Annotated in this window: 99 protein-coding genes (2 of these 99 running past the window's edge); 63 read left to right on the top strand and 36 right to left on the bottom strand. The window is 55.9% G+C overall.

Going from position 1 to position 115343, the window contains the following annotated elements; genetic code table 11:
• The 16 genes from C3F35_RS08060 to mutT all read left to right on the top strand — a co-directional run.
• On the top strand, nucleotides 1–461 hold the final stretch of the coding sequence (locus C3F35_RS08060; protein WP_032616530.1) for a peptidoglycan glycosyltransferase FtsI. It extends 1306 nt beyond the left edge of the window; the window shows 461 of its 1767 coding nt (coding positions 1307–1767); its start codon lies off the left edge, out of view; it ends in the stop codon at nucleotides 459–461.
• Nucleotides 448–1935, top strand: coding sequence for a UDP-N-acetylmuramoyl-L-alanyl-D-glutamate--2,6-diaminopimelate ligase (gene murE / locus C3F35_RS08055; RefSeq protein ID WP_103792736.1), 1488 nt, complete (start codon nucleotides 448–450; stop codon nucleotides 1933–1935). The genes C3F35_RS08060 and murE overlap by 14 nt, the downstream gene beginning before the upstream one ends.
• Nucleotides 1932–3287: a UDP-N-acetylmuramoyl-tripeptide--D-alanyl-D-alanine ligase gene (gene murF, locus C3F35_RS08050; RefSeq protein ID WP_059308727.1), complete on the top strand. Its 1356-nt coding sequence runs from the start codon at nucleotides 1932–1934 to the stop codon at nucleotides 3285–3287. Before murE ends, murF begins: the two co-directional genes overlap by 4 nt.
• Nucleotides 3281–4363 carry a phospho-N-acetylmuramoyl-pentapeptide-transferase gene (gene mraY / locus C3F35_RS08045; RefSeq protein WP_032616534.1) on the top strand — a complete coding sequence of 361 codons (1083 nt, stop codon included), beginning with the start codon at nucleotides 3281–3283 and terminating at the stop codon, nucleotides 4361–4363. The genes murF and mraY overlap by 7 nt, the downstream gene beginning before the upstream one ends.
• 2 nt (nucleotides 4364–4365) lie before the next feature.
• Nucleotides 4366–5682, top strand: a complete 1317-nt coding sequence (gene murD / locus C3F35_RS08040) for a UDP-N-acetylmuramoyl-L-alanine--D-glutamate ligase (RefSeq protein ID WP_032616535.1) — start codon at nucleotides 4366–4368, stop codon at nucleotides 5680–5682.
• Entirely contained in the window at nucleotides 5682–6935 is a 1254-nt protein-coding gene (gene ftsW, locus C3F35_RS08035) for a cell division protein FtsW (protein WP_059308725.1), read from the top strand. The genes murD and ftsW overlap by 1 nt, the downstream gene beginning before the upstream one ends.
• Complete coding sequence (gene murG, locus C3F35_RS08030) at nucleotides 6932–7996, top strand: undecaprenyldiphospho-muramoylpentapeptide beta-N-acetylglucosaminyltransferase (protein ID WP_103792737.1); 1065 nt, start codon at nucleotides 6932–6934, stop codon at nucleotides 7994–7996. Before ftsW ends, murG begins: the two co-directional genes overlap by 4 nt.
• A 59-nt stretch (nucleotides 7997–8055) precedes the next feature.
• Nucleotides 8056–9531 carry a UDP-N-acetylmuramate--L-alanine ligase gene (gene murC, locus C3F35_RS08025; protein ID WP_032616539.1) on the top strand — a complete coding sequence of 492 codons (1476 nt, stop codon included), beginning with the start codon at nucleotides 8056–8058 and terminating at the stop codon, nucleotides 9529–9531.
• Nucleotides 9524–10444, top strand: coding sequence for a D-alanine--D-alanine ligase (locus C3F35_RS08020; RefSeq protein ID WP_032616540.1), 921 nt, complete (start codon nucleotides 9524–9526; stop codon nucleotides 10442–10444). The genes murC and C3F35_RS08020 overlap by 8 nt, the downstream gene beginning before the upstream one ends.
• A 1-nt stretch (nucleotide 10445) precedes the next feature.
• Nucleotides 10446–11282 carry a cell division protein FtsQ gene (ftsQ, locus tag C3F35_RS08015; RefSeq protein WP_103792738.1) on the top strand — a complete coding sequence of 279 codons (837 nt, stop codon included), beginning with the start codon at nucleotides 10446–10448 and terminating at the stop codon, nucleotides 11280–11282.
• Nucleotides 11283–11284: 2 nt separating this feature from the next.
• Nucleotides 11285–12541 (top strand): cell division protein FtsA, encoded by a 1257-nt coding sequence (gene ftsA, locus C3F35_RS08010; protein ID WP_032616543.1) that lies wholly within the window; start codon nucleotides 11285–11287, stop codon nucleotides 12539–12541.
• A 63-nt stretch (nucleotides 12542–12604) separates the two neighbouring features.
• Nucleotides 12605–13756 (top strand): cell division protein FtsZ, encoded by a 1152-nt coding sequence (gene ftsZ, locus C3F35_RS08005; RefSeq protein WP_032616544.1) that lies wholly within the window; start codon nucleotides 12605–12607, stop codon nucleotides 13754–13756.
• A gap of 101 nt (nucleotides 13757–13857) precedes the next feature.
• Nucleotides 13858–14775, top strand: a complete 918-nt coding sequence (gene lpxC / locus C3F35_RS08000) for a UDP-3-O-acyl-N-acetylglucosamine deacetylase (protein WP_032616545.1) — start codon at nucleotides 13858–13860, stop codon at nucleotides 14773–14775.
• Between the two features lie 250 nt (nucleotides 14776–15025).
• Nucleotides 15026–15529 (top strand): secA translation cis-regulator SecM, encoded by a 504-nt coding sequence (gene secM, locus C3F35_RS07995; protein ID WP_072250876.1) that lies wholly within the window; start codon nucleotides 15026–15028, stop codon nucleotides 15527–15529.
• A 59-nt stretch (nucleotides 15530–15588) separates the two neighbouring features.
• Nucleotides 15589–18294 carry a preprotein translocase subunit SecA gene (secA, locus tag C3F35_RS07990; RefSeq protein WP_103792739.1) on the top strand — a complete coding sequence of 902 codons (2706 nt, stop codon included), beginning with the start codon at nucleotides 15589–15591 and terminating at the stop codon, nucleotides 18292–18294.
• Between the two features lie 57 nt (nucleotides 18295–18351).
• Complete coding sequence (gene mutT, locus C3F35_RS07985) at nucleotides 18352–18744, top strand: 8-oxo-dGTP diphosphatase MutT (RefSeq protein WP_103792740.1); 393 nt, start codon at nucleotides 18352–18354, stop codon at nucleotides 18742–18744.
• A gap of 33 nt (nucleotides 18745–18777) precedes the next feature.
• Here the strand turns inward: mutT and yacG are convergent, their stop codons facing one another.
• Genes yacG through coaE form a run of 3 tightly spaced genes read right to left on the bottom strand, consistent with a single transcriptional unit; the run spans nucleotide 18778 to nucleotide 20336 of the window.
• Nucleotides 18778–18972: a DNA gyrase inhibitor YacG gene (gene yacG / locus C3F35_RS07980; RefSeq protein WP_032616548.1), complete on the bottom strand. Its 195-nt coding sequence runs from the start codon at nucleotides 18970–18972 to the stop codon at nucleotides 18778–18780.
• Nucleotides 18973–18981: 9 nt separating this feature from the next.
• Nucleotides 18982–19725: a cell division protein ZapD gene (zapD, locus tag C3F35_RS07975; protein WP_077227162.1), complete on the bottom strand. Its 744-nt coding sequence runs from the start codon at nucleotides 19723–19725 to the stop codon at nucleotides 18982–18984.
• The gene (gene coaE, locus C3F35_RS07970; RefSeq protein ID WP_103792741.1) at nucleotides 19725–20336 is read right to left on the bottom strand and encodes a dephospho-CoA kinase; all 612 of its coding nucleotides are present in this window, start codon (nucleotides 20334–20336) and stop codon (nucleotides 19725–19727) included. The genes zapD and coaE overlap by 1 nt, the downstream gene beginning before the upstream one ends.
• A 235-nt stretch (nucleotides 20337–20571) precedes the next feature.
• Between coaE and C3F35_RS07965 the strand changes: the two genes are divergently transcribed.
• Entirely contained in the window at nucleotides 20572–21615 is a 1044-nt protein-coding gene (locus C3F35_RS07965) for a GMP reductase (RefSeq protein WP_032616552.1), read from the top strand.
• Between the two features lie 31 nt (nucleotides 21616–21646).
• Here C3F35_RS07965 and hofC read toward each other — a convergent pair whose 3' ends face one another.
• From hofC to nadC, 4 genes are all read right to left on the bottom strand, one after another.
• On the bottom strand, nucleotides 21647–22843 hold the full coding sequence (gene hofC, locus C3F35_RS07960) for a protein transport protein HofC (protein ID WP_103792742.1): 1197 nt from the start codon (nucleotides 22841–22843) through the stop codon (nucleotides 21647–21649).
• On the bottom strand, nucleotides 22833–24218 hold the full coding sequence (gene gspE / locus C3F35_RS07955; RefSeq protein WP_103792743.1) for a type II secretion system protein GspE: 1386 nt from the start codon (nucleotides 24216–24218) through the stop codon (nucleotides 22833–22835). Before gspE ends, hofC begins: the two co-directional genes overlap by 11 nt.
• Nucleotides 24215–24667, bottom strand: a complete 453-nt coding sequence (gene ppdD, locus C3F35_RS07950) for a prepilin peptidase-dependent pilin (protein ID WP_103792744.1) — start codon at nucleotides 24665–24667, stop codon at nucleotides 24215–24217. Before ppdD ends, gspE begins: the two co-directional genes overlap by 4 nt.
• A 184-nt stretch (nucleotides 24668–24851) precedes the next feature.
• Nucleotides 24852–25745 (bottom strand): carboxylating nicotinate-nucleotide diphosphorylase, encoded by an 894-nt coding sequence (gene nadC, locus C3F35_RS07945; protein WP_103792745.1) that lies wholly within the window; start codon nucleotides 25743–25745, stop codon nucleotides 24852–24854.
• Between the two features lie 87 nt (nucleotides 25746–25832).
• Here nadC and ampD point away from each other — a divergent pair, with 87 nt between their 5' ends.
• Both ampD and ampE read left to right on the top strand, forming a co-directional pair.
• On the top strand, nucleotides 25833–26396 hold the full coding sequence (gene ampD / locus C3F35_RS07940) for a 1,6-anhydro-N-acetylmuramyl-L-alanine amidase AmpD (RefSeq protein WP_032616557.1): 564 nt from the start codon (nucleotides 25833–25835) through the stop codon (nucleotides 26394–26396).
• The gene (gene ampE, locus C3F35_RS07935) at nucleotides 26393–27247 is read left to right on the top strand and encodes a beta-lactamase regulator AmpE (protein WP_032616558.1); all 855 of its coding nucleotides are present in this window, start codon (nucleotides 26393–26395) and stop codon (nucleotides 27245–27247) included. Before ampD ends, ampE begins: the two co-directional genes overlap by 4 nt.
• Before the next feature lie 18 nt (nucleotides 27248–27265).
• On the opposite strand, the gene C3F35_RS07930 is transcribed toward ampE, so the two are convergent.
• The 3 genes from C3F35_RS07930 to aroP all read right to left on the bottom strand — a co-directional run bounded on the left by C3F35_RS07930 (nucleotide 27266) and on the right by aroP (nucleotide 31155).
• The gene (locus tag C3F35_RS07930; protein WP_103792746.1) at nucleotides 27266–28216 is read right to left on the bottom strand and encodes a glycoside hydrolase family 43 protein; all 951 of its coding nucleotides are present in this window, start codon (nucleotides 28214–28216) and stop codon (nucleotides 27266–27268) included.
• Nucleotides 28217–28226: 10 nt separating this feature from the next.
• Nucleotides 28227–29624 (bottom strand): glycoside-pentoside-hexuronide (GPH):cation symporter, encoded by a 1398-nt coding sequence (locus C3F35_RS07925; protein WP_032616560.1) that lies wholly within the window; start codon nucleotides 29622–29624, stop codon nucleotides 28227–28229.
• 160 nt (nucleotides 29625–29784) lie between these two features.
• Nucleotides 29785–31155, bottom strand: coding sequence for an aromatic amino acid transporter AroP (aroP, locus tag C3F35_RS07920; protein ID WP_032616561.1), 1371 nt, complete (start codon nucleotides 31153–31155; stop codon nucleotides 29785–29787).
• A gap of 539 nt (nucleotides 31156–31694) precedes the next feature.
• Here aroP and pdhR point away from each other — a divergent pair.
• The 4 genes from pdhR (at nucleotide 31695) to lpdA (ending at nucleotide 38884) form a co-directional block, all read left to right on the top strand.
• A complete protein-coding gene (pdhR, locus tag C3F35_RS07915; protein WP_032616562.1) occupies nucleotides 31695–32459 on the top strand; it encodes a pyruvate dehydrogenase complex transcriptional repressor PdhR in 765 nt (254 codons plus the stop codon).
• Nucleotides 32460–32701: 242 nt separating this feature from the next.
• A complete protein-coding gene (aceE, locus tag C3F35_RS07910) occupies nucleotides 32702–35365 on the top strand; it encodes a pyruvate dehydrogenase (acetyl-transferring), homodimeric type (protein WP_032616563.1) in 2664 nt (887 codons plus the stop codon).
• A 14-nt stretch (nucleotides 35366–35379) separates the two neighbouring features.
• A complete protein-coding gene (aceF, locus tag C3F35_RS07905; protein WP_103792747.1) occupies nucleotides 35380–37284 on the top strand; it encodes a pyruvate dehydrogenase complex dihydrolipoyllysine-residue acetyltransferase in 1905 nt (634 codons plus the stop codon).
• A gap of 175 nt (nucleotides 37285–37459) precedes the next feature.
• Nucleotides 37460–38884 (top strand): dihydrolipoyl dehydrogenase, encoded by a 1425-nt coding sequence (gene lpdA / locus C3F35_RS07900; protein ID WP_032616565.1) that lies wholly within the window; start codon nucleotides 37460–37462, stop codon nucleotides 38882–38884.
• 58 nt (nucleotides 38885–38942) lie between these two features.
• Here lpdA and C3F35_RS07895 read toward each other — a convergent pair whose 3' ends face one another.
• Both C3F35_RS07895 and C3F35_RS07890 read right to left on the bottom strand, forming a co-directional pair.
• Nucleotides 38943–39737, bottom strand: coding sequence for a DUF2950 family protein (locus C3F35_RS07895; protein WP_103792748.1), 795 nt, complete (start codon nucleotides 39735–39737; stop codon nucleotides 38943–38945).
• An 11-nt stretch (nucleotides 39738–39748) separates the two neighbouring features.
• Nucleotides 39749–41332: a DUF3300 domain-containing protein gene (locus tag C3F35_RS07890; RefSeq protein WP_103792749.1), complete on the bottom strand. Its 1584-nt coding sequence runs from the start codon at nucleotides 41330–41332 to the stop codon at nucleotides 39749–39751.
• Between the two features lie 891 nt (nucleotides 41333–42223).
• On the opposite strand from C3F35_RS07890, the gene acnB reads away from it, so the two are divergent.
• Both acnB and yacL read left to right on the top strand, forming a co-directional pair.
• The gene (acnB, locus tag C3F35_RS07880) at nucleotides 42224–44821 is read left to right on the top strand and encodes a bifunctional aconitate hydratase 2/2-methylisocitrate dehydratase (RefSeq protein WP_032616568.1); all 2598 of its coding nucleotides are present in this window, start codon (nucleotides 42224–42226) and stop codon (nucleotides 44819–44821) included.
• 174 nt (nucleotides 44822–44995) lie between these two features.
• Nucleotides 44996–45358 carry a protein YacL gene (gene yacL / locus C3F35_RS07875; RefSeq protein WP_032616569.1) on the top strand — a complete coding sequence of 121 codons (363 nt, stop codon included), beginning with the start codon at nucleotides 44996–44998 and terminating at the stop codon, nucleotides 45356–45358.
• 30 nt (nucleotides 45359–45388) lie between these two features.
• Here the strand turns inward: yacL and speD are convergent, their stop codons facing one another.
• The 3 genes from speD to C3F35_RS07860 form a co-directional block, all read right to left on the bottom strand.
• A complete protein-coding gene (gene speD, locus C3F35_RS07870) occupies nucleotides 45389–46183 on the bottom strand; it encodes an adenosylmethionine decarboxylase (RefSeq protein WP_032616651.1) in 795 nt (264 codons plus the stop codon).
• A 5-nt stretch (nucleotides 46184–46188) separates the two neighbouring features.
• A complete protein-coding gene (gene speE, locus C3F35_RS07865) occupies nucleotides 46189–47046 on the bottom strand; it encodes a polyamine aminopropyltransferase (protein ID WP_032616570.1) in 858 nt (285 codons plus the stop codon).
• Nucleotides 47047–47156: 110 nt separating this feature from the next.
• Nucleotides 47157–47504: a YacC family pilotin-like protein gene (locus C3F35_RS07860; protein ID WP_032616571.1), complete on the bottom strand. Its 348-nt coding sequence runs from the start codon at nucleotides 47502–47504 to the stop codon at nucleotides 47157–47159.
• 145 nt (nucleotides 47505–47649) lie between these two features.
• On the opposite strand from C3F35_RS07860, the gene cueO reads away from it, so the two are divergent.
• Entirely contained in the window at nucleotides 47650–49221 is a 1572-nt protein-coding gene (cueO, locus tag C3F35_RS07855) for a multicopper oxidase CueO (RefSeq protein ID WP_032616652.1), read from the top strand.
• Nucleotides 49222–49292: 71 nt separating this feature from the next.
• Here the strand turns inward: cueO and C3F35_RS07850 are convergent, their stop codons facing one another.
• A complete protein-coding gene (locus tag C3F35_RS07850) occupies nucleotides 49293–51680 on the bottom strand; it encodes a glucose/quinate/shikimate family membrane-bound PQQ-dependent dehydrogenase (protein WP_032616572.1) in 2388 nt (795 codons plus the stop codon).
• 205 nt (nucleotides 51681–51885) lie between these two features.
• On the opposite strand from C3F35_RS07850, the gene hpt reads away from it, so the two are divergent.
• Nucleotides 51886–52422: a hypoxanthine phosphoribosyltransferase gene (gene hpt / locus C3F35_RS07845; RefSeq protein ID WP_103792750.1), complete on the top strand. Its 537-nt coding sequence runs from the start codon at nucleotides 51886–51888 to the stop codon at nucleotides 52420–52422.
• Between the two features lie 127 nt (nucleotides 52423–52549).
• Here the strand turns inward: hpt and can are convergent, their stop codons facing one another.
• Nucleotides 52550–53212 (bottom strand): carbonate dehydratase, encoded by a 663-nt coding sequence (can, locus tag C3F35_RS07840; protein WP_032616574.1) that lies wholly within the window; start codon nucleotides 53210–53212, stop codon nucleotides 52550–52552.
• A 106-nt stretch (nucleotides 53213–53318) separates the two neighbouring features.
• Here can and C3F35_RS07835 point away from each other — a divergent pair, with 106 nt between their 5' ends.
• From C3F35_RS07835 to C3F35_RS07820, 4 genes are all read left to right on the top strand, one after another.
• On the top strand, nucleotides 53319–54245 hold the full coding sequence (locus C3F35_RS07835; protein ID WP_032616575.1) for an ABC transporter ATP-binding protein: 927 nt from the start codon (nucleotides 53319–53321) through the stop codon (nucleotides 54243–54245).
• On the top strand, nucleotides 54242–55012 hold the full coding sequence (locus tag C3F35_RS07830) for an ABC transporter permease (RefSeq protein ID WP_032616576.1): 771 nt from the start codon (nucleotides 54242–54244) through the stop codon (nucleotides 55010–55012). Before C3F35_RS07835 ends, C3F35_RS07830 begins: the two co-directional genes overlap by 4 nt.
• 105 nt (nucleotides 55013–55117) lie before the next feature.
• The gene (locus C3F35_RS07825; RefSeq protein WP_032616577.1) at nucleotides 55118–55549 is read left to right on the top strand and encodes a PTS sugar transporter subunit IIA; all 432 of its coding nucleotides are present in this window, start codon (nucleotides 55118–55120) and stop codon (nucleotides 55547–55549) included.
• A gap of 71 nt (nucleotides 55550–55620) precedes the next feature.
• Complete coding sequence (locus tag C3F35_RS07820; RefSeq protein WP_103792751.1) at nucleotides 55621–56868, top strand: polysaccharide deacetylase family protein; 1248 nt, start codon at nucleotides 55621–55623, stop codon at nucleotides 56866–56868.
• Nucleotides 56869–56871: 3 nt separating this feature from the next.
• Here the strand turns inward: C3F35_RS07820 and panD are convergent, their stop codons facing one another.
• The 9 genes from panD to thpR all read right to left on the bottom strand — a co-directional run bounded on the left by panD (nucleotide 56872) and on the right by thpR (nucleotide 63884).
• Nucleotides 56872–57252 carry an aspartate 1-decarboxylase gene (gene panD / locus C3F35_RS07815; RefSeq protein WP_032616579.1) on the bottom strand — a complete coding sequence of 127 codons (381 nt, stop codon included), beginning with the start codon at nucleotides 57250–57252 and terminating at the stop codon, nucleotides 56872–56874.
• A gap of 84 nt (nucleotides 57253–57336) precedes the next feature.
• Complete coding sequence (gene panC, locus C3F35_RS07810) at nucleotides 57337–58191, bottom strand: pantoate--beta-alanine ligase (protein ID WP_103792752.1); 855 nt, start codon at nucleotides 58189–58191, stop codon at nucleotides 57337–57339.
• Nucleotides 58192–58202: 11 nt separating this feature from the next.
• Nucleotides 58203–58994, bottom strand: a complete 792-nt coding sequence (gene panB, locus C3F35_RS07805; RefSeq protein ID WP_059308711.1) for a 3-methyl-2-oxobutanoate hydroxymethyltransferase — start codon at nucleotides 58992–58994, stop codon at nucleotides 58203–58205.
• Nucleotides 58995–59116: 122 nt separating this feature from the next.
• Nucleotides 59117–59596, bottom strand: a complete 480-nt coding sequence (gene folK, locus C3F35_RS07800; protein WP_059308710.1) for a 2-amino-4-hydroxy-6-hydroxymethyldihydropteridine diphosphokinase — start codon at nucleotides 59594–59596, stop codon at nucleotides 59117–59119.
• Nucleotides 59593–60990, bottom strand: coding sequence for a polynucleotide adenylyltransferase PcnB (gene pcnB, locus C3F35_RS07795; RefSeq protein WP_204231584.1), 1398 nt, complete (start codon nucleotides 60988–60990; stop codon nucleotides 59593–59595). The genes folK and pcnB overlap by 4 nt, the downstream gene beginning before the upstream one ends.
• Nucleotides 60991–61043: 53 nt before the next feature.
• Complete coding sequence (gene gluQRS, locus C3F35_RS07790) at nucleotides 61044–61934, bottom strand: tRNA glutamyl-Q(34) synthetase GluQRS (RefSeq protein ID WP_167540288.1); 891 nt, start codon at nucleotides 61932–61934, stop codon at nucleotides 61044–61046.
• A gap of 69 nt (nucleotides 61935–62003) precedes the next feature.
• Nucleotides 62004–62459, bottom strand: coding sequence for an RNA polymerase-binding protein DksA (gene dksA / locus C3F35_RS07785; RefSeq protein WP_012016093.1), 456 nt, complete (start codon nucleotides 62457–62459; stop codon nucleotides 62004–62006).
• A 177-nt stretch (nucleotides 62460–62636) separates the two neighbouring features.
• Complete coding sequence (gene sfsA, locus C3F35_RS07780; protein WP_103792753.1) at nucleotides 62637–63341, bottom strand: DNA/RNA nuclease SfsA; 705 nt, start codon at nucleotides 63339–63341, stop codon at nucleotides 62637–62639.
• A gap of 12 nt (nucleotides 63342–63353) precedes the next feature.
• A complete protein-coding gene (gene thpR, locus C3F35_RS07775; RefSeq protein WP_103792754.1) occupies nucleotides 63354–63884 on the bottom strand; it encodes an RNA 2',3'-cyclic phosphodiesterase in 531 nt (176 codons plus the stop codon).
• Nucleotides 63885–63957: 73 nt separating this feature from the next.
• Here thpR and hrpB point away from each other — a divergent pair, with 73 nt between their 5' ends.
• From hrpB to fhuB, 6 genes are all read left to right on the top strand, one after another.
• Nucleotides 63958–66387 carry an ATP-dependent helicase HrpB gene (gene hrpB / locus C3F35_RS07770; RefSeq protein ID WP_103792755.1) on the top strand — a complete coding sequence of 810 codons (2430 nt, stop codon included), beginning with the start codon at nucleotides 63958–63960 and terminating at the stop codon, nucleotides 66385–66387.
• 141 nt (nucleotides 66388–66528) lie between these two features.
• On the top strand, nucleotides 66529–69054 hold the full coding sequence (mrcB, locus tag C3F35_RS07765) for a bifunctional glycosyl transferase/transpeptidase (RefSeq protein ID WP_103792756.1): 2526 nt from the start codon (nucleotides 66529–66531) through the stop codon (nucleotides 69052–69054).
• Between the two features lie 233 nt (nucleotides 69055–69287).
• Nucleotides 69288–71540 (top strand): ferrichrome porin FhuA, encoded by a 2253-nt coding sequence (gene fhuA, locus C3F35_RS07760; RefSeq protein ID WP_059308705.1) that lies wholly within the window; start codon nucleotides 69288–69290, stop codon nucleotides 71538–71540.
• A gap of 54 nt (nucleotides 71541–71594) precedes the next feature.
• Nucleotides 71595–72392, top strand: a complete 798-nt coding sequence (gene fhuC / locus C3F35_RS07755) for a Fe3+-hydroxamate ABC transporter ATP-binding protein FhuC (RefSeq protein ID WP_032616591.1) — start codon at nucleotides 71595–71597, stop codon at nucleotides 72390–72392.
• Nucleotides 72392–73285 (top strand): Fe(3+)-hydroxamate ABC transporter substrate-binding protein FhuD, encoded by an 894-nt coding sequence (gene fhuD / locus C3F35_RS07750; RefSeq protein ID WP_077227176.1) that lies wholly within the window; start codon nucleotides 72392–72394, stop codon nucleotides 73283–73285. Before fhuC ends, fhuD begins: the two co-directional genes overlap by 1 nt.
• Nucleotides 73282–75264: a Fe(3+)-hydroxamate ABC transporter permease FhuB gene (fhuB, locus tag C3F35_RS07745; protein WP_103792757.1), complete on the top strand. Its 1983-nt coding sequence runs from the start codon at nucleotides 73282–73284 to the stop codon at nucleotides 75262–75264. The genes fhuD and fhuB overlap by 4 nt, the downstream gene beginning before the upstream one ends.
• Before the next feature lie 106 nt (nucleotides 75265–75370).
• Here the strand turns inward: fhuB and hemL are convergent, their stop codons facing one another.
• Nucleotides 75371–76651, bottom strand: coding sequence for a glutamate-1-semialdehyde 2,1-aminomutase (gene hemL / locus C3F35_RS07740; RefSeq protein WP_103792758.1), 1281 nt, complete (start codon nucleotides 76649–76651; stop codon nucleotides 75371–75373).
• A 177-nt stretch (nucleotides 76652–76828) separates the two neighbouring features.
• Between hemL and clcA the strand changes: the two genes are divergently transcribed.
• Nucleotides 76829–78205 (top strand): H(+)/Cl(-) exchange transporter ClcA, encoded by a 1377-nt coding sequence (gene clcA, locus C3F35_RS07735; protein ID WP_103792759.1) that lies wholly within the window; start codon nucleotides 76829–76831, stop codon nucleotides 78203–78205.
• Between the two features lie 79 nt (nucleotides 78206–78284).
• Complete coding sequence (erpA, locus tag C3F35_RS07730; RefSeq protein WP_032616597.1) at nucleotides 78285–78629, top strand: iron-sulfur cluster insertion protein ErpA; 345 nt, start codon at nucleotides 78285–78287, stop codon at nucleotides 78627–78629.
• A gap of 92 nt (nucleotides 78630–78721) precedes the next feature.
• Here erpA and C3F35_RS07725 read toward each other — a convergent pair whose 3' ends face one another.
• From C3F35_RS07725 to mtnN, 3 genes are read right to left on the bottom strand one after another with little or no spacing between them, the layout of a single operon-like run.
• Nucleotides 78722–79348 (bottom strand): TRIC cation channel family protein, encoded by a 627-nt coding sequence (locus C3F35_RS07725; RefSeq protein ID WP_032616598.1) that lies wholly within the window; start codon nucleotides 79346–79348, stop codon nucleotides 78722–78724.
• Between the two features lie 17 nt (nucleotides 79349–79365).
• Nucleotides 79366–80166, bottom strand: coding sequence for a vitamin B12 ABC transporter substrate-binding protein BtuF (gene btuF / locus C3F35_RS07720; protein WP_103792760.1), 801 nt, complete (start codon nucleotides 80164–80166; stop codon nucleotides 79366–79368).
• A complete protein-coding gene (gene mtnN / locus C3F35_RS07715; RefSeq protein WP_032616601.1) occupies nucleotides 80159–80857 on the bottom strand; it encodes a 5'-methylthioadenosine/S-adenosylhomocysteine nucleosidase in 699 nt (232 codons plus the stop codon). Before mtnN ends, btuF begins: the two co-directional genes overlap by 8 nt.
• Nucleotides 80858–80939: 82 nt before the next feature.
• Here mtnN and dgt point away from each other — a divergent pair, with 82 nt between their 5' ends.
• The 3 genes from dgt to cdaR all read left to right on the top strand — a co-directional run bounded on the left by dgt (nucleotide 80940) and on the right by cdaR (nucleotide 85335).
• Nucleotides 80940–82454, top strand: a complete 1515-nt coding sequence (dgt, locus tag C3F35_RS07710) for a dGTPase (protein WP_077227181.1) — start codon at nucleotides 80940–80942, stop codon at nucleotides 82452–82454.
• 130 nt (nucleotides 82455–82584) lie between these two features.
• A complete protein-coding gene (gene degP / locus C3F35_RS07705; protein ID WP_032616603.1) occupies nucleotides 82585–84018 on the top strand; it encodes a serine endoprotease DegP in 1434 nt (477 codons plus the stop codon).
• Between the two features lie 159 nt (nucleotides 84019–84177).
• Nucleotides 84178–85335 carry a DNA-binding transcriptional regulator CdaR gene (cdaR, locus tag C3F35_RS07700; RefSeq protein WP_039030313.1) on the top strand — a complete coding sequence of 386 codons (1158 nt, stop codon included), beginning with the start codon at nucleotides 84178–84180 and terminating at the stop codon, nucleotides 85333–85335.
• A gap of 126 nt (nucleotides 85336–85461) precedes the next feature.
• On the opposite strand, the gene C3F35_RS07695 is transcribed toward cdaR, so the two are convergent.
• The 4 genes from C3F35_RS07695 to map form a co-directional block, all read right to left on the bottom strand.
• Nucleotides 85462–85851, bottom strand: a complete 390-nt coding sequence (locus C3F35_RS07695; RefSeq protein WP_032616607.1) for a DUF3461 family protein — start codon at nucleotides 85849–85851, stop codon at nucleotides 85462–85464.
• Nucleotides 85852–85962: 111 nt separating this feature from the next.
• Nucleotides 85963–86787: a 2,3,4,5-tetrahydropyridine-2,6-dicarboxylate N-succinyltransferase gene (gene dapD, locus C3F35_RS07690; RefSeq protein ID WP_008501915.1), complete on the bottom strand. Its 825-nt coding sequence runs from the start codon at nucleotides 86785–86787 to the stop codon at nucleotides 85963–85965.
• A 30-nt stretch (nucleotides 86788–86817) separates the two neighbouring features.
• Nucleotides 86818–89493 (bottom strand): bifunctional uridylyltransferase/uridylyl-removing protein GlnD, encoded by a 2676-nt coding sequence (gene glnD / locus C3F35_RS07685; protein ID WP_032616653.1) that lies wholly within the window; start codon nucleotides 89491–89493, stop codon nucleotides 86818–86820.
• A gap of 62 nt (nucleotides 89494–89555) precedes the next feature.
• Nucleotides 89556–90350: a type I methionyl aminopeptidase gene (gene map, locus C3F35_RS07680; protein ID WP_032616609.1), complete on the bottom strand. Its 795-nt coding sequence runs from the start codon at nucleotides 90348–90350 to the stop codon at nucleotides 89556–89558.
• 321 nt (nucleotides 90351–90671) lie between these two features.
• Here map and rpsB point away from each other — a divergent pair, with 321 nt between their 5' ends.
• The 20 genes from rpsB to tilS all read left to right on the top strand — a co-directional run bounded on the left by rpsB (nucleotide 90672) and on the right by tilS (nucleotide 114154).
• Nucleotides 90672–91397 carry a 30S ribosomal protein S2 gene (rpsB, locus tag C3F35_RS07675; RefSeq protein ID WP_032616611.1) on the top strand — a complete coding sequence of 242 codons (726 nt, stop codon included), beginning with the start codon at nucleotides 90672–90674 and terminating at the stop codon, nucleotides 91395–91397.
• 117 nt (nucleotides 91398–91514) lie between these two features.
• Nucleotides 91515–92366, top strand: coding sequence for a translation elongation factor Ts (tsf, locus tag C3F35_RS07670; protein WP_032616612.1), 852 nt, complete (start codon nucleotides 91515–91517; stop codon nucleotides 92364–92366).
• 152 nt (nucleotides 92367–92518) lie between these two features.
• Nucleotides 92519–93244 (top strand): UMP kinase, encoded by a 726-nt coding sequence (gene pyrH / locus C3F35_RS07665; protein ID WP_032616613.1) that lies wholly within the window; start codon nucleotides 92519–92521, stop codon nucleotides 93242–93244.
• A gap of 167 nt (nucleotides 93245–93411) precedes the next feature.
• Complete coding sequence (gene frr, locus C3F35_RS07660; protein WP_032616614.1) at nucleotides 93412–93969, top strand: ribosome recycling factor; 558 nt, start codon at nucleotides 93412–93414, stop codon at nucleotides 93967–93969.
• A 95-nt stretch (nucleotides 93970–94064) separates the two neighbouring features.
• The gene (gene ispC, locus C3F35_RS07655; RefSeq protein WP_032616615.1) at nucleotides 94065–95264 is read left to right on the top strand and encodes a 1-deoxy-D-xylulose-5-phosphate reductoisomerase; all 1200 of its coding nucleotides are present in this window, start codon (nucleotides 94065–94067) and stop codon (nucleotides 95262–95264) included.
• A 185-nt stretch (nucleotides 95265–95449) separates the two neighbouring features.
• A complete protein-coding gene (ispU, locus tag C3F35_RS07650; protein ID WP_032616616.1) occupies nucleotides 95450–96208 on the top strand; it encodes a (2E,6E)-farnesyl-diphosphate-specific ditrans,polycis-undecaprenyl-diphosphate synthase in 759 nt (252 codons plus the stop codon).
• 12 nt (nucleotides 96209–96220) lie between these two features.
• Nucleotides 96221–97078 carry a phosphatidate cytidylyltransferase gene (cdsA, locus tag C3F35_RS07645; RefSeq protein WP_032616617.1) on the top strand — a complete coding sequence of 286 codons (858 nt, stop codon included), beginning with the start codon at nucleotides 96221–96223 and terminating at the stop codon, nucleotides 97076–97078.
• Nucleotides 97079–97089: 11 nt separating this feature from the next.
• Complete coding sequence (gene rseP / locus C3F35_RS07640; RefSeq protein ID WP_032616618.1) at nucleotides 97090–98442, top strand: sigma E protease regulator RseP; 1353 nt, start codon at nucleotides 97090–97092, stop codon at nucleotides 98440–98442.
• Between the two features lie 29 nt (nucleotides 98443–98471).
• Nucleotides 98472–100889: an outer membrane protein assembly factor BamA gene (gene bamA, locus C3F35_RS07635; protein WP_032616619.1), complete on the top strand. Its 2418-nt coding sequence runs from the start codon at nucleotides 98472–98474 to the stop codon at nucleotides 100887–100889.
• A 118-nt stretch (nucleotides 100890–101007) separates the two neighbouring features.
• Entirely contained in the window at nucleotides 101008–101502 is a 495-nt protein-coding gene (gene skp, locus C3F35_RS07630) for a molecular chaperone Skp (protein ID WP_032616621.1), read from the top strand.
• A 3-nt stretch (nucleotides 101503–101505) separates the two neighbouring features.
• Nucleotides 101506–102531 carry a UDP-3-O-(3-hydroxymyristoyl)glucosamine N-acyltransferase gene (lpxD, locus tag C3F35_RS07625; protein WP_077227182.1) on the top strand — a complete coding sequence of 342 codons (1026 nt, stop codon included), beginning with the start codon at nucleotides 101506–101508 and terminating at the stop codon, nucleotides 102529–102531.
• Nucleotides 102532–102633: 102 nt separating this feature from the next.
• Nucleotides 102634–103089 (top strand): 3-hydroxyacyl-ACP dehydratase FabZ, encoded by a 456-nt coding sequence (fabZ, locus tag C3F35_RS07620; RefSeq protein WP_007373234.1) that lies wholly within the window; start codon nucleotides 102634–102636, stop codon nucleotides 103087–103089.
• A 3-nt stretch (nucleotides 103090–103092) separates the two neighbouring features.
• Entirely contained in the window at nucleotides 103093–103881 is a 789-nt protein-coding gene (lpxA, locus tag C3F35_RS07615; RefSeq protein ID WP_032616625.1) for an acyl-ACP--UDP-N-acetylglucosamine O-acyltransferase, read from the top strand.
• Nucleotides 103881–105029 (top strand): lipid-A-disaccharide synthase, encoded by a 1149-nt coding sequence (gene lpxB, locus C3F35_RS07610; protein WP_032616626.1) that lies wholly within the window; start codon nucleotides 103881–103883, stop codon nucleotides 105027–105029. Before lpxA ends, lpxB begins: the two co-directional genes overlap by 1 nt.
• The gene (gene rnhB / locus C3F35_RS07605) at nucleotides 105026–105622 is read left to right on the top strand and encodes a ribonuclease HII (protein ID WP_059308697.1); all 597 of its coding nucleotides are present in this window, start codon (nucleotides 105026–105028) and stop codon (nucleotides 105620–105622) included. The genes lpxB and rnhB overlap by 4 nt, the downstream gene beginning before the upstream one ends.
• Nucleotides 105623–105656: 34 nt before the next feature.
• Nucleotides 105657–109139: a DNA polymerase III subunit alpha gene (gene dnaE, locus C3F35_RS07600; protein WP_032616628.1), complete on the top strand. Its 3483-nt coding sequence runs from the start codon at nucleotides 105657–105659 to the stop codon at nucleotides 109137–109139.
• Nucleotides 109140–109151: 12 nt separating this feature from the next.
• Nucleotides 109152–110111, top strand: a complete 960-nt coding sequence (accA, locus tag C3F35_RS07595) for an acetyl-CoA carboxylase carboxyl transferase subunit alpha (protein ID WP_032616629.1) — start codon at nucleotides 109152–109154, stop codon at nucleotides 110109–110111.
• Between the two features lie 100 nt (nucleotides 110112–110211).
• Nucleotides 110212–112350: a lysine decarboxylase LdcC gene (locus tag C3F35_RS07590; protein ID WP_103792761.1), complete on the top strand. Its 2139-nt coding sequence runs from the start codon at nucleotides 110212–110214 to the stop codon at nucleotides 112348–112350.
• Nucleotides 112351–112409: 59 nt separating this feature from the next.
• Nucleotides 112410–112799, top strand: a complete 390-nt coding sequence (locus tag C3F35_RS07585) for a VOC family protein (RefSeq protein WP_059308695.1) — start codon at nucleotides 112410–112412, stop codon at nucleotides 112797–112799.
• Between the two features lie 62 nt (nucleotides 112800–112861).
• Nucleotides 112862–114154: a tRNA lysidine(34) synthetase TilS gene (gene tilS, locus C3F35_RS07580; RefSeq protein ID WP_103792762.1), complete on the top strand. Its 1293-nt coding sequence runs from the start codon at nucleotides 112862–112864 to the stop codon at nucleotides 114152–114154.
• A 28-nt stretch (nucleotides 114155–114182) separates the two neighbouring features.
• Here tilS and rof read toward each other — a convergent pair whose 3' ends face one another.
• Both rof and C3F35_RS07570 read right to left on the bottom strand, forming a co-directional pair.
• Nucleotides 114183–114443, bottom strand: coding sequence for a Rho-binding antiterminator (rof, locus tag C3F35_RS07575; protein WP_059308693.1), 261 nt, complete (start codon nucleotides 114441–114443; stop codon nucleotides 114183–114185).
• A complete protein-coding gene (locus C3F35_RS07570; protein ID WP_032616635.1) occupies nucleotides 114430–114630 on the bottom strand; it encodes a YaeP family protein in 201 nt (66 codons plus the stop codon). Before C3F35_RS07570 ends, rof begins: the two co-directional genes overlap by 14 nt.
• A 198-nt stretch (nucleotides 114631–114828) precedes the next feature.
• Between C3F35_RS07570 and C3F35_RS07565 the strand changes: the two genes are divergently transcribed.
• Nucleotides 114829–115343 carry the 5' portion of a YaeQ family protein gene (locus C3F35_RS07565; RefSeq protein ID WP_032616636.1) on the top strand. It continues 31 nt past the right edge of the window, so only the first 515 of its 546 coding nucleotides appear in the window; it begins with the start codon at nucleotides 114829–114831; its stop codon lies beyond the right edge, outside the window.

The raw sequence follows: 115343 nt of genomic DNA, 5'->3' as shown, positions 1-115343 counted from the left end.
GCAGCTATGGCGTCTATCGCCCGCTGTCGATTACCAAAGTTGATCCGCCGGTTCCCGGTGAGCGTATCTTCCCGGAATCGATCGTTCGCACCGTCGTGCACATGATGGAAAGCGTGGCCCTGCCCGGCGGCGGTGGCGTGAAAGCGGCGATCAAAGGCTATCGCATCGCGATTAAAACCGGTACGGCGAAAAAAGTCGGGCCGGATGGTCGCTACATCAATAAATACATTGCATATACCGCAGGCGTTGCGCCTGCGAGTAATCCGCGTTTTGCGCTGGTGGTGGTTATCAACGATCCACAGGCGGGTAAATACTACGGTGGCGCCGTTTCCGCGCCGGTCTTTGGTGCCATCATGGGCGGCGTACTGCGCACCATGAACATCGAGCCGGATGCGCTGACAACGGGCGAGAAAAGTGAATTTGTGATTAATCAAGGCGAGGGAACAGGTGGCAGATCGTAATTTGCGCGACCTTCTTGCTCCGTGGGTATCAGGTTTACCTGCGCGAGTCCTGCGAGAGATGGTACTCGACAGCCGTGCGGCTGCCTCGGGCGATCTTTTTGTGGCAGTAGTCGGTCATCAGGCGGACGGGCGTCGGTATATCCCGCAGGCGATAGCGCAAGGTGTAGCTGCCATTATTGCTGAGGCAAAAGATGAGGCCGCTGATGGCGAAATACGTGAAATGCACGGCGTGCCGGTCATCTATCTCAGCCAGTTAACCGAACGACTCTCCGCGCTGGCGGGGCGTTTTTATAACGAACCTTCTGACCAGTTGCGTCTGGTTGGCGTAACCGGCACCAACGGTAAAACCACCACCACGCAGCTGATGGCGCAGTGGGCGCAGCTGCTGGGTGAAACCAGCGCGGTGATGGGTACGGTGGGGAACGGCCTGCTGGGCAAAGTGAACCCAACGGAAAACACCACCGGCTCTGCCGTCGACGTACAGCATGTGCTGGCCGGCCTGGCAGGGCAGGGCGCGACCTTTGCCGCAATGGAAGTCTCTTCTCACGGGCTGGTTCAGCACCGTGTTGCGGCACTGAAATTTGCCGCCTCCGTGTTCACTAACCTGAGCCGGGACCATCTCGACTACCATGGCGACATGGAAAACTACGAAGCGGCAAAATGGCAGCTGTATGCCACGCACCACGCCGGTCAGGCGATTATCAACGCTGATGACGAAGTGGGACGCCGCTGGCTGGCTAAGCTGCCGGATGCCGTTGCGGTCTCCATGGCCGACCATATCAACCCGAACTGCCACGGTCGCTGGTTGAAAGCCACCGAGGTGATCTATCACGATAGCGGCGCGACTATTCGCTTTGCATCAAGCTGGGGTGAAGGTGAAATCGAAAGCCGCTTGATGGGGGCGTTCAACGTCAGCAACCTGTTGCTGGCTCTCGCTACCCTGCTGGCGCTGAGTTATCCGCTGGCAGAATTGCTTGGCACCGCCGCGCGTCTGCAGCCGGTTTGCGGGCGTATGGAAGTGTTCGCCGCCCCGCGCAAACCTACTGTCGTGGTGGATTATGCCCACACCCCGGATGCGCTCGAGAAAGCGCTGGAAGCCGCGCGTCTGCACTGCGCCGGTAAACTATGGTGCGTCTTTGGCTGCGGCGGCGATCGCGATAAAGGCAAACGCCCCCTCATGGGTGCCATTGCCGAGCAATTCGCGGATATCGCGGTAGTGACCGATGACAACCCGCGTACCGAAGAGCCGCGCGCCATCATCAACGACATTCTGGCTGGCATGCTGGATGCCGGACGTGCTCGTGTGGTGGAAGGCCGCGCCGAAGCGGTAACCAACACCATCATGCAGGCCGGTGAAAACGACGTGGTGCTGCTGGCTGGTAAAGGCCATGAAGATTACCAGATCGTCGGTACTAACCGTCTGGACTACTCCGACCGTATCACCGCGGCGCGTCTGCTGGGAGTCATGGCATGATTAGCGTAACGCTAAGCCAGCTGGCCACTATCCTGGGCGCAGACGTCAGCGGCGAGCTGACCTTCGATGCCGTCACCACCGATACGCGTAAAATTACCCCCGGCTGCCTGTTTGTGGCGCTGAAGGGTGAGCGTTTCGATGCGCACGATTTTGCTGAGCAAGCGAAAGCGGCGGGTGCTGGCGCATTGCTGGTGAGTCGTAAACTGGATATCGACCTGCCGCAGGCGGTGGTGCAAGACACGCGTCTGGCGTTTGGTGAACTGGCCGCATGGGTTCGCCAGCAGGTCCCGGCGCGTATTGTGGCGCTGACCGGCTCTTCCGGCAAAACCTCCGTTAAGGAGATGACCGCCGCGATCCTTAGCCAGTGCGGTAACACGCTCTATACCGCAGGCAACCTGAATAACGATATCGGCGTGCCGATGACGCTGCTACGTCTGACCCGCGAGCATGAATATGCGGTGATCGAACTGGGGGCTAACCACCAGGGCGAAATCGCCTGGACCGTGAGTCTGACGCAGCCGGAAGCGGCGCTGGTAAACAACCTCGCCGCGGCGCACCTTGAAGGTTTCGGCTCGCTGGAAGGCGTGGCGAAAGCGAAGGGCGAGATCTACACCGGTCTGCCGGTCAACGGCATCGCCATCATGAATGCCGACAACAACGACTGGCTGAACTGGCAAAGCGTCATCGGGGATCGCAAAACCTGGCGCTTCTCACCGAATGCCGCCAATAGCGACTTCACCGCCACCAACGTTCACGTGACCTCCCACGGCACAGAATTTACCCTGCAGACCCCAACAGGGGATGTGGAGGTGCTATTGCCTCTGCCGGGTCGTCACAATATCGCAAATGCCCTGGCGGCCACCGCGCTGGCAATGGCGGTCGGCGCACCGCTGTCGGCCATCAAAGCGGGGCTAGCAAACCTGAAAGCGGTCCCCGGACGCCTGTTCCCCATTCCGCTGGCGGAAAATAAACTCCTGCTGGATGACTCCTACAACGCCAACGTCGGTTCTATGACTGCTGCAGTACAGGTGCTGTCTGAGATGCCTGGTTACCGCGTGATGGTGGTCGGCGATATGGCCGAGTTGGGCGACGAGAGCGAAGCCTGCCATATCCAGGTGGGTGAGGCGGCGAAAGCCTCCGGTATCGATCGCGTGTTAAGCGCTGGTCATCTCAGTAAAAACATCAGCCAGGCCAGTGGTGTCGGGGAGCATTTTGCCGATAAAGCGGCGTTGATTGCCCGTCTTAAGACGCTGGTCGAAGAGCAGCAAATTGTGACAGTTTTAGTGAAAGGTTCACGCAGTGCTGCCATGGAAGAGGTTGTGCACGCTTTACAGGAGAATGGGACATGTTAGTTTGGCTGGCCGAGCATTTGGTCAAATATTATTCCGGCTTTAACGTCTTTTCTTATCTGACGTTTCGCGCCATCGTCAGCCTGCTGACTGCGCTGTTCATCTCATTGTGGATGGGTCCGCGCATGATTGCCCGTCTGCAAAAACTCTCTTTCGGTCAGGTTGTGCGTAACGACGGCCCTGAGTCGCACTTCAGTAAACGCGGTACGCCGACCATGGGCGGCATTATGATCCTCACCGCGATTGTGGTGTCGGTGCTGCTCTGGGCTTACCCGTCAAACCCGTATGTCTGGTGCGTGCTGGTGGTGTTGGTGGGCTATGGCATTATCGGTTTTGTCGACGACTACCGCAAAGTCGTGCGTAAAGACACCAAAGGGCTGATCGCCCGCTGGAAGTATTTCTGGATGTCGGTGATCGCGCTGGGCGTCGCCTTTGCGCTCTATCTGGCAGGAAAAGACACTCCGGCAACCGAGCTGGTGGTGCCGTTCTTTAAAGACGTGATGCCGCAGCTGGGGCTGTTCTACATCCTGCTGGCCTACTTTGTGATTGTCGGTACTGGTAACGCCGTAAACCTGACCGATGGCCTGGATGGTCTGGCAATTATGCCTACCGTCTTCGTGGCGGCCGGTTTTGCACTGGTGGCGTGGGCGACAGGTAACATGAATTTTGCGAGCTACCTGCACATCCCTTATCTGCGACACGCGGGTGAACTGGTGATCGTCTGTACGGCGATTGTCGGTGCGGGCCTCGGCTTCCTGTGGTTCAACACCTACCCGGCGCAGGTCTTTATGGGCGACGTGGGTTCGCTGGCACTGGGTGGCGCGCTGGGCATCATCGCCGTACTGCTGCGTCAGGAGTTCCTGCTGGTGATCATGGGCGGTGTGTTTGTGGTTGAAACCCTGTCGGTGATTTTGCAGGTTGGCTCCTTCAAACTGCGCGGTCAGCGCATCTTCCGTATGGCGCCTATCCATCACCACTATGAATTGAAAGGCTGGCCAGAGCCGCGCGTCATCGTGCGCTTCTGGATTATTTCGCTGATGCTGGTGCTGATTGGCCTGGCAACGCTGAAGGTACGTTAATCATGGCAGATTACCAGGGTAAAAAAGTCGTTATCATCGGGTTGGGCTTAACCGGCCTCTCTTGCGTGGACTTTTTCCTCGCACGAGGCGTTACGCCTCGCGTGATGGATACGCGTACCTCTCCGCCGGGTCTGGATAAACTGCCGGAGCAGGTTGAACGCCACCTTGGTGGTCTGAATGAAGCGTGGCTTCACGCCGCCGATCTGATTGTCGCCAGCCCGGGCATTGCCCTGGCCCACCCGGCGTTAAGCGCGGCGGCAGAGGCGGGCGTCGAGATCGTCGGTGATATCGAACTGTTCTGCCGTGAAGCTCAGGCGCCGATCGTGGCCATTACCGGTTCCAACGGCAAAAGCACCGTCACCAGCCTGGTAGGTGAAATGGCGAAAGCGGCGGGCGTTAATGCCGGTGTGGGCGGCAATATCGGCCTGCCAGCATTGATGCTGCTGGATGCAGCCCGCGAGCTGTACATCCTTGAACTCTCCAGCTTCCAGCTGGAAACCACCTCAAGCCTGCAGGCGGTCGCTGCTACCATCCTCAACGTTACCGAAGATCATATGGATCGCTATCCGTTTGGTCTGCAGCAGTACCGCGCCGCCAAGCTGCGTGTCTATGAAAATGCCCGCGTCTGCGTGGTGAACGCCGATGATGCGCTGACCATGCCAGTACGTGGGGCAGATGAACGCTGCGTGAGTTTCGGTATTAATATGGGCGACTATCATCTGAACCGTCAGCAGGGCGAAACCTGGCTGCGGGTGAAAGGTGAAAAGGTGCTGAACGTGAAAGAGATGCACCTGACGGGCCAGCATAACTACACCAACGCCCTTGCCGCACTGGCGCTGGCGGATGCCGCCGGCTTGCCGCGCGCCACCAGCCTGAAAGCCCTGACTACCTTCAGCGGTCTGGCGCATCGCTTCCAGCTGGCGCTTGAGCATAACGGCGTTCGCTGGATCAACGATTCAAAAGCCACCAACGTTGGCAGCACCGAAGCGGCGCTAAATGGCCTGCACGTTGAGGGCACCCTGCATCTGCTGCTGGGGGGCGACGGCAAAGCTGCCGATTTCTCTTCGCTGAAACAGTACCTCAGCGGCGACAACGTGCGTCTTTACTGCTTTGGCCGTGACGGGGCAGAACTGGCGGCGCTGCGCCCGGATATCGCTGAACAAACCGATACCATGGAGCAGGCGATGCGGCTGATTGCCCCGCGCGTGAAGCCGGGTGACATGGTGCTGCTCTCGCCAGCCTGCGCCAGCCTCGATCAGTTTAAGAATTTCGAGCAGCGTGGCGATCTCTTTACCCGTCTGGCGAAGGAGTTAGGCTAATGCGCTTCTCTCTCCCTCGCCTGAAGATGCCGCGCATGCCGCGCATGCCGGGATTCAGCATCCTGGTGTGGATTTCGTCGGCGCTCAAAGGCTGGGTCATGGGGTCCAGGGATAAAGATTCCGATAGCCTGGTGATGTACGACCGTATGCTGCTCTGGCTCACGCTGGGGCTGGCGGCGATTGGCTTTATTATGGTGACCTCAGCCTCAATGCCTGTCGGGCAGCGTCTGGCTAACGATCCTTTCCTGTTTGCCAAGCGTGACGGGCTGTACATCATTTTGGCGTTCTGTCTGGCGATGGTGACTTTACGTCTGCCGATGGTCTTCTGGCAACGCCACAGTACCGCCATGCTGATCGCCTCGATCGTCATGCTGCTGATCGTACTGGTGGTGGGTAGCTCGGTGAATGGGGCCTCGCGCTGGATTGCCTTTGGCCCGCTGCGTATTCAGCCTGCCGAATTCACCAAGCTGTCGCTGTTCTGCTACCTCGCCAACTATCTGGTGCGCAAGGTGGATGAGGTTCGTAACAACCTGCGCGGCTTCTTAAAACCGATGGGCGTGATCCTGGTGCTGGCGGTTCTGTTGCTGGCCCAGCCTGACCTCGGGACCGTGGTCGTACTGTTTGTTACCACCCTGGCGATGCTGTTCCTGGCGGGGGCGAAACTCTGGCAGTTCATCGCCATCATCGGAATGGGGATCTCCGCAGTGGTACTGCTGATCCTTGCCGAACCGTACCGTATCCGTCGTGTGACCTCTTTCTGGAATCCCTGGGAAGATCCCTTCGGCAGCGGTTATCAGCTGACCCAGTCATTGATGGCCTTTGGCCGCGGTGAAATGTGGGGTCAGGGGTTAGGGAATTCAGTGCAAAAACTGGAGTATTTACCCGAGGCGCATACCGACTTCATCTTCTCCATCATTGGGGAAGAACTGGGTTATATCGGTGTGGTATTAGCGCTTTTAATGGTATTCTTCGTCGCTTTCCGTGCGATGTCGATCGGCCGGAAAGCACTGGTTATCGACCACCGTTTCTCAGGTTTTCTGGCCTGTTCAATCGGTATCTGGTTCAGTTTTCAGGCTTTAGTTAACGTGGGTGCCGCAGCCGGTATGCTGCCAACCAAAGGTCTGACGCTGCCGTTAATCAGTTATGGTGGTTCGAGTCTGTTGATCATGTCGACCGCCATTATGTTTTTGCTACGCATAGATTATGAAACGCGTCTGGAAAATGCCCAGGCGTTTACACGAGGTTCACGATGAATCAACCGAAGCGGTTAATGGTGATGGCAGGCGGTACCGGCGGGCATGTGTTCCCGGGACTGGCGGTTGCGCACCATTTAATGGATCAGGGCTGGCAGGTACGCTGGCTGGGAACCGCAGACCGCATGGAGGCCGATCTGGTACCGAAGCATGGGATTGAGATCGACTTTATCCATATCTCCGGCTTGCGCGGCAAGGGGATCAAAGCCCTGCTGCTGGCGCCGGTGCGCATTTTCAACGCCTGGCGCCAGGCGCGGGCGATCATGAAGCGTTTCAAGCCGGACGTGGTGCTGGGGATGGGCGGTTATGTCTCGGGTCCTGGTGGGCTGGCGGCGTGGTCGCTGGGGATCCCGGTTGTGCTGCATGAGCAGAACGGTATTGCCGGTCTGACCAATAAGTGGCTCTCCCGTATCGCCAGCAAAGTGATGCAGGCGTTTCCCGGCGCATTTCCGAAAGCGGATGTGGTGGGTAACCCGGTGCGTGTGGACGTGCTTGCACTGCCGTTGCCGCAGGAGCGTCTTGTCGGGCGCGAAGGCCCGGTGCGTGTGCTGGTAGTGGGCGGCTCTCAAGGGGCGCGCATTCTGAACCAGACGCTGCCGCAGGTTGCGGCCAGGCTCGGTGACGCGGTGACCATCTGGCATCAAAGCGGGAAGGGCGGTCAGCAAACGGTCGAGCAGGCCTATGCCGACGCGGGCCAGCCGCAGCATAAAGTGACTGAATTTATCGACGACATGGCGGCGGCGTATGCCTGGGCCGATGTCGTGGTCTGCCGCTCCGGCGCGCTGACGGTGAGCGAAATTGCCGCCGCAGGCTTACCGGCGCTGTTTGTGCCGTTCCAGCACAAAGATCGTCAGCAGTACTGGAATGCGTTGCCGCTTGAGAAAGCCGGCGCCGCGAAAATTTTTGAACAGCCGCAGTTTACCGCAGACGCGGTCGCCACCACCCTGGCGGGCTGGGACCGGAAGACATTACTGGAGATGGCGCAGCATGCACGTGCCGCAGCGATCCCGGATGCAACGGAACGGGTGGCAAAAGAAGTGAGCCTGGCAGCCCAGGTTTAACCCTCGCAGCGCGTGTTGCGCTGCACGAATTTTTTGAAGTAGTCGATGGCGTTTAGAGAATGAATACACAACAACTGGCGAAACTGCGTTCAATCGTGCCCGAGATGCGTCGCGTCCGGCACATTCATTTTGTTGGCATCGGCGGCGCCGGTATGGGCGGTATTGCCGAAGTGCTGGCGAATGAAGGCTACCAGATCAGCGGTTCCGATCTGGCGCCGAACCCTGTTACGCAACAGTTGGCGTCGCTCGGTGCGACTATCTATTTTAACCATCGCCCGGAAAACGTCCTTGATGCCAGCGTGGTGGTCGTTTCCAGCGCCATCTCTGCCGACAACCCGGAAATTGTTGCTGCACACGAAGCACGTATCCCGGTGATCCGCCGTGCAGAGATGCTGGCCGAGCTGATGCGTTTTCGTCACGGCATCGCCATTGCCGGAACCCACGGTAAAACCACCACCACGGCGATGGTCTCCAGCATTTATGCTGAAGCGGGCCTCGATCCGACCTTCGTCAACGGCGGCCTGGTCAAAGCCGCGGGCGTACACGCGCGCCTGGGTAACAGCCGTTATCTGATCGCTGAAGCGGATGAAAGTGACGCCTCTTTCCTGCATTTGCAGCCGATGGTGGCAATCGTGACCAACATCGAAGCCGACCATATGGATACCTACCAGGGCGACTTCGAAAATTTAAAGCAAACATTCATAAACTTTCTCCACAATTTGCCGTTTTATGGACGGGCCGTAATGTGTGTAGACGACCCGGTGATCCGCGAGCTGCTGCCGCGAGTCGGTCGTCAGATCACGACCTACGGTTTCAGCGAAGATGCCGATGTTCGGGTGGAAAGTTACAAACAGATTGGTGCGCAGGGGCATTTCACCCTGGCACGTCAGGATAAAGAGCTGCTGCAGGTAACGCTGAATGCGCCGGGTCGTCACAACGCCCTGAACGCCGCGGCGGCCGTTGCGGTTGCAACAGAAGAAGGCATTGATGACGAGGCCATTTTGCGGGCGCTGGAAAGCTTCCAGGGCACCGGTCGTCGTTTCGATTTCCTTGGCGAGTTCCCACTGGAAACCGTGAACGGAAAAAGCGGAACCGCGATGCTGGTTGATGACTACGGCCATCACCCGACCGAAGTGGACGCCACGATCAAAGCGGCGCGCGCGGGCTGGCCGGACAAAAATCTGGTCATGCTGTTTCAGCCACACCGCTATACCCGTACGCGCGACCTCTATGACGATTTCGCGAATGTGCTTTCACAGGTTGATACCCTGTTGATGCTGGAAGTTTACGCGGCGGGCGAAGCGGCGATTCCGGGCGCAGACAGTCGCTCTCTTTGCCGCACCATTCGCGGTCGCGGCAAGATCGACCCGATTCTGGTCTCCGATCATGCCCAGGCGGCAGCGATGCTTGCTCCGGTGTTGACCGGCAATGATTTGATTCTGGTGCAGGGTGCGGGAAATATCGGCAAGATCGCCCGTACTCTGGCTGAAATCAAACTTAAGCCGCAAATTTCGGAGGAAGAACGTCATGGCTGATAAGATTGCGGTCCTGTCTGGCGGCACTTCTGCAGAACGCGAAGTCTCTCTGAATTCGGGCGCGGCGGTGCTGGCAGGGCTTCGCGAAGGCGGTGTTAATGCGCATCTGGTCGATCCGAAAGAGACTGACGTGACGCGCCTGAAAGAGATGGGTTTTGCTAAAGTCTTTATCGCGCTGCACGGCCGCGGCGGTGAAGACGGTACGTTGCAAGGGCTGCTGGACATCATCGGTCTGCCTTATACCGGCAGCGGTGTGATGGCCTCGGCCATCTCCATGGACAAACTGCGCAGCAAACTGCTGTGGCAGGGGGCCGGTTTGCCGGTTGCGCCATGGGTAGCTATGACCCGTCGTGAATTTGAGCAGGGCCTTGACGCCAGCGTCACTGAACGTATTGCGGCGCTGGGATTGCCGGTGATTGTGAAACCCAGCCGTGAAGGCTCAAGCGTAGGAATGTCTAAGGTTGACGAAGCTGGCGATATATCATCTGCATTAGCGCTGGCATTTCAACATGATGAAGAAGTTTTGATTGAAAAATGGCTCAGCGGACCGGAATTTACCGTTGCGATGCTTGGTGAAGAAATTTTACCATCAATTCGTATCCAACCAGCTGGAACCTTCTATGATTATGAGGCGAAGTATCTCTCTGATGAGACGCAATATTTCTGCCCAAGTGGTCTGGAAGCGGAGCGTGAAGCCATTTTAAACGCGCTGGTGCTAAAAGCCTGGCATGTACTTGGCTGCCGTGGCTGGGGACGGATCGACGTGATGCAGGATAGCGATGGGCAGTTTTATCTGCTGGAAGCCAACACCTCACCGGGTATGACCAGTCATAGCCTGGTGCCGATGGCGGCGCGCCAGGCGGGAATGAGCTTCTCGCAGTTAGTGGTTCGTATTCTGGACCAGGCGGGCTGATATGTCTCAGGCTGCGCTGAACACGCGAAACCGTGACGAAGAAGAAGAGTATTCCTCTTCGCGACGGAGTAATGGAACGCGTCTTGCAGGGATTACCTTCCTGCTCGCCGTGCTGTGTACGGTGTTTGGCAGCGGCTGGATGGTGCTCGGCTGGATGGAAGATGCACAACGTCTGCCTCTGTCGAAACTGGTGGTGACAGGTGATCGTCACTACACGCGTAATGATGATATCCGTCAGTCGATTCTGGCATTAGGATCGCCCGGCACCTTCATGACGCAGGATGTGAATATTATCCAGAGCCAGATTGAGCGTTTGCCCTGGATTAAACAGGCGAGCGTTAGAAAGCAGTGGCCGGATGAATTGAAGATTCATCTGGTTGAATATGTACCCATTGCGCGTTGGAATGATCAGCATATGGTTGACGTAGATGGAATTTCTTTCAGCGTCCCGGCCGATCGTGTCAGCAAGCAAAATTTACCTATGTTGTATGGTCCTGAAGGCAGCGAAAACGAAGTGCTGGAAGGTTTCCGTAACATGGGGCAAGTGCTGGCTAAAGATCGTTTTACCCTGAAACAAGCCGCGATGACGGCGCGTCGTTCCTGGCAATTGACGCTGACGAACGATATTAAGCTGAATCTTGGCCGGGGTGACACGATAAAGCGTCTGAACCGTTTTGTAGAACTTTATCCCGTTCTACAGCAGCAGGCGCAGGCTGAAGGCAAAAGGATTAGCTACGTTGATTTGCGCTATGACTCAGGCGCATCGGTCGGGTGGATCCCGGCGCCGGTTGAGGAACCTAATCAGCAACAGACTCAGGCTCAGGTACAGGCAGAATAACAATGATCAAGGCGACGGACAGAAAACTGGTAGTAGGACTGGAGATTGGCACTGCGAAGGTTGCCGCTTTAGTAGGGGAAGTTCTGCCCGACGGTATGGTCAATATCATTGGTGTGGGCAGTTGCCCGTCTCGTGGTATGGATAAAGGTGGGGTAAACGACCTTGAGTCGGTGGTGAAATGCGTACAGCGCGCCATCGATCAGGCCGAACTGATGGCAGATTGCCAGATTTCCTCCGTGTATCTGGCGCTTTCTGGCAAGCATATCAGCTGCCAGAACGAGATTGGCATGGTGCCGATCTCAGAAGAAGAAGTCTCGCAGGAAGACGTCGAAAACGTAGTGCATACTGCGAAATCTGTGCGCGTCCGCGATGAACATCGCGTCCTGCATGTGATCCCGCAGGAGTATGCGATTGACTACCAGGAAGGGATTAAAAATCCGGTAGGCCTTTCCGGCGTGCGTATGCAGGCAAAAGTGCACTTGATCACATGTCACAACGATATGGCGAAGAACATCGTCAAAGCCGTTGAACGTTGTGGTCTTAAAGTTGACCAACTGATTTTCGCCGGTCTTGCGGCAAGTTATTCCGTACTGACTGAAGACGAACGTGAGCTGGGCGTCTGTGTCGTGGATATCGGTGGTGGTACGATGGACATGGCCGTCTATACCGGCGGGGCGCTGCGCCACACGAAAGTTATCCCTTATGCGGGGAACGTGGTGACCAGCGATATCGCCTATGCCTTTGGCACGCCACCGAGCGATGCAGAGGCGATTAAAGTGCGCCACGGTTGTGCACTTGGCTCCATTGTGGGCAAAGATGAGAGCGTTGAAGTGCCGAGCGTGGGTGGACGTCCACCGCGCAGCCTACAGCGCCAGACGTTAGCCGAGGTCATTGAGCCGCGTTATACCGAGCTACTCAACCTGGTCAACGAAGAGATTTTGCAGTTACAGGAACAGCTTCGCCAGCAAGGTGTCAAACACCATCTTGCGGCGGGGATTGTATTAACCGGCGGTGCGGCGCAAATTGAGGGTCTTGCGGCCTGTGCTCAGCGCGTATTCCATACGCAGGTGCGCATCGGCGCACCGCTGAACATCACCGGTTTAACGGATTATGCTCAGGAGCCGTATTACTCAACGGCAGTGGGCTTGCTTCATTACGGGAAAGAAACACATCTCAGTGGCGAAGCAGAAGTAGAAAAACGCGCGTCGGTAGGTTCGTGGTTTAAACGAATCAATACCTGGCTGCGAAAAGAATTTTAATTTTAGTAAGAGACCGGCGAGAATTAACGGTTTCGGGCGACAGGCACAAAACGGAGAGAAACTATGTTTGAACCTATGGAACTGACCAACGACGCGGTGATTAAAGTCATCGGCGTCGGTGGCGGCGGCGGTAATGCTGTAGAGCATATGGTGCGCGAGCGCATCGAAGGTGTAGAGTTCTTCGCGGTGAACACCGATGCGCAGGCACTGCGTAAAACGGCTGTTGGCCAGACGATCCAAATCGGTGGCGGCATCACCAAAGGGCTGGGCGCTGGGGCAAACCCGGAAGTCGGGCGCAATGCTGCAGAAGAAGATCGTGAAGCCCTGCGTGCTGCGCTTGATGGTGCAGACATGGTGTTTATCGCCGCGGGCATGGGCGGCGGTACCGGAACCGGTGCTGCGCCAGTGGTTGCTGAAGTTGCTAAAGATTTAGGTATCCTGACGGTTGCCGTCGTGACTAAGCCTTTCAATTTTGAAGGCAAGAAGCGTATGGCGTTTGCCGAGCAGGGTATCACCGAGCTGTCCAAACACGTGGACTCGCTGATCACTATTCCGAACGACAAACTGCTGAAAGTGCTGGGCCGTGGCATCTCTCTGCTGGACGCCTTTGGCGCTGCGAACGATGTACTGAAAGGTGCAGTGCAAGGTATCGCCGAGCTGATCACCCGTCCGGGCCTGATGAACGTCGACTTTGCTGACGTGCGCACCGTGATGTCCGAGATGGGCTACGCGATGATGGGCTCCGGCGTGGCGAAAGGTGAAGACCGTGCAGAAGAAGCCGCTGAAATGGCGATCTCTTCTCCGCTGCTGGAAGATATCGATCTGTCTGGTGCGCGCGGCGTGCTGGTCAACATCACTGCGGGCTTCGACCTGCGTCTGGATGAGTTCGAAACCGTGGGTAACACCATCCGTGCGTTCGCCTCTGACAACGCCACTGTGGTAATCGGTACGTCCCTTGATCCAGAGATGAACGATGAGCTGCGCGTAACTGTTGTTGCTACCGGTATCGGCATGGACAAACGTCCTGAGATCACCCTGGTGACGAACAAAACTGCTCAGCAGCCTGTTATGGATCGCTACCAGCCGCACGGCATGGCGCCGTTGACGCAAGAGCAAAAACCGGCCGCGAAAGTGGTTAATGACAACACAACACAGACCCAGAAAGAGCCAGATTATCTGGATATCCCTGCGTTCCTGCGTAAGCAAGCTGATTAAGAATTAGCTGGAATTAGGGAATTTACGCTCTTTGTGCTAAACTGGCCGCCCGATAGTGATATACACTCTCGGTTGGATAAGTAACTTGGCGAGATTATACGATGATCAAACAAAGGACATTAAAACGTATCGTTCAGGCGACAGGTGTCGGTTTACATACCGGCAAGAAAGTCACACTGACGCTGCGCCCTGCGCCGGCCAATACCGGGGTCATCTATCGTCGCACCGACTTGAATCCACCGGTAGATTTCCCGGCTGATGCCAAATCTGTGCGTGATACCATGCTCTGTACTTGCCTGGTGAACGAGCATGACGTGCGGATCTCTACCGTAGAGCACCTGAATGCCGCCCTGGCGGGTCTGGGTATCGACAACATTGTTATTGAAGTCGATGCGCCAGAAATCCCAATCATGGATGGCAGCGCTGCACCGTTCGTTTATCTGTTGCTGGATGCCGGCATTGAAGAACTGAACTGTGCGAAGAAATTTGTGCGTATCAAAGAGACCGTTCGTGTCCAGGATGGCGACAAATGGGCTGAATTCAAGCCGTTTAATGGTTTTTCGTTGGATTTCACCATCGACTTCAACCATCCGGCGATTGATTCCAGCACCCAGCGCTATGCGATGAACTTCTCTGCTGATGCGTTTATGCGTCAGATTAGTCGTGCGCGTACTTTTGGTTTCATGCGTGATATCGAATATCTGCAGTCCCGCGGCCTGTGCCTGGGCGGCAGCTTCGATTGTGCCATCGTTGTTGACGATTATCGCGTACTGAACGAAGACGGCCTGCGTTTTGAAGATGAATTCGTTCGTCACAAAATGCTGGATGCGATCGGCGACCTGTTCATGTGTGGTCACAATATCATTGGTGCATTTACCGCGTATAAATCCGGTCATGCGCTGAACAACAAACTGTTGCAGGCTGTTCTGGCAAAACAGGAAGCCTGGGAATATGTGACCTTCGAAGACGAAGCTGAACTGCCACTGGCATTCAAAGCACCAAGCACAGTTCTGGCGTAACGGTAGATCCCGTTATTTAAATTCGACTGGTTGACCTGGCACTCTCTCCGGCCAGCAAGACCAGTCGTTTTTGTTTTTATCCTTCCCGAATTGCCGTAGTCAATGGCGCGTTTGCTGATTTCATCACCATTTTTAACCTCCCCGGTGCCTCATTACTGCTGCTGCGCCGTCGCATTGGTGGTAATATCTGGACGCTAAATAGAAAATTCTTACGGTGAGCCTGAAGGCTTACTTACTTTTGGTGGGGCAATTGAGCGGAATTCTGACGCGCTGGCGACAATTTGGCAGACGTTACTTCTGGCCGCATCTCCTTTTGGGGATGGTCGCGGCGAGCCTTGGCCTGCCCGCGCTCAGCAGCAACGCCGAAGCAGCTAACCCCGCAAAGACCGCCACCTCTCCACAAGACCTGAACACGCGGGTTAACTTCACTAACCTTGCTCTACTGGAAGCGAATCGCCGACCAAATTACACGGTGGATTATTGGCATCAGCATGCTATCCGCACCGTTATTCGTCACCTCTCATTCGCCATGGCACCGCAGGCGTTGCCTGCTGTGGAAGAGTCCCTCCCGGTTCAGGCGCACCATCTGGCGCTGCTGGATACGCTCAACACGCTGCTTACCCAACAGAGCGAGCCGCCGGTCATTGTTCGTCAGGTCGCGCTTACTGCGTTCTATCCCCCATCCGCTTTCTCCGTGTCGGCCTGGATTAGCCAGGTACAGGGCATCCGCGCCGGACCTCAACGCTTCAGCTAAATTAACGCTTTTTAATACCTTAATTTAACTGCCCATGATGGGGCGTTTGAGAATTTATTATGTTAATCAAATTACTAACAAAAGTTTTCGGTAGCCGTAACGATCGTACTTTGCGCCGTATGCGCAAAGCTGTCAGCATCATCAATGGCCTTGAGCCAGCGATGGAAAAACTCTCTGATGAAGAGCTGAAAGGCAAAACTGTAGAGTTCCGTGCCCGTCTTGAAAAAGGCGAAACCGTTGAAAGTCTGATCCCGGAAGCTTTCGCCGTGGTTCGCGAAGCGAGTAAGCGCGTATTTGGCATGCGTCACTTCGACGTGCAGCTGCTGGGCGGTATGGTGCTGAACGACCGTTGCATCGCGGAGATGCGTACCGGTGAAGGTAAAACCCTGACTGCGACCCTGCCTGCTTACCTTAATGCCTTGTCCGGTAAAGGCGTACACGTCGTAACCGTCAACGACTATCTGGCGCAGCGTGACGCCGAAAACAACCGTCCACTGTTCGAGTTCCTGGGCCTGACCGTGGGCATCAACATGTCCGGTCTGCCTGCTCCGGCCAAGCGTGAAGCCTATAACGCGGACATCACATACGGCACCAACAACGAATACGGTTTTGACTACCTGCGCGATAACATGGCATTCAGCCCGGAAGAGCGCGTTCAGCGTAAACTGCATTATGCGCTGGTGGATGAGGTTGACTCCATTCTGATCGATGAAGCCCGTACGCCGCTGATCATCTCCGGCCCTGCCGAAGACAGCTCCGAAATGTATCGCAAAGTCGACAAAATCATTCCTCACCTGATCCGTCAGGAAAAAGAGGACTCCGACAGCTTCCAGGGCGAAGGCCACTTCTCCGTGGACGAAAAAGCCCGTCAGGTGAACCTGACCGAACGTGGTCTGGTCCAGATCGAAGCACTGCTGGTTGCGCAGGGCATTATGGATGAAGGCGAGTCACTCTACTCTCCAGGCAACATTATGCTGATGCACCACGTGACGGCGGCGCTGCGCGCGCACGTACTGTTTACCCGTGACGTTGACTATATCGTTAAAGATGGCGAAGTTATCATCGTCGATGAGCACACCGGTCGTACCATGCAGGGGCGTCGCTGGTCCGATGGTCTGCATCAGGCGGTGGAAGCTAAAGAAGGCGTGGATATCCAGAACGAGAACCAGACCCTGGCATCCATTACCTTCCAGAACTACTTCCGTCTGTATGAGAAACTGGCAGGGATGACCGGTACGGCGGATACCGAAGCCTTCGAATTCAGCTCAATCTACAAGCTGGATACCGTGGTGGTTCCAACCAACCGTCCGATGATCCGTAAAGATATGCCGGACTTGGTCTACATGACCGAAGCAGAAAAAATTCAGGCCATCATCGAAGATATTCGCGACCGTACCGCCGCGGGCCAGCCGGTTCTGGTGGGTACCATCTCTATTGAAAAATCCGAAGTGGTTTCCAATGAGCTGACGAAAGCGGGCATCAAGCACAACGTACTGAACGCCAAATTCCACGCCAAAGAAGCGGATATCGTTGCGCAGGCGGGCTATCCGGGGGCCGTAACAATCGCCACCAACATGGCGGGCCGTGGTACTGACATCATGCTGGGCGGTAGCTGGCAGGCAGAAGTAGCCGAGCTGGAAAACCCAACCCCGGAACAGATCGCCCAGATCAAAGCCGACTGGCAGGTTCGTCACGATGCTGTACTGGCCGCGGGCGGTCTGCACATCATCGGTACCGAGCGTCATGAATCTCGCCGTATCGACAACCAGCTGCGTGGTCGTGCAGGTCGTCAGGGTGATGCCGGTTCATCCCGCTTCTACCTGTCGATGGAAGATGCGCTGATGCGTATTTTCGCCTCTGACCGTGTGTCGGGCATGATGCGCAAACTGGGCATGAAGCCGGGCGAAGCAATCGAGCACCCGTGGGTGACCAAAGCCATCGCTAACGCCCAGCGTAAAGTGGAAAGCCGTAACTTTGATATTCGTAAGCAGCTGCTTGAGTATGATGACGTAGCCAACGACCAGCGTCGCGCGATTTACACCCAGCGTAACGAGCTGCTGGACGTGTCCGACGTGAGCGAAACCATCAACAGCATCCGTGAAGACGTCTTTAAAGCCACTATCGATGGTCACATTCCTCCGCAATCGCTGGAAGAGATGTGGGATATCGAAGGCCTGCAGGCACGCCTGAAGAACGATTTCGACCTGGATCTGCCTATCCAGGAGTGGCTGGATAAAGAGCCTGAGCTGCACGAAGAGACCCTGCGCGAGCGTATTTTTGCTAATGCCATTGAAGTCTATAAGCGCAAAGAAGAAGTGGTCGGCGCTGAGATGATGCGTCACTTCGAGAAAGGCGTCATGCTGCAAACGCTGGACTCCCTGTGGAAAGAGCACCTGGCGGCGATGGACTACCTGCGTCAGGGGATCCATCTGCGTGGCTATGCGCAGAAAGATCCGAAGCAGGAGTACAAACGCGAATCCTTTGCGATGTTTGCTTCAATGCTTGAATCCCTGAAATACGAAGTGATCAGCACCCTGAGCAAGGTGCAGGTACGCATGCCGGAAGAAGTTGAAGAGATGGAGCAGCAGCGTCGCGAAGAGGCTGAACGTCTGGCCCAGATGCAGCAGCTTAGCCATCAGGACGACGAAGAAGCCGCCGCTGCCGCGATTGCCGCGCAGGCCGGTGAGCGTAAGGTAGGTCGTAACGATCCGTGCCCATGTGGTTCCGGTAAAAAATACAAACAGTGCCATGGCCGTCTGAGCTAACCATTAAACCAACTGAAAAGGCGCAGATATCTGCGCCTTTTTTATGGAATCAGGACAATGAAAACACTGCAAATCGCTGTCGGGATCATTCGCAACTCCGATAACCAAACCTTTATTACCCAGCGTGCGGCGGATGCGCACATGGCAAATAAGTGGGAATTTCCGGGCGGGAAGATCGAGGCTGGCGAAACGCCGGAGCAGGCGTTGATTCGCGAGCTACAGGAAGAGGTGGGGATCACCCCGCTCGGTGCGACCCTGTTCGATAAACTGGAATACCAGTTCCCCGATCGCCACATTACCTTATGGTTCTGGCTGGTGGAAAACTGGGAAGGGGAGCCATGGGGCAAAGAGGGACAGCCGGGGAGTTGGGTTACGCTTCAGGCGAGTGATGCCGATAAATTCCCACCGGCAAACGAACCCGTCATTACCCGCTTAGTGGGGAAGTTATAGCCTGCTAAGCGAAGAGCCAGCAGGCTTTTACAGTTACTGCTGGTTTTCGCTCCAGTCATCGCTGTCAGAGAGATCGCCATCGCTCGGAATGCGTTTCTCTTCCGCAGCCCACTCACCAAGATCGATCAACTGGCAACGTTTGCAGCAAAAAGGACGAAAAGGACTCTGCTCGCCCCAGATAACGGGCTTCCCACAGGTGGGGCAGTTTACGGTGGTAACATCAGACATCATGGCTCCTTAACAACACGCCAGCTCAAAGTCGAGACGTTCCGGCACCAGACCATGTTCACTGTCGAGCGGCATGAAACGAATCGCAAAGCGGCTCTTGTGACCTGAAATTTGTGGGTAAAGCTGATCGGCAAGGGCCAGCTGCAGGCGCAGCAGATCGGCATCCTCACCGTTATCCTGATAAAAACCGTTCAGGCTGGTTTGCTTACGGAACGGCGCGGAGTTGCGGATCAAATCAAGGATCAGCGACAGCGCCTGGTTCAGCGGCTCAAGGCTGCCGAGCCAGCTTTGTACCTGAACATCGCGCTGCTCCTGCGGCATGTGCAGCCAGATATGCAGAGTCGGTAAATCGAAACTACAGCAGCCGCCAGGAATGCTCAGACGCTGGCGAACCAGCGCCACCAGACGATCTTCCCGCAGAAACTGGCCGATACGTGGCGCCGCCATCAATACAGTGCTGTTGTGTTTCAACTGCTGACGCAGGCTGTCGATACGGCTGTTATCCACGCCAGGCACTTCGGCCCAGGCCTGTAATTTACGCTGCTGACGCTCCAGCTCTTTCAGTAATTCTGTGCGAACTTCACCACGCTCTAACACATCCAGCAGGTCGCTGACGTTACGGAAAAAATGCAGCGCCGTGGTGTGATCCTGTATCGGAAGAAGGCTTGAAAGCTGCTGGATTAAAAACTCGATGCGCAGCCAGGTACGCATTTTTTCATTGAGGGGATGCTCAAACAGAACGTGGGTGTGCATTATGCTTTTTCCTGTGAAACGGCCTGCGCCAGGTAGTACTGATGCAGGCGGGCAACATCGGAGCTGATAGCATCCGGTGCGCCGTTATTATCAATAACATCATCCGCGACGGCAAGGCGTGCTTCACGCGTGGCCTGCGCGGCAAGAATTTGTTCGGCATGTTCGCGCGCAACATTATCGCGGGCGATGGTGCGCTGAATTTGTGTTGTCGGAGAGACGTCGACGACAAGCACCCGATCAGCTTTTTCATGGAGCTTATTTTCCACCAGAAGCGGTACAACCCAGAGGACATAAGGTGAGGTCGCCTGCGACATCTGCCTCTGCGTCTCCTGCTGGATCAGCGGATGAAGCAGGGCATTTAGCCAGGCTTTTTCTTCAGGATGCGAGAAAATGCGTTCACGCAGCATCCGGCGGTTCAGGGTGCCATCGGGTGCGATCATATCGTGCCCGAAATGTTCTGCGATGGCGTGCAGTGCAAGTGTACCTGGCTCTACCACCTGGCGGGCAATGATGTCGGCATCAATAATCGTGACACCCAGACGAGAGAAGGCGTCGGCCACAGTGCTTTTGCCACTGCCAATGCCTCCCGTTAATGCAACGATGTACCCCATTAATTAAAATCCTGGGAAATATTCATTATTGATATCAATTGCTTAACATTTAATCTTTTAACAGCAATGGTTAAGCTCTGCTTACGGACTTTTTACCAGGTAAATTTATAGGATTGTAGCGTAAAAAAAGTGATTTTCGCAGTCTTGCGCAACAGGTATTAGTGCGTATGATAGCGTCACTGGAGTTGTGTGTTTCGTTTTTCGACATTTACCCCAGTACCCCAGGAATCCGCAAATGCGTATCGAAGAAGATCTGAAGTTAGGTTTCAAAGACGTTCTTATCCGCCCTAAACGTTCTACTCTGAAAAGTCGCTCCGACGTTGAACTCGAACGTCAATTCACCTTTAAGCATTCCGGTCAGACCTGGTCTGGCGTGCCTGTTATCGCCGCCAATATGGATACGGTTGGGACGTTCGCAATGGCGAAAGCACTGGCTTCCTTCGACATCCTCACCGCCGTGCATAAGCACTACAGCGTTGAAGAGTGGAATGCGTTTGCAGGCTCCGTTTCTGAAACTGTTCTCAAGCACGTAATGGTTTCTACCGGCACCTCCGATGCCGATTTCGAAAAAACGAAACAGATCCTTATTGCCAACCCGAACCTGAACTTCATCTGTATTGATGTCGCGAATGGTTATTCGGAACATTTCGTGCAGTTCGTTAGCAAAGCGCGCCAGGCCTGGCCGACCAAAACCATTATTGCAGGTAACGTGGTTACCGGTGAAATGTGTGAAGAGCTGATCCTGTCCGGTGCCGATATCGTGAAAGTGGGCATTGGCCCGGGTTCCGTCTGCACCACCCGCGTAAAAACCGGTGTTGGCTATCCGCAACTCTCAGCGGTGATCGAGTGTGCTGATGCAGCCCACGGCTTGGGCGGCCAGATCATCAGCGACGGCGGTTGCACCATGCCGGGTGACGTGGCGAAAGCCTTTGGCGGCGGCGCAGACTTCGTGATGCTGGGCGGTATGCTGGCAGGTCATGAAGAGAGCGGCGGTACCGTTGTTGACGAAAACGGTGAAAAATTCATGCTGTTCTATGGCATGAGTTCTGAATCCGCGATGAACCGTCACGTGGGCGGCGTTGCTCAGTATCGTGCGGCAGAAGGTAAAACCGTTAAGCTGCCACTTCGCGGCCCGGTTGAGAACACCGCGCGTGATATCCTGGGTGGCCTGCGTTCAGCCTGTACCTACGTGGGTGCATCCCGACTGAAAGAGCTGACCAAGCGCACCACCTTTATCCGCGTTCAGGAACAGGAAAACCGCGTTTTCAATAGCCTGTAATGCTCGCTCGCTGGCGCGGTTCGCGCCAGCGTTATCCCGCCCCCATCGCATCCCCCAGATGAAAAATCGGCAGGTACATCGCGACCACCAGCGTGCCGATAATTAACCCCGTCACAATTAACAGCAGCGGCTCCAGCAACGAAGCGAGATTATCCGCTTGCTGAAATGTCTGCTCATTATGATGCTGCGCCAGATTAGCCAGCATGGTATCCAGCGCGCCCGAAGCTTCGCCGGTGCGAACGAGTTGAATGCAGAGCGGCGTAAAGATCGCCGCTTCATTCAGTGCAGACCAGATGGGCGCTCCCTGCATGATGTGCTGGCGTATCGCCTGTAATTTCTCCTGCCAGAAGGGGCATGTCAGCGTCTCTTCTGTACTTTCCAGCCCCTGAATAAAGGCGATGCCTGCCTGCTGCGTAAGCGACAGAACGGTAAAGATCTGGCTGAGCTTTTGCCCGCGCACGAGCGCCCCAACCACCGGGCTGCTCAGCAGCAGACGCTGCGTGGCGCGTTGCCATCGCCGGTTGCGGCGAACATACATCAGGCCACATGCCGCCACCACCAGACTTAGCAGCAACCCCGCGCCCCGCTCCTGCAGCATGGTTGCCAGCGCCATTACAGCGCGGGTCAGGGCCGGTAAGGGCGTGTTGAAGGTTTTGTAGATCGCGGCAAATTCCGGCAGTACCAGGGTCACCATCGCCAGTACCACGGCGAAGGCCAGGGCGAGGATAATCACCGGATAGCGCAGCGCCTTTTTTACCTTCGCGCTCAGCTGATGCTGTGTTTTTTGCTGTTGCGCCAGCTGACGACAACATTCATCGAGCTTGCCGGTCAGCTCCCCGGTTTTCATCATCGAAACATAGAGTGGAGGGAAGACATGCGGCCACTTTTTCAGGGCGTCTGAAAAGGCGCAACCCGCGCTGAGATCGTCAGCCACGCTCTGCAGCAGGGCCTGCCACTGCCGGATGGGGTGCTGCTGCGCCAGAAGCGCCAGACCAGCCGAAAGCGTTAAGCCCGCCTGCAGTAACGTCGCCAGCTGGTGGATCACCTCGTAGCGCTGCTGCGCCCGCCAGCGCGTCTGCTTCAGGCTGCGTTTGATTTCGAGAGGGAAGAGATCCCGGCCCAACAGGACGCTCCACGCCGTTTGTTTGTCGGCAGCCCAGAGCGCGCCAGTCTTTTGCTCTCCCTGCGGGTTAAGCGCCCGCCAGCGCCACAGTTGATTATCCGCCATCCGATTCGCCCAGCATCTGAACCAGCTCCCCAAGCGTGGTGTGGCCTTGCTCTACCGCCATGCAGCCATGTTCAAACAGCGTGACCATGCCCGTCTGTCTGGCCAGCTTTTCGATCTCCTCCACCGGCGCTCCGCTGGCAATGGCGGCGCGCAGTTCCCGGGTGATCACCATCACTTCGAAGATCGCCACCCGACCATAAAATCCGTGATAGCAGCGGTCGCAGCCCACTGGCTGCCAGTGCGGCAAAGGCCGGGGCCATAGCGCTTGGGGCAAGGGCGTATCCCGGTGCACCTCGGTACGGCAGTGTGGGCAGAGTCGGCGCACCAGCCGCTGGGCGATCACCAGAGACAGCGCCGACGAGATCATCCAGCGTGCCACGCCCATTTGTTGCAGGCGAACCAGCGTCTCAGCAGTAGAGTTGGTGTGCAACGTTGACAGCACCAGATGACCGGTCTGTGCAGCGTTGATGGCGATCTCTGCCGTTTCGCCATCGCGTATTTCGCCCACCACAATAATGTCGGGATCCTGGCGCAAAAATGCGCGCAGCACGCTCTGGAAGGTTAACCCTGCCCGGGGATTAATGGGCGTTTGATTTAGCCCCTCCAGCGGGATTTCGACCGGATCTTCCACACTGCAGATATTCACCGCGGGCGTGTTCCGCGCCTGCAGTGCGCTGTAGAGAGTAACGGTCTTGCCGCTGCCGGTGGGGCCAGTTACCAGAATCAGCCCCTGGGATTTGTGCAGTGTGCTGGCAAATAGCCGCTGCTGGGTTTCGCTCATGCCCAGTTGTTCGAGCCGCAGTGCCTGTTGCTCTTGCTGCAGAAGTCGCAGAACGATTTTTTCGCCGTTGCGGCAGGGGAGCGTGGCAATGCGAAACGAGACGGGAGATCCCGAAAGCTCGACCGTAAATTGCCCATCCTGAGGTAAGCGACGCTCGGCGATATCCAGATTGCCCAGCACCTTCAGTCTGGCGATAAGGGTTGTGCCAAGTTCGGCCGGGAGCGGTTGCTGCGGGTAGAGCACGCCGTCAATGCGCAACCGTATCCGCCAGCTTTCGTCGGCTGGCTCGATATGAATATCCGACGCCCGCTGGCTCAGAGCCTGCATCAGGGTCTGGTTAAGTATGTCGATGGCGGAACGCGTCGGTGTAGTGACCACAGGCAAATGCGCTTCCGACATGGTCTGCTGGTGCTTTTCCATTCGCTCGGCGGTCCAGCATTCAATGTCAATTCGTTTCTGCGTCGCAAAACGTAATGCCTCCAGCAGTTCGGGCGATGGGTTGCCGACCACAGCAATGTTGATCCTGTCCTGGGCGCAGGTCAGCAGCAGGGCGTTATGACGCCGACAAAGGGCCGTTAAGCGTTCAGCATTCATTGCCCGCTCTCCTGTTCAGCCGTGAAGCGGAACACCTCTTCGCAGGCCAGCTTCAGTGCGCTGTCCTCGCCAACGGTGCACAGGCGCTTCCAGCCAGTGATGCCGTTACCATTATCCCACTGCGGGGTCATCGTCACCTCCAGGCCGTTCAGGCTCTCCTGGCCAGTCAGGGTAATAACGCCTTTGTCGATGCTCATCCCGGAGACATAACGGCTGGTCGACGGGGAGGGAATACCGTTGACGCCCGCATCACAGCTCTCTGTCCCGCCATGATCGAGAGCGCAGAGTTCGACTGCGGTACGGTAGGGCATAAAGGTTTGCAGCATATCGGTGAGGGCGGCTTTTCGCAGGTAGTTCTGGTAAGCCGGAATGCCAATCGCGCTGAGGATAGCCACGATGCCGATGACCACCATTAACTCGATGAGGGTAAATCCTTTTTGTCTTTCCATGGGTCGCTCCTTATGTTGACGCACATTACTGTGGCAGCGGGGCAGACCAGGGGCGAGGGGCAAAAATCGATTCGTGAAGCAGCATTCAGCGGGATGTGCTGGTGTTACAAAACCATGCAGCAGGTTTGCGGGGCGGGTCGTAAATCGGGCGTACCCGGCCTGTGCAGGCCGGGCTTTTTGTCACTTAGCGAAAGCGCATCGACAGGTCGAGGGCGCGAATATGTTTGGTCAGCGCGCCAACGGAGATGAAATCGACGCCGGTTTCGGCAAATTCGCGCAAGGTTTCGTATGTCACGTTGCCGGAGACCTCAAGGCGGGCCTGGCCGTTGGTGCGCTTCACCGCTTCACGCATCTCTTCGGTTTTGAAGTTATCCAGCATGATGATGTCGGCACCCGCTTTCAGGGCATCGTCCAGCTCCTGCAGGTTTTCCACTTCCACTTCAACCGGCACATCCGGGTGCAGCCAGAAGGCTTTTTCCACGGCCTGGCGAACGGAGCCGGAGGCAATAATATGGTTTTCTTTTATCAGGAACGCATCAGATAAACCCAGACGGTGGTTTGCGCCGCCGCCGCACAGCACGGCATATTTCAGGGCGGTACGCAGGCCCGGCAGCGTTTTACGTGTATCCAGTAGCTGGGTATGAGTGCCTTCCAGCAGGTCGACATAGCGGCGAGCTTCGCTGGCGACACCGGAAAGCGTCTGGACAAAATTCAGCGCGGTGCGTTCACCGGTCAGCAGGACGCGTGATGCGCCTTCAAGTTCAAACAGCGGCTGATTCGCTTTAATGCTGTCGCCATCTTCAACATGCCACGTCACCTTAACGCTGTCACCGGCCAGCTGGGTAAAGACCTCTTCCACCCAACGTTTACCACAGAAAACCCCGTCTTCACGAGTGATCACAACCGCATGGGAACGGGCATCTTCCGCCAGCAGCTGGGCGGTTATGTCGTTGTCAGCATTGACGTCTCCACCCAGATCTTCGCGCAGCGCATTGGCAACGCTTACCGGAATATCAAGATTTATACGTTCCAGCAGTACGTTACGTCTGTGGTCGGGGTTGTAGCGGCGAGGCGGCATGTTAAAACTCCAAATTGGTAACGAATCATAAGATTGAAACATGCTACTCTGAACCGGGAATCAGCACCATATATAAGGAGATCCTGCATGCAGTTAGAACATGGCTGGCTGGCAGATGCCCGGCGTGTTCCGTCGCCACACCACGATTGCCGCCCGGAGGATGAGATCCCGTCGCTGCTGGTGGTGCATAACATCAGTCTGCCGCCAGGCGAGTTTGGCGGTCCGTGGATTGACGCGCTATTCACCGGGACAATCGATCCCGATGCTCACCCCTTTTTTGCGGAGATCGCTCACCTGCGCGTTTCTGCCCATTGTCTTATTCGTCGTGACGGCGAAATCGTCCAGTATGTTCCCTTTGATAAACGTGCCTGGCATGCGGGCGTTTCTCAGTATCAGGGGCGTGAACGGTGCAATGACTTTTCTATCGGCATCGAGCTGGAAGGGACTGATACACTGCCCTACACCGATGCGCAGTATCAACAGCTGGCCGCGGTGACGCGCGCCCTTATCAAGCTCTACCCGGCTATTGCCCAGAACCGGACCGGACACAGCGATATTGCACCGCAGCGCAAGACCGACCCTGGCCCGGCCTTTGACTGGCAACGATTTAACACTATGCTTACCGCCCTGTCAGATAAGGAGATGACATGACGTTATTTACCATGCTGCTGGTGATGATTGCTGAGCGTTTGTTCAAGCTGGGCGAGCACTGGCATCTGGATCACCGGATGGAAGTGCTGTTTCGTCGCATCCGCCATTTTTCCATGATCCGTACTCTGCTGATGACCGCGGCGGTGATGGGCGTGGTGTTCCTGCTGTTGCGTTCGCTGTATGGTCTCTTCTTCAATGTGCCGCTGCTGGTGGTGTGGATCCTGCTCGGTGTGCTCTGTATTGGCGCGGGTAAGGTGCGTCTGCACTACCATGCCTATCTGAAGGCGGCAACCAACGATGATGCCCATGCCCGCGGCGCGATGGCCAGCGAGCTGACGCTGATCCACGGCGTCCCGCCGGAATGCGACGAACGCGAGTTTTTACGCGAGCTGCAGAACGCGCTGTTGTGGATTAACTTCCGCTTCTATCTGGCGCCGTTGTTCTGGTTTGTCGTCGGCGGTGCGTGGGGGCCGGTGCTGATGATGGGTTATGCGTTTTTACGCGCCTGGCAGAGCTGGCTGGCGCGCTATCTGACGCCGCACGAGCGGTTACAGTCCGGGATCGACGCTATTCTGCATGTGCTGGACTGGCTGCCGGTGCGACTGTTCGGGGTGGTTTATGCCCTGATCGGGCACGGCGAGAAAGCCCTGCCGGCATGGTTTGCCTCGCTGGGAGATCGCCATACCTCGCAGTACCTGGTGTTAACACGTCTGGCGCAGTTCTCGCTGGCGCGTGAACCGCATACCGATAAGATCGAAACGCCGAAAGCGGCCGTTTCAATGGCCAAGAAAACGTCGTTTGCGGTGGTGGTGATTGTGGCGTTGCTGACCATCTACGGCACGCTGATCTAAACCAGCGTGCCGCAGGGCTTACACTGTATCCGCTGACGGGATGCCAAAATCAGGCATCCCGTTTTCATTCCAGCGAACAAGCTTCAGGCGGGTGTGGCGGTTCGGATCATACAGCGGATCGCCCTCGATTTCGGTGTAGTTACGCGCGTGGTAAACCAGCACGTCTTCACCCTCCGGCGTTTGGGTAAAGCTGTTGTGCCCCGGCCCGTACTGGCGGTTTTCATAGCTGGTGGTAAATACCGGCTGCGGTGATTTATGCCAGTTCGCCGGGTTCTGCGGGTCGGCATTAAGGTCGATCCACAATAGCCCCATGCAGTAGTTTTCATCGGTGGCGCTGGCAGAATAACTGATAAACAACCGATCGCCGTGGAACAGCACTGCCGGGCCTTCGTTGACCCAGAACCCGCGGCACTCCCAGTCATACTCCGGTTTGCTGAGCATCACCGGCTTGCCTTTTAACGTCCACGGGTTTTCCATTTCGCACAGGTACAGGTTCGAGTTACCGGTGATATCCGGGGCTTTTTGCGCCCACAGATACCAGCGTTTTCCCTGGTGAACAAAGGTGGTCGCATCCAGCGCAAAGGTATCGAACGGGGTTTGGATCTGACCTTTCTCAACCCAGGTGCCGGTGAGCGGGTCGCTGTCGGAACACTCCAGCGCAAACATCCGGTGCTGGAACATCCCGAGTTTATCCAGCGCCTGAGTGTGCGTAGCGGCGAAATAGATGTACCACTTGCCGTCAATCCAGTGCAGCTCCGGTGCCCAGATCAGCTGACTCATCGGGCCGGTGTCGGGCTTGCGCCAGACTACCACTTCATTGGCGCTGCGCAGCCCCTCCAGCGAGTCGGCACGGCGGATCTCCAGCCGGTCGTACTCCGGCACCGAGGCAATAAAGTAGTATTGTCCTTCATGATGAAGAATGTACGGGTCAGCGCGTTGTTCAATAAACGGGTTTGGCCAGGTTTGCATTCGGCTTTCCTTATTTTGTCTCAGCGGCGTTGAGTTCCTGAAAATCATTCAGCTCGCGGTAGTTGTTCCGGCGTTTTTCCAGGTCTTGCTGAATTTGCTTCATGGTTTCGCGATCAACCTTCAGCAGACGCACCACGCCAGCAGTAATGAGGTAGCCAATGCCCGGAATGACGGTGAAGAGCAGAACGATCCCGTTGATGGCATCCGCGCTTTGCGCTTTAGCACCGGCATCATAACCGTACCAGGAGAGCAGGAAGCCCACCATCGCCCCGGCAATCGCCAGCCCCAGCTTGAGGAAGAAGATGTTGCCGGAGAAGCTGATCCCGGTGATACGTTTACCGGTTTTCCATTCGCCGTAGTCATCTACGTCGGCCATCAGCGACCAGTGCAGCGGAGACGGGATCTGGTGCAGGATATTCAACAGGAAGTAGAGCACTACAATGGTCACGGTGGCTTTTGGATCGAAGAAATAGAAGGCGGTGGAGAAAATCGCCAGCACGATATTGGTCCAGAAGAAGACCTTCAGCTTACACCAGCGGTCGGTCAGCACTTTTGCCAGCACGCTGCCAAGCATCATGCCGACCACGCCCAGGCTGATAAACAGGGTGGCGAAGTGAGTGCTCTGGCCCATGACCCAGGTGACGTAATACATGGTTGCCGCCATGCGGATAAAGCCCGGGCAGACGTTGCAGAGCGTCAGCAGCAGAATGCGTACCCACTGGTCGTTCTTCCACACATCTTTCAGATCGTTTTTCAGCTCGTCATTGGTTTGCACCGCCGGGCGAACACGCTCGCGCACGGTAGAGAAGCTGAACAGGAACATGCAGGTGCCAATCAGCGCCAGCACGGTCATGGCCATCTGGTAGCCTTTGGCTTTGTCTTCGCCGCCGAACCAGTCGGCCATCGGCAGCAGCGTCAGCGACAGCAGCAGGGTGGCGATACCAACCATCACAAAGCGATAAGACTGACAGGCCACGCGCTCTTTAGGATCGTTAGTGATCACACCCCCCAGCGAGCAGTACGGAATGTTAATAGCCGTATAGGTCAGGGAGAGCAGGAAGTAGGTGACGAAGGCATAGATAACTTTGCTGTTATAGGTCCAGTCCGGGGTGGTAAACATCAGGATGCTGAACAGCGCATAGGGGAAGGCGATCCATAAAAGCCATGGACGAAATCGCCCATACTTACTACGGGTACGATCAGCAATGGCCCCCATAATGGGGTCGGTCACGGCATCGATGACGCGCACAGAGAGCAGCAATACCCCCACCAGTGCCGGAGCAAGGCCGAAAATATCCGTATAAAAATAGTTTACAAACAGCATGATGGCGCCAAAGATGATGTTGCATCCGGCATCCCCCATTCCATAGCCGATCTTTTCTTTTACTGAAAGTTTATTGTTATCCATCGACGATTCTCCGAGTTGCACTATGGAGAGAATTATTCGCTGCCGAAGCAAAATATGCGTTGCAGTATACCGTCGGTGATATGGATAAAATGGCTGTTGGCGAGAAAGTGTGAGGAAGGTAACAACCCTCTGCATCCGCCGGGACGCAGAGGGGAGAGGATTAATGCGCTTTTACTGCTTTAGCATTTTTCTGCTTACATGCGTAACCCACCCCAAGGATAACAATCCAGACCGGGATCAGGTAAACCGAGATAGCCATACCCGGCGTCATCAGCATGATAACCAGCACGGCAGCCATAAACAGCAGGCAGACCCAGTTACCCAGCGGGTAGAGCAGGGCAGGGAAACGCGTTTTCACGCCCTGCTGCTGTTTCGCACGACGGAACTTCATGTGCGCCAGGCTGATCATCGCCCAGTTGATCACCAGAGCGGAGACCACCAGCGCCATCAGCAGACCAAAGGCGGATTCCGGGGCCAGGTAGTTGATCAGTACGCACAGCGCGGTCACAACCGCCGACACAATAATGGTGTTAACCGGCACGCCACGCTTATCCACGTTGAGCAGCGCTTTCGGGGCGTTACCCTGCTGAGCCAGGCCGAACAGCATACGGCTGTTGCAGTAAACGCAGCTGTTATAGACCGACAGCGCGGCGGTCAGTACCACCACGTTCAGGGCGTTGGCCACAAAGGTGTCGCCCAGCTCGTGGAAGATCAGCACAAACGGGCTGGTGTCAGCGGTGACGCGGGTCCACGGCAGCAGGGAAAGCAGCACGGCCAGCGAGCCTACATAGAAGATCAGGATGCGGTAGATAACCTGGTTGGTCGCTTTCGGGATGCTCTGTTCCGGGTTGTCTGCTTCAGCGGCGGTGATACCCACCAGCTCAAGACCACCGAAGGAGAACATAATGATCGCCATCATCATCACCAGCCCGGTCATGCCGTGTGGCAGGAAGCCGCCCTGATCCCAGAGGTTGCTCACGCTTGCCTGCGGGCCGCCGTTGCCGCTGAACAGCAGCCAGCCGCCAAACAGGATCATCGCCACAACCGCAATAACTTTAATAATGGCGAACCAGAACTCCATCTCACCGAACACTTTTACATTAGTCAGGTTGATGGCGTTGATGACTACAAAGAAGACCGCCGCGGAGACCCAGGTTGGGATCTCAGGCCACCAGAACTGGACATATTTACCGACCGCGGTCAGTTCCGCCATCGCCACCAGCACATACAGCACCCAGTAGTTCCAGCCGGACGCGAACCCGGCAAAGCTGCCCCAGTATTTATAAGCAAAATGGCTAAAGGAACCGGCTACCGGCTCTTCGACCACCATTTCACCGAGCTGACGCATAATAAGAAAGGCGATAAAACCGGCAATGGCATAACCCAGAATAATACCCGGACCGGCAGACTGAATAACCGATGCGCTGCCAAGGAACAGGCCTGTACCGATAGCGCCACCGAGAGCGATAAGCTGAATATGGCGGTTTTTAAGGCCGCGCTTCAGCTGATCGCCATGCTGTTGACCATCCATTATGAAACCTCGTGTGTGGTTGTTATGTTCACGCTCAGGCGTGTGTAATTATGAAATTCCATTTCATGTATTTATTAGTTTACGGTTCAATTGGCTGAAAATATCGGAAGTGTCTTCCGTAATTGGAAGAATAATGTTAAGCGACGGCGAATGCACCTGCTTTATGCGTGGAGAAAGTGAGTTCGAATAAAAAGAAAGCATTTGTAAATCGTTCCGTTTATGTCCCTTCATCAACCTATAGAATAAAAATGCTCCATAAGTGGGCAGCTTTTCATTTTTTACTCCGCTAAATCGGTTCAGATCGCACTTTTCTTCGTTTCGATAAAGTTAAAACTGCCTCTTTGGGAGTAATCATTTCATTTGTGCAGAGTTACATTTTTGAAACGTTATTTCTGTAAGGTTGTTAAAATAAGCAGGGTTTACTGATTTCGGTCAAAACCAATATGGACAGAAGGTGAATACTTTGTTACTTTAGCGATACGAACATGAAATTGGTAAGACCAATTGACTCCGGGCAAAAAAGGCGTAAGACAGGGAATATGGCCTACAGCAAAATTCGCCAACCAAAATTATCTGATGTGATTGAGCAGCAGCTGGAGTTTTTGATCCTCGAGGGGACCCTGCGCCCCGGTGAGAAACTTCCACCTGAACGCGAACTGGCTAAACAGTTCGACGTTTCCCGTCCTTCGCTGCGTGAGGCGATCCAACGTCTCGAAGCCAAGGGCCTACTGCTTCGTCGCCAGGGTGGCGGAACCTTTGTGCAAAACAGCCTGTGGCAGAGCTTCAGCGACCCGTTAGTGGAGCTGCTCTCCGACCACCCAGAATCCCAGTTCGATCTGCTTGAGACCCGTCACGCGCTTGAAGGCATCGCGGCTTACTACGCGGCGCTGCGCAGCAACGATGAAGATCGTGACCGCATTCGCGAACTCCATCAGGCCATTGAACGGGCCCAACAGTCCGGCGATCTCGACGCCGAGTCCGACGCCGTCGTCCAGTATCAAATTGCCGTCACAGAAGCAGCCCACAACGTGGTGCTCCTCCATCTGCTACGCTGCATGGAGCCAATGCTTGCCCAGAACGTTCGTCAGAATTTTGAATTGTTGTATGCCCGTCGGGAGATGCTCCCGCTGGTCAGCAACCATCGCACTCGAGTATTCGAGGCGATAATGGCCGGGGAGCCGGAGCAGGCGCGTGAAGCGTCGCACCGTCACCTGGCTTTCATTGAGGAAATCTTGCTGGACCGCAGCCGTGAACAGAGTCGTCGAGAACGTTCACTTCGCCGCATACAGCAACGAAAGGATTAAGCGCCAGTTTTTTAGAGCGCGGCAACTAAACGCAGAACCTGTCTTATTGCGCTTTTAGTTTTCGACATAGTTTGGGTTGTATCGCGGCGGCAAGTGCGCGCATCCCCAGGAGCACAGTTAACGCTGTGACTGGAGTGAAGAAGCGCAGCCAACAAAGAGACAGCCCGAAACGAAAAGAAAAGAAAGTGCAATGGGACAGGTTCCAGACAAATCAACGTATTAGATAGATAAGGAATACCCCCATGTCAGAACGTCTCCAAAATGACGTGGATCCGATCGAAACTCGCGACTGGCAACAGGCGATCGAATCGGTCATCCGTGAAGAAGGTGTTGAGCGCGCTCAGTATCTGATTGAACAGATGCTTTCTGAAGCCCGCAAAGGTGGCGTGAAAGTAGCTGCAGGTGCAGGGGCTAACAACTACGTAAACACGATTGCCGTCGAAGACGAACCGGAATACCCGGGCAATCTGGATCTGGAACGCCGCATCCGTTCTGCAATTCGCTGGAACGCCATCATGACCGTTCTGCGCGCATCCAAAAAAGATCTGGAGCTGGGCGGCCACATGGCTTCCTTCCAGTCTTCTGCAACCGTTTATGAAGTGTGCTTCAACCACTTCTTCCGCGCACGCACCGAGAAAGACGGCGGCGACCTGGTGTACTTCCAGGGCCACATCTCTCCGGGCGTTTACGCACGTGCGTTCCTGGAAGGTCGTCTGACTGAAGAGCAGATGAACAACTTCCGTCAGGAAGTTCACGGTAAAGGCCTGTCTTCTTACCCGCACCCGAAACTGATGCCTGAATTCTGGCAGTTCCCGACCGTATCTATGGGTCTGGGTCCAATCGGTGCGATCTACCAGGCTAAATTCCTGAAATATCTGGAACACCGTGGCCTGAAAGACACCTCTCAGCAGACCGTTTACGCCTTCCTGGGCGACGGCGAGATGGATGAGCCAGAATCTAAAGGTGCGATCACCATCGCGACCCGTGAGAAGCTGGACAACCTGTGCTTCATCATCAACTGTAACCTGCAGCGTCTGGATGGTCCGGTAACCGGTAACGGCAAGATCATCAACGAACTGGAAGGCATCTTCGCAGGTGCTGGCTGGAACGTGATTAAAGTCATGTGGGGCGGTCGTTGGGATGAGCTGCTGCGTAAAGACACCAGCGGTAAACTGCTCCAGCTGATGCAGGAAACCGTTGACGGCGACTACCAGACCTTCAAATCCAAAGATGGTGCCTACGTTCGTGAGCACTTCTTCGGTAAATACCCTGAGACTGCAGCCCTGGTTGCTGACTGGACTGACGATCAGATCTGGGCACTGAACCGTGGTGGTCACGATCCGAAGAAAGTCTATGCTGCACTGAAAAAAGCGCAAGAAACCAAAGGCAAAGCGACTGTAATCCTGGCCCATACCGTTAAAGGTTATGGCATGGGTGATACCGCCGAAGGTAAAAACATCGCGCACCAGGTGAAGAAAATGAACATGGACGGCGTGCGTTACATCCGCGACCGTTTCAACGTTCCAGTGACCGACGAGCAGGTTGAAAACCTCTCTTACATCACCTTCCCGGAAGGTTCAGAAGAGCACACCTATCTGCACGCACAGCGTCAGAAACTGAACGGCTACCTGCCGTCCCGTCAGGTGAACTTCACTGAGAAACTGGAACTGCCAGCGCTGGAAGACTTCTCTCAGCTGCTGGAAGAGCAGAACAAAGAGATCTCCACCACTATCGCCTTCGTGCGTGCCCTGAACGTGATGCTGAAGAACAAGTCGATCAAAGATCGTCTGGTGCCAATCATCGCTGACGAAGCGCGTACCTTTGGTATGGAAGGTCTGTTCCGTCAGATCGGTATCTACAGCCCGAACGGTCAGCAGTACACCCCGCAGGACCGCGAGCAGGTTGCATACTACAAAGAAGACGAGAAAGGTCAGATCCTGCAGGAAGGTATTAACGAGCTGGGCGCAGGCGCATCCTGGCTGGCTGCTGCGACTTCTTACAGCACCAACAACCTGCCGATGATCCCGTTCTACATCTACTACTCCATGTTCGGTTTCCAGCGTATCGGTGACCTGTGCTGGCAGGCTGGCGACCAACAGGCTCGCGGCTTCCTGGTCGGTGGTACTTCCGGTCGTACGACGCTGAACGGTGAAGGTCTGCAGCACGAAGATGGTCACAGCCACATTCAGTCTCTGACTATCCCTAACTGTATCTCTTATGACCCGTCTTACGCGTACGAAGTGGCAGTCATCATGCATGACGGTCTGCAGCGCATGTATGGTGAAGCGCAAGAGAACATTTACTACTACATCACCACCCTGAACGAAAACTACCACATGCCGGCCATGCCAGCAGGTGCCGAGGAAGGTATCCGTAAAGGTATCTACAAACTCGAAACTGTTGCAGGTAGCAAAGGTAAAGTTCAGCTGCTGGGCTCCGGTTCTATCCTGCGTCACGTTCGTGAAGCAGCGCAGATCCTGGCGAACGACTACGGCGTAGGTTCTGACGTCTACAGCGTGACCTCCTTCACCGAACTGGCACGTGATGGCCAGGATTGTGAGCGCTGGAACATGCTGCACCCGCTGGAAACCCCACGTGTTCCGTACATCGCTCAGGTGATGAACGACGCGCCAGCTGTAGCTTCAACTGACTATATGAAACTGTTCGCTGAGCAGGTTCGTACTTACGTACCAGCTGATGATTATCGCGTACTGGGTACTGACGGCTTCGGTCGTTCTGACAGCCGCGAAAACCTGCGTCACCACTTCGAAGTTGATGCTTCTTACGTGGTTGTAGCAGCACTGGGCGAACTGGCTAAACGTGGCGAAATCGACAAGAAAGTGGTGGCGGAAGCAATCACCAAATTCAACATCGATGCAGATAAAGTTAACCCGCGTCTGGCGTAAGAGGTAAAAGAATAATGGCTATCGAAATCAATGTACCGGACATCGGGGCTGATGAAGTTGAAATCACCGAGATCCTGGTCAAAGTGGGCGACAAAGTTGAAGCTGAACAGTCGCTGATCACCGTAGAGGGCGACAAAGCCTCTATGGAAGTCCCGTCTCCTCAGGCTGGCATCGTTAAAGAGATCAAAGTCTCTGTTGGCGATAAAACCGAGACTGGCAAACTGATCATGATTTTCGATTCCGCCGACGGTGCAGCAGCTGCTGCACCTGCGCAGGAAGAGAAGAAAGAAGCCGCTCCGGCCGCTGCTCCAGCAGCTGCCGCGGCAGCGAAAGAAGTGAACGTGCCTGACATCGGCGGTGACGAAGTAGAAGTTACTGAGATCCTGGTCAAAGTGGGCGATACCGTTGCGGCTGAGCAGTCTCTGATCACTGTAGAAGGCGACAAAGCCTCTATGGAAGTCCCGGCACCGTTCGCAGGTACTGTTAAAGAGATCAAGATCAACACCGGTGACAAAGTGTCTACTGGCTCTCTGATCATGGTCTTCGAAGTGGCGGGTGCTGCACCTGCTGCTGCCCCGGCTCAGGCGGCTGCTCCGGCACCTGCTGCTGCTCCAGCTGCGGCTGGCGGTGCGAAGGACGTTAACGTCCCGGACATCGGCGGTGACGAAGTTGAAGTGACCGAAGTGATGGTGAAAGTGGGCGACAAAGTTGCTGCTGAACAGTCACTGATTACCGTTGAAGGCGACAAGGCTTCTATGGAAGTTCCTGCGCCATTCGCCGGTACCGTTAAAGAGATCAAAATCAGCACCGGCGACAAAGTGTCTACTGGCTCTCTGATCATGGTCTTCGAAGTGGAAGGCGCTGCGCCTGCCGCGGCTCCGGCTGCTGCTGCTCCGGCACCTGCTGCTGCACCGGCTCAGGCTGCAAAACCTGCTGCTGCCCCTGCTGCCCCTGCTGCGAAAGCAGAAGGCAAATCTGAGTTTGCTGAGAACGACGCCTACGTTCACGCCACCCCGCTGATTCGTCGCCTGGCGCGCGAATTCGGTGTAAACCTGGCGAAAGTGAAAGGAACTGGCCGTAAAGGTCGTATCCTGCGCGAAGACGTTCAGGCTTACGTGAAAGACGCGGTGAAACGCGCTGAAGCGGCACCTGCTGCTGCCACCGGTGGCGGTATCCCGGGCATGCTGCCATGGCCGAAAGTCGACTTCAGCAAGTTCGGTGAAATCGAAGAAGTGGAACTGGGCCGTATCCAGAAAATCTCTGGTGCGAACCTGAGCCGTAACTGGGTGATGATCCCGCACGTTACGCACTTCGACAAAACGGATATCACCGATCTGGAAGCGTTCCGTAAACAGCAGAACGCCGAAGCTGAGAAGCGCAAACTGGACGTGAAATTCACCCCAGTGGTCTTCATCATGAAAGCCGTTGCTGCTGCGCTTGAGCAGATGCCACGTTTCAACAGCTCCCTGTCTGAAGATGGCCAGAAGCTGACGCTGAAGAAATACATCAACATCGGTGTTGCGGTTGATACGCCAAATGGTCTGGTTGTTCCTGTCTTCAAAGACGTGAACAAGAAGAGCATCACTGAGCTGTCTCGCGAACTGACCACCATCTCCAAGAAAGCGCGTGATGGTAAGCTGACTGCCGGCGAAATGCAGGGCGGCTGCTTCACTATCTCCAGCATCGGCGGCCTGGGTACTACCCACTTCGCGCCGATTGTGAACGCGCCGGAAGTGGCGATCCTCGGTGTCTCCAAGTCTGCGATGGAGCCAGTGTGGAATGGTAAAGAGTTTATGCCGCGTCTGATGATGCCAATTTCTCTCTCCTTCGACCACCGCGTGATCGACGGTGCTGATGGTGCCCGCTTCATTACCATCATCAACAACACCCTGAGCGACATTCGCCGCCTGGTGATGTAATAGAAAAGCCGGCCTGACGGCCGGCTTTTTTCTGGTAACCTCATGCTGTTCGTGAGGTTATTGGCGAAAGCAAAAATTCGTGAGCCGTTTGTTGTTTCAAAATTGTTAACAATTTTGTAAAATGCGAGCGGATAGAACGACCCGGTGGACGACGGGTATAAATTAAGAGGTCATGATGAGCACAGAAATCAAAACTCAGGTCGTAGTACTTGGGGCAGGCCCGGCAGGTTATTCCGCAGCATTCCGTGCCGCGGATTTAGGTCTGGAAACCGTCATCGTAGAACGTTACAACACCCTCGGTGGTGTTTGTCTGAACGTCGGCTGTATCCCTTCAAAAGCGCTGCTGCACGTAGCCAAAGTTATCGAAGAAGCCAAAGCGCTGGCTGAACACGGTATCGTCTTCGGCGAGCCGAAAACCGATATCGACAAGATTCGTACCTGGAAAGAGAAAGTTATCACTCAGCTGACCGGTGGTCTGGCAGGTATGGCCAAAGGCCGTAAAGTGAAAGTGGTAAACGGTCTGGGTAAATTTACCGGGGCAAACACCCTGGAAGTGGAAGGTGAGAACGGCAAAACCGTGATCAACTTCGACAACGCAATCATCGCGGCGGGTTCCCGTCCGATCGAACTGCCGTTCATTCCACATGAAGATCCACGCGTGTGGGACTCCACCGATGCGCTGGAGCTGAAAACCGTTCCTGAACGCCTGCTGGTTATGGGTGGCGGTATCATCGGTCTGGAAATGGGCACCGTATACCACGCGCTGGGTTCACAGATTGACGTGGTTGAAATGTTCGACCAGGTTATCCCGGCTGCTGACAAAGACATCGTTAAAGTCTTCACCAAACGCATCAGCAAGAAATTCAACCTGATGCTGGAAACCAAAGTGACTGCCGTTGAAGCGAAAGAAGACGGTATTTACGTTTCCATGGAAGGCAAAAAAGCCCCTGCAGAACCACAGCGTTACGACGCGGTGCTGGTAGCGATTGGTCGTGTACCGAACGGTAAAAACCTGGATGCAGGTGCAGCGGGCGTGGAAGTTGACGACCGTGGTTTCATCCGCGTTGACAAGCAGCTGCGCACCAACGTGCCGCACATCTTTGCTATCGGCGATATCGTCGGTCAGCCAATGCTGGCGCACAAAGGTGTTCACGAAGGCCACGTTGCCGCAGAAGTTATCGCCGGTATGAAGCACTACTTCGACCCGAAAGTGATCCCATCTATCGCCTACACCGAGCCAGAAGTTGCCTGGGTTGGTCTGACCGAGAAAGAAGCGAAAGAGAAAGGCATCAGCTACGAAACCGCCACCTTCCCGTGGGCTGCTTCTGGCCGTGCTATCGCTTCCGACTGCGCAGATGGTATGACCAAACTGATCTTCGACAAAGAGACTCACCGTGTGATCGGTGGTGCGATTGTCGGTACCAACGGCGGCGAGCTGCTGGGTGAGATCGGTCTGGCGATCGAAATGGGCTGTGACGCTGAAGACATCGCGCTGACCATCCACGCTCACCCGACTCTGCACGAGTCTGTTGGCCTGGCGGCAGAAGTGTTTGAAGGCAGCATCACCGACCTGCCAAACGCGAAAGCGAAGAAGAAGTAATTTTCTTCCGGCAATAAAAAAGCGGCTCATGAGCCGCTTTTTTTTATTCTGCAAACCTCTACTGCGCCACCCGCTGCCAGCGATCGTCCGGGTTAAAGGTCGGTATCGCTTTTGCTTCCGCCGCTGACTGCTCGCCCAGATTGGCCTGCCAGACCCGATCCTCACCGTTAATCATAAAGCTCATCACCCCGGTCTCGCCGTAGCTCACCGGCCAGGCGATCATTGCAAAGCCTGATTTACTGTCCGGCAGGATACGGAAATGGTAGCCGTGATACCCCTGGCCTGGCGCTTTCGGGCTAAAGGCCGGACCAAGCGGGCTGGGGGCTTCGCCGGGTTTTACCGGCCAGTAAAGCCCATCTTTTTTGCCCTCACTGCTGACAATTTTCTGCGCATACTGCGAGGTGAGGGCGTAATAGCTATCCTGCGCATCCACGTAGGCGTGCAGGGCTTCGATGGCGGCCAGCTCGTTACGGCCCACTTCGCGGGTGAGGATCTCCTCTTTGGCTGCCTGCATGTCGAACTGCCAACCTCCGGTGCGTTTTACCGCCGGGACAGGCAACTGCCAGTGGTACTCTCCCACGGTGAGCCAGGCCATGTCACCGTCGATCACCGTGTGATGGTTCACCTGCCAGTCACGCTTAAAGCGAGCCACGGCCTCCGGGTCAATGCCATCAGTCGGTAAAAAGGTACGCCAGTCCTCTCCGAGCAGGTTGCTCAGTGCGTTGTCATTCTGCTCGTTGATAGCTTTCGCCAGCGCATCGGTCGCCTGTTCAGGCGTACTGAAATAGTGTTGGGCAAAAGCACCAGTCGATACCATGAACAACATCATTCCGCTGAGTAATTTACTTTTCATTGTCCTCTCCCTTAACGATGCCGTAATTCACGGTGCTCACCGCCGCCCCGGCGTTCAGATATCTGTGCTCTGCCGTCGCTGCGTTGTTCCAGATGGCGGCCCAACTGCTCACGGCTTTGCATCCCACGCTGCTGCTGCGACTGCCAGTTGGCGGAACGGCTGTCGTTGCCGCTGAGGGCGTTGGCGCGCGGGTGCGTCTGCGTCGCCCGTTGCGGGGCCTGCACCTTGGGGACGGTTTGGTGATGTGCCGCCGTACGTTGGGTATCGCGCTGGGCATTGCTGGCCCGTTTTACCGTTTGTGGGCGATCATTGTCGTATCCCCGGTAGTTATTGCGCCGGGAGATCTGGTTCAACTGCTGGCTTGCTGCCTGGCGCTGGCCGTCACGGGTGGCCGGATGCGCCGTCCGGGAGAGGTTTTTACCCGTTGAACGCTCCATCTGCGTCATAGCCGCCTGACGCTGGGCGTCGCGGTTCACAGCTCCTTGCGGCGTAGTAAGGCTGTGATTGACGGTCCGGCGCTCCGCGGTATTGTTCTGCTGGTAACGGTTGTTCAACTGGCTGTTGGCGTAGGGCACGCCGCCGCGATAGGCCGGATTATGTTGCCAGCCGTGGTTGGGATTCAGACGCTCTCCACTGATTTTATTGAAGTTATTGACGTTGATATTGATGTTGTTATCGCCGTTTCGTGAATAGCCATCGTGGTGATCCCCGTTATGGTGGTGATGATCCCAGTCGTCATCATCCCAGTCGATATTACTGAAGATGGCGTAGGTGGTGGCTACCCCGAGGCTGAAGCCAAGCCCTTTGACCAGGCTGTCGGTAAACTGCTCCCCCGGAGGCGGCGGTAGATAGACCGGCGGGTAACTGGTATTAGGCCAGGTGCCATAAACCGTACTGGGGTTGTAGGTTGGAACATACACGACCTGCGGATCGGCTGATTCAATCTTGATCACCGTTGGCGCGGGCGTTGAGGCTGGGGCTGAGCTGGCGGCCGCAGTCGATGAAGCGGGTTTCGCCGTTGCCGTTTTTTGCACGGTGGTCACCGTCTGCTGCGGCGTCGATTGCAGCGCGCCGGTTTGCTGCGCCAGCAGGCGTAAGCGCTGGACAGAGTCCATCACATCCTTCGGCTGATTGAGAAACGCATCCCCGAGATTCTGTACCCATGGCGGGTTTTCCCCCATCAGCGACAATAGCTGCGGGAAGGCGACCAGCGATTTAACGCTCGGATCCCAGGGCTGCCCCGCGACGGCCTGAACCGCGGCATCGCCCTGCATACGGGGGTTATCCCGCGACCACTGCGCCGCCTGTATCACGTTCGCCGGATAGGTTGCGGCCATTAAAACTTGCGACAGCAAGGCGTCCGGGTAGAGGGCGACCGGGGCGACCCACTGATCGATTTGTGCTGCGGTGTAGGTCACCGGCGCCTGCGCCACAGCCGCCGGGGCGGTTTGCGCTGTCGGGGCGGGCTGCACGGGGGGGGATGGCTGAGTGAGGGTCTCGGTTGTGCGGCTATTAACGTAGACCACACCCGAGGCGGCAAACAGCCCGGCACTACATATGAGAGCAAGCAGATGAGGCTTAATGGGCAACTTCATAATAAGACTCCGGGGAGAGCAAGGCCGTAAGGCGTTTACGTTGCCGCGAGTATATGCACCCGGGTGTGACTTTTTTGACTTAAACTGGGAACCGTTCCGAATGGCCGGAAAAAGAGTGTGAGTATTTATTACACAGAGTATATCGGAATGTGCAAAAGCCTTTGGGGTATTCAGATGGCCGCTCTTGCGAGCGGCCAGTAGCTAATTGCCAGGGTTAATAACAAACAGCACTGTGATGTCGGATATGCTCCAGCCACCGTGCAGTGCCGTTAGCAATAAACCGATCACAACGATAAGCGTATAGAATCGCATCTCCATTGCGAGCGTTCCTTTGCAGGCTACGCGGGTTCATTCTTCACCGGGAAAGGCAGAACCAGGCAAATTGGGACTTTGCCACGTAGGTTACGGAACTACTCCCAGGCCCGGTGACTGGTTGCTACACCAGCGAAGCAGGCCGATAAAAACAATAGCGGATCCATGTTTAGTGCAGAAGTGGGAAGAGATAATTACATGGGGTTTCATTCGAAACTGGATAAGGCTACGCAAATGTGAACAAGCGAGTTGCAAGTGAGCAAACTTGGGAGCAAAATCAGTTGCGTTGGGACTTTGCCACAAATCTGCCAACCCGGTGTGCTACCACCGCAAGGCAACAAAATAACCGCTTCAGGGCGGTTTTTTTGTGCCCGAAATTCTTCCTGCTTCACCGCTACACCATGCTTAACGATTCAGCAAACAATTCAATGTTGCTTTTTTGTAAACAGATTAACACTGTGTGAAAATCCTGCTATGCTGCCCGACGCGGTATCGGGCATTTACCCTACAAACTGCTGTCTCACAGGAGCGTGAAGAGAACGCCGGCCGCATATGACAATGAGAGCGAGGAGAACCGTCGTGCTAGAAGAATACCGTAAGCACGTAGCAGAACGTGCCGCCGAGGGAATTGTACCCAAACCCTTAGATGCTACCCAAATGGCTGGGCTCGTCGAGCTGCTGAAGAATCCGCCTAAAGGCGAAGAAGAATTCCTGTTAGATCTGTTGATCAACCGTGTACCGCCAGGCGTCGATGAAGCCGCCTACGTTAAAGCCGGTTTCCTTGCTGCGATTGCCAAAGGCGAAGCAACCTCCCCACTGGTTACCCCTGAAAAAGCGATTGAACTGCTCGGCACCATGCAGGGTGGCTATAACATTCATCCGCTGATTGATGCGCTGGACAGCGACACGCTGGCCCCCATTGCCGCTAAAGCACTGTCCCACACGCTGCTGATGTTCGATAACTTCTACGACGTAGAAGAGAAAGCGAAAGCGGGCAACAGCTACGCGAAGCAGGTAATGCAGTCCTGGGCAGATGCCGAATGGTTCCTGAGCCGCCCTGCGCTGGCGGAAAAAATGACCGTTACCGTCTTCAAGGTAACAGGCGAAACCAACACCGATGACCTCTCTCCGGCCCCGGATGCCTGGTCACGCCCGGATATCCCGCTGCACGCGCTGGCGATGCTGAAAAACGCCCGTGAAGGTATTGTCCCGGATCAGCCGGGTGTTGTCGGCCCGATCAAACAGATCGAAGCCCTGCAGCAGAAAGGTTTCCCGCTGGCTTACGTCGGTGACGTGGTTGGTACCGGTTCTTCCCGTAAATCCGCAACGAACTCTGTGCTGTGGTTCATGGGCGATGACATCCCGCACGTGCCGAACAAGCGCGGCGGCGGCCTGTGCCTCGGTGGCAAAATTGCCCCTATCTTCTTCAACACCATGGAAGATGCTGGTGCACTGCCAATCGAAGTGGACGTGAACAACCTAAACATGGGCGACGTGATCGACGTTTACCCGTTCAAAGGCGAAGTCCGTAACCACGAAACCAACGAACTGCTGGCAAGCTTCGAGCTGAAAACTGACGTACTGATCGACGAAGTCCGTGCTGGTGGTCGTATCCCGCTGATCATCGGTCGTGGCCTGACCACCAAGGCGCGTGAAGCCCTGGGCCTGCCGCACAGCGATGTCTTCCGTCAGGCGAAAGACGTGGCCGAAAGTAACCGTGGTTACTCTCTGGCACAGAAAATGGTTGGCCGTGCATGCGGCGTAGCCGGTATCCGTCCGGGTGCCTACTGCGAGCCGAAGATGACCTCCGTTGGCTCCCAGGACACCACCGGTCCAATGACCCGTGACGAACTGAAAGACCTGGCGTGCCTGGGCTTCTCCTCTGACCTGGTGATGCAGTCCTTCTGCCACACCGCGGCCTATCCGAAGCCGGTTGATGTCACCACGCACCACACGCTGCCAGACTTCATCATGAACCGTGGCGGTGTCTCCCTGCGTCCGGGCGATGGCGTGATCCACTCCTGGCTGAACCGTATGTTGCTGCCAGATACCGTCGGTACCGGCGGTGACTCCCATACCCGTTTCCCGATTGGGATCTCCTTCCCGGCGGGTTCTGGTCTGGTGGCCTTTGCCGCGGCGACCGGCGTCATGCCGCTGGACATGCCGGAATCCGTTCTGGTGCGTTTCAAAGGCAAAATGCAGCCGGGCATCACCCTGCGCGATCTGGTGCATGCCATCCCGCTGTACGCGATCAAACAGGGCCTGCTGACCGTTGAGAAGAAAGGTAAGAAAAACATCTTCTCTGGCCGCATCCTCGAGATCGAAGGTCTGCCGGATCTGAAAGTGGAGCAGGCGTTCGAACTGACCGATGCTTCCGCTGAGCGTTCTGCTGCGGGCTGTACCATTAAGCTGAACCAGGCGCCAATCGAAGAGTATCTGACCTCTAACATCGTGCTGCTGAAGTGGATGATTGCTGAAGGCTACGGCGACCGTCGTACCCTGGAGCGTCGTATTCAGGGCATGGAAAAATGGCTGGCGGATCCACAGCTGCTGGAAGCCGATGCTGACGCAGAATACGCGGCGGTGATCGACATCGATCTGGCCGACATCAAAGAGCCGATTCTGTGTGCACCGAACGATCCTGATGACGCACGTCTGCTCTCTGACGTACAGGGCGACAAGATCGACGAAGTGTTCATCGGCTCCTGCATGACCAACATCGGTCACTTCCGCGCTGCCGGTAAACTGCTGGATACCCACAAAGGCCAGCTGCCGACCCGTCTGTGGGTGGCTCCGCCAACCCGTATGGATGCGGCACAGCTGACCGAAGAGGGCTACTACAGCGTGTTTGGTAAGAGCGGGGCGCGTATTGAAATCCCGGGTTGCTCCCTGTGTATGGGTAACCAGGCGCGCGTGGCTGACGGTGCGACCGTTGTGTCTACCTCGACCCGTAACTTCCCGAACCGTTTAGGTACTGGTGCTAACGTCTACCTGGCTTCTGCGGAGCTGGCGGCGGTTGCGGCACTGATTGGCAAACTGCCAACGCCGGAAGAGTACCAGACCTTTGTGGCGCAGGTAGATAAGACCGCGGTAGATACTTATCGCTATCTGAACTTCGATCAGCTCTCTCAGTACACTGAGAAGGCTGACGGGGTGATCTTCCAGACCGCAGTATAAGCCGCAAAACCGTCTCTCTGGAGACGCAATCGCCCGGTGGCGCTACGCTTACCGGGCCTGCAAGACCCATCGCAACCGCGGTGGGTTTTTTATTTTCATTCCTTCACGCGTTACGCTTTTTTTCTTCCCCTGTGCTGCGATAATTACATCAAGGGCTTTGCAGAGGAAAATACTATGGATTACGAATTTCTGCGTGATATCACCGGTGTGGTGAAAGTGCGTATGTCGATGGGCCATGAGGTGGTCGGTCACTGGTTCAATGAGGAAGTGAAAGAGAACCTGAGCCTGCTCGATGAAGTGGAACAGGCTGCGCGCACCGTGAAAGGCAGTGAACGATCCTGGCAACGCGCCGGACATGAATACACGTTATGGATGGACGGCGAAGAGGTCATGGTTCGCGCCAACCAGCTGGAGTTTTCTGGCGACGAGATGGAAGAGGGGATGAATTACTACGATGAGGAGAGCCTGTCGCTGTGCGGCGTAGAGGATTTCCTTCAGGTGGTAGCGGCCTACCGTGACTTCCTGAAACAGAAATAAAATCAGGAGCATCCTTGCTCCACCGATGCCTTATACGGTCGCAATGTTGCGGCCGTAGTAAATTTCGCGCATCTCTTTCCACAGCAGGTCCGTGATGACCTTACGTTCATCTTCGCTTAAATCTTCCGGCCGGGTATGGAACATGTAGTGCTTAAGGTCGAACTCCTTCAGCAGCATCTTGGTATGGAAGATATTTTCCTGATACACGTTCACATCCATCATGTCGTACAGCGATTTCATATCTTCAGACATGAAGTTCTGAATCGAGTTAATTTCATGATCGATAAAGTGCTTCATACCGTTGATATCACGGGTAAAGCCGCGCACACGATAGTCGATGGTGACGATATCCGACTCAAGCTGATGAATCAGGTAGTTCAACGCATTGAGGGGGGAGATGACGCCGCAGGTCGATACTTCAATATCGGCACGAAAAGTACATAACCCGCCTTCCGGGTGACTCTCCGGGTAGGTATGTACGCAGATGTGGCTCTTATCGAGATGGGCAACGACCGCTTCCGGCAGCGGGCCGGGATGCTCACTGTGGTCGATAAGCGTCGGGTCAACCGGCTCTTCACTGACCAGAATGGTGACGCTGGCACCCTGGGGTTCATAATCCTGTCGCGCGATATTCAGGATATTGGCCCCGATGATGGAGCAGGTCTCTGACAGGATCTCGGTCAGTCGGTTGGCGTTATAGAGTTCATCGATATAGGCGATATAACCATCGCGCTCTTCCGCCGTTTTAACATAGCAGATATCGTAAATACAAAAACTCAGGCTTTTGGTCAGGTTGTTAAAGCCATGCAGTTTTAGCTTTTTCAATTCATTCACCCCCTCAGAGCCTCTTGCAAATATTGCGGTAAGGCAAAGGCTGCGGTATGGACGGCCGGATTGTAATAACGGCAGGTCAGATTTGCGTGCTGGAAGCGCGCCTGAATAATACCGGTAGAGAGATGACGCAGGGCTTCATTATCCGTTGCCCAGGCAAAGGTCATCACGCCGCCGTAATAGGTGGGGATCGCCGCCTGGTAGAAGCTGACGTCGGTAAAGTAATGGCTCAGCTTACGGTGGCTGTCGATAGCCTCATCCTGCTGCAGGAAGCAGACGCCGTTCTGGGCGACGAAGACCCCGCCGGGGTTCAGGCAGCGTTTGCAGCCCTCATAGAACGCCGAGGTAAACAGGCTTTCGCCTGGCCCAATCGGATCGGTGCAATCAGAGATGATGACATCAAAGGTGCGCGTCGTCTGGTTAACAAAATTAACGCCGTCGTCAATCACCAGCGTAAAGCGCGGATCGTCGTAGCTTCCGGCGTTGTGATTGGGCAGATACTGGCGGCAGAAGGAGACGACGCCAGCGTCGATCTCGACCATGGTAATGCTTTCAATGGTTTTGTGGCGGGAGACTTCACGCAGCATGGCGCCGTCGCCACCGCCGATGATCAGCACATGTTTTGCATTGCCGTGTGCCAGCAGCGGTACGTGAGTCATCATTTCATGATAGATGAACTCATCACGCTCGGTGGTTTGCACCACGCCATCCAGCGCCATTACCCGGCCAAAAGCCGCGTTTTCGAAAATGATCAGATCCTGATGATCGGTTTTCTCATGATAGAGCACGTTATCAATGGCAAAGTACTGTCCAAACTGGTCATGCAGCGTTTCATGCCACATTTTCTTTTCGGCCATGGGATGATACCTCCTTTGTTAACACCCGCTTAAAACAGGCGCAACATCATAGCTAACAATGACCGTGGTTGCACGGTCATCAATTCAGCAAAAGGGCATCGGGAGGGGAGTTACTTAACGTAGGCGAGCAGGCTCAGTGAATCGCGAGCCAGAGCTTTACATTTTTTTGCTGTGGGAATGCCGATGCCGCTGAGATCGCGGTAGCTGTCTTCACCGAGGGTTTTCATATCAAAACTGTCGTAGTTGCTCAGATCCCACTGGTTCTGTTGAGCAAAGAAGACCAGCGCGCGACGGATCTGGCCGTTAGGTAAATTCTGGTAGCCACAGTCGTTTTTCAGGAATACAAACACCGCCGTTAAATCCGCCATGTCTTCGGCTTCATTTTCACTCAGCGCATAGCTGTTTGCGCAACTCATCATCAGGGTGCTGAACAGAATTGTTCGGAAAAACGTCTTCATTGCTTCTACCAATACGTCACGGAAATTCAACGTTAGCACACTTCCCGCCGGTGCGACGATCTTTATTCTCTCTGCTTTTCTTGACCTTCCGGCAAGGGGAGGGTTTATGCTCATCTCATCGAATGCTGCGAATACGGAGATGAACATGCAACGCCGTGATTTTTTAAAATATTCTGCTGCACTGGGTGTCGCCAGTGCCCTGCCGCTGTGGAGTCGCGCCGCTTTTGCGGCCGAGCGTCCCGTTCTGCCAATCCCCAATTTACTGACGCCCGATGCGCGTAATCAGGTGAAGCTGGTGGTGCAGGCGGGTAAAACTACCTTTGGCCCGCACAACGCCACCACCTGGGGCTACAACGGCAATCTGCTTGGCCCGGCCATTCAGCTACACAAGGGAAAAGCGCTGACCGTAACTATCCACAACACCCTCAATGAAGAGACCACCGTCCACTGGCATGGTCTGGAAGTGCCGGGCGAGGTGGACGGTGGCCCGCATGGCATCATTAAACCCGGCGGCCAGCGGACGGTGACCTTTACCCCGGACCAGCAAGCGGCAACCTGCTGGTTCCATCCCCATCAGCATGGGAAAACCGGGCATCAGGTGGCGATGGGACTCGCCGGGCTGGTGCTGATTGAGGATGACGAAAGTCGCCTGCTGCGTCTGCCAAAGCAGTGGGGCATCGACGATGTACCGGTGATTGTCCAGGATAAAAAATTTACTGCCGACGGGCAGATTGACTATCAGCTGGATGTGATGAGCGCCGCGGTGGGCTGGTTTGGTGACACGCTGCTGGCCAACGGCGCGATTTACCCGCAGCACAATGCCCCGAAAGGCTGGCTGCGTCTGCGCCTGCTCAACGGCTGTAACGCCCGCTCGCTTAACTTTGCCGCCAGCGATAAACGCCCGCTGTATGTGGTCGCCAGTGACGGAGGGCTGCTGGCGGAGCCGGTGAAAGTGACCGAGTTGCCGATGCTGATGGGCGAACGTTTTGAGGTGCTGGTGGATATCAGCGACGGCAAGGCGTTTGACCTGGTGACCCTGCCGATCAGCCAGATGGGGATGGCCGTGGCACCGTTCGATAAACCACACCCGGTGCTGCGCATTCAGCCGCTGCTGGTGACCGCATCGGGCACATTGCCGGATACGCTGACCACCCTGCCGGCTCTGCCATCACTTGAGGGGCTGACCCAGCGGAAGCTGCTGCTGTCGATGGATCCGATGCTGGACATGATGGGCATGCAGGCATTAATGAAAAAGTACGGGCACCAGGCAATGGCAGGTATGGACCACGGCCAGATGGAGCATGGTCAGATGGACCACGGCAAGATGGATCACGGCAAGATGGGCGTGATGGATCACAGCATGCATGCGTTTGATTTCCATAACGGCAACCGCATTAACGGCCAGGCCTTCGACATGCATACCCCGCAGTTCGCGGCCACCAAAGGGCAGTATGAGCGTTGGGTGATCTCAGGGGAGGGCGACATGATGTTGCACCCGTTCCACATTCACGGCACCCAGTTCCGCATCCTGGCGGAAAACGGCAAAGCGCCAGCGGTGCATCGTGCGGGCTGGAAGGATACGGTGCGCGTTGAGGGCGGAGTGAGCGAGGTGTTAGTGAAGTTCGATCATGCTGCGCCGAAAGAGTTTGCCTATATGGCGCACTGTCATCTGTTAGAGCATGAAGATACGGGGATGATGCTCGGCTTCACCGTATAAAAAAGCCCGGTGGCGCTAACGCCTACCGGGCCTGGAGCTTTAAAACGGCAACCCTGGTTGCCGTTTTGCTTTTACTTCTCGTCAGGCAAGGCGTAGGCAACAATGTAGTCGCCCATCTTCGTACCAAACGAACCGTGACCCCCTGCGGAAATCACCACAAACTGCTTACCATTGGCCTCATAGGTCATTGGCGTGGCTTGTCCACCCGCAGGCAGACGACCCTGCCACAGTTTCTCACCGTTGCTCATGTTGTATGCGCGCAGGTAGTTATCGGCAGTCGCGCCAATGAACAGCACGTTACCGGCGGTGGAGATTGGGCCACCCAGCATCGGCATACCCATATTGAACGGCACCGGGATCGGCATCGGGAACGGCATGCTGTCCTGTGGCGTACCAATACGTTTTTTCCAGACGACCTGATTGGTCTTCAGATCCGTTGCTGCGATATAACCCCATGCAGGCTGTTTACACGGCAGGCCAAACGGAGAGAGGAACGGGTTCAGCGTCACGCCATACGGCACGCCGTACTGCGGCTGAATACCGGACTCTGTACCTGTACCCTGAGCGTCTTTCGGCTGCTCCATTGGGTTGCCTGGGCCACGTGGGATCAGCTTCGACACAAACGGCAGCGCCATCGGGTTAGCAATTGCCACCTGACGGTTTGGATCCACCGAGATACCGCCCCATTCGAACATCCCCAGGTTACCCGGGAACACCAGCGTGCCCTGCTCGGACGGCGGTGTGAAGATGCCTTCATAGCGCAGCTGATGGAACATCACGCGGCACACCAGCTGGTCAAACATAGTGGCACCCCACATGTCTGCCCCGCTGAGATCTTTCTTCGGACGGAAGCTCAGATCAGAGAACGGCTGGGTTTTAGTAACGTAATCGCCTTTCGCTGCGCCCTGCGGAACCGGTTTTTCCGGTGCCGGCACGACCAGTTGGCCGTTACGACGATCCAGTACAAAGATATTACCGGTTTTCGCCGGGGCGTAGATCACCGGTACGGTCTGGCCGTTAACGGTGATGTCAGCCAGCGTCGGCTGGGACGGCAGATCCATATCCCACAGATCGTGGTGAACGGTCTGGTAGCTCCATGCCAGTTTCCCGGTGGTGGCGTTCAGCGCCAGTACGGAGCTGGCATAACGTTCCTGTTCCGGTGTGCGGTTACCGCCCCAGATATCTGGCGTGGTCACGCCCATCGGCAGATAGACCAGGTCCAGCTTCGCGTCATAGGCGGCTGGCGCCCAGGAGTTCGGTGAGTTGAAGGTAAAGGTGTGCTCATCCGACGGGATGGAGTTTGGATCTTTCGCACCCGGGTCAAAGGCCCACAGCAGCTTACCGGTGTTAACGTCAAAACCACGGATTACACCGGAGGTTTCACGGGTAGAGAAGTTATCCGTTACCGACCCGGCGATCACGATGGTTTTATCGGTGATGATCGGCGGAGAAGTTGGCTCATACAGACCCGGAGTTTGATCCGGCATGTTGGTCTGCAGATTCAGGATACCTTTGTTGGCGAAGGTTTCGCACAGCTTGCCGGTCTCAGCGTTGAGGGCAATCAGGCGACCATCGTTCACTGGCAGCATAATGCGGCGCGGACAATCAGCAATGACTTCCGGGCTGGCATTATCGGCACGTGCTTCGTGGTAAGAGACGCCACGACAGGTTACGTGCTGGAACGAGGAGTTAGGTTTAAGCTGCGGATCGTAGTGCCATTTCTCTTTACCGGTAGCCGCATCCAGTGCAAACAGACGTTGGTGAGCGGTACAAAGATACAGCATGTTGCCGACTTTAATCGGGGTAACTTCGTTGGTCAGTTCGCCCGGATCGGTCGGTAACTTCAGATCGCCAGTACGGAATACCCAGGCCTCTTTCAGCTTGTGTACGTTATCGGCATTGATCTGCTTCAGTGGCGAGTAACGTTGGCCTTCCTGGTTACGACCGTAGGCAGGCCAGTCGCCATCTGCGACCTCAGAAATGGCTGCCGCCGGGGTAGCGTCGGCACTCAGGGTACCTTTTACTTCCTGCGGATCGTTGAAACCCGCCCAGGTCAGGATGCCACCGCTAATCAGCAGCGCCACGACCAGAGCAGTCACCGCCCCGCCGGAACGCACGAACAGTCGACGCCAGACGAAAGGCAGGATCAGCCAGATACCGAAGAAGACCAGAATATCGCTACGCGGGGTCAAGGCCCAGAAGTCGAAGCCGACCTCCCAGACGCCCCAGATCATCGTGGCAAGCAGCAGGGCGGCATAAAGCCACAGTGCCGATTGTTTACTGCGCCATAACATCAGGGCGACACCCAGCATCACTACGCCAGCAATCGGGTAGTACCAGGAACCCCCAATGGCTACCAGCCAGACTCCACCTATTAGCAGGTAAAGCCCGCATAAGGCTGCGAACAGCGCTGTTAGCTTCACGAGTAACCGTGAAGGTTGAACTTTTGTTTCCGCCATAAAAAGTACTCTTTAAGTTTGTTAATTTTTTGATAGCAATTAATTATAGGACTTAACAAGTGTGATCGGAATCACAAATCTGGCTTTTATGAACAGATGCGCCAGGCGGATCCATTTGCTGGTATACTTCAGGGCTTATGTAGCGATGCCGGACGTGAAGCCATCGGCATTGAGAAATTCGTTATAAAAACATACGGTTAGTAAAATGAAACATACTGTTGAAGTGATGATCCCGGAAGCGGAAATCAAAGCGCGTATCGCCGAACTCGGTCGTCAGATCACCGAACACTATAAAGACAGCGGCAGCGAGATGGTGTTGGTGGGTCTGTTACGCGGTTCCTTCATGTTTATGGCCGATCTCTGCCGCGAAGTGCAGGTCTCCCATGAAGTCGATTTTATGACCGCCTCCAGCTATGGCAGCGGTATGTCGACGACTCGTGATGTGAAAATCCTTAAAGACCTGGATGAAGATATTCGCGGCAAAGATGTTCTGATTGTTGAAGACATCATCGACTCCGGTAACACCCTGTCGAAGGTGCGCGAAATTCTCAGCCTGCGTGGCCCTAAATCGCTGGCGATTTGTACCTTGCTGGACAAAGCGACCCGTCGTGAAGTTCAGGTTCCCGTGGAGTATGTCGGCTTCTCAATCCCGGACGAATTCGTGGTGGGTTACGGCATTGACTACGCGCAGCGCTACCGTCATCTGCCGTATATCGGCAAAGTGGTGTTGCTGGACGAGTAAACGAGTTGGGTGCGGCTTGATACCCTCACCCCAGCCCTCTCCCACAGGGAGAGGGAGCAAAGCCAAAAAACGGCAACCGGGTTGCCGTTTTGCTTTTACCTCGGCACCACCCGGCTTTTTTGCAGGCTTACTTGTGGTTTTCGTGCTTCTGAGTCAGGTTACAGATGCCCCGACGGTAGCGCTGTTCCAGGGTTTCCCGGTTGGTGGCGGTCACTTCCAGGTCGCGCAGCAGGCCATCGTGAATACCGTACGCCCAGCCGTGGATCGTCACTTTCTGCCCGCGCTTCCAGGCGGATTGCATAATGGTGGAGTGGCCCAGGTTGTATACCTGTTCCATTACGTTCAGTTCACACAGGGTATCCAGGCGACGCTCCTGCGGCATTTGCCCCAGCAGTGAGCTATGTTTGAACCAGATATCACGAATGTGCAGCAGCCAGTTGTCGATCAGACCCAGTTCCGTGTTCTCTACCGCCGCCTGTACGCCGCCGCAGCCGTAGTGGCCGCAAATAATGATGTGTTCGACTTCCAGCACATCAACCGCATACTGCACCACGGACAGACAGTTCAGGTCGGTGTGGATCACCAGGTTGGCGACGTTACGGTGTACAAAGAGTTCGCCCGGTTCGAGGCCCGTCAGACGCTCAGCCGGAACGCGGCTATCGGAACATCCAATCCACAGAAAGCGTGGCTTCTGCGCTTGAGACAGTTTCTCAAAAAATCCGGAATCTTCTTCCAGCAGCATCTTTGACCATAGTGCGTTATTGCTGATGAGTGTATCTATGTCGTTCATGGAGGTTAACGGCCTGTAACCGAGTGATTGCGTTGCGCTAATATAGGGTAACTCGACTTTTTATGAAACCACACAACGTGTGTCAGAACTATAGGTAGTCTAATTCATGGCGATTGCACTTGAGCTTGAGCAACTAAAAAAAACCTACCCGGGCGGCGTCCAGGCGCTGCGCGGGATAGATCTCAAAGTAGAAGCCGGTGATTTTTATGCGCTTCTGGGGCCTAACGGGGCGGGTAAATCCACCACCATCGGCATCATCAGCTCGCTGGTGAACAAAACCTCCGGTCGGGTGAGCGTGTTTGGCTACGACCTGCAAAAAGACGTAGTGAACGCCAAGCGCCAGCTGGGGCTGGTGCCGCAGGAGTTCAACTTCAATCCGTTTGAGACCGTTCAGCAGATTGTGGTGAACCAGGCGGGTTATTACGGCGTGGAGCGTAAAGATGCAGTTGAGCGCAGCGAAAAGTACCTCAAACAGCTCGATTTGTGGGAAAAACGTAACGAACGTGCGCGGATGCTGTCAGGTGGTATGAAGCGTCGTCTGATGATTGCCCGTGCGTTAATGCACGAACCAAAACTGCTGATCCTCGATGAACCGACCGCTGGGGTGGATATTGAACTTCGCCGCTCGATGTGGGGCTTTTTGAAGGATTTAAACGACAAAGGCACCACTATCATTCTCACCACCCACTATCTGGAAGAGGCCGAGATGCTGTGCCGTAACATCGGCATCATTCAGCACGGCGAGCTGGTGGAAAACACCTCGATGAAAAACCTGCTCTCCAAGCTGAAATCAGAAACCTTCATTCTCGATCTGGCGGCCAAAAGCGCGCTGCCGAAGCTGGAAGGCTATCAGTACCGTCTGGTCGATACGTCAACGCTGGAAGTGGAAGTTCTGCGCGAGCAGGGGATCAACAGCGTCTTTAGCCAGCTGAGCCAGCAGGGGATTCAGGTATTAAGTATGCGTAACAAAGCAAACCGACTGGAAGAGCTGTTCGTCTCGCTGGTCCATGAGAAACAAGGAGATCAGGCATGATGCAGCTTTACTGGGTGGCGCTGAAAAGTATTTGGGCCAAAGAGATCAACCGCTTCATGCGCATCTGGATCCAGACGCTGGTGCCGCCGGTGATCACCATGACTCTCTACTTTATTATCTTCGGCAACCTGATTGGCTCGCGGATCGGTGAGATGCACGGCTTCACCTATATGCAGTTTATCGTGCCCGGCCTGATCATGATGGCGGTGATCACCAACGCCTACGCCAACGTGGCCTCGTCGTTCTTCAGCGCCAAGTTCCAGCGCAACATTGAAGAGCTGCTGGTGGCGCCGGTGCCTACTCACGTTATCATCGCTGGTTACGTCGGCGGCGGGGTGGCGCGCGGTCTGTGCGTCGGTGTGCTGGTCACGGCGATTTCGCTGTTCTTTGTGCCGTTCCAGGTACACTCCTGGCTCTTCGTCGGCCTGACGCTGCTGCTGACGGCGGTGCTCTTCTCGCTGGCCGGTCTGCTGAATGCGGTATTCGCCAAAACCTTTGACGATATCAGCCTGATCCCGACCTTCGTCCTGACGCCGCTGACCTACCTCGGCGGGGTGTTCTACTCTCTGACGCTGCTGCCGCCGTTCTGGCAGGGGCTGTCACACCTGAACCCTATCGTCTATATGATCAGCGGTTTCCGCTTTGGCTTCCTTGGCATTTCCGACGTACCGCTGGCAACCACCGTCGGCGTGCTGGTGATCTTCATCGTGGCCTTCTATCTGCTGTGCTGGAACCTGATCCAGCGTGGACGCGGACTGCGCAGCTGATCCTCAGGCCCGGCGACACTCTGTTGCCGGGCCGCTTTATTGATGCTTATCACCCCCGTACTCTCCTGTCTCCGTTAGACTACCCCTTTCTGATGAGAGGTGACGATGCTGGGTTGGGTAATCACGTGCCATGATGAACATGCGCAGGAGATGGCGGATAAACTCGCCGTCCGGTTTGGGCCGCTGGAACAGTGCCAGGTGGTCAATTTCTGGCGCGGATTAAGCTGCAATATGCTCAGCCGTATGCTGTGCGATGCCCAGCATCGGGCCGACAGTGGTGACGGGGTGATTTTCCTGACCGATATCTCCGGCGCAGCCCCTTATCGTGCGGCGGCACTGCTCAGCCACAAGCATGCCAACTGCGAAGTGATCTCCGGGATTAGCTATCCGCTGCTGGAGTTGATGTACCCTCTGCGGGAGATCACCGACAGCATCGGCTTTCGCGAGACCATTGTGGCCCGCGGCGCACCGGAAGTGAGCAGCCTGTGGCATCAGCAACAGAAAAACCCGCCCTTTGTCCTGCTTCACGAGCTGTAGAAATATTAATCATGGGTTTTGCTGCCGCTTTTGTTACAATGGCGTCCGATTTTCGTATTGAATAAACCCCTATGTTCTCGCGTATTTGTCTCCTGTTTTTGCTGCTGGTTTCCGGCGGCGTGTCTGCCAGTCTGCTCAGCCAGCCAGGGCTCCCGCCACGCTATATGCAAACCACCGAAGATGCCGCCATCTGGGCGCAGGTGGGCAACAATGTCGTCACCGTCGGCAACGTGCGTGCCGGACAAATCATTGCAGTGGTGCCTACCGCGGCGGATTACTATGAGTTCCGTTTTGGCTTTGGCACGGGCTTTATCGACAAAGGTCATCTGGGCGAAGTGCAGGGCAAACAGCGCGTGGAGGACAGCCTGGGCGATTTGAACAAGCCGCTCAGCAACCAGAACCTGATCACCTGGAAGGATACGCCGGTCTATAACGCGCCCAATGCCGGAAGCGCGCCGTTCGGCACCCTGGCGGATAATCTGCGTTACCCGATCCTCAGCAAGCTGAAGGACCGGCTTAACCAGACCTGGTATCAAATCCGCATCGCCAACCGCCTGGCCTGGGTCAGCAGCCTTGATGCTCAGGAGGATAACGGTCTGCCGGTTTTGACTTATCACCATATCCTGCGGGACGAAGAGAACACCCGTTTTCGCCATACCTCAACCACCACCAGCGTGCGCGCCTTCAATAACCAGATGGCCTGGCTGCGCGATCAGGGTTACACCACCCTGACGATGTACCAGCTGGAAGGCTATGTGCGTAACAAAATGAACCTGCCGGCTCGCGCGGTGGTGATCACCTTTGACGACGGCCTGAAGTCGGTCAGCCGCTATGCCTGGCCGATCCTGAAGCAGTATGGTTTTCACGCCACGGCGTTTATTATCTCCTCGCGGATCAAAGCCCATCCGCTGAAGTGGGATCCCCGATCGCTACAGTTTATGAGCATTTCCGAGCTGCGCGAGATCCAGGATGTGTTTGACGTCCAGTCACACACCCATTTCCTGCATCGGGTGGATAACTACCGTCATCCCATCCTGCTGAGCCGCACCTACCAGAACGTGCTGATGGATTTTAAACACTCCCGTCGCGCGCTGGCGCAATTCAACCCGCACGTGCTGTATCTCTCGTACCCGTTCGGCGGCTATAACAATAACGCGGTTAAAGCGGCCAACGACGCGGGCTTTCATCTGGCGGTGACGACGGTGAAGGGGAAGGTGAAACCGGGGGATAATCCATTCCTGCTGAAGCGCTTATATGTGCTCAGAACGGACTCGTTAGAGACGATGTCGCGGCTGATCAGTAATCAGCCGCAAGGATAACGATCAGGCGACCTGAACCGGAATCGCTTTCGCGGTACGTTTCATGTCGTTATCACCTTCAAAGTAGGCGACTTTTGGCTGCCAGCGGCGTGCTTCTTCATCGGACATCATGACAAAGCTGGCGATGATGACGATATCACCCACGTTGGCACAATGCGCTGCTGCACCGTTGACAGAGATAATTTTAGAACCACGTTCAGCCGCGATAGCATAGGTTGAGAAACGATTGCCGTTACTCACGTTCCAGATATCAATGGCTTCGTTTTCAAGAATACCCGCTGCGTCGAGAAAATCCTGGTCGATCGCGCAGGAGCCTTCATAGTGCAGATCGGCCTGCGTGACTTTCACACGGTGAAGCTTACCTTGCAGCATTTTGCGAATCATGACGTTACCTTAACTCTTTATCGTATCCCCTCCCGAAGAAGGGGCGGAGGAAAACTAATCCGTTAGCATGGTTATGCTCAGTGCTTACTGAGCCAGTTCAACTACAGTGTTGTCAATCAGGCGCGCCTGGCCGAGCCATGCGGCCACCAGGATCACCGCGCGCTTGCTGTCAGACGAGAGCGCCAGCAGGGTGTCAGCATCGCGGATCTGCACATCGTCAGCCCGAAGGCCCCGATCGTTCAGCGCCTGTTCCGCCAGAGCCACGATCTCTTCGCTGTTCAGTTCTTTGCTTTTCAGATGGGTCGCCATGGTGCTCATCACCTGGTACAGGCCCGGGGCGATTTTACGTTGTTCGGCGGTGAGGTAACCGTTGCGCGAACTCAGCGCCAGGCCATCTTTGGCCCGCACGATCGGCACGCCAACGATCTCGATGTCGTAGCCCATGTCGGCCACCATTTTGCGGATCAGCGCCAGCTGCTGGAAATCTTTCTCACCGAAGCAGGCAATATCCGGCTGCACCAGGTTAAACAGCTTGCTGACGATGGTCGAGACGCCGCGGAAGTGACCCGGACGGCTGGCCCCTTCCAGCATGGTAGAGATACCCGGCACGTCGACAAAAGTGGTCTCTTCCGTGCCTTTCGGATAGACATCGTTCGGGGCCGGGGAGAAGACGAAATCCACCTTATGCTTTTTCAGCTTCTCGCAGTCTTCCTGTAGCGTGCGCGGGTAGCGCGCCAGGTCGTCGGCACGGTCGAACTGCATCGGGTTAACAAAAATACTCACCACCACCACATCGGCGCGGGCTTTGGCTTCGTCCACCAGCTTCATGTGGCCGTCATGCAGGTTGCCCATGGTAGGCACCAACGCGATACGTTTACCTTCCTGGCGCAAACGACGAATGTGCTGGCGCAGCAGCGGCAGGGTTTCAATGATTAGCACGACAAGACTCCTTACTGGAAACTGTGTTCTTCACCCGGGTAAACACCCGATTCAACGTCGGCAATATACTGCCTGACCGCGCCGCGGATGTCGCTGGCGCCGCTAAGGAAATTCTTCGCAAATTTCGGGATGTGCCCACCAGTGATACCAAACGCATCATGCATTACCAGGATCTGGCCATCGGTAACGTTACCGGCGCCAATGCCGATCACCGGGATCGTCAGCGCGTCGGTAATGCGTTTTGCCAGTGCTACCGGCACGCACTCCAGCACCAGAAGCTGTGCTCCCGCAGCTTCGATGGCGAGCGCATCATCAAACAGTGTCTGGGCGGCGTCGCCGCGCCCCTGCACCTTATAGCCGCCAAAGATATTCACCGACTGCGGGGTTAATCCGAGATGGCCGCAGACCGGCACCGCGCGCTCGGTGAGCATGCGTACGGTCTCAACCAGCCAGGCGCCGCCTTCCACTTTGACCATATTGGCCCCGGCGCGCATCACCGTGGCGGCATTTTCAAATGCCTGCTCCGGTGTGGCATAAGCCATAAACGGCAGGTCGGCGAGCAGCAGGCAGGCGGGCGCTCCGCGGCGCACCGCCCGGGTGTGGTAAGCAATATCATCTACCGTCACCGGTAGGGTGGAGTCATGTCCCTGGACCGTCATCCCTAACGAGTCGCCAACCAGCATGACGTTAATGCCCTCTTCGGCAAAAAGTTTGGCGAAGCTGTAGTCATAGGCGGTAATAGTGGCGAAGCGCTGCTTGTCCTGTTTGCATTTCTGCAAGGTGGCGATGGTGGTTGGTTTCATACTGTTTCCTGATAGCCCAAAGCGAATCTTTGCGCATTCTAACAGTAACATTCGAGGGAACAATGATTTTAGGTAACCGATTAACCACAAATATTTCAGGGTTAATAACTAAAAATTTCGTGTTACCAGTGGGCAGGTTTTTCGGCGTTCAACTGCGCCAGCAGGGCGCTTAAATGTTCGCCGTCGGGGAAGGTGAGGTCAGGGGCGATTTCAAACAGTGGCCAGAGCATAAAGCCGCGGCGTTTCATATCGTAATGCGGCACCGTAAGACGCTCGGTGTGGATCTGCGCATCACCAAACAGCATGATGTCTAAGTCGAGCGTGCGCGGTCCCCAGCGTTCTTCTTTACGCACACGCCCCTGCTGCAACTCGATGCGCTGGGTGTTGTCCAGCAGCGCTTCGGCGCTGAGCGCGGTTTCCAGCGCGATGGCGGCATTCAGGTAGTCGGGCTGATCCTGCGGGCCTAGCGGGGGAGTGCGGTAAAACGAAGAGAGGGCGACGACGCGGGTCTGCGGGATGTCGCCCAACGCCTGAACGGCAGCATTCACCTGCTCCAGCGGAGAGGCCAGATTGCTGCCGATAGCGATGTACGCAAGCGTCATGCTGCGCCTTCGCGGCGTGGAGCGCGTTTGCGCGGACGACGATGGCGGCGACGCGGCGCTGGCTCTTCATCCAGCTCGCCCAGCATGTCTTTCTGCGCCGGTGGTGCAGAGACCTGGAACTCACCCCACCACTGCACCAGAAGCTGCAGTTCGCGGTTGTTTTCCGCTTCGGCACGCAGGGCCATCAGATCGTAAGCTGCGCGGAATTTTGGATGCTCCATTAACTTCCAGGCACGTTTACCCTGACGGCGGGACATCCGCAGCTGAAGCTGCCAGATATCACGCACCAGCGTGGTAATACGTTTCGGGATTGCCAGCGAGCGGCAGGCTTCATCCAGCACATCGTTGGCGGCCAGCGCAAAGGCATCGTAATAGGCAAGGCCGCTTTCCTGGGCAATCTTCTGCGCGGTTTCCAGCAGCGGATACCAGAACATCGCGGCGAAGAGGAACGCTGGGTTAACGCGCATATCGTTCTGAATGCGGTTATCGGTGTTCTTCAGCACCTGGTCGATGATGCGTTCCATGGCGCTGTCACCTTTTTCGGTGAAGTTGCGCGTGATGGTCGGGAACAGAGGCTGGAACAGGCTGTATTCGCGCAGCAGCTGATAGGTGGCAAAACCGTGGCCCGCCTGCAGCAGCTTCAGCGACTCTTCAAACAGACGCGCCGGTGGCACATCGTTGATAAGCGTTGCCAGGCGCGGGATCGGCTCGGCGGTTTCAGGGCTGATCCGCATATCAAGCTTGGCGGCAAAGCGCACGGCGCGCAGCATACGCACCGGATCTTCACGGTAGCGCGTTTCCGGGTTGCCGATCAGGCGGATCAGACCCGCGTTCAGGTCCGGCACGCCGCCGACGAAATCGCGAACGGTAAAGTCAGCCACGCTGTAATAGAGGCTGTTGATGGTGAAATCACGACGCTGGGCATCTTCTTCGATAGAGCCAAAGATGTTGTCACGCAGCAGCATACCGTTCTGACCTTGCTGAGAGGTCGTGCGGTCTGATGGGGTGCCTTCGTGATGACCACGGAAAGTAGCGACTTCGATGATTTCTGGGCCAAACATGACGTGAGCAAGGCGGAAGCGACGACCGACCAGGCGGCAGTTACGGAATAATTTACGCACCTGCTCAGGGGTGGCGCTGGTGGTCACGTCAAAATCTTTTGGCTTTTTGCCCAGCAGTAAGTCACGCACCCCACCACCAACAAGATAGGCCTCATAGCCGGCTTTATTCAGGCGATAAAGGACCTTCAGGGCGTTTTCACTGATATCTTTGCGGGAAATAGCATGCTGCTCGCGCGGAATAACCGACATCGTATTTTGAACAATGACGTCTTCCGCCATGCTCTCATCGCGGCTCAGCACCTTACGGCAAAAATTAGCGACTCGGGTAAAAATAGTACACCTCGGTAGTGTGTGTTTCAGAATTCAGGACAAAAAATAGCGGCTAATCATAGCTCAGCGAGACGCATTTGAGAATGCTGGATTTTCGGCACGCGGTTTAGCGACCACCGGGAGACCGCTTTTGCCAGTAATTCCTCGGTTCGCAGATCCTGCCACTCATGTGTTACATCCTGGTTTAGAAATTGTAAAGCATTGATAAGAACAGGGCGAGGATCGCCTGTCGGTAATGCCGGGGCATGATTCTGTTTCGAGAGTTTCATCCCTTTTTCATTCACCACCAACGGCAAATGGATATAGTCCGGCACCGGCCAGCCAAATAGCTGGTAGAGCGAAATCTGCCGCACGGTGGGTTCGATCAGATCGGCACCGCGAACAATTTCATTTACTCCCTGGAAATGGTCATCCACTACGACCGCCAGGTTATACGCAAACAGCCCGTCGCGCCGATGGATAATGAAATCCTCGCCCGCCAGCCGGGGATCGGCATGGAGTTCGCCCTGTAGCTGGTCGGTAAACCAGGTCACCGGGTGCTGCTGCACCACGCGCACCGCCGCGTTTTCCGGGCTGTGATGCAGGGTGCGGCAATGGCCGTCATAGACGCCGCCGACGCTCTGAATGCGCGCGCGGGTGCAGGTGCAGTAATAAGAGAGTCCCTGGGCGTGCAGCCAGGCCAGGCGTTCGCGATAGGCATCGTGACGCTGCGACTGCCACAGCACGTCGCCGTCCCAGTGCAGGCCGTAATGTTCCAGCTGACGCAGAATAGTCTCTGCTGCACCGGGAACTTCACGCGGGGGGTCAATATCTTCGATACGTACACGCCAGATACCCTGTCGGGCACGGGCTTGCAGATAACTGCCAAGTGCGGCAATGAGCGAGCCAAAATGCAGTTCGCCAGAGGGGGATGGCGCGAAGCGCCCAATATAGTCAGCAGGCATAATTACACAGCGCAGAAAGTAATCAGGCGGGAGAAGACTCCCGCCTGTGATAGCGTTATGACAGGGTCGGAATTAACCGGCCATCTGTTTTTCGCGGATTTCTGCCAGCGTTTTGCAGTCGATACACAGGTCGGCTGTTGGACGGGCTTCCAGACGACGAATGCCGATCTCGACACCGCAGGACTCGCAGAAGCCGAAATCTTCGTCTTCGACTTTTTTCAGCGTCTTTTCAATTTTCTTGATCAGTTTGCGTTCGCGGTCACGGTTACGCAGTTCAAGGCTGAACTCTTCTTCCTGGGCGGCACGGTCTACCGGGTCCGGGAAGTTAGCGGCTTCGTCCTGCATATGCGTAACGGTGCGATCGACTTCATCCCTAAGTTGATTACGCCATGCTTCAAGGATTCGCTTGAAGTGCGACAGCTGGGCTTCGTTCATATACTCTTCGCCCGGCTTCTCTTGATACGGCTCCACCCCAGCGATGGCGAGAATACTCAGGGACGATGTTTTACGGTTTTGCCCTTCTTGCATGTTGCTTCTCCTTAACACGCACTATCGATCCCCGTGTTGGGGGAAAAATCAGGCCGCTATAAATAGCAGATGCTTTTCCGTAAGGCAATTATCTAAACGTAACACTTGACAAGCCTGTGAGGAAAAGCGTATTTGCGCACACGACCAGAACACTTAATAAACAACGCTCAACCCCTTTTATAACGTGACGGGGAGAGCGGATCTCAGAGTTATATTATCGGCAGAAAGTTCCGCTTTATAAGCCAAAACCTCTACCCCCTGCTTTTGTGCCTCATTCAACAGTTGCGCGTACTTAGGGTCAATATGGCGGGCAGGTGAGAATTTTCCAATTGCGCTGTGCAATACCGCAAAAAACAGCACGGCGCGCTTGCCTTCTGCCGCCACACTAATCAACTCCCGGAGATGCTTCTGCCCTCGCAGCGTTACCGCATCCGGAAAGTAGCCATTATCCCTGTCAGCTAACGTTACTGATTTCACTTCAATATAGCACTCGGGTTGATCCTCTGCCTGCAACAGAAAGTCAATTCTGCTGTTTTCAGCACCATATTTCACTTCAGTTTTTAAGGAATTGTAGCCGCGCAGTTCAGGAATTAAATCCAGACTAATCGCCTCTTTCACCAACTGGTTGGCGCGCAGCGTATTGACACAAATATATTCTCCCCCGGCGGTTTGGGTTATTTCCCAGGTATGAGGATATTTACGTTTGATATTGAGAGAGGTGGAGTACCAGACGGTATCCCCGGGGGTCGCGCAGCCGGTCATTGCCCCGGTATTCGGGCAGTGCAGGGTGAGGGCAACGCCCTCCGGCGTTACCACGTCGGCCAAAAAACGCTTGTAGCGCTGCACCAGCGTGGCGGGTTGTAGGGCAGGGGTAAACTGCATGCAGATTCCTTGTTATTCGGTAAGCGTCCAGCGCTGGAGCGGCGTATAGCGCGTGCGCCCGCAAGCAAAACGGCTCTCGTAGAGGACAAATTCCTTCACCGGAAACGCCCAATGAAAACCCGGCGGCGGAATGGCAACCGCGTGGCTGGCATCGCGCAGCAGGGTGATATGGGGGTGAAATGGCTGCGGGCTTTGATAGCAACCGCTGCGCGCCGCCTGGGCACGCAGCATATTGGCTAACTGCAATAATCCCCGCGGCGGCTGGCGCGTACCCAGCCAGACCACGCGGGAGCGCAGCCACTGTCCGGCATCGTCCAGCGTCAGGGTAAACCCCGGCTGGCGGATACGCCCGGCCATGGCCGCCAGCGCCTGACGTTTTTCGTCGCTGACCTCCCCTAAAAACGCCAGCGTCAGGTGCAGGTTGGCCGCCGCCACCGGACGGCCTGCTTCCGGCGCGAAATGGTCGGCGCGCCAGCGCACGACCTGGCGCTGGATTGCGGCAGGCATTTCAATGGCAAAAAACAGCCTTTTCGACTCAGACATACGGGGCACTCGGTAATGAATTGTGGCGATGCTACAATGTACGCCGTCTAAAGTTAACCCTCTGGAGCCATTCGTGTCCTTGTTGCCGGTCGCCGCTATCCTTCCTGAACTTCTCCTCGCGTTACAACACGCCCCCCATGTTCTGCTTACTGCGCCCACCGGTGCGGGGAAATCGACGTGGCTGCCGCTGCAAATCCTGGCGCAGGGGGGAATTAACGGCAAAATTATTCTGCTCGAACCGCGCCGGATCGCCGCCCGTAATGTCGCGCAGCGGCTGGCAGATTTGTTGGGTGAAAAGCCGGGGGAGACGGTGGGTTACCGGATGCGCGCCGAAACCTGCGTGGGGGCGAATACCCGGCTGGAGGTGGTCACCGAGGGGATCCTGACCCGGATGTTGCAGCACGATCCCGAGCTGACCGGCGTGGGGCTGGTGATCCTCGATGAGTTCCACGAGCGCAGCCTGCAGGCGGATCTGGCCCTGGCGCTGCTGCTGGATGTCCAGCAGGGGCTGCGTGAAGATCTCAAACTGCTGATCATGTCCGCGACCCTGGATAACGATCGGCTCCAGCGTCTGCTGCCTGAGGCGCCGACCCTCGTTTCTGAAGGGCGCACCTTTCCGGTTGAGCGACGCTATCAGTCGCTACCGGCGCAGCTGCGTTTCGACGAAGCGGTGGCGGTGGCGACCGCCGAGCTGCTGCGTCACGAGCCTGGCTCGCTGCTGCTCTTTTTACCGGGCGTTAGCGAGATCCAGCGCGTGCAGGAGCAGCTCGCCCGTCGTGTGGCCAGTGACGTGGTGCTCTGTCCGCTGTATGGCGCGCTGTCGCTGACCGAGCAGCGTAAGGCGATCCTGCCCGCCCCGGCCGGACAGCGCAAAGTGGTGCTGGCGACCAACATTGCGGAAACCAGTCTGACTATTGAAGGCATCCGGCTGGTGGTGGATTCGGCCCAGGAGCGGGTAGCGAATTTCGATCCGCGCACCGGCCTTACCCGGCTGGTGACCCAGCGCGTCAGCCAGGCGTCGATGACCCAACGCGCCGGGCGTGCCGGGCGACTGGAACCGGGCATCTGCCTGCACCTGACGCCGTTCGAGCAGGCCGAGCGCGCGGCAGCCCAGGGCACGCCGGAAATTTTGCAAAGCGATCTCAGCGGGTTGCTGATGGAGTTGCTGCAGTGGGGTTGCCGGGATCCGGCGCAGTTGAGCTGGCTGGATCTGCCGCCTGCGACTAACCTTGCTGCGGCCCGCCGCCTGTTAACCCAGCTTGGGGCGCTGGCGGGGGAGCAACTTACCGCTCACGGGCAGAAGATGGCGAAGCTCGGTAGCGATCCGCGGCTGGCGGCGATGCTGGCCAGCGCCGTGGGTGAAGACGAAATTGCGACGGCGGCAAAACTGGCGGCTATCCTTGAACAGCCGCCGCGAGGCAGCAGCAGCGATCTGGCCCAGGCGTTCTTACGCAATCAGCCGGAGTGGCAGCAGCGCGCCCGGCAGTTGAATGCGCGGCTCAACAACCGCGGCGGCACCCCGGACAGCGACCACGTCCCCGCGCTGCTGGCAAAAGCGTTTCCCGACCGGATTGCCCGCCGTCGCGGGCTTGATGGCCGCTACCAGCTGGCGAACGGCATGGGGGCCATGCTGCAGAGCGATGACGCCATGACCCGTCACGAGTGGTTGATTGCGCCGTCACTGCTGCAGGGCAGCCAGTCGCCGGACGCCCGCATTTTGTTGGGCTTAGCCGTGGATATCGATGCCCTGATAACTGCCTCCCCTGGCCTGGTGACGCAGTCTGATACCGTCGAGTGGGATGATGCCCAGGGTACGCTGAAGGCTTTTCGCCGGGCGCAGATTGGCCGCCTGACGGTGAACGTGAAGCCGTTGGCGAAGCCGTCGGAAGAGGAGCTGCACCAGGCGATGCTCAACGGCATTCGTGATAAAGGGCTAAGCGTGCTGAACTGGACCCCGGAGGCGGAGCAGTACCGGATCCGCCTGCACTGCGCGGCGCAGTGGCTGCCGGAATTTGACTGGCCCGCAGTAGATGAAGCGTCGCTGCTGGCCAATCTGGAAAACTGGTTACTGCCGCAAATGCATGGCGTACACTCCCTGCGCGCGTTGAAAGCGCTGGATGTTAAGGTGGCGTTACAGAACTTAACCGACTGGTCGTTACGTCAGCGTCTGGATACTGAGCTTCCGGGGCATTACACTGTGCCGACCGGCAGCCGGATAGCCATTCGTTATCATGAAGATAATCCTCCGGCGCTGGCGGTACGGATGCAGGAGATGTTTGGTGAGGCGACCACGCCTGCCATTGCGCAGGGTCGTGTGCCGCTGGTGCTGGAGCTGTTGTCACCGGCCCAGCGCCCGCTGCAGATCACTCGCGATCTGGGCGCTTTTTGGGCTGGAAGCTACCGCGAGGTGCAAAAAGAGATGAAAGGACGCTATCCGAAGCATGTCTGGCCGGACGATCCGGCGAATACCGCGCCAACCCGGCGCACGAAAAAGTATTCGTAACGGCGCGGGTGCGCGCTAAGGCCTTCATCCCGGCCTTCTCCTGCAAGGAGAGGGCGTAAATTTTGAGAGATTTCTTCTTCCTCCATCAGGGGGAAGAACTGAGAATCGGGCCCTTGCGCCTGATAGTTGCGGAGAGAGAGCATGGCGGGGAATGACCGCGAGCCAATAGGACGTAAAGGAAAACCTTCGCGTCCGGCGAAAGAAAAAGCAGGCCGTCGTCGCCTCAGTGATGAGGAGTATGACGACGTTGATAATGAGTATGAGGATGAGGCGCCCGTGCCACGTAAAGGAAAAGGCAAAAAAGGTAAACCTCGCGGCAAACGCGGCTGGTTCTGGCTGCTGCTGAAGCTATTTATTGTTTTCATCGTCCTGTTGGCGATCTACGGCGTCTATCTGGATCAGAAGATCCGTAGCCGTATCGACGGTAAAGTCTGGCAACTGCCAGCGGCGGTGTATGGCCGGATGGTCAACCTCGAGCCGGAAATGACCATCAGCAAGAACGAGATGGTCAAGCTGCTGGAGGCCACCCAGTACCGCCAGGTGACGAAGATGACGCGTCCCGGCGAGTTTACGGTGCAGGCGAAAAGCATCGAGATGATCCGCCGTCCGTTTGACTTCCCGGACAGTAAAGAGGGGCAGGTGCGCGCGCGTCTGACCTTCGATGGCGATCATATCGACACCATCGAGAACATGGACAACAACCGTCAGTTCGGTTTCTTCCGTCTCGATCCGCGACTGATCACCATGCTCTCCTCGCCAAACGGCGAGCAGCGTCTGTTTGTCGCGCGTAACGGTTTCCCGGATCTGCTGGTGGATACCCTGCTGGCGACCGAAGACCGTCACTTCTATGAACATGATGGTGTCAGCCTGTACTCCATTGGCCGTGCGGTGCTGGCGAACCTGACTGCCGGACGGACGGTGCAGGGGGCAAGTACCCTGACCCAGCAGCTGGTGAAAAACCTGTTCCTCTCCAGCGAACGCTCTTACTGGCGTAAGGCCAACGAAGCGTACATGGCGGTGCTGATGGATGCCCGCTACAGCAAAGATCGCATTCTTGAGCTGTATATGAACGAGGTCTACCTCGGTCAGAGCGGCGATAATGAAATCCGCGGCTTCCCGCTGGCGAGCCTCTACTACTTTGGTCGTCCGGTGGAAGAGCTGAGCCTCGACCAACAGGCGCTGCTGGTGGGCATGGTGAAAGGGGCGTCGATCTACAACCCGTGGCGTAACCCGAAACTGGCGCTGGAACGCCGTAATCTGGTGCTGCGTCTGCTGCAACAGCAGCAGGTGATCGACCAGGAGCTGTACGACATGCTCAGTGCGCGTCCGTTAGGCGTCCAGCCGCGCGGCGGTGTGATCTCCCCGCAGCCTGCCTTTATGCAGATGGTGCGTCAGGAGCTGCAAACCAAGCTGGGCGACAAAGTTAAAGATCTCTCCGGCGTGAAGATCTTCACCACCTTTGACTCAGTGGCGCAGGACGCTGCAGAGAAAGCGGCGGTGGAAGGCATTCCGGCGCTGAAAAAGCAGCGTAAGCTGAGCGATCTGGAAACCGCGATGGTGGTGGTCGACCGTACCACCGGTGAAGTGCGGGCCATGGTCGGTGGGGCAGAGCCGCAGTTTGCGGGCTACAACCGCGCAATGCAGGCACGCCGTTCGATCGGCTCCCTGGCAAAACCGGCGACCTATCTCACCGCGTTAAGCCAGCCAAACCAGTATCGTCTGAACACCTGGATTGCCGATGCCCCGATTGCCCTGCGCCAGCCAAACGGACAGGTATGGTCGCCGCAGAACGACGACAAACAGTACAGCGGCCAGGTCATGCTGGTGGATGCCCTGACGCGTTCCATGAACGTGCCGACGGTCAACCTCGGGATGGCGCTGGGTCTGCCAGCCGTTACCGATACCTGGCAGAAGCTGGGTGTGCCGAAAGATCAGCTGCATCCGGTTCCGGCCATGCTGTTAGGGGCGTTGAACCTGACGCCGATCGAAGTGGCGCAGGCGTTCCAGACCATCGCCAGCGGCGGTAACCGTGCACCGCTCTCTGCGCTGCGTTCGGTAATTGCCGAAGATGGCACCCCGCTGTACCAGAGCTTCCCGCAGGCTGAGCGTGCCGTACCGGCGCAGGCCGCGTATATGACGCTGTGGACCATGCAGCAGGTGGTGCAGCGCGGGACCGGTCGCCAGCTTGGCGCGAAGTATCCGGGTCTGCATCTGGCGGGTAAAACCGGGACCACCAACAACAACGTCGATACCTGGTTTGCGGGCATCGACGGGCGTGAAGTGGTGATCACCTGGGTAGGACGCGACAACAACCAGCCGACGAAACTGTATGGTGCCAGCGGGGCGATGTCGATTTACCAGCGCTATCTGGCTAACCAGTCGCCGGTTCCGTTAACCCTGACGCCACCGGAAGATATCGTGAACATGGGCGTGGATGAGTCGGGTAACTTCGTGTGTGGTGGCGGAATGCGTAGCGTTCCGGTCTGGACCGCGAACCCGGACTCCCTGTGCCAGGCGCCAGTACCGGAGCCGACGGGCAACCCGTTTGAGCAGTCTTCTCCTCAGCAGCCGCAGCAGCAGCAGCAACAACAGCCGCAGCAGCAGAATGAGAAGAAAGACAGCGACGGTGTCGCAGGCTGGATCAAGGATATGTTCGGCGGTAATTAATCATCAGTCCCTCTCCTGCGGGAGAGGGACTTTTCACCTCAATTCAACATCCCTTCAACAGTAAAACCCCTCGTTTATTAACCCTGCATTTTCCATTGTTTAATTCTTATACCCTCAATTCCTGTAGGGCCGCATATCACTTGCTATGCCGTGAATGTTTCGCATAATATGCTGCGGTCATAATAATAATTCTCGTTTACGTTATCATTCACGCTTCCATCAGAGACATACCAATGGCGCATTCAAAAACTGCTCAGCCAATGCAATCTTCGCTGCGTAAAATCGCAGTCGTTGTAGCCACAGCGGTTAGCGGCATGTCTGCTTACGCTCAGGCTGCTGACACCCCTAAAAAAGAAGAAACCATCACCGTAACCGCAGCACCAGCTGCGCAGGAAAGTGCCTGGGGTCCGGCCGCGACCATTGCGGCACGCCAGTCAGCCACCGGGACCAAGACCGATACCTCCATTGAGAAGGTACCGCAGTCGATTTCCGTGGTGACCGCGGAAGAGATGGCGCTGCACCAGCCACGCTCGGTGAAAGAAGCACTGAGCTACACGCCAGGGGTGGCAGTAGGCACGCGCGGCGCGTCAAACACCTATGACTATCTGATTATTCGTGGTTTTGCTGCCGAGGGCCAAAGCCAGAACAACTACCTCGACGGTATGAAGATGCAGGGCAACTTCTATAACGACGCGGTAATTGACCCCTATATGATCGAGCGCGCTGAAGTCATGCGCGGTCCAACCTCCGTTCTGTACGGCAAAAGCAGCCCGGGTGGCCTGCTGAACATGGTCAGCAAACGTCCGCTGACAGAGCCGCTGAAAGAGATCCAGTTCAAGGCCGGGACTGACAGCCTGTTCCAGACCGGGTTTGACTTCAGTGATGCGCTGGATGATGACGGGGTCTACTCCTATCGTCTGACGGGCCTGGCGCGTTCGAACAATTCGCAGCAGGAAGGTAAAGGCGAGCAACGTTATGCCATTGCGCCATCTTTCTCCTGGCGTCCGGATGATAAAACCAACTTCACCTTCCTCTCCTATTTCCAGAACGAACCGGAGACAGGTTACTACGGCTGGCTGCCGAAAGAGGGCACGGTTGATCCGCTGCCAAACGGCGATCGCCTGCCGACCGACTTCAATGAAGGCGCGAAAAACAACACCTATTCCCGTAACCAGAAAATGGTCGGGTATAGCTTCGATCACGAATTCAACGACACCTTCACCTTGCGTCAGAACCTGCGTTTTGCCGAGAACAAAACCTCACAGAACAGCGTCTATGGCTACGGGGTGTGCTCCGATGCAGCGAACAGTGGCAACGCCCTGTGTAATGCGTTGTCACCTGCGGACAAAGGCCATTACCTGGCGCGTAAATACGTGGTTGACGATGAGAAGCTGCAAAACTTCACCGTCGATACCCAGTTGCAGAGCAAATTCGCTACCGGCGAGATTGACCATATCCTGCTGACCGGCGTTGACTTTATGCGCATGCGTAACGACATCAACGCCTGGTTTGGCTATGACGGTTCCGTCCCGCTGTTGGATCTCTACAACCCGGTCTATAGCGATTTCGATTTCGGCTCGAAAAACCCAGCTAATTCCGGCCCGTATCAGATCCTGAACAAGCAGCAGCAGACCGGTCTCTACGTCCAGGACCAGGCGCAGTGGGATAAAGTGCTGGTCACCCTGGGCGGTCGTTATGACTGGGCCGATCAGGACTCAATTAACCGCGTCGCAGGCACCACTGCATCACGTGATGACAACCAGTTCACCTGGCGTGGCGGCGTTAACTACCTGTTCGATAACGGCGTTACTCCTTACTTCAGCTACAGCGAATCCTTCGAGCCGTCTTCCCAGACTGATGCACAAGGGAAGCCATTTGCCCCGTCGAAAGGTAAGCAGTACGAAGTGGGCGTGAAGTATGTCCCGAGCGATCGTCCAATCGTTCTGACCGGTGCGCTGTATCAGCTGACTAAAACCAACAACCTGATGGCCGATCCTTCGGGAAATTCATTCTTCTCGGTTGAAGGTGGCGAGATCCGCGCGCGTGGCGTGGAAATTGAAGCCAAAGCGGCATTGTCTGCCAGCGTCAACGTCGTGGGTTCTTACACCTACACCGACGTGGAGTACACCACCGACACCACCTACAAAGGCAACACCCCGGCACAGGTGCCTGAGCACATGGCCTCGCTGTGGGGGGATTATACCTTCTATGATGGCGCGCTCTCTGGCCTGACGCTGGGTACTGGCGGTCGCTTCTCCAGCTCCAGCTATGGCGATCCGGCGAACTCCTTCAAGGTAGGTAGCTATGCCGTGATGGATGCGTTGGTCCGTTACGATCTGGCGCGTGTTGGCATGGCGGGCTCGAACGTGGCGCTGCACGTGAACAACCTGCTGGATCGTGAATATGTCGCCAGCTGCTTCAACACCTATGGTTGCTTCTGGGGTGCAGAGCGCCAGGTTGTTGCGACCGCGACCTTCCGCTTCTGATCTTTAAATTTGGGCACGATTTTCGTGCCCTTTTCTTTACTTAAGTTGGCTAACATGCAGGAAAACAACCCGCAATCTGATACCACTTTTGCACTCGATAGCATCTCCTTTCGCGTTCCAGGACGCACGCTGCTGCATCCGCTTTCGCTGACCTTTCCCGCAGGCCAGGTGACGGGTCTGATCGGCCATAACGGCTCCGGCAAATCCACCTTACTGAAAATGCTTGGCCGCCATCAGCCGCCGTCTGAGGGCGATATTCTGCTCGACGGACAGCCGCTGGAGAGCTGGAACAGCAAAGCCTTTGCCCGCAAGGTCGCCTATCTGCCCCAGCAACTGCCACAGGCGGAAGGTATGACCGTGCGCGAACTGGTGGCGATTGGCCGTTATCCCTGGCACGGTGCATTAGGCCGCTTCGGCGTGGCCGACCGCGAGAAAGTGGAAGAGGCGATTACGCTGGTGGGATTAAAGCCGCTGGCCCATCGGCTGGTGGATAGCCTGTCCGGCGGCGAACGCCAGCGCGCGTGGATCGCCATGCTGGTGGCGCAGGACAGCCGTTGTTTACTGCTGGATGAACCGACCTCGGCTCTCGACATTGCCCATCAGGTGGACGTGCTGGCGCTGGTGCATCGCTTAAGCCAGCAGCGTGGGCTGACGGTGATTGCGGTGCTGCACGACATCAACATGGCGGCGCGTTACTGCGACTATCTGGTGGCGCTGCGCGGTGGCGAGATGATTGCCCAGGGTACGCCTGCCGAGCTGATGCGCAGTGAAACGCTGGAACACATTTACGGGATCCCAATGGGGATCCTGCCGCATCCTGCCGGAGCGGCACCGGTGAGCTTTGTCTATTGATGCCTGAGTTAACACATATTAGCCGTCGTCGTCTGTTGACGGCCATGGCCCTCTCGCCGCTGCTGTGGAAAATGGGCACGGCGCATGCCGCCGCGGCCGTCGATCCTCATCGCATTGTGGCCCTCGAGTGGTTGCCGGTCGAGCTGCTGCTGGCGCTTGGCGTCACCCCCTACGGCGTGGCCGACATTCCCAACTACAGCCTGTGGGTGAACGAGCCTCGGCTGCCGGAAACGGTGATCGACATTGGCCTGCGTACTGAGCCTAATCTCGAACTGCTCACGCAGATGAAACCGTCGTACCTGGTCTGGTCGGCAGGGTATGGGCCATCAGAAGAGAAGCTGGCGCGGATTGCGCCGGGGCGCGGGTTCGCCTTTAGCGACGGTAAAAAACCGCTGGCCAACGCCCGCAAATCCTTAACCGAGATGGCACAACTGCTGAACCTGGAAGCGGCTGCCCGTTCGCATCTGGATCATTTTGACAGCGTGATCGACAGCTACAAACCGCGTTTTGCTGGCCGTGGCGACCGACCGCTGCTGATGGTGACCCTGCTCGATGCCCGCCATATGCTGGTGTTTGGCAACAACTGCCTGTTCCAGGAAGTGCTGGATCGCTATGGGATTAAAAACGCCTGGGAAGGGGAGATGACCTTCTGGGGCAGTACCACCGTGGGCATCGACCGTCTGGCCATGTTCCGTGATGTGGATGTGCTGTGCTTCGATCATGGCAATGAGCGCGAGATGCAGACCTTGATGGCGACGCCGCTGTGGCAGGCGATGCCGTTTGTCCGCCAGCAGCGCGTCAAGCGCGTGCCCGCGGTGTGGTTTTACGGCGCCACCCTGTCGGCGATGCACTTTGCCCGTGTGCTGGACAGCGCGCTGGGAGGCCAGGCATGAAGTCACGGATAACCCTTTTCCCGGCGCTGCTGATGGCGCTGCTAGTGGTGGTCGCGCTGGGCCTAACCTGGTGGAACCTGAATCTGGCGCTGCCGCGCGCGCAGTGGGGGAGTGCCTTAATCGCCCCCGATATCGACAATATTCAACAGATGCTGTTCCACTACAGCCTGCTGCCGCGGCTGGCGATCTCGCTGCTGGTGGGCGCAGGGCTTGGGCTGGTGGGCGTGCTCTTCCAGCAGGTATTACGTAACCCGCTGGCAGAGCCGACGACCCTTGGCGTGGCGACGGGTGCCCAACTGGGGATGACGATCATCACGCTGTGGGCGCTCCCGGGCGTACTGGCGGCGCAGTTTGCCGCGCTGGTGGGCGCTTGCGTCGTCGGCGCGATTGTCTTTGGCGTGGCCTGGGGTAAACGCCTCTCGCCGGTGACGCTGATCCTCGCCGGGCTGGTGGTGAGCCTCTACTGCGGCGCGGTCAACCAGCTGCTGGTGATCTTCCATCATGACCAGTTGCAGAGTATGTTCCTCTGGAGCACCGGGACGCTGACACAAACCGACTGGAGCATCGTCCAGCGTCTGTGGCCGCAGCTGCTCGGCGGCGTGCTGTTGATCCTGCTGCTGCTGCGTCCGCTTACCCTAATGGGGCTGGACGATGGCGTGGCGCGCAACCTCGGTCTGGCGCTGTCGCTGGCCCGTCTGGCGGCGCTGACGCTGGCGATTGTCATCAGTGCCCTGCTGGTGAATGCGGTCGGCATCATCGGTTTTATCGGCCTGTTCGCGCCGCTGCTGGCAAAAATGCTCGGCGCGCGCCGTTTGCTCTCCCGGCTGATCCTCGCCCCGCTGATTGGTGCCCTGATCCTCTGGCTTTCTGACCAGGTGATCCTCTGGCTGACGCGGGTATGGGTGGAAGTCTCGACCGGTTCGGTCACGGCGCTGATTGGCGCGCCGCTGCTGCTGTGGCTGCTGCCACGCCTGCGCAGCATGAGCGCCCCGGCGATGAACGCGGGCGATAAAGTGAGCGCCGAACGTCATCATGTCTTGTGGTTTGCCCTGGCGGGTGGCGCAGTACTGATGCTGGCGGTGATTGCGGCGCTGGCGTTTGGCCGTGATGCCCAGGGCTGGCACTGGGCGAGCGGGGCAATGCTCGATGAGCTGCTGCCGTGGCGCGCGCCGCGTATCTTCGCCGCGCTGATTGCCGGGGTGATGCTGGCGGTAGCGGGCTGCATTATCCAGCGTTTGACCGGCAACCCGATGGCAAGCCCGGAAGTGCTGGGGATCAGCTCCGGTGCAGCGTTCGGCGTGGTGTTGATGCTCTTCTTCGTGCCGGGTAATGCCTTCGGCTGGCTGATGCCTGCGGGCAGTATCGGTGCGGCGGTCACGCTGCTGATCATCATGATTGCCGCCGGACGGGGCGGCTTCTCGCCGCACCGGATGCTGCTGGCGGGGATGGCGCTGAGTACCGCCTTCACCATGCTGCTGATGATGCTGCAGGCGAGCGGCGATCCGCGGATGGCGCAGATCCTGACCTGGATTTCCGGTTCAACCTATAACGCCACGACCGAACAGGTGGTGAGCACGGGAGTGGCGATGATTATCCTGTTGGCCCTGGTGCCGCTGTGTCGTCGCTGGCTGACGGTACTGCCGCTGGGGGGCGACACTGCGCGTTCAGTGGGGATGGCGCTGAGCGCCTCGCGTATCGGCCTGCTGTTGCTGGCGGCCTCGCTTACGGCTACCGCTACTCTGACCATTGGGCCGCTGAGCTTTATCGGGCTGATGGCACCGCACATTGCGCGGATGATGGGGTTCCGCCGGACGATGCCGCATATAGTGATGTCGGCCTTCACGGGGGGGATCCTGCTGGTGTTCGCTGACTGGTGTGGCCGGATGGTGTTGTTCCCGTATCAGATCCCGGCGGGGCTGTTGTCCACCTTTATCGGGGCGCCGTACTTTATCTATCTGCTGCGCAAGCAGAGCCGATAAAAAAGCCGGGTGGCGCTAACGCCCACCCGGCCTGCGGTTGATTTGCTCCCTCTTCCTGTGGGAGAAGAGTGGGGTGCGGGCATCCGGCCGCACCCCGCAAACCTTATCAGAGCTTCGCAAACACCCGACGCGCCGCGTCGATGGTGTTATTGATATCCTCTTCGCTGTGCGCAACCGACATAAAGCCTGCCTCAAACGCTGATGGTGCCAGATAAACACCTTCCTCCAGCATCAGATGGAAGAAACGCTTGAAGCGCTCAACGTCGCACTTCACCACATCCTGATAGCAGGTCACGGTTTTCGCGTCGGTGAAGAAGATGCCGAACATGCCGCCGACATGGTTTACCACCAGTGGAATACCCGCGTCTTCAGCCGCCTCCAGCAGGCCGTTTGCCAGCTGGGTGGTACGCTCGGTAAGGGTGGTATGAATACCCGGCTGTGCCACTTCATTTAAGCAGGCGAAACCGGCCGCCATGGCGATCGGGTTACCGGAGAGCGTACCCGCCTGATAGACCGGGCCAGTTGGCGCCAACGCGTCCATTACCTCTTTACGACCGCCAAAAGCCCCCACCGGCATGCCGCCGCCGATGATTTTGCCCAGGCAGGTCAGGTCCGGCACCACGTCGTAGTACGCCTGTGCGCCTGCGAGGGCTACGCGGAAACCGGTCATCACTTCGTCGATAATCAGCAGCGCGCCGAACTCGTCGCACAGCGCACGCAGACCCAGCAGGAAGCCAGGCTGCGGTGGAATGCAGTTCATATTGCCTGCCACCGGTTCGACGATAATGCAGGCGATCGCCTGCGGGTTCAGTTCAAAGGCTGCGCGCACCGAGTCGAGATCGTTATAGGTGCAGGTCAGGGTGTGTTTGGCGAAGTCTGCCGGCACGCCCGGAGAGTTCGGTTGGCCGAGGGTCAGCGCGCCAGAACCGGCTTTCACCAGCAGGCAATCCGCGTGGCCGTGGTAGCAACCTTCGAATTTGATGATTTTGTCGCGGCCAGTAAAGCCACGCGCCAGACGGATGGCGCTCATGGTCGCTTCGGTACCGGAGTTCACCATGCGCACCATATCCATGGTTGGCACCAGCTCGGTTACCAGCGCCGCCATTTTTACTTCCATCTCGGTAGGTGCCCCGAAGCTTAACCCGCGCTGCGCCGCTTCGATCACCGCGTTGCGGATGGCCGGGTGGTTGTGACCCAGCACCATCGGCCCCCATGAGCCGACATAGTCGATATAGGCTTTACCATCCACATCGTACAGATAGGCGCCATCGGCACGTTCGATAAACAGCGGTGTCCCGCCCACGCCGGTAAAGGCACGGACCGGGGAGTTAACACCGCCAGGGATAAGCTCGCGGGCTGCACTGTAGAGGTTTTCAGACTTGCTCATGGCGTGGTTCCTGGCTCGTATAAAATGATTAAGCCCGCTATTCTAAGTGATTCGTGGAAGGTTATGAAATTTTTGCCCCATTAATGCATTAACAATTGTTAAGCAATTTTCTGAAGATGGCCGGACGGTCTCTGGTAAACTCCCTGTGGCGATTTGTATGACGAAAACTAACAGGCCATGAAAGCAGATTCTCCTTCATTTGAACAACAACAGTTTGCGCGTGCGCGATCCCGTATCAGCATCCGGCGGCTGCTCAATCGCGACAAAACCCCGCTGGCGATTTTGCTGGGCGCAGCGGTAGTCGGCACGCTGGCGGGGCTGGTGGGCGTCGCATTCGAAAAAGCCGTCAATGCCGTGCTTAACTGGCGTATCGGCACCGTTGCGGGTTATGCCGATCGTGAAGGGCTGGTCTGGATCCTGGCGTTTGGTTTATCCGCTGTGTTGGCGATGGTCGGTTATTTTCTGGTGCGTAAATTCGCCCCGGAAGCGGGCGGCTCGGGGATCCCTGAGATAGAAGGGGCGCTCGAAGAGCTGCGCCCGGTTCGCTGGTGGCGCGTCCTTCCCGTTAAGTTTATTGGCGGAATGGGGACGCTGGGTGCGGGGATGGTGCTTGGGCGAGAAGGGCCGACCGTACAGTTGGGCGGTAATGTTGGCCGTATGATCAGCGATCTGTTCAGGATGCGCAGCGCCGAAGCACGCCATACGCTGCTGGCAACCGGTGCCGCCGCGGGGCTTTCCGCCGCGTTTAATGCCCCGCTGGCGGGGATCCTGTTTATCATCGAAGAGATGCGGGCTCAGTTTCGCTATAACCTGATCTCGATTAAAGCGGTCTTTACCGGCGTGATTATGTCGAGCATTGTCTTCCGGCTTTTCAATGGCGAAGGGGCAGTTATTGAGGTCGGTAAATTGACCAACGCGCCGGTCAATACGCTGTGGTTGTATCTGATCCTCGGCATGATTTTTGGCATTGTAGGCCCGCTGTTTAATGCCCTTATTATTCGCGCTCAGGATATGTTCCAGCGGATCCACGGCGGCAACACGACCAAATGGGTGCTGGTGGGCGGCCTGCTGGGGGGCGTGTGCGGCGTGCTGGGCTTTATCGAACCTAACGCGGCAGGCGGTGGCTTTGGCCTGATCCCCATTGCGGCGGCGGGTAATTTTAGCATCGGCCTGTTGCTGTTTATGTTTATCTCCAGGGTGATCACCACCGTACTCTGCTTCTCCTCCGGCGCGCCTGGTGGCATTTTTGCCCCGATGCTGGCGTTAGGTACGTTGCTGGGAACGGCCTTTGGCATGGCTGCCGCCGCAGGCTTCCCGGCGTATCATCTTGAGGCTGGCACCTTTGCCGTCGCCGGAATGGGGGCGCTGCTGGCGGCATCGTTGCGCGCGCCACTGACCGGGATCGTGCTGGTGCTGGAGATGACCGACAATTACCAGCTCATTTTGCCAATGATCATTACCTGTCTGGGGGCCACACTATTAGCCCAGTTCCTCGGCGGAAAACCGCTATACTCCACCATTCTTGCCCGTACCCTGGCGAAGCAGAATACTTGAATGAATTACCAGGGTATTAGATAATGGCAACAAGAATTGGGTGATTTTTACCCACTAGCAGTATTCATGGGAGCATAAGATGAGTGATGACGTAGCGCTGCCGTTGCAGTTTACCGAAGCAGCAGCCAAAAAAGTAAAAGACCTGATTGCCGATGAAGACAACCCAGAGCTGAAATTGCGTGTTTACATTACCGGCGGCGGCTGCAGCGGCTTCCAGTATGGTTTCACCTTTGACGATCAGGTTAACGACGGTGACATGACCATCGAGAAGCAGGGCGTTGCGCTGGTCGTTGACCCGATGAGCCTGCAGTATCTGGTGGGCGGCGCGGTGGACTACACCGAAGGTCTGGAAGGTTCCCGCTTTGTGGTGACCAACCCGAACGCAACCAGCACCTGCGGGTGTGGCTCGTCGTTCAGCATTTAAAAGTGTGTGGCCGGGTGCCCTCACCCCGGCCCTCTCCTTACCGGAGAGAGAGCAAACATTAAAAACGGCAACCCTGGGTTGCCGTTTTGCTTTTATGACCTGGCGTTATCATCCAGCGCAAAGGTGGGTAGCTTCAGGTGCCAGCGAATGGCCGCCAGCCGGATCCCCAGCGTGACCACCATCCCTAGCATCGCCGCCTGTTCCAGCGGAACCTGAAATGTGTACCAGGCTGTGGCGTGGACGATCCCACCCAGAATACAGGCGGTGGCGTAAATCTCGGTTCTCAGGATCATCGGCACTTCGCGTGCCAGAATATCGCGGATAATCCCGCCGCCCACGCCGGTGACCACCCCCATACAGATCGCGACCATCGGGCCGGTGCCAGCCATAAAAGCTTTGTTAACCCCAATGCCGACAAAGACCGCGAGGCCTACCGCATCCAGCACCGGTAGCAGCCATTTAGGCAGGCGGCGCGGCTGACGGACCAGGATAATGGTTAACATGCATGTGACCATCGCCACCACCAGATCGGTAGGATCTTTGACCCAGAAAACCGGGCCGTGATCGAGCGCCATGTCGCGGATCGTTCCTCCGCCCACGGCGGTGACGACCCCTAACACCAGCACGCCAAACGGGTCCATACGTAATTTACCGGCCAGCAGAACGCCGGAGATCGCAAAAACGGCTGTGCCGAGAATATCCAGCCAATAAACGAGCATCGTGATCCTCGAGAAAATTAGTGGCTCTGCGACAGCGCAGAGCAGAGTTGTTTTGCGGCGAGGATAATACGCGGGCTTGCGCGCTCAAACCAGTCGCTGTTCAGCGCAATCACCGGTATTTTTAGTTGGCTGTGCCAGTATTGTTCTATTTTAGGAATATCGCCCGCAGAACCGGCCACCACAATCGCCTGAGGCTGGCGCGCCAGCACCTGCTCGCGGCTCACCTGGGGCCAGGGGACACGGCTGGACGCGAAGATATTTTCTCCGCCACACAGTTCAACTACCTGATGTTGCAGCGATCCCCGGCTTGTCGTGAACAGCGGCTGTTGGCCGAACTGAATAAATACCCGCTTTTTCGGCAGGGTGCCGTAGGTCGCTTTCAGGGCGGCATAGTCGGTCAACATTTTTTGTGCGGCCTGTCGGGCCTGGTCTGGCGTCGGACTCCAGGGCGCAAGATCGCCAAGGGCCTGCGCGATATGTTCAATGCTGGTGGCGTCGATCCATTGTACTTTTATCCCGAGCGAGGCCAGCTGGTTTACCTGCCGTTCCGCGTTGCCGCCGCGCCAGGCCAGCACCAGATCGGGCTTCAGGGCGACGATACGTTCAACGTTCATGCCTTGCCAGGTGGCGACCTGCTCAATCTTTGCCGCTTCGGGGGGATAATCGGAAAAGCTGCTGACCCCGATGGGGGTGATCCCGGCGGCAAAGGCCAGTTCGGTATTGGCGGGGGAGAGGGTAATAACACGCGGCGCGGCCATAAGCCACGCCGGTGCCAGCAGAAACAGCGCCAGAAGCGCCCTGACGAGCAGCTTAACCACGCGCCAGTTTCTGCACCAACGTCTCAACCATCAGGCTGGACTGTTTGGCAGCGACCACGAGGAACTCGTCGAAGCTCAGGTGAGACTGCTGATCCGCGACGTCGGAGATGGCGCGAACCACCACGAAGGGTACGCTGAAGTTATGGCAGACGTGGGCAATGGCGGTGGCTTCCATCTCAACGGCAATCGCCTGCGGGAAGTTATGGCGGATTTTCGCCAGGTTCACGGAACCATTGATAAAGGCATCGCCGCTGACAATCAGGCCACGCACGGCGTTGAGGTTCAGTTCCGCGATGCAGCTTTCTGCGGCGGCAATCAGCTTATCATCGGCTTTGAAACCGGCCGGGCAGCCCGGGAGCTGGCCGTATTCGTATCCGAAGGCGGTGACATCGGCGTCGTGATAGCGGGCTTCATCAGAAACCACGATATCGCCCACTTTCAGGGTGGAGGCCAGGCCGCCCGCAGAGCCGGTGTTAATGATCACGTCTGGCTTGCAGCGTTCCAGCAGCAGGGTTGCGCCCAGCGCGGCGGAAACTTTACCGATACCCGATTTCAGCAGAGCAACTTCAGTACCGTTCAGCGTGCCGGTGTAGATCTCGCAGCCACCCAGAGAGAGGGTCTGACGGTTCTCAATTTTGTCACGCAGCAGCGTAACTTCTTCTTCCATTGCTCCAATAATACCGATTTTCATAGATTTACTCGCGATGTGCCTTGTTAAGATGCATAGTCTATCATGCGCTTCAGGGGAAACGCATTCTCACGCGGGGGAGCACATGGCACCAATCGACTTTCGCACCAAAATTAACTGGCACCGCCGGTACCGCTCTCCGCAGGGGAAAAAGAGCGAACATGAGATCCTGCGGATCTTCGAAAGTGACCGCGGGCGCATCGTCAACTCGCCGGCGATCCGCCGCCTGCAGCAAAAAACGCAGGTTTTCCCCCTCGAACGCAACGCCGCCGTGCGCACCCGCCTGACCCACTCCCTGGAGGTGCAGCAGGTAGGGCGCTATATCGCCAAAGAGATCTTAAGCCGCCTCAAGGAGCAGCGCCTGCTGGACGCCTACGGGCTGGATGAGCTGACCGGGCCGTTTGAAAGCATCGTTGAGATGGCGTGCCTGATGCACGATATCGGTAACCCACCTTTCGGTCATTTTGGCGAAGCCGCCATCAATGACTGGTTCCGCCAGCGCCTGTTCCCCTCCGATGCTGCCAGCCAACCCCTGAGCGACGATCGCTGCAGTGTGCAGGCTCTACGGTTGCGTGAAGGGGAAGAGACGCTGAACGGATTGCGACGCAAGGTACGTCAGGATCTGTGTCATTTTGAAGGCAATGCTCAGGGTATCCGTCTGGTGCACTCCCTGATGCGCATGAACCTCACCTGGGCGCAGGTGGGGTGCATTCTGAAATATACCCGCCCCGCCTGGTGGCAGGGCGACCCGCCCGAGACGCACAATTACTTAATGAAAAAACCGGGCTACTATTTTTCGGAAGAGGCGTATATCGAGCGGCTCCGGCAGGAACTTTCTCTCACGCCCTATGGCCGTTTTCCATTGACCTGGATTATGGAAGCGGCAGACGATATTTCCTATTGTGTGGCCGATCTGGAAGATGCGGTAGAGAAAAGAATATTCAGCGTCGAGGGGCTTTATCAGCATCTTTATGATGCCTGGGGCAACCACGAGAAAGGGTCTTTATTTTCCCAGGTGGTGGAAAATGCCTGGGAGAAATCACGCTCCAATTCCCTCAGTCGCAGCACTGAGGATCAGTTCTTTATGTATTTACGCGTCAATACATTAAATAAACTGGTGCCCTATGCGGCTGAGCGTTTTATCGACAATATCGATCAGATTTATCACGGTGAATTCAATCATGCGCTACTGGAAGACGACAGTAGCTTTAGTCAACTGCTTGAGTTATATAAAAATGTCGCCATGCGCCATGTCTTCAGCCACCCTGAGGTCGAGCAGCTGGAATTACAGGGATATCGGGTCATCACCGGCCTGCTGGAGATCTACCGTCCGCTGCTACAATTATCCGCGGAGGAGTTCAGCGAGCTGGTAGAAAAGGAGCGGGTCCGCCGCTTACCGATTGAATCCCGGCTATTTCATAAACTTTCCCCGCGCCATCGGCTGGCGTATGTTGAGTCGGTCAGTAAATTTGATCGGCAGCAGCCAGACTGGCCGGTGCTGGAGTTTTATTATCGCTGCCGCCTGATTCAGGACTATATCAGTGGAATGACAGACTTATATGCCTGGGATGAATACCGCAAGTTGATGGCAGTGGAATAAGGCTGAGTTTTGTAAAGACGGACAATAAATTTTTACTTTTTCCAGAAACTTAATGCCGGAACTAAGCGCGTCGAAACGAATCTGATATACACAGCAATTGTGCGTGACCTGTAAATCGAGATTAAGAAACATGAAAAAAACCACTTTAGCAATGAGTGCACTGGCTCTGAGTTTAGGTTTAGCGTTATCCCCTCTGTCTGCCAGCGCAGCAGAGACTGTCTCTTCCGCAGCCACTGCGCAACAGATGCCAAGCCTGGCACCGATGCTGGAAAAAGTGATGCCTTCGGTGGTGAGTATCAATGTCGAAGGGAGCACCACCGTCAACACGCCGCGCATGCCGCGTAACTTCCAGCAGTTCTTCGGTGACAACTCGCCGTTCTGCCAGGAAGGTTCGCCATTCCAGAGCTCACCGTTCTGCCAGGGCGGGGCGGGTGATGACAACGGCGGCGGCCAGCAGCAGAAGTTTATGGCGTTGGGTTCCGGCGTAATCATTGATGCGGCCAAAGGCTATGTCGTCACCAACAACCACGTGGTGGATAACGCCAGCAGCATCAAAGTTCAGTTGAGCGACGGGCGTAAGCTTGACGCCAAAATGGTCGGAAAAGATCCGCGCTCTGATATCGCTCTGATTCAGATTCAGGATCCGAAAAACCTGACGGCGATTAAGCTGGCTGACTCAGACGCGCTGCGCGTCGGAGACTACACCGTGGCGATCGGTAACCCGTTTGGTCTGGGTGAGACGGTCACCTCCGGTATCGTTTCTGCCCTTGGCCGTAGCGGCCTGAATGCGGAAAACTATGAAAACTTTATCCAGACCGATGCGGCGATCAACCGCGGTAACTCCGGTGGTGCGCTGGTCAACCTGAACGGGGAGCTGATCGGGATTAACACCGCGATCCTCGCCCCGGATGGCGGTAACATCGGCATCGGCTTTGCGATCCCAAGTAACATGGTGAAAAACCTGACCGGTCAGATGGTTGAGTTTGGCCAGGTGAAACGCGGCGAGCTGGGTATCCTCGGCACCGAACTGAACTCCGAACTGGCGAAAGCCATGAAGGTTGACGCCCAGCGTGGCGCCTTTGTCAGCCAGGTGATGCCAAACTCCTCCGCGGCGAAAGCGGGGATCAAGGCCGGTGACGTGATCACCACCCTGAACGGCAAACCGGTGAGCAGCTTCGCGGCACTGCGCGCAGAAGTAGGCTCCATGCCGGTGGGCAGCAAAGTCTCCCTGGGCCTGCTGCGTGAAGGGAAACCGGTCACGGTGACGCTGGAACTGCAGCAGAGCAGCCAGAATCAGGCGGGTACTGCTACCGCGGTCTTCAGCGGTATCGAAGGTGCGGATATGAGTAATAAGGGCCAGGATAAAGGCGTGTCGGTAGATAATGTCAAAGCCAACAGCCCGGCGGCCCGTATCGGCCTGAAGAAAGGGGACGTCATTATCGGTGCCAACCAGCAGCCGATTAAAAATGTCGAAGAACTGCGCAAGATCCTCGACAGCAAACCATCGGTGCTGGCGCTGAACATCCAGCGTGGCGACACCTCTCTCTATCTGCTGATGCAGTAAGTTGTTCTGCCCCTGTTTCTGTCTGGAAACAGGGGCGTTTTCATCCCTTTCTGTGAACCCTTCCACAAGTCCATACTTCTCCCTGTCAGTTTGTGCATCTGCACAATGCGTCGCGAATTAATCTTCCTTATGCTTGAGCGATGCTCAGAGGAGGGTGACATGGCTGGCTGGCATCTTGATACCAAAATGGCGCAGGATATCGTGGCGCGAACAATGCGCATCATCGACACCAATATTAACGTAATGGATGCTCGTGGCCGAATCATTGGCAGCGGCGATCGTGAGCGTATTGGGGAATTGCACGAAGGTGCGCTATTGGTGCTCTCTCAGGGGCGCGTGGTAGATATCGATGACGCGGTCGCGCGGCATCTGCATGGCGTGCGCCAGGGGATCAACCTGCCGCTGCGTCTGGAAGGGGAGATTGTCGGGGTTATCGGTCTGACCGGTGAGCCGGAATCCTTACGCAAATATGGCGAGCTGGTCTGTATGACGGCAGAGATGATGCTGGAGCAATCCCGCCTGATGCATCTGCTGGCGCAGGACAGCCGCCTGCGCGAAGAGCTGGTGATGAACCTGATCCAGGCGGAAGAGCATACCCCGGCGTTAACGGAGTGGGCGCAGCGTCTGGGCATTGACCTCAACCAGCCCCGTGTGGTGGCGGTCATTGAGGTCGACAGCGGCCAACTGGGCGTCGACAGCGCAATGGTCGAGCTGCAGCAGCTGCAAAACGCGCTGGCGACGCCAGAGCGTAATAACCTGGTGGCGATCGTTTCATTAACCGAGATGGTGGTGCTCAAACCGGCATTAAACCAGTTTGGTCGTTGGGATGCGGAAGATCACCGTCGGCGGGTGGAACAGCTGATTGCCCGGATGAAAGAGAATGGGCAGCTGCGTTTCCGGGTCGCGTTAGGGAACTACTTTACCGGCCCGGGCAGTATTGCGCGCTCCTGGCGTACCGCCAGAACGACCATGATGGTTGGTAAGCAGCGTATGCCGGAAAACCGCAGCTATTTTTATCAGGATCTGATGTTGCCGGTGTTGCTCGACAGCCTGCGCGGTGGCTGGCAGGCCAACGAACTGGCGCGCCCGTTGGTACGTTTGAAAGCGATGGATAACAACGGCCTGCTGCGGCGCACGTTACAGGCCTGGTTCCGGCATAACGTGCAGCCACTGGCGACGTCCAAGGCGCTCTTTATTCACCGCAATACGCTGGAATATCGGCTGAACCGTATTTCAGAGTTAACGGGGCTGGATCTGGGGAATTTTGACGATCGGCTGTTGCTATATGTAGCGTTGCAGTTAGACGAGCAGAGATGACGTTGTTTGTCGGGTGATCCGGCCTGTACGGAAACGCAAAACGGCAACCAGAGGTTGCCGTTTTTAGTGTTTGCACTCTCTCCACGTGGGAGAGCGCAGGGTGAGGACATCAGGCCGCACCGGGAATTACTTGTTACGGGTCAACTTCTCAAGATCCGCTTCGATTTCCGTGATCTTGTGGGCAACGACGCTTTCCAGATGACGCAGGTCATCCAGGATCTTCCGCTTCAGATCCACCTCAGTGCGATCGCGCTGGCAAATCTGATCCAGCTCATCAATCACATAACGCAGATTAGGGCTGATCTCCTGCACTTCTTTGTAACCCTGACCGATGCCATCGGCAACGACAGTCTTACGCTGACGTGGGTACTTGAACTTCACGCTCTTGGCGAAGAACTCGCCTTTATCCTTGTGGAAATAGATTTTCAGGATATCGTTGTTGGCTTCCTGACGGAGGCTGTAACGGTCAATTTCATCAGGATTAGTAATGCCCAGACTTTTCAGATTATCGTACATAGCGGTACCCTTGATCTCAACATAACCCATGAATAATTCACGAAAAAATCTATTTTCGCCACCCTCAGATATAAAAAAAGCGGGGTTGCCCCCGCTTTTTGTTATACCCGATTAATCGATGGTGCGCAGCAGTTCGTTGATGCCAACTTTGCCGCGGGTTTTCGCATCGACTTTTTTGACGATAACCGCACAGTACAGGCTGTATTTGCCATCTTTTGATGGCAGGTTGCCGGATACCACCACTGAACCTGCTGGTACGCGACCGTAATGCACTTCACCGGTTTCGCGATCGTAAATACGGGTGCTCTGGCCGATGTAAACGCCCATAGAGATCACCGAGCCTTCTTCCACGATCACGCCTTCAACCACTTCGGAGCGTGCGCCGATGAAGCAGTTGTCTTCGATGATGGTCGGGTTCGCCTGCAGTGGCTCCAGAACACCACCGATACCCACGCCGCCAGAAAGGTGAACGTTTTTACCGATCTGCGCACAGGAGCCAACGGTGGCCCAGGTATCAACCATGGTGCCTTCATCAACGTATGCGCCAATGTTCACATAGGATGGCATCAGCACGGTGTTACGCGCGATAAATGCACCCTGGCGAACCGCCGCCGGTGGCACCACACGGAAACCTTCTTTCTGGAAACGCGCTTCGTCGTAATCAGCGAATTTCATTGGCACTTTATCGAAGTAGCGGCTTTCCGCACCGTCGATAACCTGGTTATCGTTAATACGGAAAGAGAGCAGTACCGCTTTCTTCAGCCACTGATGAGTGACCCACTGACCGTCGATTTTTTCGGCTACACGCAGCGCGCCGGAATCAAGCAGAGAAATAACCTGATTAACCGCCTCGCGGGTCACGGTATCCACATTTGCCGGAGTAATTTCGGCGCGACGCTCAAAAGCGGACTCAATAACGTTCTGTAACTGCTGCATAGTTCAACTCTTTCCAGGTAAAAAAAAACATCACCCTTTATCGTTTGGATTGAGGGCTGCTGTCAACCGTTGTTGCACTTCCTTCTGCAGGGCATTATTAAGCCCACGACGGTCGGCTGTGGCGATTATAAATAAATCTTCTACTCGCTCGCCAATGGTTGTAATTCTGGCGCCGTGCAGCGAAATTCCCAGATCCGCAAAAACCTGGCCAACCCTGGCAAGCAGGCCTGGCTGGTCGAGTGCGATCAGCTCAAGGAAGGATTTCCGGTCGGTATGCGTCGGCAAGAAATTGACCTCGGTATCGACGGTAAAGTGGCGCAGTTTGGCCGGTTGTCTCCGCGGCTGCGGTGGCTGCCAGCTATGTTGGGTGATCGCCTGCTCCAGCCCGTAGCGAATCGGCTCGTGACGGTCGGCCGACAGCGGACTTCCGTCCGGCTCCAGCACAATAAAGGTATCCATCGCCATGCCGTCGCGGGTCGTGAAGATCTGCGCGTCGTGAACGCTGAGGTTACGTCGGTCGAGTTCAGCACAGACCGCAGCAAACAGGTACGCGCGGTCGGGGCTCCAGATAAAGATCTCCGTTCCCCCGCGGGTCGCCTGCGGGCTAAGCAGGATCAGGGGCTTAGACAGATCGTGCTGCAGCAGATGACGGGCGTGCCAGGCCAGCTGATTCGGGCTATGACGCACAAAATAGTTGGCGCGACAGCGCGCCCAAATCAGATGCAGTGCCTCTTCATTAATACTCTCCATCCGCAACAGTGCCAGAGCCTGCATCTGGTGATGGCGCACGCGTTCGCGCATGTCCGGCGTGCTCTGCATTCCGCGACGCAGCTGTTTCTCGGTGGCGAAATAGAGTTCGCGCAGCAGGCTCTGCTTCCAGCTGTTCCACAGCGTCTCGTTGGTGGCGCAGATGTCAGCCACCGTCAGGCAGACCAGGAAGCGCAGGCGATTCTCGGTCTGCACCTCTTCGGCAAACTGTTTGATCACCTCGGGATCCTGAATATCGCGCCGCTGGGCGGTAACCGACATCAGCAGGTGATGGCGTACCAGCCAGGCAACCAGTTGGGTTTCACGCGAATTCAGCCCGTGCAGTTCGGCGAATTTCAGCACGTCCTCTGCACCCAGTATTGAGTGGTCGCCGCCGCGCCCTTTGGCGATATCGTGAAACAGGGCGGCAATCAGGATCAGCTCCGGGTTGGTGAGGCGTGGCCAAAGCTCGACGCAAAGCGGGTGACGACTGCGCACCTCTTCTTTGGCGAAGCTTTCCAGCTTCAGCATTACGCGGATGGTGTGTTCATCAACGGTATAGGCATGGAAAAGGTCAAACTGCATCTGGCCGACGATATGTGACCACTGCGGCATATAGGCCCAGAGTACGCTGTGACGGTGCATCGGCAGCAGCCCGCGGCTGACCGCACCAGGGTGGCGCAACATGCTCAGAAACAGCGAACGCGCTTCCGGGATATAGCACAGCGGCTGGTTAAGATGGCGGCGGGCGTGACGCAGGTGGCGCAACGTAGTGGAGTAGATCCCGGTGATGGTGCTGTTCCGCACCATGGTGTAGAACATCCGCAGAATCGCTTCCGGCTTACGGATAAACAGCGTCTCGTCACGCAGGTCGATCAGGGTGCCGCGCAGCTGGAATTCATCATCAATTGGACGCGGCTTTTCATCGGCGGTAAGCGCCAGGATCGCCTCATCGAACAGCTGCAACAGCATCTGATTCAGTTCACCCACGCGACGGGTCACGCGGAAGAAGTCCTTCATCATCTGCTCGACCGGTTCGTTACCTTCGCCGCTGTAGTGCAGGCGCTGGGCGACGCTTAGCTGGCGGTCAAACAGCAGACGGTTGTCGTAGCGGGTAACTTCAAGATGCAGGGCGAAACGGATGCGCCACAGCAGATGCAGACACTCATTCAGCTCGGTACGTTCGGCCTCGGTAAGGAAACCAAACCCGACCATCTCATCCAGCGAGGTGGCGCCGAAATGGCGGCGGGCGACCCATTGCAGGGTGTGGATATCGCGCAGGCCGCCCGGGCTGCTTTTGATATCCGGCTCCAGGTTGTAGCTGGTGCCGTGGTAACGCTGGTGGCGCACCTGCTGCTCATCGACCTTCGCGGCGAAGAACTTCTCTGATGGCCAGAAGCCGTCGCTGAAAATGTGCTTTTGCAGCTCCAGAAACAGGGCCACGTCGCCAATCAGCAGGCGGGTTTCAATCAGGTTGGTAGCGACGGTGAGATCGGATAACCCTTCCAGCAGACACTCTTCCAGGGTTCGCACGCTGTGGCCGATTTCAAGTTTGACATCCCACAGCAGGGTCAGCAGCTCACCGATTTTTTGCGCCTGTTCATCAGGCAGCTTTTTCCGGCTCAGGATCAGCAGGTCAATATCCGAAAGAGGGTGCAGCTCGCCACGGCCATAGCCGCCGACCGCGACCAGCGCCACATCGCCCAACTGACCAAAACCGTAGTCAATCCATAAGCGTTGCAGGAGCTGATCGATAAATTCCGTGCGCGCCTCAATAAGCGCTTCAGCGGAGATCCCGCTATCAAAGGCCTCCCCCAGCCAGCGCTGGAAGATATCGATATGCGCTTTGATGCCAGCGCAGGTCAGCTCGGCCGTCGGCCAGACGCCGGGGTTATCCGGCTGGCCAGGCAGGGTGGGGAGTGCCGTATTGGCATACTGTTCGGGTAAAAGGTTACTCATTGCGCGCCACCCATAAGAAAAAACGATAGCCATTAAAAAAGCCGGCATTTGCCGGCTTCTTATCATGCGTCTTGCGAGAGTATCGCCGGGATGGTGTCATCCTTGCGTAACGTCAAAATTTCGCAGCCGTTGTCGGTCACCACAATAGTATGCTCGTACTGGGCAGACAAGCTCCGGTCTTTAGTTTTCACCGTCCAGCCATCTTTCATGGTACGGATGCGGTAATCACCCGAGTTGACCATCGGCTCAATGGTGAAGGTCATGCCCGCCTGCAGCACTACACCGCCGTCATCCGCATCATAGTGCAGAACCTGTGGCTCTTCATGGAAAACACGGCCAATACCGTGACCGCAGTATTCGCGGACCACAGAGAAACCCTGTGCTTCAACAAATTTCTGGATCGCCGCACCGAGAGTACGCAGGCGAATGCCCGGCTTGACCATCTTCAGCGCCAGATAGAGGCTATCCTGCGTCACTTTACACAGACGCTCGCCCAGAATAGTCGGTTTGCCGACGATGAACATTTTGGAGGTGTCGCCGTGGTACTCGTCTTTAATGACGGTCACGTCGATGTTAACGATGTCGCCGTCTTTCAGCAGTTTTTCGTCATCCGGGATGCCGTGACAGACCACTTCATTAATAGAGATACACACGGATTTCGGGAAGCCGTGGTAGCCAAGGCAAGCGGAGACCGCCTGCTGCTCATTCACGATGTAATCATTACAGATGCGATCCAGTTCGCCGGTGCTAACGCCCGGTTTTACGAACGGCTCGATCATTTCCAGCACTTCAGCGGCCAGACGACCGGCGACGCGCATCTTTTCAATTTCTTCAGGTGTCTTAATAGAGATAGCCATGTAATCTGTCCATCAGTGTCGTTTTTTTCGACAATACTAGTCTAAGTGTTGTCAATGGTATCAGTCTGGCGCACATGCTGCCAAATTGAGATTCCCTCACCGCACACACCGCCAACAATTGTTGGTTTCGGGTAGCATTTTGTGGTATAAAGCGCGCCGGACTTCCGATCCATTTCAGATACACAGAATGGACGGGAGCGACAAATCTCACTTTGTGTAACAACACACACGTATCGGCACATATTCCGGGGTGCCCTTTGGGGTCGGTAATATGGGATACGTGGAGGCATAACCCCAACTTTTAAATAGAGGTTTTAAAACATGGCAACTGTTTCCATGCGCGACATGCTCAAGGCTGGTGTTCACTTCGGTCACCAGACCCGTTACTGGAACCCGAAAATGAAGCCTTTCATCTTCGGCGCACGTAACAAAGTTCACATCATCAACCTTGAGAAAACTGTACCAATGTTCAACGAAGCCCTGGCTGAGCTGAACAAGATCTCTTCCCGTAAAGGTAAGATTCTGTTCGTTGGTACTAAGCGCGCTGCAAGCGAAGCTGTGAAAGAAGCTGCTAACAGCTGCGACCAGTTCTTCGTGAACCATCGCTGGCTGGGCGGTATGCTGACCAACTGGAAAACCGTTCGTCAGTCTATCAAGCGCCTGAAAGATCTGGAAACCCAGTCTCAGGACGGTACTTTCGAAAAGCTGACCAAAAAAGAAGCGCTGATGCGCACTCGTGAGCTGGACAAGCTGGAAAACAGCCTGGGCGGTATCAAAGATATGGGCGGCCTGCCAGACGCGCTGTTCGTTATCGATGCTGACCACGAGCACATCGCAATCAAAGAAGCTAACAACCTGGGTATCCCAGTATTCGCAATCGTTGATACCAACTCCGATCCGGACGGTGTTGACTTCGTTATCCCGGGTAACGACGATGCAATCCGTGCTGTTAGCCTGTACCTGAGCGCTGTAGCTGCTACCGTTCGTGAAGGCCGTTCCCAGGATCTGGCTTCTCAGGCGGAAGAAAGCTTCGTAGAAGCTGAATAATAAGGTTCTACCCCTTATTAGTACCGTGTATGAATAGGGGCCAATTATCGGCCCCTTTTTTCAATTTATACTGTTTGGCTTCTGGCCGGGCAGTTCACATCTCCCGAGGATTTAAGAATGGCTGAAATTACCGCATCCCTGGTAAAAGAGCTGCGTGAGCGTACTGGCGCAGGCATGATGGATTGCAAAAAAGCGCTGACTGAAGCGAACGGCGACATCGAGCTGGCAATCGAAAACATGCGTAAATCTGGTGCGATCAAAGCAGCTAAGAAAGCAGGCAACGTTGCTGCTGACGGCGTGATCATCACTAAGATCGACGGCACCTACGGCATCATTCTGGAAGTTAACTGCCAGACTGACTTCGTAGCTAAAGATGGCGGTTTCCAGGCATTTGCTAACAAAGTTCTGGACGCAGCTATTGCTGGCAAAATCACTGACGTTGAAGTTCTGAAAGCACAGTTCGAAGAAGAGCGTGTTGCGCTGGTTGCTAAAATCGGTGAGAACATCAACATCCGTCGCGTGTCTTCCCTGGAAGGCGACGTTCTGGGTTCATACCAGCACGGTGCGCGTATCGGTGTTCTGGTGGCGGCTAAAGGCGCTGACGAAGAGCTGGTTAAGCAGCTGGCAATGCACATCGCTGCAAGCAAGCCAGAATTCGTTAAGCCAGAAGACGTGTCTGCTGAAGTTGTAGAAAAAGAGTACCAGGTTCAGCTGGACATCGCCATGCAGTCTGGCAAGCCAAAAGAAATCGCAGAGAAAATGGTTGAAGGCCGCATGAAGAAATTCACCGGCGAAGTTTCTCTGACTGGCCAGCCTTTCGTAATGGATCCAAGCAAGTCTGTTGCTCAGCTGCTGAAAGAGCACAACGCTGACGTAACTGGCTTCATCCGCTTCGAAGTGGGCGAAGGCATCGAGAAAGTTGAGACTGACTTCGCAGCAGAAGTTGCTGCAATGTCTAAACAGTCTTAATCAGCGAAAAGAAGCCGCCTGAGGGCGGCTTCTTTTTGTGTTCGTTACGTGTAAATCAGCCAAGTGCCTATAGTCTCTGTGCTGAGATGCGATATATCATGTCGCCAGAATTAACCCCCCATCTTAATCGTTGACAGTCCCAGGAAAGAAATATGGCTACCAATGCAAAACCCGTTTACAAACGCATTCTGCTTAAGCTGAGCGGCGAAGCGCTGCAAGGGTCGGAAGGCTTCGGTATTGACGCAAGCATCCTTGACCGCATGGCGCAGGAAATCAAAGAACTGGTTGAACTGGGCATCCAGGTTGGCGTAGTCATTGGCGGTGGTAACCTTTTCCGTGGCGCGGGTCTGGCAAAAGCAGGCATGAATCGCGTGGTGGGCGACCACATGGGTATGCTGGCAACGGTCATGAATGGCCTGGCTATGCGTGATGCACTGCATCGTGCCTATGTGAATGCGCGCCTGATGTCCGCTATTCCACTGAATGGCGTCTGTGATAACTACAGCTGGGCCGAAGCTATCAGCCTGCTGCGCAACAACCGTGTGGTGATCCTCTCTGCCGGTACGGGTAACCCATTCTTTACTACTGATTCCGCGGCCTGCCTGCGCGGTATTGAGATCGAAGCCGATGTGGTACTGAAAGCGACCAAAGTGGACGGCGTGTTTACTGCCGATCCAGCAAAAGATCCTGCTGCCACCATGTACGATCAGCTGACCTACAGCGAAGTGCTGGATAAAGAGCTGAAAGTGATGGATCTTGCCGCCTTTACACTTGCTCGCGACCACAAACTGCCGATTCGTGTCTTCAACATGAATAAGCCTGGCGCGCTGCGTCGCGTGGTGATGGGCGAAAAAGAAGGCACTTTGATCACGGAATAATTTCCGTCGACGATAAATACAGGTAAGATTCCGCTTTATTTTGTAGTGATATCTTACCTGGACGCGCCTTTGGCGTTGTCATGAATTAAACGCGACTATACTTAGCACACCTGTAGCGTAGTGCTGGTGGATAGTCTGCCTGAGACAAGTTTCCAAGGATTCGTAACGTGATTAACGACATCAGAAAAGATGCTGAAGTACGCATGGACAAATGCGTTGAAGCGTTCAAAACCCAAATCAGCAAAATTCGTACTGGCCGTGCTTCTCCAAGCCTGCTGGATGGTATCGTCGTGGAATACTACGGTACGCCAACGCCGCTGCGTCAGCTGGCGCAGGTTACGGTAGAAGATACCCGTACGCTGAAAATTAACGTCTTCGATCGTTCAATGGGCCCGGCTGTTGAGAAAGCCATCATGGCATCCGATCTGGGTCTGAACCCAAGCTCTGCAGGCACGGATATCCGTGTTCCACTGCCAGCGCTGACCGAAGAGCGTCGTAAAGATCTGATCAAAGTGGTACGTGGTGAAGCAGAGCAGGGCCGTGTTGCCGTGCGTAACGTACGCCGTGACGCGAACGACAAAGTGAAAGCACTGCTGAAAGACAAAGAGATCAGCGAAGATGACGATCGCCGCTCTCAGGACGACGTACAGAAACTGACCGATGCAGCCATCAAGAAGCTTGATGCGGCGCTGGCAGAAAAAGAAGCGGAACTGATGCAGTTCTGATTTCTGACGTAATCTGATAAAACGCCGTACAGAAGGCCCGATGGGCTTTGCTGGCGGCGTTTTGCTTTGCTGGTTTCACTACTTCTGGACAATTCATGAAGCAATTAACACTCCTCGGCTCAACCGGTTCGATTGGTTGCAGCACGCTCGACGTCGTTCGCCACAACCCTGAACACTACACCGTGACCGCGCTTGTCGCCGGAAAAAACGTTCAGCGGATGGTCGAGCAGTGTCTTGAGTTTTCGCCACGCTATGCGGTTATGGACGACGAGGAGAGTGCTCGCCAGGTAAAAGCGCTGCTGGCCGAAAATGGCAGTCGGACCGAAGTATTAAGCGGTCAACAGGCTGCCTGCGACATGGCGGCCCTGGATGAAGTAGACCAGGTGATGGCAGCGATTGTGGGAGCTGCGGGCCTGCTGCCGACGCTGGCGGCGATCGATGCCGGGAAAACGGTGTTGCTGGCCAATAAAGAGTCGCTGGTGACCTGCGGACGCCTGTTTATGGAGGCGGTAAAGCAGCGCGGTGCACGTCTTTTGCCGGTAGATAGCGAACATAACGCTATTTTTCAGAGTTTACCGCAACCGTTTCAGCAAAACCTGGGGTACGCTGATCTCGAGCAGAATGGCGTCTCTTCTATCCTGCTTACCGGGTCTGGTGGCCCGTTCCGTGATACGCCGTTGTCTGACCTGGTCTCAATGACCCCGGATCAGGCCTGCCGTCATCCGAACTGGTCGATGGGGCGTAAAATCTCGGTCGACTCTGCCACCATGATGAATAAAGGTCTGGAATACATTGAAGCCCGCTGGTTGTTTAACGCCTCGGCAGCGCAGATGGAAGTGTTGATTCACCCGCAGTCCGTGATCCACTCCATGGTCCGTTATCGGGATGGCAGCGTGGTGGCGCAGTTAGGCGAGCCAGATATGCGTACGCCTATCGCCCATACGATGGCGTGGCCAAACCGCGTCGTCTCCGGCGTGAAGCCGCTCGACTTTTGCAAATTAAGTGCGCTGACGTTCAGCGCGCCGGATTATCAGCGCTATCCATGCCTGAAACTGGCAATGGAAGCCTTCGAGCAGGGGCAAGCAGCGACAACTGCCCTTAATGCGGCGAATGAAATTGCTGTCGCCGCCTTCCTCGAACAACGGATCCGCTTTACGGATATCGCTGCGCTGAACCTGTCTGTTCTTGAGGCAATGGATTTACGCGAGCCGCAAAGTGTGGATGATGTGCTGACCGTCGATGCGAAAGCCAGGCTCACGGCGCAAAAAGCGGTGACGCACCTCGCAAGCTGGTGATAATCCAGCCTCGGGTGGTCATGCTATTTGTTAGCGTTGTGCTTCAGTGATATAGTCTGCGCCACCTGATTGCGGGTAGTTGACGTTACGTGGTCAGGTAAGCCGTGGTATGACACGGCTTTTTTACGTAAAGGCTTCAGTATTCCTGAGTACCGTTAAATCCTTTCAGGGACCAAAAACGCGTTATGTTGTCTGCGAATCAACCAATAAGCGAGAACTTGCCAGCACATGGCTGTCGTCATGTTGCGATCATCATGGATGGCAATGGCCGCTGGGCGAAAAGACAAGGGAAGATCCGAGCCTTTGGGCATAAAGCTGGGGCGAAATCTGTGCGCCGCGCCGTTTCTTTTGCCGCTAATAACGGCATTGATGCGTTAACGCTCTATGCTTTCAGCAGTGAAAACTGGAATCGACCTGCGCAGGAAGTTAGTGCGTTGATGGAATTGTTTGTGTGGGCGCTCGACAGCGAAGTAAAAAGCCTGCACCGCCACAACGTTCGTCTGCGTATTATCGGGGATACCAGTCGTTTTAACTCACGTCTGCAGGAACGTATTCGTAAAGCGGAAGCGTTGACCGGGAAAAACACCGGCTTAACGCTCAATATCGCGGCGAATTATGGCGGACGTTGGGATATTGTCCAGGGTGTACGGCATTTGGCTGAACAGGTTCAGGAAGGGCTATTACAGCCGGACCAGATTGATGAAGAGGCGCTGAGTCAGCAAATCTGCATGAGTGAACTGACACCCGTGGATTTAGTAATTAGGACAGGGGGAGAACATCGCATCAGTAACTTTTTGCTGTGGCAGATTGCCTACGCCGAACTTTACTTTACAGATGTTCTTTGGCCCGATTTTGATGAACAAGACTTTGAAGGTGCGCTGCATGCCTTTGCCAATCGAGAGCGTCGCTTTGGTGGTACCGAGCCTGGTGGCGACAACGCCTGATGGGGGTAGCTTTTGCTGAAGTATCGCCTGATTTCTGCGTTTGTTTTAATACCTGTTGTCATCGCGGCGCTGTTTTTACTGCCACCGGTGGGCTTCGCTATTGTCACTCTGGTCGTTTGCATGCTGGCGGCGTGGGAATGGGGTCAGCTTAGCGGCTTTACTTCGCGTTCCCAGCGGGTATGGCTGGCGGTGTTGTGCGGCCTGATGCTGGCGCTGATGCTCTTTATGCTGCCAGAGTACCATCACAATATTCATCAGCCGATCATAGCAGGTTCGCTCTGGCTTTCGCTGGGATGGTGGCTTGCAGCCCTGCTGCTGGTACTCTTTTATCCCGGCTCTGCTTCGCTATGGCGCAATTCTAAACTACTGCGTCTCTGCTTTGGGCTGTTCACCATCGTTCCTTTCTTCTGGGGAATGCTTGCCCTCCGTACCTGGCACTACGACGACAACCCTTACAGCGGCGCGTTATGGCTGCTTTATGTCATGATTCTCGTCTGGGGGGCTGACTCTGGCGCCTATATGTTTGGTAAACTGTTTGGCAAACATAAACTGGCGCCAAAGGTCTCTCCGGGTAAAACCTGGCAAGGCTTTATCGGCGGGTTATTTACGGCGGCGATTATCTCATGGGGTTATGGCGTGTGGGCCAACCTTGAGGTGGCACCGGCAACCCTACTGGTCTGTTCTATCGTCGCAGCGCTGGCTTCCGTGCTGGGTGATTTGACCGAAAGTATGTTTAAGCGTGAAGCAGGGATCAAAGACAGTGGCAATCTTATTCCAGGGCACGGTGGTATCCTGGATCGTATAGACAGCCTGACGGCGGCGGTTCCCGTGTTTGCCTGCCTGTTTTTGCTGGTATTTGGGACGATTTAACGGAAGGTTTTATGCTTAGCATTCTCTGGAATCTGGCGGCGTTCATTGTTGCACTGGGTGTGCTTATCACGGTGCATGAATTTGGCCATTTCTGGGTTGCTCGGCGCTGTGGCGTGCGTGTAGAGCGCTTTTCTATTGGTTTTGGGAAAGCGCTCTGGCGTCGTAACGACCGCCACGGCACAGAATTTGTTATTGCCCTTATCCCGCTCGGCGGCTACGTCAAAATGTTGGATGAGCGCGTAGAGCCAGTGGCGCCTGAAGTGCGCCACTACGCGTTCAACAACAAAACCGTCGGCCAGCGCGCCGCCATCATTGCTGCTGGTCCGGTGGCAAACTTCATCTTCGCTATCTTTGCTTACTGGCTGGTGTTTATCATCGGTGTCCCTGGCGTTCGTCCGGTTGTTGGTGAAATAACACCCAACTCCATCGCGGCAAGCGCGCAAATTAACCCAGGGATGGAACTTAAAGCGATTGATGGTATCGAAACCCCTGATTGGGATTCCGTGCGGTTACAACTGGTTGCCAAAATTGGCGATGAGCAGACCACCGTCAGCGTGTCACCTTTCGGTTCCAGTACGCGTCAGGATAAAATCCTGAATTTACGCAACTGGACCTTTGAGCCAGATAAAGAAGATCCTGTAGCGGCTTTAGGCATTCGCCCACGCAGCGCACAGATTGAACCGGTGCTGGCAGAAGTGCAGTCTGACTCCGCAGCGCGTAAAGCAGGTTTGCAAGCGGGCGACAGGATCGTTAAAGTCGATGGTCAACCTTTAACGCAGTGGATGACCTTTGTTACTCTGGTGCGTGATAATCCAGGTACGCCGCTGGCGCTGGAGATAGAAAGGCAGGGCAGCCCGCTCTCCTTAACGCTTATCCCGGATACGAAACCGGGTGGCGGAAAGGCTGAAGGTTTTGCAGGCGTGGTGCCAAAAGTCATCCCGCTGCCTGATGAGTACAAGACAATACGCCAGTATGGGCCGTTCAGCGCCATTCTTGAAGCCACGGATAAAACATGGCAACTGATGAAGCTGACCGTGCAGATGCTGGGGAAATTGATTACCGGTGACGTAAAACTGAACAACCTCAGTGGGCCGATTTCGATCGCTCAGGGGGCTGGGATGTCAGCAGAGTTCGGGGTGATTTACTATCTCATGTTCCTTGCGCTCATTAGCGTGAACCTCGGGATAATAAATCTGTTCCCACTGCCTGTTTTAGACGGGGGTCATCTGCTGTTTTTAGCGATCGAGAAGCTAAAAGGCGGGCCGGTATCCGAGCGAGTTCAAGACTTTAGTTATCGCATTGGTTCGATTTTACTGGTGCTGTTAATGGGGCTTGCACTTTTCAATGATTTCTCTCGGTTGTAAGAGAGTGTTAGGAAGAACGCATAATAACGATGGCGATGAAAAAGTTGCTCATAGCGTCGCTGCTGTTTAGCAGCGCGACCGTATACGGTGCTGACGGGTTCGTAGTGAAAGATATTCATTTCGAAGGCCTTCAGCGTGTCGCCGTTGGTGCGGCCCTCCTCAGTATGCCAGTGCGCCCAGGCGACACGGTTAATGATGAAGACATTAGTAATACCATTCGCGCCCTGTTTGCCACTGGCAACTTCGAGGACGTTCGCGTTCTGCGCGATGGTGATACGCTGCTGGTGCAGGTAAAAGAGCGTCCAACTATTGCCAGCATCACTTTCTCCGGCAACAAGTCGGTGAAAGACGACATGCTCAAGCAAAACCTTGAGGCCTCTGGCGTCCGTGTCGGCGAATCTCTGGATCGTACTACCCTGTCTGACATCGAGAAAGGGCTGGAAGATTTTTATTACAGCGTCGGTAAATACAGCGCGAGCGTAAAAGCCGTTGTCACCCCGCTGCCGCGTAACCGTGTTGACCTTAAACTGGTGTTCCAGGAAGGCGTCTCCGCGAAGATCCAGCAGATTAACATCGTCGGTAACCATGCTTTCACCACCGATGAGCTGATCTCAACCTTCCAGCTGCGTGACGAAGTGCCGTGGTGGAACGTAGTGGGCGACCGTAAATACCAGAAACAGAAACTGGCGGGCGATCTCGAGACCCTACGCAGCTACTATCTGGATCGCGGCTATGCGCGCTTCAACATCGATTCGACTCAGGTCAGTCTGACTCCTGACAAGAAAGGTATCTACATCACGGTTAACATTACCGAAGGCGATCAGTACAAGCTTTCTGGTGTTGAAGTGAGTGGCAACCTGGCAGGGCACTCTGCTGAAATCGAGAGTCTGACCAAGCTTCAGCCGGGCGAGCTGTATAGCGGTGCGAAAGTGACCAAAATGGAAGACGGCATTAAAAAGCTGCTCGGCCGTTACGGTTATGCTTATCCACGTGTACAAACTCAGCCTGAAATCAACGATACGGATAAAACCGTTAAGCTCCACGTTAACGTTGATGCGGGTAACCGTTTCTACGTACGTAAGATCCGTTTTGAAGGCAACGACACCTCTAAAGACTCCGTACTGCGCCGCGAAATGCGCCAGATGGAAGGGGCGTGGTTGGGCAGCGATCTGGTTGACCAGGGTAAAGAGCGTCTGAACCGTCTGGGCTATTTCGAAACGGTTGATACGGACACCCAGCGTGTACCAGGCAGACCGGATCAGGTTGACGTGGTCTATAAGGTCAAAGAGCGTAACACCGGTAGCTTTAACTTTGGTGTCGGTTACGGTACTGAAAGTGGCGTCAGCTTCCAGGTGGGCGTGCAGCAGGATAACTGGTTAGGTACTGGCTATTCTGTAGGTATCAACGGTACCAAAAACGACTACCAGACTTACTCTGAGCTCTCTGTTACTAACCCTTACTTCACCGTTGATGGTGTGAGTCTGGGCGGTCGTATTTTCTATAACGACTTTAAAGCGGATGATGCAGACCTGTCTTCGTACACCAACAAAAGCTACGGCGTTGATGGTACGCTCGGTTTCCCAATTAACGAATACAACACCCTGCGTGCTGGTTTAGGTTACGTGCATAACGACCTGTCCAACATGCAACCGCAGGTGGCCATGTGGCGTTATCTGGACTCTATTGGACAATCTGCAAGCACCTCCAATGATGATAACGGCTTTGCCGCAGATGACTTCACCTTCAACTATGGCTGGACGTATAACCGCCTCGACCGTGGTTTCTTCCCGACCGAAGGCTCACGCGTCAACCTGAACGGTAAAGTTACGGTCCCGGGCTCTGACAATGAGTTTTATAAAGTTACTCTCGATACCGCGTCATACTTCCCGATCGACGAAGATCACAAATGGGTGGTTCTGGGTCGTACGCGCTGGGGTTACGGCGACGGCTTAGGTGGCAAAGAACTGCCATTCTACGAGAACTTCTATGCAGGTGGTTCAAGCACCGTACGTGGCTTCCAGTCCAATAACATTGGTCCGAAAGCAGCCTATTACGGCGGTAATGACGAAGATAACTGCAATAAGTCTTCATCAAGCGAAGTATGTAGCTCTGATGACGCAGTAGGCGGTAACGCAATGGGTGTTGCAAGCCTGGAGTTTATTACCCCTACGCCGTTTATCAGCGATAAGTATGCCAATTCCGTACGTACGTCCTTCTTCCTGGATGCGGGTACCGTATGGGATACTAACTGGGAAAATACCAGTGCGACCCGGGCTGCCGGTATTCCAGACTACAGCGATCCGAGCAATATTCGTATGTCTGCGGGTCTCGCACTACAATGGATGTCACCGCTGGGGCCGTTGGTCTTCTCTTACGCCCAGCCGTTTAAGAAATACGAAGGAGACAAAGCGGAACAGTTCCAGTTTAACATTGGTAAAACCTGGTAATTGTCTGTTGCAAAGGAATGCGTTGGCAGTGTAGCGCTGACAACTGGCGATCGCAGGATCGCCTTGCCACGCAAAGAACGGTACCTTCGGGTACCAATGGGATGGTAAGGAGTTAATTGTGAAAAAGTGGTTATTAGCTGCAGGTCTCGGTTTAGCGATGGCAACTTCTGCTCAGGCTGCAGACAAAATTGCAATCGTCAATATGGGTAACTTGTTCCAGCAGGTTGCGCAGAAAACGGGTGTTTCTGCCACGCTGGAGAACGAGTTCAAAGGCCGTGCAAGCGAACTGCAAGGTATGGAAAAAGATCTGCAATCCAAAATGCAGCGTCTGCAGCGCGATGGTTCTACCATGAAAGCGAGCGAGCGCAGCAAACTGGAAAAAGACGTAATGGCTCAGCGTCAGACTTTCTCTCAGAAAGCGCAAGCTTTTGAGCAGGATCGTCAACGTCGTTCTAACGAAGAACGTGGCAAGCTGGTTACCCGTATCCAGTCCGCCGTGAAAGCTGTTGCCGCCGATCAGAACATCGATCTGGTTGTTGATGGCAACGCTGTTGCATTCAACAGCAGCGATGTTAAAGACATCACCGCTGATGTCCTGAAACAGGTTAAATAAGTAATGCCTTCAATTCGACTCGCTGATTTAGCTCAGCAGTTGGATGCAGAATTACACGGTGATGGCGATATCGTCATCACCGCTGTTGCGTCCATGCAGTCTGCTAAAGCAGGCACTATCACCTTCATGGTAAGCCCGAAGTACCGTGAACATCTGGCTCTTTGCCAGGCGTCTGCTGTCGTACTGACGCAGGACGATTTGCCGTTTGCCAAAGGTGCAGCGCTGGTAGTGAAGAATCCCTACCTGACATACGCCCGTATGGCACAAATTCTGGATACCACGCCGCAGCCGGCACAAAACATCGCACCCAGTGCGGTGATTGATTCGACGGCGCAGCTGGGTAATAACGTATCAATTGGTGCAAATGCGGTTATCGAATCAGACGTCTTGCTGGGCGATAACGTTGTCATTGGTGCCGGTTGCTTCGTAGGTAAAAAAACAAAAATTGGTGCAGGCTCTCGCCTGTGGGCCAATGTCTCCGTTTATCATGAGATCGAAATTGGTGAACAATGCCTGATCCATTCCAGCACCGTTATTGGCGCAGATGGTTTCGGTTATGCCAACGATCGTGGTAATTGGGTCAAGATCCCGCAGCTGGGACGGGTGATCATCGGCGATCGTGTCGAAATCGGCGCATGCACCACCATTGACCGTGGCGCGCTTGATGACACGATAATCGGTAATGGTGTTATCATCGATAACCAGTGCCAGATTGCACATAACGTTGTGATTGGCGACAATACGGCGGTTGCCGGTGGCGTTATTATGGCGGGCAGCCTGAAGATCGGCCGTTACTGTATGATTGGCGGTGCCAGCGTCATTAACGGGCATATGGAAATATGCGATAAAGTCACGGTTACAGGGATGGGCATGGTTATGCGTCCTATCACTGAACCGGGCGTTTACTCCTCAGGTATTCCGTTGCAGCCTAACAAGGTGTGGCGTAAAACTGCTGCCCTGGTGATGAATATTGATGATATGAGTAAGCGCCTCAAGGCCATTGAGCGCAAAATCGATCAACAAGACTAAGCGTTCACCCGTTAAACGCATACTTCCCGGCCTGTCGGCTTTCTTATAAACCGGCAGGCCGTGTTATTATTGCCATTCAGATATTTTGACAGGAAGAGTATTTTGACTACTGACACTCATACTCTGCATATTGAAGAGATTTTAGAACTTCTGCCGCACCGCTACCCGTTTTTGCTGGTAGACCGTGTGCTGGATTTTGAAGAAGGTCGTTTTCTGCGCGCAGTGAAAAATGTTTCTGTAAACGAGCCATTCTTCCAGGGGCATTTCCCTGGGAAGCCTATCTTCCCGGGCGTATTGATCCTGGAAGCGATGGCTCAGGCTACCGGTATTCTGGCGTTTAAAAGCGTTGGTAAACTGGAGCCGGGTGAGCTGTATTACTTCGCAGGTATCGACGAAGCGCGCTTTAAGCGCCCGGTTGTACCTGGTGATCAGATGATCATGGAAGTGACTTTTGAAAAAACGCGTCGCGGCCTGACTCGCTTCAAAGGCGTAGCTCTGGTTGACGGCAAAGTTGTTTGCGAAGCTACCATGATGTGTGCGCGTAGCCGGGAGGCCTGATACGTGATTGATAAAACCGCCTTTATTCATCCAACCGCCATTGTGGAAGAGGGTGCCGTTATCGGTGCTAACGTTCACATTGGTCCATTTTGTATTGTTGGACCCCATGTTGAAATTGGTGAGGGTACCGTACTGAAATCTCACGTTGTGGTGAATGGTCATACGACCATTGGCCGCGATAACGTGATCTATCAGTTCGCCTCCATCGGTGAAGTTAACCAGGATCTGAAATATGCTGGTGAACCGACCCGTGTGGAAATTGGCGATCGTAACCGCATTCGCGAAAGCGTAACCATTCATCGTGGCACAGTACAGGGTGGTGAATTGACGAAGGTGGGCAGCGATAACCTGTTTATGGTCAACGCGCACATCGCGCATGACTGTACCGTTGGTAACCGCTGTATTCTCGCCAACAACGCAACGCTGGCGGGACACGTATCAGTTGACGATCATGCCATCATTGGCGGCATGACCGCTGTCCATCAGTTCTGCATCATTGGTGCGCACGTGATGGTAGGCGGCTGCTCCGGCGTGGCGCAGGACGTCCCGCCGTATGTGATTGCGCAGGGTAACCATGCGACGCCGTTTGGTGTCAACATCGAAGGCCTCAAGCGCCGCGGCTTCAGCCGTGAAGCGATTATGGCTATCCGTAACGCCTACAAACAGCTGTACCGTAACGGTAAAACGCTGGAAGAGGCGAAGCCGGAAATCGCTGAACTGGCGAAACAGCACCCTGAGGTGAACGCGTTTGTGGAATTCTTCGCACGCTCAACCCGTGGTCTGATTCGTTAATGGTTGATAGTCGCCCGCTGACGATCGCCCTTGTCGCCGGAGAAACCTCCGGCGATATTCTTGGTGCTGGTCTTATTCGAGCGCTCAAAGCGCGCGTTCCCAATGCGCGCTTTGTCGGCGTTGCCGGTCCATTGATGCAGGCCGAAGGATGTGAAGCCTGGTACGAGATGGAAGAGCTGGCGGTGATGGGCATCGTTGAGGTGCTGGGGCGCTTGCGCCGTTTGCTGCACATCCGCGCCGATTTAACACGCCGTTTTACCGAACTTCAGCCCGATGTTTTCGTCGGCATTGATGCGCCTGATTTCAATATTACCCTTGAAGGGAATCTGAAAAAGCAGGGGATCAAAACCATTCATTACGTCAGTCCGTCCGTCTGGGCGTGGCGACAGAAACGCGTTTTCAAAATAGGCAGATCGACGAATCTGGTGTTGGCTTTCCTGCCTTTCGAAAAAGCGTTTTACGATAAATTCAATGTGCCGTGCCGCTTTATCGGTCACACAATGGCTGATGCCATGCCGCTGGACCCCGATAAAAATGCGGCGCGCGACGTGCTTGGCATTCCGCATGACGTGCACTGTCTGGCCCTGCTGCCGGGTAGTCGTGGGGCAGAAGTGGAAATGCTCAGCGCAGATTTCCTTAAAACGGCGCAGATCCTGCGTCAGACCTACCCTGATCTCGAAGTGGTCGTGCCGCTGGTAAATGCCAAACGCCGGGAACAGTTCGAGCGCATTAAGGCCGAGGTCGCCCCGGATCTGCATGTTCATCTGTTAGATGGCAAGGGCCGTGAGGCGATGGTGGCCAGCGATGCCGCGCTGCTGGCATCCGGCACTGCCGCGCTGGAGTGTATGCTGGCGAAATGCCCGATGGTCGTAGGCTATCGTATGAAGCCGTTCACCTTTTGGTTGGCGAAACGTCTCGTGAAAACCGATTACGTCTCCCTGCCAAACCTGCTTGCCCGACGCGAGCTGGTGAAAGAGTTGCTGCAGGATGAGTGCCAGCCACAGGCGTTAGCCGCTGCGCTATTACCGCTGCTGGCCAACGGCAAAACCAGCCATGAAATGCATGACACCTTCCGGGAGCTGCATCAGCAGATCCGCTGTAATGCCGATGAGCAGGCGGCTGACGCGGTGCTGGAGTTAGCACAATGATGGAATTTGTTTACCCTCACACCCATCTGGTGGCGGGTGTGGATGAAGTGGGTCGTGGGCCGCTGGTGGGGGCCGTTGTCACTGCCGCGGTGATCCTCGATCCTGCTCGTCCGATTATCGGGCTGAATGACTCGAAGAAATTATCCGAAAAGCGCCGTCTGGCGTTATACGATGAAATTAAAGAAAAAGCGCTGGCCTGGAGTCTGGGGCGGGCGGAGCCGCATGAGATCGACGAACTGAACATCCTCCATGCCACAATGTTGGCGATGCAGCGTGCGGTAGCCGGGCTGAGCGTGGTGCCCGAATATGTGCTGATCGACGGGAATCGTTGTCCGGCGCTACCCATGCCGTCACTGGCGGTCGTCAAAGGCGACAGCCGGGTAGCCGAAATCAGCGCCGCCTCGATTATTGCCAAAGTCACCCGCGATGCCGAAATGGCCGCGCTGGATCTCACTTTTCCCCAGTATGGCTTTGCCCAGCATAAGGGGTATCCTACCGCTTTCCATCTGGAAAGACTGGCTGAACACGGCGCAACTGAACATCATCGTCGCAGTTTTGGGCCGGTGAAACGCGCACTGGGACTGATGTCCTGAATCAAGACGCCAATAAGTAACGCGGAATCTGAAGATGGCTGAACCACGTTTCGTACACCTGCGGGTGCACAGCGACTATTCCATGATTGATGGGCTGGCGAAGACCGGGCCGCTGGTGAAAAAGGCGGCCGCGCTTGGCATGCCTGCGCTGGCGATCACCGACTTCACCAACCTGTGCGGTCTGGTGAAGTTCTACGGAACGGCGCACGGTGCCGGTATGAAGCCGGTGATTGGTGCCGACTTTCACGTTCAGAGCGAGCTTCTCGCCGATGAAATGACGCAGATCACCGTGTTGGCGCTGAATAACACGGGTTATCAGAACCTGACGCTTTTGATCTCCCGCGCCTATCAGCGTGGCTACGGCGCGCAGGGTCCATGGATCGATCGGGAGTGGCTGGCGGAGCTGAATGAAGGGCTGCTGCTGATCTCCGGCGGGCGTATGGGCGATGTTGGTCGCTGCCTGTTGCGCGGCAATGGCGCGCTGGTGGAGCAGTGTGTCGATTTTTATAAAGAATATTTCCCGGATCGCTTCTACCTGGAGCTGATCCGCACCGGCCGTCCTGATGAAGAGAGTTATCTGCACGCCGCGGTGGCGCTGGCAGAAGAGCATGGATTGCCAGTGGTGGCATCCAACGATGTGCGCTTTATCAATGCCGATGACTTTGACGCCCATGAAATTCGCGTCGCCATCCACGATGGGTTTACCCTCGACGATCCGAAACGCCCGCGTAACTATTCGCCGCAGCAGTACATGCGCAGCGAAGAGGAGATGTGCGAGCTGTTTTCCGATATCCCGGAAGCGCTGCAAAACAGCGTAGAGATTGCTAAACGCTGCAACGTCACCGTTCGCCTGGGCGAGTATTTCCTGCCGCAGTTCCCGACCGGCGACATGACCACCGAAGACTTCCTGGTCCTGAAATCGAAAGAAGGTCTGGAAGAGCGTCTGGAGTTTCTCTTCCCGGATCCGGCCGTTCGCGCCGAAAAGCGCCCGGAATATGACGAACGTCTGGATATTGAACTTCAGGTTATCAACCAGATGGGGTTCCCCGGCTACTTCCTGATCGTAATGGAGTTTATCCAGTGGTCGAAGGATAACGGCGTACCGGTAGGGCCGGGCCGTGGTTCGGGTGCCGGATCGCTGGTGGCCTATGCGCTGAAAATCACCGACCTCGATCCGCTTGAGTTTGACCTGCTGTTCGAACGTTTCCTCAACCCGGAACGTGTCTCGATGCCCGACTTCGACGTCGACTTCTGCATGGAGAAACGCGACCAGGTTATCGACCACGTGGCCGACATGTACGGCCGCGATGCGGTATCACAGATTATTACCTTCGGGACCATGGCCGCAAAAGCGGTTATCCGCGACGTGGGCCGCGTACTGGGGCATCCGTACGGCTTTGTTGACCGTATCTCGAAGCTGGTACCGCCCGATCCGGGCATGACCCTGGCGAAAGCCTTCGAAGCAGAGCCGCAACTGCCTGAAATCTACGAGGCCGACGAAGAGGTCAAAGCGCTGATCGATATGGCGCGTAAGCTGGAGGGCGTCACCCGTAACGCCGGTAAACACGCCGGTGGGGTGGTTATTGCTCCGACCAAAATTACCGATTTTGCGCCACTCTACTGCGATGAAACCGGTTCGCACCCGGTCACCCAGTTTGATAAGAACGACGTAGAATACGCTGGCCTGGTGAAGTTTGACTTCCTCGGCTTGCGTACGCTCACCATCATCGACTGGGCGCTGAAGATGATCAACCCGCGCCGGGCCAAACAGGGCCTGGAGCCGATCGATATCGCCGCGATCCCGCTGGATGATAAGAAAAGCTTCGACATGCTGCAGCGTTCGGAAACCACGGCGGTGTTCCAGCTTGAATCCCGCGGCATGAAAGATCTGATCAAACGCCTGCAGCCTGACTGCTTCGAAGACATGATCGCCCTGGTGGCACTTTTCCGTCCGGGGCCGCTGCAGTCGGGGATGGTAGATAACTTTATCGACCGTAAGCACGGCCGAGAAGAGCTTTCCTATCCTGATGTGCAGTGGCAGCACGAAAGCCTGAAACCGGTGCTGGAGCCAACCTACGGCATAATCCTGTATCAGGAACAGGTTATGCAGATTGCCCAGGTACTCTCTGGCTATACCCTCGGCGGCGCGGACATGCTGCGTCGTGCTATGGGTAAGAAAAAGCCAGAAGAGATGGCCAAGCAGCGTTCTGTCTTTGAGGATGGGGCGAAAAAGAACGGCATCGACGGCGAACTGGCGATGAAAATCTTCGATCTGGTAGAGAAATTTGCCGGATACGGGTTTAACAAATCGCACTCCGCTGCCTACGCGTTGGTCTCCTATCAGACCCTGTGGCTCAAAGCGCACTACCCGGCAGAGTTTATGGCCGCGGTAATGACCGCCGATATGGATAACACCGAGAAGGTGGTGGGCCTGGTGGATGAGTGCTGGCGAATGGGACTGAAGATCCTGCCGCCGGATATCAACTCCGGTCAGTACCATTTCCACGTCAATGATGACGGAGAGATTGTTTACGGTATCGGCGCGATTAAAGGCGTGGGTGAAGGCCCGATCGAAGCGATCATCGAGGCCCGTAATCAGGGCGGTTATTTCCGCGAGCTGTTCGACCTGTGCGCCCGTACCGATATTAAAAAGCTTAATCGCCGGGTGCTGGAAAAGCTGATCATGTCCGGGGCGTTTGACCGTCTCGGGCCGCATCGTGCCGCGCTGATGAACTCGCTGGCCGATGCCCTGAAGGCCGCCGATCAGCACTCAAAAGCGGAAGCTATTGGTCAGGCGGATATGTTTGGCGTGCTGGCAGAAGAGCCGGAGCAGATCGAACAATCCTATGCCAGCTGTCAGCCGTGGCCGGAACAGACGGTTCTGGATGGTGAGCGTGAAACGCTGGGCCTGTACCTGACCGGGCACCCGATCAACCAGTATCTTAAAGAAATTGAGCGCTATGTCGGAGGCTATCGGCTGAAAGACATGCATCCGACAGAACGTGGTAAGATTACCACGGCTGCGGGGCTCGTCATTGCCGCGAGGGTTATGGTCACCAAGCGCGGCAATCGTATCGGCATCTGTACGCTGGATGACCGTTCCGGGCGTCTGGAGGTGATGTTATTCACCGATGCACTGGATAAATATCAGCAGTTGCTGGAAAAAGACCGCATACTTATCGTCAGCGGACAGGTCAGCTTTGATGACTTCAGCGGGGGGCTTAAAATGACCGCCCGCGAAGTGATGGACATTGACGAAGCCCGGGAAAAATATGCTCGCGGGCTTGCTATCTCGCTGACGGACAGGCAAATTGATGACCAGCTTTTAAACCGACTCCGTCAGTCTCTGGAACCCCACCGCTCGGGGACCATTCCAGTACATCTCTACTATCAGAGGGCGGATGCGCGTGCACGGTTGCGCTTTGGTGCGTCGTGGCGTGTCTCTCCGAGCGATCGTTTACTCAACGATCTGCGTGGCCTCATTGGTTCGGAGCAGGTGGAACTGGAGTTTGACTAATACAGGAATACTATGAGTCTGAATTTCCTTGATTTCGAACAGCCGATTGCAGAGCTGGAAGCGAAAATCGATTCTCTGACCGCCGTTGGCCGTCAGGATGAAAAACTGGATATTAACATCGACGAAGAAGTGCATCGTCTGCGTGAAAAGAGCGTAGAACTGACGCGCAAAATCTTTGCCGATCTCGGCGCATGGCAGGTAGCCCAGATGGCGCGCCATCCACAGCGTCCGTACACCCTGGATTATGTCCGCCTGGCGTTCGATGAATTCGACGAGCTGGCAGGCGATCGCGCTTATGCCGACGATAAAGCTATCGTTGGTGGTATCGCACGCCTCGACGGTCGTCCGGTGATGATTATTGGCCACCAGAAAGGGCGCGAAACGAAAGAAAAAATTCGCCGCAACTTCGGGATGCCAGCGCCGGAGGGTTACCGTAAAGCCCTGCGTCTGATGGAGATGGCCGAGCGTTTCAACATGCCGATCATCACCTTTATCGACACCCCGGGTGCATACCCTGGCGTCGGTGCAGAAGAGCGCGGTCAGTCTGAAGCGATTGCCCGCAACCTGCGCGAAATGTCACGCCTGACCGTGCCAGTCATCTGTACCGTTATCGGTGAAGGTGGCTCCGGTGGCGCGCTGGCTATTGGCGTGGGCGATAAAGTGAATATGCTGCAGTACAGCACCTATTCCGTTATCTCCCCGGAAGGCTGCGCATCCATTCTGTGGAAAAGCGCCGACAAAGCGCCGCTGGCTGCTGAAGCGATGGGCATTATCGCCCCGCGTCTGAAAGAGCTGAAGCTGATCGATACCGTTATCCCGGAACCTCTGGGTGGCGCGCACCGTAAGCCGGAAGTGATGGCGGCCTCTCTGAAGGCGCAGCTGCTGGCCGATCTCGCAGACCTCGACGTGCTGAGCAAAGAAGATCTGCTTAACCGTCGTTACCAGCGTCTGATGAGCTACGGTTACGCGTAAGCCAGGCCATACTCTGAAAAGCCGCACATCGTTGCGGCTTTTTTTATGCCTGCGGTTTACCTCAACTATGCTTAGTGAATGTTTTTTAAGGAGGTAAACCGTGAACATCATTGCCATTATGGGGCCGCACGGCGTCTTTTATAAAGACGAACCCATCAAGGAGCTGGAGCAGGCGTTAACATCCCGCGGGTTTCAACTTATCTGGCCACAAAACAGCGCCGATCTACTGAAATTTATCGAACATAATCCGCGTATTTGCGGCGTTATCTTCGACTGGGATGAGTACGACCTCGAGCTGTGTAGCGATATCAATCAACTTAATGAATATCTTCCGTTGTATGCCTTTATTAATACGCATTCGACGATGGATATTAGCGCGCAAGAAATGCGTATGGCGCTGTGGTTTTTTGAGTATTCCCTTGGGGTAGCAGACGATATCGCCGCCCGTATCCAGCAATATACCGGTGAGTACCTTGATACCATTACCCCGCCGTTTACCCGTGCACTCTTCACCTATGTGAAAGAGGGGAAATACACTTTCTGCACCCCGGGCCATATGGCGGGAACGGCGTACCAGAAAAGCCCGGTGGGCTGTCTGTTTTATGATTTCTTTGGCGGGAACACGCTGAAGGCGGATGTGTCGATCTCGGTGACGGAGCTGGGATCGCTGCTGGATCATACCGGTCCACATCTCGAAGCCGAAGAGTATATCGCCCGCACCTTCGGGGCCGAGCAGAGCTATATGGTGACTAACGGCACCTCGACCTCGAACAAAATTGTCGGCATGTACGCCGCGCCGGATGGCAGTACCTTATTGATTGACCGCAACTGCCATAAATCGCTGGCGCATCTGCTGATGATGAGCGACGTGGTGCCGATCTGGCTATCGCCCACCCGTAACGCGCTGGGTATTCTGGGCGGGATCCCGCGCCGGGAATTCTCCCATGTGGCAATTGAGAGTAAAGTGGCGACCGTTCCGGGGGCAAGCTGGCCGGTTCATGCGGTGATCACCAACTCCACCTACGACGGCCTGCTGTACAACACCAACTGGGTGAAACAGACCCTGGATGTGCCCTCGATCCATTTTGACTCTGCATGGGTGCCCTATACCAATTTCCACCCGATTTATGCCGGTAAAAGCGGGATGAGCGGCGAGCGGGTACCGGGAAAAGTGTTCTTCGAAACCCAGTCCACGCATAAGATGCTGGCGGCGTTTTCCCAGGCCTCGCTGATCCACATTAAAGGTGAATACGACGAAGAGACCTTCAACGAAGCCTTTATGATGCATACCACCACCTCGCCGAGTTACCCGCTGGTGGCCTCGATTGAAACCGCGGCGGCAATGCTGCGCGGCAATCCCGGTAAGCGTCTGATCAACCGCTCCGTTGAACGCGCCCTGCATTTTCGCAAAGAGGTCCAGCGACTTAAAGATGAAGCCGACGGCTGGTTCTTTGATATCTGGCAGCCGGACGATATCGACGAAGCCGAATGCTGGCCTGTTGCACCTGGGGAGAGCTGGCATGGCTTTCGCGATGCCGATGCGGATCATATGTTCCTCGATCCGGTTAAAGTCACCATTCTCACACCGGGTATGGATGAGCAGGGTGTGATGAGCGAGGAGGGGATCCCGGCTGCGCTGGTGGCGAAGTTCCTTGATGAGCGCGGTGTCGTAGTGGAGAAAACCGGGCCATATAACCTGCTGTTCCTGTTCAGCATTGGTATCGATAAAACCCGGGCGATGGGATTGCTGCGCGGGTTGATGGAGTTTAAACGCGCCTACGATCTGAATCTGCGGGTCAAAAATATGCTGCCGGATCTCTACGCCGAGGATCCCGACTTTTACCGCAACATGCGCATTCAGGATCTGGCCCAGGGGATCCATAAGCTCATCCGCCAGCACGATCTGCCGCGGCTGATGCTGCAGGCATTTGACGTTCTGCCGGAAATGAAGCTCACTCCTCATCATGCCTGGCAGCGTCAGGTGAAAGGGGAGGTGGAAACGGTCGATCTGGAGGATCTGGTCGGACGGATCTCCGCCAATATGATCCTGCCCTATCCGCCGGGCGTGCCGTTGTTGATGCCGGGAGAGATGATCACCGAGCAGAGCAGGGCGGTGCTGGATTTCCTGCTTATGCTCTGTTCGATTGGTCGTCACTATCCTGGGTTCGAAACCGATATCCACGGTGCCAAACGGGATGAAGATGGCAACTATCGGGTACGTGTCCTAAAAGCGCAGTGACCCCTTGCACGGCACGGGGGTTCGGATATAACGTTCAGGCACATTAAAAAGGAGAAACCATGCTGGGCTTAAAGCAGGTTCACCATATTGCCATTATTGCTACCGACTACGCCGCGAGTAAGGCGTTTTACTGCGATACGCTGGGATTTACCCTGCAAAGTGAGTTTTATCGCGAGGAGCGCGACTCCTGGAAGGGAGACCTGGCGCTGAACGGCCAGTACGTCATTGAGCTGTTTTCGTTCCCATTCCCGCCAGCGCGCCCGTCCCGGCCGGAAGCCTGCGGTTTACGTCATCTCGCCTTTAGCGTGGATGACATCGACCAGGCCGTGCAGCATCTCGACGCGCATGGCGTAAAGTGTGAAGCCATCCGCATCGACCCCTTCACCGGCAAACGCTTCACCTTCTTCACCGATCCTGATGGCCTGCCGCTGGAGCTGTACCAGCAGTAACGCTTGCCTCCCTGGGAATTGCCCGGTAACGTGCCGGGCATCTTCCTGCACAGATGATGACGATGACCACAGCCGATCTTCAGCACGCCCTCCACCCATACCGCCGACTGCTGGTGGGATTTAGCGGTGGCCTGGATTCCACGGTTTTGCTGCATCAGTTGATGCGCTGGCGTGAACAGGCGCCCGACCTAGAACTACGCGCTATCCACATTCACCACGGTCTCAGCCCGCACGCTGACAGTTGGGTGGCGCATTGCCAACGCCTCTGTCATGAATGGGATATTCCCCTGATCGTGGCGCGGGTGACGCTGGCGGAAGAGGGGCTGGGACTGGAAGCGCAGGCACGCAAGGCGCGATATGCCGCTTTTCACGAGGCGCTGTTACCCGGGGAAGCGCTGGTCACGGCGCAACACCTGGACGATCAGTGTGAAACCTTTTTGCTGGCGCTCAAGCGCGGTAGCGGCCCGGCAGGACTGTCGGCCATGCCTGTGCGGGCGCGTTTTGCCGATACCGAACAGATCCGTCCCCTGCTCGGCAAGACGCGAGAATCGCTGCTTGCCGAGGCGCAGCATTGGGGTCTTCGCTGGATTGAAGATGAAAGTAACCAGGACGACAGCTATGACCGCAATTTCCTGCGTCTGCGTGTAGTGCCCCTGTTGACACAACGCTGGCCCCATTTCGCACAAGCCACCTCCCGTAGCGCCACGCTGTGCGCGGAACAGGAGCAGCTCCTTGATGAACTGCTGGCTGATGAGCTGTCGTCCCTGGTTTCTGACGACGGGGCGCTGGCGATCGCGCCGCTGGAGGAGATGAGCGCGGTACGTCGGGCTGCACTCCTGCGAAGATGGCTGGCGGCACACGGGGCGTTAATGCCGTCGCGCGCTATGCTTACCCGGCTCTGGGATGAAGTGGCGCTTGCCAGGGAAGATGCGGCACCGCGGCTGCGTTCAGGTGAGGGAGAAATCAGGCGCTTTAAGGGGCAACTGTGGTGGGTAAAAAGCCACGCATCGCTTGCCGATCGGGTTATTGACTGGCCCTGTCTGGATCGGCCTCTGTTGCTACCGGAAGGGCTGGGTACTCTGCATCTCAACGCAGGCGGTAACTTGCGCCTGCCGCAGCCTGATGAGCCGGTGACGGTGCGCTTCCGGGCCAGCGGAACGATGCATATTGTCGGGCGAAACGGGGGGCGTAAGATCAAAAAAATCTGGCAGGAGCTTAATGTTGCGCCCTGGCGTCGGGATTCCACACCGCTGCTGTTTTACGGCGAAACGCTGGTGGCGGCTGCGGGCGTGTTTGTGACGCGGGAAGGCGTGGCGGATACGGATAAGGGTGTACAGCTGGAGTGGAATACGTAACGGACAGCAGGCTGCCCGTTACAGAGGATCAGGACTCGCTCACCACGACGGTGCCGATTTCGGGATGACTGAAGCTGGCGATTTTATCGAGACGGAGTTCACGCGTTGCGCCGCCGTCCTCGACCACCAGGTACTCCACATTTTTACGGGATACCAGATCGTTCGCCTTTGCCTTCAGGACTTCGCCATCTTTTAACGCCAGCGTTAAAACCAAATGATGCTGGCAGGCGAGTTCGAGGTTGTCATAGTCATCACAGTTGATGGGTTGATAAGTTTCATTCATTGACATAATCGCTCACCAGTAAATTCGCAGCAGCATAGGCTGCCTTTTCTCTGACCGATTCTGAAAGCGTGTCATCCGACGCTATTTCATTCAGAACTTTCAATACACAGCCCAACGCATCGGGGACATACCCCAGATCGCCGCTGGCAATTTCCGCATACCGTTTGCGAATTAGCTCACAATAATTATTCACATCCCCTCCTGCCAGCGCACTGACTTTACTGTGAGATACAATTAAGCCTACGAGCATTAACCCGGTTTAGCAAGGTGACTATACCATACTCATTTAAGCAATATCAGCAGGTTGATATAGCAGACATTCGCGAGCCTGTAACAGCCTTTTGGCAGAGATTTCGCTACAATGCGCACCTGATTCGAAAGGAGTTCTCTCATGGCGCTTAAAGCGACAATTTACAAAGCCGCGGTCAATGTGGCGGATTTAGACCGCAATCAGTTTCTGGATGCGACATTAACGCTGGCGCGTCATCCCTCTGAAACCCAGGAGCGCATGATGCTGCGTCTGCTGGCATGGATTAAGTATGCCAACGAGCGACTGCAGTTTACCCGCGGCTTAAGCGCGGAAGAGGAGCCAGAAGCCTGGCTGCGCAACGACCATATGGGTATCGATCTGTGGATTGAGCTTGGCCTGCCGGATGAGCGCCGTATTAAGAAAGCCTGCACCCAGTCTGCCGAAGTGGCGCTCTTCACCTATAACAGCCGCGCCGCGGAGATCTGGTGGCAGCAGAACAAGAATAAATGCTCGCAATTCAATAACCTGTCTGTCTGGTATCTGGATGATGAACAGTTGGCTAAGCTGAGTGCGTTTGCCGGTCGAACCATGATCCTGCAGGCGACGATCCAGGATGGGGCCATCTGGTTATCGGATGCTGAGAATAATCTGGAAAT

The sequence above is a fragment of the Leclercia sp. LSNIH3 genome (assembly GCF_002935105.1).
Classification (GTDB): Bacteria; Pseudomonadota; Gammaproteobacteria; order Enterobacterales; family Enterobacteriaceae; genus Enterobacter; species Enterobacter adecarboxylatus.
The sequence above is the reverse complement of the archived record's forward strand: the minus strand, read 5'-3'. Positions and strand labels throughout refer to the sequence as shown.

What these genes read in the sequence shown, in the direction of transcription:
- ftsW (WP_059308725.1), top strand. Translation starts at nt 5,682, where the DNA reads ATGCGCTTCTCTCTCCCTCGCCTGAAGATGCCGCGCATGCCGCGCATG.
- bamA (WP_032616619.1), top strand. Translation starts at nt 98,472, where the DNA reads ATGGCGATGAAAAAGTTGCTCATAGCGTCGCTGCTGTTTAGCAGCGCG.
- ftsA (WP_032616543.1), top strand. Translation starts at nt 11,285, where the DNA reads ATGATCAAGGCGACGGACAGAAAACTGGTAGTAGGACTGGAGATTGGC.
- murF (WP_059308727.1), top strand. Translation starts at nt 1,932, where the DNA reads ATGATTAGCGTAACGCTAAGCCAGCTGGCCACTATCCTGGGCGCAGAC.
- C3F35_RS07835 (WP_032616575.1), top strand. Translation starts at nt 53,319, where the DNA reads ATGGCGATTGCACTTGAGCTTGAGCAACTAAAAAAAACCTACCCGGGC.
- hpt (WP_103792750.1), top strand. Translation starts at nt 51,886, where the DNA reads ATGAAACATACTGTTGAAGTGATGATCCCGGAAGCGGAAATCAAAGCG.
- fhuC (WP_032616591.1), top strand. Translation starts at nt 71,595, where the DNA reads ATGCAGGAAAACAACCCGCAATCTGATACCACTTTTGCACTCGATAGC.
- map (WP_032616609.1), bottom strand. Translation starts at nt 90,350, where the DNA reads ATGGCTATCTCTATTAAGACACCTGAAGAAATTGAAAAGATGCGCGTC.
- dnaE (WP_032616628.1), top strand. Translation starts at nt 105,657, where the DNA reads ATGGCTGAACCACGTTTCGTACACCTGCGGGTGCACAGCGACTATTCC.
- tilS (WP_103792762.1), top strand. Translation starts at nt 112,862, where the DNA reads ATGACCACAGCCGATCTTCAGCACGCCCTCCACCCATACCGCCGACTG.
- ampE (WP_032616558.1), top strand. Translation starts at nt 26,393, where the DNA reads ATGACGTTATTTACCATGCTGCTGGTGATGATTGCTGAGCGTTTGTTC.
- speE (WP_032616570.1), bottom strand. Translation starts at nt 47,046, where the DNA reads ATGGCCGAAAAGAAAATGTGGCATGAAACGCTGCATGACCAGTTTGGA.
- aceE (WP_032616563.1), top strand. Translation starts at nt 32,702, where the DNA reads ATGTCAGAACGTCTCCAAAATGACGTGGATCCGATCGAAACTCGCGAC.
- mraY (WP_032616534.1), top strand. Translation starts at nt 3,281, where the DNA reads ATGTTAGTTTGGCTGGCCGAGCATTTGGTCAAATATTATTCCGGCTTT.
- cdaR (WP_039030313.1), top strand. Translation starts at nt 84,178, where the DNA reads ATGGCTGGCTGGCATCTTGATACCAAAATGGCGCAGGATATCGTGGCG.
- lpdA (WP_032616565.1), top strand. Translation starts at nt 37,460, where the DNA reads ATGAGCACAGAAATCAAAACTCAGGTCGTAGTACTTGGGGCAGGCCCG.
- fhuB (WP_103792757.1), top strand. Translation starts at nt 73,282, where the DNA reads ATGAAGTCACGGATAACCCTTTTCCCGGCGCTGCTGATGGCGCTGCTA.
- C3F35_RS07695 (WP_032616607.1), bottom strand. Translation starts at nt 85,851, where the DNA reads ATGTACGATAATCTGAAAAGTCTGGGCATTACTAATCCTGATGAAATT.
- can (WP_032616574.1), bottom strand. Translation starts at nt 53,212, where the DNA reads ATGAACGACATAGATACACTCATCAGCAATAACGCACTATGGTCAAAG.
- hemL (WP_103792758.1), bottom strand. Translation starts at nt 76,651, where the DNA reads ATGAGCAAGTCTGAAAACCTCTACAGTGCAGCCCGCGAGCTTATCCCT.
- C3F35_RS07965 (WP_032616552.1), top strand. Translation starts at nt 20,572, where the DNA reads ATGCGTATCGAAGAAGATCTGAAGTTAGGTTTCAAAGACGTTCTTATC.
- C3F35_RS07830 (WP_032616576.1), top strand. Translation starts at nt 54,242, where the DNA reads ATGATGCAGCTTTACTGGGTGGCGCTGAAAAGTATTTGGGCCAAAGAG.
- nadC (WP_103792745.1), bottom strand. Translation starts at nt 25,745, where the DNA reads ATGCCGCCTCGCCGCTACAACCCCGACCACAGACGTAACGTACTGCTG.
- C3F35_RS08020 (WP_032616540.1), top strand. Translation starts at nt 9,524, where the DNA reads ATGGCTGATAAGATTGCGGTCCTGTCTGGCGGCACTTCTGCAGAACGC.
- gspE (WP_103792743.1), bottom strand. Translation starts at nt 24,218, where the DNA reads ATGAATGCTGAACGCTTAACGGCCCTTTGTCGGCGTCATAACGCCCTG.
- cueO (WP_032616652.1), top strand. Translation starts at nt 47,650, where the DNA reads ATGCAACGCCGTGATTTTTTAAAATATTCTGCTGCACTGGGTGTCGCC.
- dapD (WP_008501915.1), bottom strand. Translation starts at nt 86,787, where the DNA reads ATGCAGCAGTTACAGAACGTTATTGAGTCCGCTTTTGAGCGTCGCGCC.
- rpsB (WP_032616611.1), top strand. Translation starts at nt 90,672, where the DNA reads ATGGCAACTGTTTCCATGCGCGACATGCTCAAGGCTGGTGTTCACTTC.
- ispU (WP_032616616.1), top strand. Translation starts at nt 95,450, where the DNA reads ATGTTGTCTGCGAATCAACCAATAAGCGAGAACTTGCCAGCACATGGC.
- C3F35_RS07725 (WP_032616598.1), bottom strand. Translation starts at nt 79,348, where the DNA reads ATGCTCGTTTATTGGCTGGATATTCTCGGCACAGCCGTTTTTGCGATC.
- murD (WP_032616535.1), top strand. Translation starts at nt 4,366, where the DNA reads ATGGCAGATTACCAGGGTAAAAAAGTCGTTATCATCGGGTTGGGCTTA.
- C3F35_RS07925 (WP_032616560.1), bottom strand. Translation starts at nt 29,624, where the DNA reads ATGGATAACAATAAACTTTCAGTAAAAGAAAAGATCGGCTATGGAATG.
- pyrH (WP_032616613.1), top strand. Translation starts at nt 92,519, where the DNA reads ATGGCTACCAATGCAAAACCCGTTTACAAACGCATTCTGCTTAAGCTG.
- clcA (WP_103792759.1), top strand. Translation starts at nt 76,829, where the DNA reads ATGAAAGCAGATTCTCCTTCATTTGAACAACAACAGTTTGCGCGTGCG.
- degP (WP_032616603.1), top strand. Translation starts at nt 82,585, where the DNA reads ATGAAAAAAACCACTTTAGCAATGAGTGCACTGGCTCTGAGTTTAGGT.
- ampD (WP_032616557.1), top strand. Translation starts at nt 25,833, where the DNA reads ATGCAGTTAGAACATGGCTGGCTGGCAGATGCCCGGCGTGTTCCGTCG.
- glnD (WP_032616653.1), bottom strand. Translation starts at nt 89,493, where the DNA reads ATGAGTAACCTTTTACCCGAACAGTATGCCAATACGGCACTCCCCACC.
- panD (WP_032616579.1), bottom strand. Translation starts at nt 57,252, where the DNA reads ATGATTCGCAAAATGCTGCAAGGTAAGCTTCACCGTGTGAAAGTCACG.
- C3F35_RS07825 (WP_032616577.1), top strand. Translation starts at nt 55,118, where the DNA reads ATGCTGGGTTGGGTAATCACGTGCCATGATGAACATGCGCAGGAGATG.
- dgt (WP_077227181.1), top strand. Translation starts at nt 80,940, where the DNA reads ATGGCACCAATCGACTTTCGCACCAAAATTAACTGGCACCGCCGGTAC.
- murG (WP_103792737.1), top strand. Translation starts at nt 6,932, where the DNA reads ATGAATCAACCGAAGCGGTTAATGGTGATGGCAGGCGGTACCGGCGGG.
- yacG (WP_032616548.1), bottom strand. Translation starts at nt 18,972, where the DNA reads ATGTCTGATGTTACCACCGTAAACTGCCCCACCTGTGGGAAGCCCGTT.
- erpA (WP_032616597.1), top strand. Translation starts at nt 78,285, where the DNA reads ATGAGTGATGACGTAGCGCTGCCGTTGCAGTTTACCGAAGCAGCAGCC.
- murC (WP_032616539.1), top strand. Translation starts at nt 8,056, where the DNA reads ATGAATACACAACAACTGGCGAAACTGCGTTCAATCGTGCCCGAGATG.
- C3F35_RS07585 (WP_059308695.1), top strand. Translation starts at nt 112,410, where the DNA reads ATGCTGGGCTTAAAGCAGGTTCACCATATTGCCATTATTGCTACCGAC.
- ppdD (WP_103792744.1), bottom strand. Translation starts at nt 24,667, where the DNA reads ATGGAAAGACAAAAAGGATTTACCCTCATCGAGTTAATGGTGGTCATC.
- mrcB (WP_103792756.1), top strand. Translation starts at nt 66,529, where the DNA reads ATGGCGGGGAATGACCGCGAGCCAATAGGACGTAAAGGAAAACCTTCG.
- rnhB (WP_059308697.1), top strand. Translation starts at nt 105,026, where the DNA reads ATGATGGAATTTGTTTACCCTCACACCCATCTGGTGGCGGGTGTGGAT.
- pdhR (WP_032616562.1), top strand. Translation starts at nt 31,695, where the DNA reads ATGGCCTACAGCAAAATTCGCCAACCAAAATTATCTGATGTGATTGAG.
- sfsA (WP_103792753.1), bottom strand. Translation starts at nt 63,341, where the DNA reads ATGCAGTTTACCCCTGCCCTACAACCCGCCACGCTGGTGCAGCGCTAC.
- aceF (WP_103792747.1), top strand. Translation starts at nt 35,380, where the DNA reads ATGGCTATCGAAATCAATGTACCGGACATCGGGGCTGATGAAGTTGAA.
- lpxB (WP_032616626.1), top strand. Translation starts at nt 103,881, where the DNA reads ATGGTTGATAGTCGCCCGCTGACGATCGCCCTTGTCGCCGGAGAAACC.
- secA (WP_103792739.1), top strand. Translation starts at nt 15,589, where the DNA reads ATGTTAATCAAATTACTAACAAAAGTTTTCGGTAGCCGTAACGATCGT.
- hofC (WP_103792742.1), bottom strand. Translation starts at nt 22,843, where the DNA reads ATGGCGGATAATCAACTGTGGCGCTGGCGGGCGCTTAACCCGCAGGGA.
- fhuA (WP_059308705.1), top strand. Translation starts at nt 69,288, where the DNA reads ATGGCGCATTCAAAAACTGCTCAGCCAATGCAATCTTCGCTGCGTAAA.
- ftsQ (WP_103792738.1), top strand. Translation starts at nt 10,446, where the DNA reads ATGTCTCAGGCTGCGCTGAACACGCGAAACCGTGACGAAGAAGAAGAG.
- C3F35_RS07850 (WP_032616572.1), bottom strand. Translation starts at nt 51,680, where the DNA reads ATGGCGGAAACAAAAGTTCAACCTTCACGGTTACTCGTGAAGCTAACA.
- rseP (WP_032616618.1), top strand. Translation starts at nt 97,090, where the DNA reads ATGCTTAGCATTCTCTGGAATCTGGCGGCGTTCATTGTTGCACTGGGT.
- dksA (WP_012016093.1), bottom strand. Translation starts at nt 62,459, where the DNA reads ATGCAAGAAGGGCAAAACCGTAAAACATCGTCCCTGAGTATTCTCGCC.
- panB (WP_059308711.1), bottom strand. Translation starts at nt 58,994, where the DNA reads ATGAAACCAACCACCATCGCCACCTTGCAGAAATGCAAACAGGACAAG.
- folK (WP_059308710.1), bottom strand. Translation starts at nt 59,596, where the DNA reads ATGACGCTTGCGTACATCGCTATCGGCAGCAATCTGGCCTCTCCGCTG.
- yacL (WP_032616569.1), top strand. Translation starts at nt 44,996, where the DNA reads ATGGATTACGAATTTCTGCGTGATATCACCGGTGTGGTGAAAGTGCGT.
- fhuD (WP_077227176.1), top strand. Translation starts at nt 72,392, where the DNA reads ATGCCTGAGTTAACACATATTAGCCGTCGTCGTCTGTTGACGGCCATG.
- rof (WP_059308693.1), bottom strand. Translation starts at nt 114,443, where the DNA reads ATGTCAATGAATGAAACTTATCAACCCATCAACTGTGATGACTATGAC.
- thpR (WP_103792754.1), bottom strand. Translation starts at nt 63,884, where the DNA reads ATGTCTGAGTCGAAAAGGCTGTTTTTTGCCATTGAAATGCCTGCCGCA.
- zapD (WP_077227162.1), bottom strand. Translation starts at nt 19,725, where the DNA reads ATGCACACCCACGTTCTGTTTGAGCATCCCCTCAATGAAAAAATGCGT.
- lpxC (WP_032616545.1), top strand. Translation starts at nt 13,858, where the DNA reads ATGATCAAACAAAGGACATTAAAACGTATCGTTCAGGCGACAGGTGTC.
- coaE (WP_103792741.1), bottom strand. Translation starts at nt 20,336, where the DNA reads ATGGGGTACATCGTTGCATTAACGGGAGGCATTGGCAGTGGCAAAAGC.
- C3F35_RS07895 (WP_103792748.1), bottom strand. Translation starts at nt 39,737, where the DNA reads ATGAAAAGTAAATTACTCAGCGGAATGATGTTGTTCATGGTATCGACT.
- ispC (WP_032616615.1), top strand. Translation starts at nt 94,065, where the DNA reads ATGAAGCAATTAACACTCCTCGGCTCAACCGGTTCGATTGGTTGCAGC.
- C3F35_RS07930 (WP_103792746.1), bottom strand. Translation starts at nt 28,216, where the DNA reads ATGCAAACCTGGCCAAACCCGTTTATTGAACAACGCGCTGACCCGTAC.
- mutT (WP_103792740.1), top strand. Translation starts at nt 18,352, where the DNA reads ATGAAAACACTGCAAATCGCTGTCGGGATCATTCGCAACTCCGATAAC.
- accA (WP_032616629.1), top strand. Translation starts at nt 109,152, where the DNA reads ATGAGTCTGAATTTCCTTGATTTCGAACAGCCGATTGCAGAGCTGGAA.
- C3F35_RS07820 (WP_103792751.1), top strand. Translation starts at nt 55,621, where the DNA reads ATGTTCTCGCGTATTTGTCTCCTGTTTTTGCTGCTGGTTTCCGGCGGC.
- C3F35_RS07860 (WP_032616571.1), bottom strand. Translation starts at nt 47,504, where the DNA reads ATGAAGACGTTTTTCCGAACAATTCTGTTCAGCACCCTGATGATGAGT.
- mtnN (WP_032616601.1), bottom strand. Translation starts at nt 80,857, where the DNA reads ATGAAAATCGGTATTATTGGAGCAATGGAAGAAGAAGTTACGCTGCTG.
- lpxD (WP_077227182.1), top strand. Translation starts at nt 101,506, where the DNA reads ATGCCTTCAATTCGACTCGCTGATTTAGCTCAGCAGTTGGATGCAGAA.
- ftsZ (WP_032616544.1), top strand. Translation starts at nt 12,605, where the DNA reads ATGTTTGAACCTATGGAACTGACCAACGACGCGGTGATTAAAGTCATC.
- aroP (WP_032616561.1), bottom strand. Translation starts at nt 31,155, where the DNA reads ATGGATGGTCAACAGCATGGCGATCAGCTGAAGCGCGGCCTTAAAAAC.
- C3F35_RS07890 (WP_103792749.1), bottom strand. Translation starts at nt 41,332, where the DNA reads ATGAAGTTGCCCATTAAGCCTCATCTGCTTGCTCTCATATGTAGTGCC.
- tsf (WP_032616612.1), top strand. Translation starts at nt 91,515, where the DNA reads ATGGCTGAAATTACCGCATCCCTGGTAAAAGAGCTGCGTGAGCGTACT.